This window comes from Microbulbifer bruguierae (assembly GCF_029869925.1).
Lineage (GTDB): Bacteria > Pseudomonadota > Gammaproteobacteria > Pseudomonadales > Cellvibrionaceae > Microbulbifer > Microbulbifer bruguierae.
This window is the reverse complement of sequence record NZ_CP118605.1, coordinates 1,441,640-1,556,982: the sequence shown is the minus strand read 5'-3', so window position 1 is coordinate 1,556,982 and position 115,343 is coordinate 1,441,640. Positions and strand designations below refer to the sequence as shown.

Sequence of the window (115,343 nt, the reverse complement as noted above, 5' to 3'; positions counted from 1 at the left end):
TGGCCTCGCCCGGGTGCACAAAAAAGCTCGGCGTGCCGGTGCTTGCGAGGGTCGCGGCGATCTTGCGGCCGATATGCCCGGATTTCCCCATGCCGGAAACAATCACGCGGCCCTGGCAGGCCAGTATCAGTTCGCAGGCCCGATGGAAACTGTCGTCGATACGCGCTTCCAGGGCGGCCACCGCTGCGGTTTCCATGGAAACGGTGCGGCGCCCGGCCCGGATGATCAGATCATTTGCCATTCTCTCACTCGCGTGGGTATGTTTTGTTAGTACTTGGTTTATTTTAGAGAAGTCTGCCTCCCTCTTCCCGCCGCGGCATTTGCCCTAACGCGCCCTTGGCAGCCTCTGTAGCTGCGCCTGAAATGGCGGCGTCTGGAATAAGTCTGACGTGCTAACCTTTTAGCAATGGCTAGGGGGCGTCAGGCGCGAGGATGAAGTGGCGTGCGGCTGGGGGAAAGTGATCCAGTGCCGCTTGTCCGAGGCGTCGCCATGGTATAGTTTGCCGCCGCTGTTGTCAGCCACGGCGTAGAACTGAGCTGATTTCCGGTCTCTTTGGACCCGCGGGCGTAATTTTTTCGGCGTTGCCGCGACACTTTTTTGCGTTGTGCCTATCCAAGGGACCAATAGCCAATGGGAGATATTTTGTGAGAGCACTCACTTTGAATACCATGGTCGGCGTTATCCAACCCGGCTTTAACGGAATCGCGCGCAAGGTAAGCGCACTGTTTTCCATCATAATGCTCTGTTTGCTGGCACCTGCAGTTGCAGCGGCCCAGAACCCTTACACCTTGATCGAAGGCGTTTCCGGCGACCTTCTCGGGGTGATTCGCAGTGAGGGGCAACATCTCAACTCGAACCCGCAGCGCTATTACTCCGCGGTGGACCGGGTATTGGAGCCTGTTGTGGATTTCGATTTTATTGCGCGTGGTGTAATGGGGAATTACGCCAGCCAGGCAACCCCGGCGCAACGGGCGAAATTCACCAGCGCGTTTCGCCGCGACCTGGTTGCTACCTTCGCCCGTGGCGTTGCCACTTTTGGCAGCATGGATGTGAAAGTCGTAAATCCCGGTTCTGCCCCAAGCGGTAACCGGGTCAATGTCCTGCAGGAAGTGCGCAGCAGTGAGGGGCTGACCAAGGTGTCTTATACCCTGGTGCGCAATCGAAGTGGTCAATGGAAACTGATCAATGTGATTCTGAACGGGGTAAACCTCGGCAAGACGTTCCGCGGTCAGTTTTCCCAGTCCATGCAGGCAAATGGTGGTGATATCGACAAGGTGATTGCCAGCTGGTCGGCCGCGGATAAGGTGGCTGACGAAGCGCGTTGATGCGAACGATGATTGATGACGTGGCGCAGCTGCCGGTGGTGTAGCTGCGCCTCCTTGTGTATTCCAGTACACTTGCGCGCTATTTTAACTCCGACTGTACATCCCTCCTATGCAACCAGATCAAATCAAGGCTCTGATTGAGAGCCAAATCCCCGATAGCCAGGTAGAGGTCGCTTTTGAAGGCAGCCACCTACAGCTAACCGTAATCAGTGAAGCTTTCAGTGGTCTCAGTCGCCTCAAAAAACAGCAGCTGGTTTATGGCGCACTGTCCGAAAAAATTGCCGATGGCACCCTGCACGCGGTGCAGATGAAAACCCTGACACCTGAAGAAGCAGGCCAGTAAACGCTGATCCTCAGCGAATTTACGCCGCAATGGGAAACCAGACCGAATGGATAAACTGATTATCGAAGGGGGCAGCCCCATCTCCGGAACCTTGAAAATTTCCGGAGCGAAGAACTCTGCGCTGCCGATTCTGGCCGCCACATTACTGGCGGACGGGCCGGTGCAGATTCACAATCTGCCGCACCTCAACGATATCACGACCATGATTACCCTTTTGCGGTGCATGGGAACCGAGATCACCATTGATGAAAAGCTGGGTGTGGAAATCGATCCGCGCTCGGTGAACGAGCTCACCGCACCCTATGAGTTGGTGAAGACCATGCGCGCGTCCATCCTGGTGCTGGGGCCGTTGCTGGCTCGCCACGGCGTGGCCAATGTCTCGTTTCCCGGTGGCTGTGCCATCGGCAGCCGCCCGGTGGATATCCACCTGAAAGGGCTGGAGGCCATGGGCGCTGAGATCACCATTGACGAAGGCTTTATTCGCGCGCGCAGTAAAGGTCGCCTCAAGGGCGCCAATATCGTGATGGAAAAAGTGACGGTCGGCGGCACCGAAAACCTGCTGATGGCGGCGGCGCTGGCTGAAGGTACTACGGTATTGCACAACGCCGCGCGGGAACCGGAGATTGTCGACCTGGCCGAATTCCTGATGGCCATGGGGGCCCAGATAGAAGGGGCGGGTACTGATACCATTCGTGTGCACGGCGTATCGCGCCTGCTGCCGTGTGAGTTCACCGTGATGCCCGATCGCATTGAGACCGGCACTTTCCTGGCGGCTGCCGCTGCGGCTCGAGGCAAGGTGCGTTTAACCCACACCCGCGCGGATATCCTCGACGCGGTACTGGCCAAGTTCGAAGAGGCCGGTGCCTATATCAGTGCCGGCGCTGACTGGATTGAGCTGGATATGAAGGGCAATCGCCCCAAGGCAGTCAGTTTTCGCACTGCGCCCTATCCAGCATTCCCCACGGATATGCAATCCCAGTTCACCACGATGAATGCGGTGGCGGAAGGCAAGGGAACGGTGGTGGAAACCATTTTCGAAAACCGCCTGATCCAGGTACACGAGCTGAATCGGATGGGAGCGAATATCGTTCTCGAAGGGAATACCGCCATCGTCACCGGCGTGGAAAAACTCAAGGGCGCACCGGTGATGGCGTCGGATCTACGCGCCTCTGCAGGGCTGGTAATTGCTGGCATGGTGGCAGAAGGCACCACCATCGTGGATCGCATTTACCATATTGACCGTGGTTACGAATGTATCGAAGAAAAACTGCAGCAGCTGGGTGCCAATATCCGTCGCGTTCCCGGCTGAGTGCCGAATCGATATAATTGCCTTGGTGCGTTATTAGCGCGTTAGTTGCCGAGGGACTTTCATCGCCATGCTTGGGGGTATGTAGAGCGTGGCGGTCTTTCGCCCGGTCAGTGCCGGGCCTTTCAGATCATCATAATCATTATGCAAATCACCATAGCCCTGACCAAGGGGCGTATTCTCAAGGAGACGCTGCCGCTGCTGGCTGCGGCCGGCCTGGAGCCACTTGAGGATATTGCCCAGAGCCGCAAGCTTATTTTTCCGACCAACCAGGACAATGTACGTCTACTGATTCTGCGCGGTTCCGATGTGCCCACCTACGTACAGCACGGTGCGGCGGATATGGGTGTTGCGGGTAAAGACAATCTGCTCGAGAACGACGACTCCAATCTCTACGAGCCCCTGGACCTGAATATTGCCCGCTGCCGCCTGATGACCGCCGGTATTAAAGGGGCGGCTTTGCCTAAAGGGCGGATCAAGGTGGCCACCAAGTTTGTGCAGTCCGCGAAGCGCTACTACGCAGCGCAGGGGCGCCAGGCGGATATCATCAAACTCTACGGCGCCATGGAGTTGGCGCCGCTGATGGATCTGGCCGATGAGATTGTCGATATCGTGGATACCGGTAATACCCTCAGGGCCAACGGTCTGGAGGCGCGCGAGCATATTGCCGATATCAGCAGCCGCCTGATTGTGAACAAGGCGTCGATGAAAATGAAGTACGACCCCATTAATGCGCTAATTGAGCAACTGGCGTCGGCAGTAAAAGCGCGTAAATCCGGTTGAGGCCGTTATGACTGAATTCTCTATTCGCCGCTTGGATGCCGGCAACGACGAATTTTCCAGCCAGCTGGATCAGCTGCTGGCGTGGGAATCAGTTGCCGATCAGCAGGTGGAAGCTGCGGTGACGGAAATTTTGTCTGCGGTGAGGGCGCGGGGTGATGCCGCCGTCATCGAGTACACCAATCGCTTTGATCGCCGCCAGCTGCAAAGTGCAGCCGGTTTTTGTCTCGACAAGCCCGCGCTGCAGGCAGCTCTGGGGCGGATTCCCGCCGCGAGCCGTGCAGCTCTGGAGGTGGCGGCGCAGCGGGTGCGGGATTATCACAAGCACCAGTTGCAGTCGTCCTGGCAATACCGGGAAAGCGACGGTACCGTTCTCGGACAGCAGATTACCCCGATGGAAAAGGTGGGTATCTATGTGCCCGGCGGTAAAGCCAGCTATCCCTCGTCGGTGTTGATGAATGCTATTCCGGCCCGGGTAGCCGGTGTCGATGAGGTTTTGATGGTGGTGCCGTCACCGGATGACCATCTCAGCGATCTGGTGCTCGCCGCGGCGGCCATCGCCGATGTGGACAAAGTGTTTACCATTGGTGGCGCCCAGGCTGTGGCGGCACTGGCTTATGGTACGGAAACGGTGTCCAGAGTCGACAAGATCGTGGGTCCAGGCAATATATTTGTGGCATCCGCCAAGCGCGCGGTGTTTGGACAAGTGGCGATCGATATGATTGCTGGCCCATCGGAAATTCTGGTGATCTGTGACGGTAAAACCGATCCGGACTGGATAGCCATGGACCTGCTGTCCCAGGCCGAGCATGATGAGCAGGCGCAGTCCATTCTGCTGAGTCCGGACGCTGAATTTCTGGATGCGGTCGCAGATTCGTTGCAAAAGCAGTTGCGAGAATTGCCTCGCGAAGCCATCGCCAGTCGTTCTCTTGCTGATCGCGGCGCATTGGTTCTGGTGCGGGATATTCAGCAGGCCATTGAGGTGTCTAACCGGGTTGCCCCGGAGCACCTGGAAGTTTCTGTGGATGAGCCCGAGCAGTATCTGCCGCTGATCCGTAACGCGGGTGCGATTTTTCTCGGGCGACATACCGCCGAAGCGCTTGGTGATTACTGCGCGGGTCCAAATCATGTGCTGCCCACCAGTGGTACGGCTCGATTTTCGTCACCGCTGGGGGTCTACGATTTCCAGAAGCGCAGTTCCATAATTTATTGCTCGCCACAGGGGGCGGAAACGCTCGGGCGGGTGGCGGCGACGCTGGCAAGGGGGGAGGGGCTGGATGCCCATGCCCGCTCGGCGGAATACCGGGTGGTTTCCGATTGAGGTAAACCTGAAGTACCCGCGCTGAATCGCTCAAGTTTCAGCGGCGGGTATACTCGTGCAATATTATTCTTGGCGAGATTTCTCTTTGCCAGATTTCCTTGCACTGCCGATCTGGGGTTCGGGATCTGTTTTATCCCTGATTCCAGCATCGGCTGTCCCGCCTGTATTCGTTATCCCGTGGCTGTGATCTCCGGTCCGGCCAGGCTTTCGCTAACGCCTGCTACCGGACTTTGGTGATTCCGATACCGTCGCCTGGGTCTGCTGTATGGTGCCGTTGCGCACATAGGTGATAGTGACAACGTCGCCAGGTTTCAGCACGGCCATAGCGGCGACTCCATGCTTGCCATCATTGATGGGGTCGGAATTGATATGGGTAATCACATCACCCGGCTTCAATCCTGCCTGCTGGGCGGGGCCCTGATTGTAAACGGTGGTGATGATTACACCGTTGGTCGATGCCAGATTAAAGGAGCGGGCCAGTCGCGGAGATAGCGCCTGAGCTTCTATCCCCAGCCACCCCGGAACCACGCGTCCGAACTCGATAATATCCTGCATGATCTTGAGTGCAATGTTGGCGGGGATAGCGAAGCTGATGCCGCCGGCGGAGCCGCTCTGGTCCAGAACCGAGGTGTTGATTCCCAGCAGCTGGCCCTGGGCATCCACCAGGGCACCCCCGGAGTTGCCCGGATTTACCGCGGCATCGGTCTGAAGGAAGTTCTGCAGCAGGCTGCCGATGCCGGCACTGCTGACGTCGCGACCGGTGGCACTGACGATGCCCTGAGTTACTGTCTGGCCGACGCCGAAGGGGTTGCCGATCGCCAGTACTACATCGCCGACCTGGGCCCTGTCCGGCTCTCCCACGGTAATGGCTGTCAGGTTGGGAAGGTCGATCTTGAGTACCGCCAGGTCAAAATCGGGTTCAGAACCGATGAGCTCAGCCTGTGCTGCGCGTCCGTCGCGGAGCTGCACCGCTATTTCATTTGCGTCGGATATAACGTGGTAATTCGTCAGTATGTAGCCGGCGCTGTCGACAATGACCCCCGAGCCCAGGTTGGAATGCATGCGCTCGCGCTGAAGCTGGGACAGGTTATCGAACAGATGCCGGAACAGCGGGTGGGTTGCCAGCGGGTGTTGTCGGACGGCCCGCTTACTGAACACATTGACTACCGCCGGAGCTGCCAGGTTGACCGCGCGGGCATAGGAAGCTGGACCATGAAAGTCCGGAATACCGACCGTTTTGTCGCTCTGGCCGCGTAAATGCGGGAACATTAGTAGCAGCCCGATCGCTACGGCCAGGCCGATGATGGCCGGAATGGCCCAGTCTTGCAGAAAGCGTTGTAGAGACACCAGTAGCTCCTTGGTTTGCGGGGCATTATACGTGTTTTATGTGTCTATAGGTCCTCGTATCCCCATCCGTCCGGATGTCGATTTTGGTGCCGTGTTAAAAGCCTACTTGGTCGCTGTCGCGGAATCCGTATAATGTGTTGCTCAAAATTTTGCTACGTTGCCCAATAATCTCAGGAGTATCTATGTCCCTGGTTCGTCCACACGGCAGTGCCGAATTGCAGCCCCGTTTCGTATCCGACGGTGAGCGCCATCGCCAGCTGGTACAGGAGGCAGAGTCCCTGCCGTCCATCGTTGTGAGCTCCGCTGCGGCGGCCAATGCCGTCATGTTGGGTGCCGGGTACTTTAACCCGCTAAAAGGCTACATGAACCTGGCGGACACCCTGAGCGTGGCGGAGTCCATGCACACTGTCGACGGCCTGTTCTGGCCGGTACCCGTCGTCAACATGGTAGAGGATGCCTCTGCGATCGCCGGCGCCAAGCGCGTTGCGCTGCGCGACCCGAACATCGAGGGTAACCCTGTATTGGCGGTGATGGACGTGGAAGCCATCGAAACCGTGACCGACGAGCAGGTCAACACTATTGCCGAGCTGGTATTTGGCACCCTCGACGGCGCTCACCCGGGTGTGGCCACCTTTAACGCGGCCGGCCGCCAGCTTATTTCCGGTTCCATTGAGGTGCTGAATTACAGCTACTTCCAGACCGACTTCCCGGAGACTTTCCGCACAGCGGTGGAAATCCGCAATGAATTCGCGGAGCATGGCTGGAGCAAGGTTGTTGCTTTCCAGACTCGCAACCCGATGCATCGTGCTCACGAAGAACTGTGCAAAATGGCACTGGAAGCGGTAGAGGCCGACGGCGTCCTGATCCACATGTTGCTGGGTAAGCTAAAGCCGGGTGATATCCCTGCCAATGTCCGCGATGCGGCTATCCGCAAAATGGTGGAAGAGTACTTCCCGAAAAACACCGTGATGGTGACTGGTTACGGGTTTGACATGCTGTACGCTGGTCCCCGTGAAGCCGTGCTGCACGCGGTGTTCCGTCAAAACTGTGGCTGTAGCCACCTGATTGTCGGTCGCGACCACGCGGGTGTGGGTGACTACTATGGCGCCTTTGATGCGCAGACTATCTTCGACGAAAAGGTTCCGGAAGGGGCGCTGGAGATCGAGATTTTCCGTGCTGACCACACTGCTTACTCGAAAAAGCTGAATCGGGTGGTGATGATGCGGGACGTGCCGGATCACAGTAAAGAAGACTTTATCCTGCTTTCCGGCACCAAGGTGCGCGAGATGCTGGGTAACGGCGTTGCGCCGCCCCCGGAATTCTCTCGCCCGGAAGTGGCCCAGATTCTGATGGATTACTATCAGAGCCTGTAAGGCGGAGTCTCGGACACAAAAAAAGGCGGGGAGATCCCCGCCTTTTTTGTGTCCGTACGCTTGTGAGTGGCCGTTGGCGTGTCAGCGATTAGCGGCTTCGGCCGGGGCAGGAGCTGCTGCCTGGATTTCTTTTTCCAGTCCGAAATCCTCCGACAGGGTACCTTTTGCGCCCGGTTCTTTAGGGGCCCAGTCTCTGGGGGGGAGTACGCTGAGGTTTTCGGCGCTTTCATTGAGGTTGCCACTCCCGGCTTCCAGCATCTGCCGCCCGATATCCTGGCTGGAAAGGCGCATCGCGCTGTTGGCGAGATATTCGTGAACCTCTTTATAGCTCTGGGTCAGGTTGTGAACCAGTTGAGAAGTTTGGTCGAAGTGCTCGTTTACCTGCAGCTGGAAGTCTTCCAGTTGCGCATTGGCTTCCCTCAGGCGCAGTTCAAGCTCCTGGCTGCGGTCGCTGTTCTGGCGGCTGCGAGTGGCTACAAAGGCCAGAATGGCTCCCAGGGCAAGGCCGATAACACCGACCAGAATCAAAACCGAAGTTGAGTGCACGTAACTTTCTCCTCAAATGAAATATGGCGCCGGCCATCCGTGACGAAGCCCTTATTATACGCCAATACGGCCGGGGCGTTGCGCTGTGGTTTGTGTCAAGTTGTGGCGGATTTGGTAAAGTGCGCGCCAACTGGCTATCAGCGGCAGTGCCGGTCGCCAGAGCACAGCTCTCTATATATAGAATGGTCCTGAATTGATGGTCATGGAACAGCGCCAGTCGGCATCTTCCCGTCTTTCCCCCCTGCAGCGCTATGAGCGCGATTTGCAGCGTCCGGATTTTGTTGTCGATCCTGCCCAGCAGGCGGCTGTGGCCGAGCTGCAGGATTTGTACGAGCGGCTGTTGGCCGAGCCTGGACGGCGTGGCTGGTTGCGGGGTCTGCGTCGGACCCGGCAGAAGGGGCGCGCGCCGGAAATGGGGTTGTACTTCTGGGGTGGCGTGGGGCGTGGCAAAACCTATCTGATGGATGCCTTTTTCGAGGCGCTTCCCTTTGAGCGCAAGCTGCGCACTCACTTTCATCGCTTTATGCGCGATGTGCACCGTCAACTGAAAGTACTTGCGGGAGAGAAGAACCCCCTGGAAAAAGTCGCGGACCGCATTGCTGAGCGGGCGCGCGTGTTGTGCTTTGACGAATTCTTCGTTTCCGATATTACCGATGCGATGATTCTGGCCAATCTGCTGGGGGCCCTGTTTGAGCGCGGGGTCACCTTGGTGGCGACGTCCAATATCGTGCCTGAGGGCCTGTACAGAGACGGTTTGCAGCGGGCGCGCTTCCTGCCGGCCATTGATCTGTTGCTGACCCATACCAAAGTCATCAATGTGGACAATGGTGTGGACTACCGATTGCGGGCTCTGGAGATGGCGGAGCTCTATCATTGTCCTCTGGATGCGGAAGCGGATGCGAGTCTCGCGCGCTCTTTCCGCAGCCTGATTGTTGAGGGGTGTGAGGTGCGGGAAGGGGTTGCTCTGGATATTGAGGGGCGCCCCATCGTTGCCGCCCAGCTGGCGGATGACGTGGCCTGGTTTGAGTTTAACGAGCTGTGTGATGGCCCGCGCTCGCAGAATGACTACATCGAGCTGGCGCGAGAATTCCATACGGTGATTCTGGCGAATGTCCCGCGTCTGGATGAGCGTGCAGAAAGTCAGGCTCGGAGGTTTATCAATTTGGTTGATGAATTTTATGACCGATGCGTCAAGCTGGTGATATCGGCGGCAGAGCCTGTGGAATCGATCTACGCGGGGCGCCATCTGCGCTTTGAGTTTGCCCGCACTATCAGCCGCCTGCAGGAGATGCAGTCAACGGAGTACCTGGCGCGTCCCCACCGCCCGGAATGATGCTGGCGGGCGGGGCCAGCTGGTCAGATGTTGGTCAATTTTCCGCTTGAAAAGCCTGGGGTGCTTATGTAGTATTCGCGCTCTTTTCGTGGGACGGCCCCCATTTCGGAGGCCATATACAGGTGTTTTATAACATGAAGACTTACAGTGCCAAGCCGGAAGCGGTAACTCGCGACTGGTACATTGTTGACGCTGCGGACAAGACTCTCGGCCGTATTTCCGCCGAGATTGCTCACCGCCTGCGCGGCAAGCACAAGCCTGAATATACGCCCCACGTGGACACCGGTGATTACATCGTTGTGATCAATGCCGAGAAGGTTCGCGTGACCGGCAATAAGGCTAAAGCCAAAATCTACCACAGCCACTCCGGTTACCCCGGTGGTCTGAAATCCATCAGCTTTGAGAAGCTGATCGACAAGGCGCCTGAGCGCACTATCCAGAGTGCTGTTAAAGGCATGCTCCCGAAAGGCCCTCTGGGTCGCGCCATGTTCAAGAAGTTGAAGGTGTACAAAGGTAGCGAACATCCTCACGCGGCCCAGCAGCCGATTGAACTGTCGATCTAAACGGAAGCATTCTCATGGCAACTACTCAATATTACGGAACCGGCCGCCGCAAGACCTCCACTGCTCGTGTATTCATCCAGCAGGGAGAGGGCAAAATCAGCGTTAACGGTCGCACTCTGGACGAATACTTCGGTCGTGAAGTGGCTCGCATGATCGTGCGTCAGCCGCTGGAAATGGTCGACATGGTCGAAAAATTCGACATCAACGTCACTGTGAAGGGTGGCGGTTCCTTCGGCCAGGCGGGTGCTATCCGTCACGGCTTGACCCGCGCTCTGATGCAATACGACGAGTCCCTGCGTCAGCCGCTGCGTGCAGCTGGCTACGTAACTCGCGATGCGCGTGCCGTTGAGCGGAAGAAAGTCGGTCTGCGCAAAGCGCGTAAGAAGCCGCAGTTCTCCAAGCGTTAAGCAGAATTTTCAGTTTTTCTTGCCCGGCAACTGCCGGGCTTTTTTTTGTCTGCCGGAGTCCCTGCGCTGATTTGTGTTGAGTGGAAGTGGACGAAATGTCACCAGTTTGCGGCGGAATTGCCGACGTTCACTACGGGTTTCGCCTTGTATCGATTTGGCATTTTCTTTAACATTGCGCGAATTTCTATCCGCCCGCACCTGGGGTTTGGCTACTTTGTTCTAAAGCCAAGCGGGCGGACCAGTTGTAGGGGAGTTTCTGTCTTAAGTCTCTGATTTGCGGTGGTGAATGCATTGCTGCTGCGCGGTTGCTCTGTTCTATCTGGTATCGATTCGCCAGGGCTGCAGCTGCCATCAGCGGTATATCCTCCTTCACCGCCGTACACGGTCGTGTAGACTTTTTTCAGAAGATCTCCGGTAATTTTGGGTTTGGGCCAGTCAGTCCCGGTTAATCCTGGGGCGCTGTGATGGGAGAAATACGTCATGAGTGATGACGGTGTAAATGTGGGGCGTCGTCGATTCCTGACTGCCGCTACCTCCGTAGTGGGTGGTGCCGGCGCAGTGGGGATCGCTGTACCATTCGTCGCCTCCTGGAATCCGAGTGCCAAGGCGAAAGCCGCCGGCGCGCCAGTCAAATACAACATCAGCAAGCTGGAACCGGGCCAGATGGTCACCGTAGAGTGGCGGGGCAAGCCGGTTTATGTAGTGCGCCGCACTCAGGAGTCGCTGGACAACCTGACCAAGGTGGATCCATTGCTGCGCGACCCCAAGTCTGCCGAGTCCAAACAGCCTGGTTATGTAGACCCTGAAAATCGCGCCATCAAACCTCAGACGCTGGTTTTGGTCGGCCTCTGTACCCATCTGGGTTGCGCCCCAATGTACCGCCCGGAAGTCGGCGCTGCAGACCTCGGTGGCAGTGAATGGATGGGTGGTTTTTTCTGCCCCTGTCACGGTTCCAAGTACGATTTGGCCGGCCGGGTGTACAAAGGTGTACCTGCACCGACCAACCTGGATGTGCCTCCATACTCCTACGAGGGTGATGACGTAATCGTAATTGGTGTGGATCAGGAGGGCGCCGCATGAACTGGTTAACCGCTTTGGGTGATTGGGTCGACCAGCGCCTGCCGATTTATCGCGCGTGGGATACCCACATGGGCAAGTACTACGCGCCCAAAAACTTCAATCTGTGGTACTTCTTCGGTGTGCTCTCCATGCTGGTTCTGGTGAATCAGCTGCTGACCGGTATCTGGTTGGTTATGAGCTTCAATCCGTCTGCCGAAAACGCCTTCGCTTCCGTTGAATACATCATGCGTGATGTGGATATGGGGTGGATTATCCGCTATCTGCACTCCACTGGAGCCTCCGCGTTTTTCGTGGTGGTCTATCTGCACATGTTCCGTGGTCTGATGTACGGCTCTTACAAGCCGCCGCGCGAGCTGGTGTGGATTTTCGGCATGTGTATTTATCTGGTGCTGATGGCGGAAGCCTTTATGGGTTACGTACTGCCCTGGGGCCAGATGTCCTACTGGGGTGCACAGGTAATCGTGTCCCTGTTTGGTGCAATCCCTGGTATCGGTGAAGACCTGGTGCAGTGGATCCGTGGTGACTACCTGATTTCCGGTATTACCCTCACACGCTTTTTCTCGCTGCATGTAATTGCCCTGCCGCTGGTACTGGTACTGCTGGTCGTGCTGCACATCCTGGCGCTGCACGAAGTGGGTTCGAATAACCCCGACGGTATCGAGATCAAGAAAAACAAGGATGCAAACGGTGTGCCTCTGGACGGCGTTCCCTTCCATCCTTACTACACCGTGCACGATCTGGTGGGCGTAGCGGTATTCCTGTTCGCCTTCTGTGTAGTGGTGTTCTTTTTCCCGGAAATGGGCGGTTTCTTCCTCGAACATGCCAACTTCGAAGAAGCTAACCCGCTGAAGACGCCTGAACACATTGCTCCGGTGTGGTACTTCACCCCGTTCTACGCGGTGCTGCGCGCAGTGACCATGGATATTGGCCCGCTGACCGCGAAGTTCCTTGGCCTTGTGGCCATGGGTGCGGCTATTGCGATCCTGTTCGTACTGCCCTGGCTCGACAAGAGCCCGGTGAAGTCCATCCGCTACAAGGGTGTGCTGCCGAAGGTGCTGCTACTGGTATTCGCGGCGGTGTTTATCATCCTGGGCTACCTGGGTGTGAAATCCCCGACTCCGGGCCGTAACTTCCTGGCGCAGGTGGCGACCCTGTTCTACTTTGCTTTCTTCGTCACCATGCCGATCTGGACCAGTCCGAACACCCGCAAGGGCCTGGCTTCGTGGATTGTCAGTGGCATCTTCGGCTTCCTGTTCCTGTGGATGGCCGTGGTGAACTGGAGTGCGAGCCTGTTCGTGGGACTGCTGGCGCTGGTATTCGCAGTATTCTTTGCTGCGCTGCCGTGGCTGACCAACCGCGATGTGGTGCACCCGGAACCTGCCCGTGTGACCAGTCCATCTGGCAGCAAGTCGTTCATTCTGCTGTTCGGCGGCATCATCGCCGTGGTGCTGATGGCTTTTGTTCCCATCAAGGCTGTGGGTGCAGAGAGTTCTGTCGAGCTGGATCACATTAATATTGATCTGAATGACAAGTCCTCTCTCCAGCGCGGTGCCAAGTACTTCGTGAACTACTGCATGGGGTGTCACAGTGCCAACTTTTCCCGCTGGGAGCGCGTTGGCACTGACCTGGATATTCCCAACGAGTTGATGATGGAGAACCTGGTGTTGGGTGACGACAAGGTCGGCGACCTGATGCAGATTTCTATGCGGCCGGATGACTCCAAAGTCTGGTTTGGTGCCACACCTCCAGATCTGACACTGGTGGCCCGCGCTCGCTCCCCGGAGTGGTTGTACACTTATCTGCGCAGCTTTTATAAGGATGAGGCGCGCCCCACTGGTGTAAACAATAAAGTGTTCCCCAATGTGGGTATGCCCCACGTCCTGATGGAGCTACAGGGGTTGCCGGAGTGCGCCCCGGGACCTAAGCGCGATCACGGTAAAGTGGTACGTGATGAAATGGGTAACCCGATTATGGATGCTGGCTGTGGTAGTCTGCAGGTAAACAAGGTGAAGGGCTCCATGACCGACGTGGAGTATGATCAGGCGGTCTATGACCTGGTGAACTTCATGGAGTACATTGCCGAACCGATGGCGGAAACCCGCAAGCGTATCGGTTTTTATGTGCTGGCGTTCATTCTGGTGTTCTTTATCTTCGCCTGGCTGCTGAATCGCGAGTACTGGAAAGACGTACACCACTAAGCGATAGCCTGATAATTTTCCCGGGTGGTGGGCCGCCGGTATTCCGGTATCAGCCCAACCACCCGTTTTCCGTTTTTGAATGATGGTCGCGCGGAAGCCGGCCAGTAGACTGAGGTAGTTCCAAAATGGGTGTGCCGACCAACAAGCGCTCCTCCATGACCTTCTTTTCCGATGGTCGTTGTCATTTCAGCCACCGGGTACGCATCGTTCTTGCGGAAAAAGGTGTTTCCGTTGACATCATTGATGTTGATCCTGACGACAAACCGGCTGAGCTGGCGGATCTCAATCCCTACAACTCCCTGCCGACGCTGGTCGATCGCGAGCTGGTATTGTTTGAAACCAAAGTGATGATGGAGTATCTGGACGAGCGTTTCCCGCATCCGCCGCTGCTCCCGGTTTACCCGGTTGCCCGTGCCCAGAGCCGTCAGATCATGTACCGTATCGAGCGTGACTGGTGTCCGCTGGTAGACAAGATTCTTGCCGGCGGCAAGGACGTAGCCGCCGCGCGCAAAGAGTTGCGTGACAGTCTGGTGGGGATTGCCCCCATGTTTACCGACCTGCCGTACTTCTTTAACGAGGAGTTTTCTCTGGTGGATTGCTGTATGGCCCCGCTGCTGTGGCGTCTGGAACAGCTGGAAGTTGCGCTGCCGAAAACCAAGCAGGCCAAACCTTTGCAGGATTACATGGACCGCCTGTTCGCCCGTGAAGCCTTCCAGCAGAGCCTGACCGAATACGAGCGCGAAATGCGCTCCTGAGGTGCTGATTGAATAAGCCGCCGATGACATCCAACCGCCCGTACCTTTTGCGGGCGTTTTATGAGTGGATTACCGACAATAAATGCACGCCGTACCTGTTGGTTGATACCCACCTGAACGGGGTGCTGGTGCCTCAGCAGCATGTTAATGAAGATGGCCAGATTGTTCTGAATGTCTCCGAGACTGCGGTTATGGGGCTGACCATGGACAATTATGCAATTCGCTTCAATGCGCGTTTCGGCGGTGTCCCCACCGACATCCAGGTGCCTGTGGGCGCGGTGGTTGGTATCTATGCCCGTGAGAATGGACAGGGTATGGTCTTTGAGCCGGAAGAAACGCCGGAACCACCGGAACCGACACCTCCGACTACCCTGAAGAAGCCTTCCAAGAAGCCCTCCTTGCGGGTGGTCAAGTAAGTATTCAGTGGTTGTGCTCCGGACTCCCATTTGTGGGAGTCCATTCTCCTCTCTCTGCTTTTCGCACCCCCTTTTGACGTGCTGGCGTAAAAATTGACGCCTTATTCCTGTTCTCAGTTGGTGATTCGCTTTCTCTCTTCCGATACTGCAAACAAGTTCTGTGCAGGAGAGGGATTTCCGTGAAGTTACTGAGTCATACCATTGGTATTTTTACCAACCCGGATAAAGAATGGCGGGCTATTCGTTCAGACAAGCACTCTTTCTTACAGGTCTTTCTGAGCCACGTGCCCATTCTGGCGCTGATTCCCTGTATTGCCGGCTATGTCGGCGTTACCCTGGTGGGCTTTGAGCTGGGTGGCCATGTGGCCAAGCTCACTCCCGCAAGTGCCCTGGCTCTGGCTGTGACAACCTATATTGCGATCCTGATCGGTATCTACCTGGTGGGTGAGTTCATCAATTGGATGGCCCGTGCTTACGGTGTTGAGGGCGATGAGCCCACCCTGCACTACGAGGGTACGGCACTTGCGGTTTTCCTGACCACCCCGGTGCTACTTGCCGGTATCGTGATGCTCTATCCGCAACTGTGGCTGGTTGTCGCAGTTATGGGGCTTGCCGGCGCTTATGCGGTGTACCTGCTTTACGAGGGCATTCCGATTTTGATGAACATGAGCAAGGAGCGCGCGTTTTTGTACGCGAGCGCGGTGCTGACCGTTGGTCTGGTGATGATGGTGAGTGTGATGGTTTGTTCGGTAATTGTCTGGACGATGGGGATCGGTCCCGTGTACCAATGATCTGGTGTAAATAAGCCGGCTTGATTGCCGGCTTTTTTATTTGTTGGCTTCTTTCTCCTCTCTCCTCTCTCCTCTCTCCACTCCCGACTATCCAGGCGTGTAGCCGTAGATTATTCAGGAGCTGACGGCTTCCGGGGCCAATTCACTGTTCCGGGAATGGCTGGGCAAGGTCGCGGGGATGGGCGGCATGGGGCAGTCCAGGCAATCGGCGATGGCGCGTAGCAGTTCTATTTCCCGCGCCTCTATCACGCCGTCGTGAGCCAGGGTTGTCGCCAGGGATTTCAGCAGCGCCGGCTTTTTCAGCGGTGGGGTCTCACGCGCTATGGCCAGCGCCTTGTCGAGTCTCTGCAGGTTGATATCTGCTCCTGCAGGCAACGGCACTGGCGAAAGCCCCAGGGCGCTCAGGCCAGCTTCGTAGGCGCGTTTGGCGCTAAGGTAGTCGGTAGTTCCGGCATGGGCCATGGCGGCCAGCAGGAAACGGTAAGCATCGGGTAGCATGCCTTTTACACTTCCGATTCCCTTGCGCTGGCGATCGGGATCCTGTTCCAGGGCGTGAATCAGGACTCGGTAAAGTGCCCATTCCCAGATTTCCAGCTCGCCGTCGGCGCGGATCAATTTGATCAGATTGCGTTTGAAAACCTGATATTGTTGCGGCGCCAGAGCCTTCAGCGCGGGGACGCACAGATCTAACAGTGGCAAGCGCATCCAGGCGGGCAGCTGGTCCAGGGACGGGTGTAGATTGCGGAACTCCTTCCACACCGCCGGGTGCGCGAACTTTTCCAGCAGCGCCAGCTGTTGTTGCCGGTGCTGTGCGAGATCCGCCGGGTGAATCAGCAGTGCGTATACAACTGCGCGCGCGGAGAAGGGATCGTGAGCGGCAGCTTTCAGGTCCGCAGGCACCCTGGAAAGCAGTGTGTGGCCGTAATCAAACTGAGCCGTGCTAGGCGCGGCAATGTTGTTGTCTACGGAGGCAAGCACTCTGTTGAGCTGTACCTGATATTCAGCGTCCTGCGGCGTTGTCGCAGCTGTATCGGAGGAGGTCGATCGGTCCCTGTCCGGTGTGTGGTATTCGGCTTGGTGAATACCTGTTATCTGTTCCTGTGGTAGAGCTGCCCGGGTTGCCGCCGGTCCATCCTGCGTATCTGGACTTAGGGCACCTTGCGCAAGCGCGCCGTTCCAGCTGGGGTCCAGACGAAGGATACGCTGGTTCAATGGCGGGTGGGTTGCAAAAAAACCGAGAAATGAACGCTTGAGGCTACTGGCAAAATACATGTGGCTGAATTCACTGGCGTTGGCCGCGGCCAGTCGCGAGCCACTGTTGTAACCCCCAATTTTTTTCAGCGCGCCCGCGATGCCGTGATTGTTGCGGGTGAACTGCACCGCCGACGCATCCGCAAGGTATTCCCGCTGCCGGCTTACTGCAGATTTGATCAGGTTGCCGAAGAAGGTCCCGGTGTAACCGATCACTACCAGACCTGCCCCCACGCCCAGCAGTGCCGCGCGTCCGCGACTATTGCGCCCGCTTCCCCAGTAGCTTCCCCGCAGCAACCAGCTGCCCAGCAGGCCGATGATCAAAATTCCATGCAGGAGGCCAACGATGCGGATATTGAGGCGCATATCGCCGTTGAAAATATGACTGAACTCATGTGCCACCACCCCCTGCAGTTCTTCGCGGTTGAGTTGCTCGATAGCTCCGCGGGTGAGCCCGATCACCGCATCGGTTGGTCGATAGCCCGCGGCGAAGGCATTGATGGCGTTGTCTTCAATGATATACACCTCCGGCACCGGGGTACCCGCGGCCAGTGCCATTTCCTCCACCACGTTCAGGGCGCGCTGTTCATACAGGTCCCGCGCGGCGACATTGATCTTTTTGCCCCCCAGGGACTCCGCTACCGCGCGCCCTCCGTCAGAAAGCTGGCGCAGCCGGTAAGCGCTGGCGAGGGCCACAATGGCGCTAATGGTCAGTGCGATACCGCCGAGGGTTTGCCAGCCGAGCGCAGCTACCATGGCTGCGGGATCGAAGGACTGCAGTTCTGAGTGATTGAAAACGGCTGCAACAAACAGTGTGGTGATGGCAATCAGCCCCACGACTGCGGCTGCAAATAGTGCGGTCAGCACAAGGCTGTTGCGGCGCGCCTGATCCTGGTGTTGGAAAAAGTTCATGGGCGTATCAGAACTCTACCCGGGGTGCAGCCTGGAAGGCTTGAGAGTCGGCAAACTCCAGCAGTTTGCCGTTTTCCCGGTGACCGAAGAAGCCGGCAAAAAACACCGGGGGGAAGCTCTGGCGGAAAATGTTGTAAGTGGTCACGCCATCATTGAACGCCTGGCGGGCAAAGGCCACCTTGTTTTCGGTACTGGTCAGCTCTTCCATTACCTGTTGGATGGTCTGGTTGGCCTTGAGGTCTGGGTAGGCCTCCATCACCACGTTGAGGCGCCCGAGTGCGCTTGCCAGCGCACCTTCGGCGTTGCCCAGGTTGGCGATGGCGGTGGCGGAGCCGGGGTTGTCTGAGGCGGCCTTGAGTCCCGCGAGAGCGGAGTTACGTGCGCTGATCACGGCTTCCAGAGTTTCACGTTCGTGCTTGAGATAGCTTTTGGCGGATTCCACAAGGTTGGGGATCAGGTCGTAGCGGCGCTTCAGTTGCACCTCGATCTGCGAGAACGCGTTTTCATAGCGGTTTTTCAGTGACACCAGCTTGTTGTATATGCCGATCACATAGAGAGCCAGTGCGGCCAGAACTACCAGCCAGACAATGGTGGAAATTTCCATGGATTCACCTTTATAAATGGTCTGCTTGTTGTACTTGTGTTGTTTATGGTCAGTGAAAATGGCGCTCTGCGGTTTTCCCGCGGATTGCGCCAGATACTACCATGGTCCATACAACGAAAGGCGGATGGCGAGACTCCCGGGTCTGTGGGGTATAATCCACCGCACAATAATCAATTAGCGCAATACTGGTCAGCCAATTGAGGCAATTACGGTAAAATTTGGAGTAAATTTGGCATGAGCGAGCAAGCGACAGACCAAGTGGTCATTGTTGGAGTTTCCCGGACACCTATGGGGGCAATGCAGGGCGCGTTGTCCGGCCTCGGTGCACCGGAGCTGGGGGCGGTGGCCATTCGGGGTGCGCTCGCCGATGCAGGTGTTGCCGCAGCGGATGTCGATGAGGTACTGATGGGTTGTGTCCTGCCTGCCGGCGTCGGTCAGGCACCGGCGCGCCAGGCCGCGTTGGGTGCGGGAATTCCGGAGGCGACTCCCACCACCACCGTCAACAAGGTGTGCGGTTCCGGTATGAAAACCGTGATGATGGCCCGGGATGCGCTGCTGGCCGGTGATGCCAAAGTGATTGTTGCCGGTGGCATGGAGAGTATGAGCAATGCTCCCTACCTGCTGCCCAAGGCTCGTAGCGGCATGCGTCTGGGGCACGGTGAAGTACAGGACCACATGTTTACCGACGGCCTGGAAAACGCCTACGACGGTCAGCTGATGGGTAATTTTGCTGAGTGTACTGCCGACAAGTATCAGTTCAGCCGCGAGGAGCAGGACGCATTTGCTCTGGAATCCCTGGCGCGGGCTAACGCAGCCATCGAATCTGGCGCTTTTACTCGGGAAATTTCCCCGGTGACAGTTTCCTCCCGCAAGGGCGATCTGGTGGTCTCCGTGGATGAAGGTCCCGGTAGCGCGCGCCCGGATAAAATCCCCCAGTTGCGTCCTGCCTTCCGCAAAGACGGTACGGTGACCGCGGCCAATGCCAGCTCCATCTCCGACGGCGCCGCCGCCCTGGTGCTGATGCGTGAAAGCGAAGCCAAGGCCCGGGGCCTGAAGGTGCTGGCAGTACTGAAGGGGCAGAGCCAGTTCGCGCACCAGCCTGAGTGGTTTACCACTGCCCCGGTCAATGCCATGAAGAAATTGCTGGAAAAAACCGGCTGGGACACCAGCGATGTGGATCTGTTCGAGATCAACGAAGCCTTCGCGGTCGTTACCATGGCCGCGATGCGGGAACTGGACTTGCCGCACGACAAGGTCAACGTCAATGGCGGCGCCTGTGCGCTGGGTCATCCGCTGGGAGCCAGTGGTGCCCGGGTTATCGTTACACTGCTCGCGGCGCTGGAAAATCGCGATCTGAAAAAAGGTGTGGCGAGCCTGTGTATCGGGGGTGGCGAGGCGACGGCGGTGGCCATCGAGCGTCCCTGAGGAACATTTCAGAACAATAAAAAACGGAGGCTAAGGCCTCCGTTTTTTATTGTTCTGAAAGAAAGATGGGGGAATCAGTCGATATACTCCACCGCTTTCACTACTTTCTGTACGCCGCCCACGGCCCGTGCCGCTTCCGCCGCATTCTCCGCTTCCTGGCGGGTTAGCAGCCCCATCAGGTAGACAACACCGTTTTCGGTAATCACCTTGATACGGCCGCTGTCGATTTCCTTGTCCGTCAACAGCACGCTCTTTACCTTGGTGGTCAGCCAGGTGTCGCTGGTACGTGCCAGCATGGAAGTGGTGCCGCGCACCTGGATTTCGTTGTACACCTGGCGCACGGAATGCACCTGCTGTGCAGTGCGGCCGGCCAGGGTGCGTAATTCTGTATTCGGCACCTGACCGGTCAGCAGGACGACGCCATTGAACGTGGTTACGTCGATATTGGCCGCCTTCAGGTCGGGGTGGGCCTTGCCGATATTCACCTTGGTGACGGTTTCAAGCTGCTGGTCATCGATATAGGTGCCGAAACTGCGCTCGCCGGGATCCGGCTGGATTGGACCATCGTGGGTGGCGTCCAGCACAGTGGCGCAACCGCCGAGGATGAAAAAAATACCGGCGACAACGGCTACCTTCAGGCGCTGGGGTATTGCGCTGTGACCAGCATGGTTATTCAAAGTGGATTGCATGGATTACTCCTCGTATCCGCCAAACAGGCTGCTGTCGATCAGGTCGCAAAGACAGAACAGGGTTAACAGATGTACCTGGTGTATTTCAGAGGCCACCTCCGAAGGCACCCGCAGTTCGATGTCGTGTACATCCAATAGTGCAGTGCAGTCCCCGTCGCTCTCGCCGCCGGTCAATGCCAGCACGCCCATGTCGCGGTCGTGGGCTGCGCGGACGGCCTGAACAAGATTGGAGTCTTTACCGTCGGTACTGATAATCACCAGCAGATCCCCCGGCTGTCCCAGTGCCCGGATTTGCCGCGCATAGGATTCCGCTCTGCCGTGATTGCGGGCTACGGTGCCGGTGGTTATGCCGTCTCCGTTCAGTGCCAGTGCCGGAAGTCCCGGGCGCTCGCGTTCGAAGCCGCCCATCAACTGCGCGGAAAAGCTTTGTGCCAGGGCGCCGCTCAGGCCATTGCCACAGATCAGCAGCTTATTTTCTGCCAGCAACGTATGCACGATCATTTCGCTGGCTTCGGCAATCAGGGGCGCCAAAAGTTCACCGGCATTCATGGTTGCTTCGATGCTGCGGTGAAACAGGGTTACAACTCTCTGTTCCATTGAATCTGTGATTTCCATTCTAGGGCCTCAGGTTGCGGCCACCGGGTGAGCCTATTGCCCGAAGGCATTTTGAATCCAGTCTATTTTCAGGTCTTCCGCACGGCCGCCCAGCTCAATGCTGATCACGTCAAATCGGCAGGGACAGTCGAGCCTGCGATATTGCAGGTAGCCGTTGGCAGTGGCAATCAGCTTGCGTTGTTTGCGAAAGTCCACCGAGGCTACCGCGCCGCCAAACATGCGATTGCGCCGGTAGCGTACCTCAACAAACACCAGGGTGTTACCGTCGCGGGCGATCAGGTCGAGTTCCCCGAAGCGACCGCGAAAATTTCGCTCGACAATTCGCAGCCCGGCGGCAATCAGGTGTTGCTCTGCCAGGCCTTCCATTTTTGTGCCAATCGCTGTGGTATCCATGAAGATCCTTTTCGATGGATGTATTGTTTTTGCCGGTTATTCGACCCGAGCGCTGGTGTTTGCCGCCTGCGGCAGGCTGGGCTCCGTCGTAGTGATTGGCACTGGGGCACCATCGTCGATTTTCGCCCAGATCTGCTCGCGCACAATGCGTCCGTCGGCAGTCAGGCGGAGTGCGCCGGTGAGACCATAGACCTGCTGCTCCGGGAATTGGCGCAGGATTGGCAGACGTGGGTAGAGGCGGAAGGCATCGGCACCCAGTGCATACAGGCGCGCAAACGCCGGCGCCGGAGCGGCTTGCTTGATGATGTTGCGCTTGGTCTGGTTGTCATCCTCAAACAGCCAGGGCAGTGCGGTAAAGCGTACGCCGTTGATATCTCGGTCCCGCTGGCGATCGATCGTGCCGGCGAAAATCTGCGATGTGGAATACACCGGCAGTTCGCCCGCGTAGAAGTAGGACAGCATGGGTTTGATCTGGCGCGCCTGTTGGGGCTGCGCGAGTACAAACAGCATATCCACGTCGCCCCGTCGGCGCGGAGTGAACTTCAGCGGTGCCGCGAGTTTGCCGCGCAACTCGCGCTCCCGGTTTTTACTTTCCTGTATCAACAATACGTCGCTGATCAACTGGGAAAAGTTGCTGGAATCGCGATAGTTGCGACTGATGCTCACGCTGCCACCGAGGCGGTTCCACTCTTCAGTGAAGGCCTCCAGGCCGCGCTGCCCCCAGCTGGATTCCGGAGCCAGAATCATCGCCTGGCGATGGCCCTGGCGGTAGGCCTGGCTGGCCACCTGGCGGGCTTCATCTTCGATCGCGAGGCCGAACTGGACCAGGTCGTCGGTGAGGCGGCCTTCGTCGCCGTAGTTCAGGGCGAGAGTGGGCACTGGCAGTTTTTCCGTTGCCAGCAGATTGGCCACCTTGCTTTTGTCCAGCGGGCCGACGACAGCCTGGGCGCCATTGTCGATGGCGGTCTGGTAGAGCGCCTCGAACGGCTGGCTGCTGCCGGTGTCGTAGACCTGGATTTGCGGTGTCGGTGCGCCGGCATCCAGTGCGCTGTAGTACGCGGCCATAAACCCATCGCGAATGGCGCGTCCCGCTGAACCCAGTGGGCCGGACAATGGCAGCAGGAGGGCCACATTCTGTGCCCGCTGGCTCGCCAGTTGCTCCAGTAGTTGCAGTGCCTGGGGCGGGTGCGAAACTGCCGTGTGACGGGGCCACTGCTGGCGCCAGCGGCTGAGGGCGGTGAGCTGGGTGCTGATGTCCGTCTGGGTGTCGCGCCCCAGCAGAGCCAGCTGGTACCAGGCGCGCATCTGCGAATTCAGGTTTTCCTCAGCCCGCAGGCGCAGCTCTTTGGATGGCAGTTGAGTTAGCAGCTGCCACAGGCCATCGTTATTGGTGTAGGTTTCCGCATCGCTGAGGGGCAGGGCGGCGATGCGCTGGCGTTCGGCGATGCCGCTGTCGATATCCCCCATCAGGCTCCACAGGTCTGCACGCAGGTTGCGCAGGGGCAGCACGGTTTCCGCGGGAACCTGATACCAGGCCTGCTCCAGGCGCGGCGCGCTGACCAGATCAAGGGCGGCAAAGAAATCGTCGTCGGCGGCGAGGGCGCTGCCATATACCTGGGCGTAGCGAGCGTATTCCGCGTCCGTCAGCTGCTGGCTGTCGATGGTGCTTGCGGCTTGTCTGGCCGTCGCGTTATCGCCAAGAGTGTATAGAATGGCGGCCGCCTGCAGTTGCGCCCGGTCTTTTTCCGGGGAGGACAGCTGTTGAGCACTGTTGAGCAGACGGATGGCGCTCTGGCGATCGGCGGTGGCCGGATTGCTGGCGTCGGACGGAAGCAGGCTGCCGGGCTGAGTTGCCGGCGTCTGGCAACCGGCCAGGGTCAGGGCCAGGGTGCCCGCAGCCAGGCTGCTGATAACGAAGGGGATGCGCCGGTACAGGGCGGACATATTCTTCTCCCACAAAACTTATTCTGGAGTGAACTATGGGGCTGGATAAAGCAGTGCTTTATATCGTCGCGACGCCCATTGGCAATTTGGCGGATATGGTACCGCGAGCCGTCGAAGTTCTACAATGCGCGGATCTCGTGGCGGCGGAAGACACTCGTCACAGTCAGAGACTTTTTTCCCATTTTTCCATCGATACACCCCTTGTGGCCTACCATGACCACTCGGACGACCAGCGCACGGACAAGATTCTCGAGCGCCTGTCGCAGGGACAGACGGTGGCGCTTATCTCGGATGCCGGTACTCCGCTGATTTCCGACCCCGGCTACCGCCTGGTGCGGGAGGCCCGCGCACGCGGTTTTACCGTGGTCCCCATCCCCGGGCCCTGTGCCTTTGTCGCCGCCCTGTCCGCAGCAGGCCTACCCAGTGACCGCTTCACCTTCGAAGGTTTTCTGCCCGCCAAGCCGCTGGCTCGGGAAAAGGCCCTGCAGGCGCTTTCGCGAGAAACCCGCACCATGGTGTTCTACGAGGCGCCACATCGGGTACTGGACACGCTGGAAGCGATGCGCCAGTGCTTTGGTGACACCCGCGAGGTGGTGATTGCGCGGGAGCTTAGCAAGGCATTTGAAACGATTCATCTGCTGCCTCTGGCTGATATGGTGGAGTGGGTGCGGGCGGACAGTAATCAGCAACGGGGGGAGATTGTGTTGCTGGTAAGGGGTGCTGAAGAGGTTAAGTCTGCGGAGCTGGATGCGGAATCCGAGCGGGTGATGAAGTTGCTGTTGGCGGAGTTGCCGCCCAAGCGCGCGGCAGCGATCGCGGCAGAAATTACCGGGGTAAACAAGAAACTGCTGTACAACTGGTCGCTGGAACAAAAGTAGCTGTGGGTGCGACGTCGTGCTTGCATCTGCCGTCAGTGGTCATTAACCTTCGCGCCGAGTCAGCCAGGCAATCGCTGTTGCAGTGCCTTCGGGTAGTGTGATGGAGGAAAGTCCGGGCTCCATAGGGTGGGACGCCAGGTAACGCCTGGGGGGCGCGAGCCTACGGAAAGTGCAGCAGAGAGTAGACCGCCGATGGCTTCCTGAATTTCGGTTTGGGAGGCACAGGTAAGGGTGAAAGGGTGCGGTAAGAGCGCACCGCGCGACTGGTAACAGTTCGTGGCACGGTAAACCCCGTTCGGAGCAAGACCAAATAGGCCCTCTATAGGTGTGACCCGCACTGAGGGCGGGTAGGTCGCTTGAGGTGTGTGGTGACGCACATCCCAGATGAATGATTGTCCTCGACAGAACCCGGCTTATCGGCTGGCTCACTTTTCGACCGCGGCGCTTGCGCCGCCGGTTGATTCCCTCCTGATTCCGCAGCTTACTTCTGCAGCAGCAGTCCACATTCCCGATGCTCCTCACCCTTGGTGGGGTCGAAGTACACATCGTTATCCGGCAGGTCGTTCTCGTACACGTACTCTTCCACATCAATTTCCTTGAGGTGGAACATGGGTGCTACGCGAATGGTGCCGTGGTTGCCCTTGGTAAAAATGTCGAGTCCCTGGCGGTGGGCGTTCTGGTCGTGGCGGATGCCATTCAGCCATACATCGGGCTTGAGTTCCTGCATGGCGCGATTGAACGGCTCCAGCTTTACCGTGCGCGAGAAGAAGTCGTGCTCCGGCGTGTCCAGCGGCGGAATGCCGCCGTATACCGCGTTGAAGTGGGCGGCAGACATCTTCGGCGAGAAAGTGTGCAGGTTCAGCTCCAGCAGCTTGATGACCTTCTCAATATGGCGATAGGTTTCCGGGGTGTTATAGCCGTGATCTACCCAGATTACGGGTATGTCGGGTTTGGCCCGTGTTACCAGATGCAGAAAAGCGATCGCCAGGGGGCGGAAGTTGGTGAACACCACAGGATTTTCCGCATGTTCGATGGTGAACTGCATGATTTCACTGGGCTTGCTTTCCTTGAAACGCTGGTTGAGCGCGTCCAGGTCGGCACCGTGATGGAAGGTGCGGGTGGTCGCGTTCTGCTTGCTCAGTCCTGCTGAAAAGCCCATGGCTGGATTCCTGCTGATCTTGTGGGTGTTGTAAAGCTACAGTGAGTTGATAGCCATTAAAAATAATAAAAGCTGATTTTTATATGCCTTCAGGTTCTAAGTTGAATGCTGACGGCTGTTCTTCTGCCGGAATCCCGGTGCGTGTTGTCGGCCTACTTCGCGTCCGCGAGTTTGGTGCTTATTTGTAATTCATGTAAGCGGGTACTCACATTGGCGCTTTCCTTTCCCTGTCAGCGAGCTTCCGCACAAACTTAAAGTAACTTGTCAGCATGACAGAGTAAGTGCTTGCTTTGCTGTGCGTTTGCTCGCCCGCCTTGTCGCTCAAGATGTGAACACTTCGCCTGTAGCCCGCGAATTTACTGGGTTTTTTCTCTTTGGATGCTGTGGATTTCCTTGACTTTACCCGGGTCAGATTTATAGTGTCGCAGGTGGAGAAAAGTGGAAATTTGTGGGATGTAGTGGGTCAAATGTGGTTGTGAGTGGTTGATCACGCACATGAGTGGCAAAAAGCGCAGATTTTCACCTTCCTGAAAACAGAACAACGCCAACACGGGCCACAGAAACACATCCATGTATCTGGGTAGTCACGCAATCAATATGGACGCCAAAGGGCGTCTGGCCATTCCAGCGCGGGTCAGGGACTCGCTGCTGGAAGATTGCGATGGGCGCCTGGTAGTGACTGCTCACACGGAAGAGCGCTGCCTACTTGTTTATCCAGAAGCCCAATGGCGTGAAATTCTTCCTAAAATTGAAGCATTGCCGAGCTTTAACCGGGTGGCCCGGAGAGCGCAGCGTCTGTTGATTGGGTACGCCTGTGAACTGCAGGTAGATGCCAATGGACGGGTGCTGATTCCCCCGACCCTGCGAGAGTACGCGGGGCTTGAGAAGAAGTTGATGCTGGTCGGCCAGGGCAAGAAGCTGGAGCTCTGGAGCGAAGAACGCTGGATGAACTGGCTGGACGACAGTGAGGGCGAGGACGAGATGCCTGAAGAAATGGTCTCTCTCTCTCTGTAAATGTAATCGATAACGCAGGAGTAAAAGGGTGTCCCAAGATCTGCATCGCAGTGTGTTGTTACGCGAGGCTGTGGATGCCCTGGTGGTGGATCCGGACGGCTTTTATATCGATGGCACGTTCGGCCGCGGCGGCCACAGCGCTCAGGTGTTGGAACGGCTGGGTGCATCGGGCCGACTGCTGGCGGTGGATAAGGATCCACAGGCCATTGAGTACGCCAATAGTCGCTTTGCCGGTGAGTCGCGTTTTGAGATATGGCACGGTTCTTTTGCCGACATAGACCAGGCCGCGGCTAAGGTGGCCGGCCAGGTGACCGGCATTCTGCTGGACCTGGGGGTCTCCTCGCCGCAGCTGGATCAGCCGGAGCGGGGGTTCAGTTTTATGCAGGACGGTCCGCTGGATATGCGTATGGATACCAGCCGAGGTATCAGTGCGGCGGAGTGGGTGAACAGTGAATCCGAAAGTGAACTGGCGCGGGTGTTCAAAGAGTACGGCGAAGAGCGGTTTGCCCGCCGCATGGCCGGAGCCATTGTGCGCCGGCGGCAGGAAAAGCCTTTCGAGCGCACTCTGGATCTGGCGGAGGTGGTCAAGGCGGCCAATCCCGCGTGGGAGAAGGGCAAGCATCCGGCAACCCGAGTGTTTCAGGCCATCCGCATCCATGTAAATGGCGAGCTTGAGGATCTGCGACAAGCGCTGGAAAAGTCGCTAGCACTGCTGAAGCCCGGGGGGCGTCTGGTGGTCATCAGCTTCCACTCGCTGGAAGATCGCATGGTTAAGCGGTTTATCCGCGAGCAGGAGAAAGGGCCTCAGCTGCCCCGCGGCTTGCCAGTGATGGACAGCCAGATTCACCGCACACTGCGTTCAGTGGGGAAGGCGGTCAAGGCTGAGGCGCAGGAGATTGGAGAAAACGTGCGTTCGCGCAGCGCAGTGATGCGCGTTGCGGAAAGGCTGTGAGCGGATGAGCGGATGAGCGGAAATAAAGGATTGTTGCTCGTTGTCTGGTCGCTGTTGATGGTGTCGGCATTGGGTGTTGTGCATACCACCCAGCAGAGCCGCGAACTCACCGCCCAGCTCGAGCAGGCTCAGCGACACCGAGATGAGTTGCGCTATGAGCAGGAGCGGTTATTGCTGGAGCGCGGCGCCTGGTCTGCCTATAGCCGTATCGAGCAGGTGGCAAAAGATAAATTGAAGATGCGGGCGCCGACACCGGCAGAGCGCGTACTGGTGCCGGGCCGCTAGGACGGCAGTATCAATCGGACATTGGGTAGGGTGCCAGGCAAGGGCATTCGGATAACAAGGTAAAGCGCGGGATCGCGCTGGGGACAGCTCCGTCATGGGTGCAGTGAAAAAACAGCAACAACAGCCGGGAATTGCCCGCTGGCGCTTTGCGCTGGTGGCCGGTTTGCTGTGTCTGCTCGCCGTGGCGCTGGTGGTCCATCTGGCCGGGCTGCAGGTGCTGCCTGAGCAGGATAAAGGCTATCGCTTCCTGCAGGATCAGGGGCGTGCCCGTACCATTCGTACCGAGGAAATTGCCGCCTATCGGGGGTCCATCGTCGACCGCAATGGAGAGTTGTTGGCGGTGAGTACGCCGGTACAGACCATCTGGGCCAATCCCCAGCTACTCAAAGAGGCCAGCGCAGAGGAGTTGCGCGCGCTGGCGGCTGCGCTCGGCACCGCGCCTGCCCGTCTCGCCAAACGCCTGGAAAAGTACCGCAACAAGGGCTTTATGTACCTGCAGCGTCACATGACACCGGAAGCGGCGCGCAAGGTTCTGAGTCTGGATCTGGCTGGCGTGTACAGCAAAAAAGAATACCGCCGTTTTTACCCGGCCGGCGAAGTCACCGCCCAGTTGCTGGGCTTTACTAATATTGACGACCGCGGTCAGGAAGGGCTGGAGCTCGCCTACGAGCAATCCCTTGCCGGGGAATCAGGCAAACGCCAGGTGGTGAAGGATCTGAAGGGGCGCACGGTTCAGGATCTGGCAGTAAAGCAGGAGGCGCGTCCGGGTCGCGACCTGCAGCTCACTATTGATATGCGCCTGCAGTACCTCGCTTACCGTGAACTCAAGAAGGCGGTAGCGGAAAACGGTGCCGCGTCCGGCTTTATGGTGATCCTGGATACCCACAGTGGTGAAGTACTGGCGATGGCCAATCAGCCCTCGTTCAACCCCAACAACCGCGAAGGGGTAAAAGCGGCGGCAATGCGTAATCGCGCACTGATCGACCAGTTCGAGCCCGGTTCCACAATCAAGCCGCTGACTGCACTGGCGGCGCTGGAGACCGGGCGCTATCAGCCCCACACACCCATTAATACCAGTCCCGGGTATATCCGGTTGCCGGGTAAGACCCTGGTGGATCCGGTGGACTACGGGCAAATAGACCTGACCAAGGTGATCACCAAGTCCAGTCAGGTGGGTATCACCAAGGTGGCGATGGATCTGGAGCCGGATGCATTGCGTGAACTTTTTTACCGTTTGGGGCTCGGAGAGGCGGTTGGCAGCGGATTCCCCGGCGAGGCACCGGGGATACTGCCCACAAGGGATCGCTGGCACCCCATTGAGCTGGCCAACTTTGCCTTCGGCTACGGTTTAACAGTGAACGCCGTGCAGTTGGCACAGGCATACAGTGTGGTCGCCAACGCCGGGCTCAAACGCCCGGTTTCGCTGATTCTGGACCAGGGAAAAAGCCGCGCGGATGCGGAGCGTGTGGTTGAGGCTGGTCTGGCGCGGGATGTGACCGCGATGCTGGAAACCGTAATTGGCCCCGGTGGTACAGGTAAGCTCGCGGGGGTGGAAGGTTACCGGGTGGCGGGCAAGACCGGCACCGTGCACAAGGTGGGTAGCGACGGCTATGCCGACAACCGCTACCGCTCGGTGTTTGCCGGTTTTGTGCCGGCGCAGGATCCGCGCCTGGCGGCTGTGGTGGTGATCGACGATCCCAGTCATGCCAAATATTACGGCGGTGAAGTGGCCGCGCCGGTGTTCGGAAAAGTCATGACCGGCGCCATGCGCCTGCTGCAGGTGCCGCCCGAGCAAATTGCGCCTGCTGAGCAACAGCTGGCAACCCAGCTGGACGAGAGAGGTACAACGTCATGACCCAGCGCAATGAAATACAAACCCGAAAAGCATCCTTGGCCAGTCTGGTGCCGGGCTACGCGGGTATCCCCGATATCCAAGTCACCGGCGTCGCGCTGGACAGTCGCCAGGTAAAAGCTGGCGATGTGTTTATGGCCCTGCGTGGTACCCAGGTGGACGGGCGTGAATATATCGACGCCGCCATCGCCCAAGGTGCCGCGGTTGTGCTCGCGGACGGCGAAACCCTCGGCGCTGAGCAGCGCAGCGGTGTGCCGGTAGTCAGCGTACCTGGACTTGCCGCGCGGGTGGGGGAAATTGCCGCGCGCTTTTACGGCCATCCGTCGGAGTCCATGTATCTGGTCGGGGTGACAGGTACCAATGGAAAGTCCACCTGTGCTTATCTGGCTTCACAACTGCTGGCCCGGCATTTCGGTTGTGCCGCGGTGATGGGCACCATTGGCAATGGGGTGTGGAAAGATGGCAGCGCCAGCTTGCAGGAAACTGGATTAACTACCCCGGACCCGGTGCGTTTGCAGGCGGACTACGCGGATTTTTATCAGCAGGGCGCGCGCGCCGCAGCAATGGAAGTGTCCTCCCATTCCCTGTCTCAGGGGCGGGTACACGGGCTGGTGTTTGATACGGCGGTGTTTACCAATCTCACCCGCGACCACCTGGATTACCACGGCAACATGGCTGCCTACGGCGCGGCCAAGGAAAAGCTGTTCGGATTGCCGAAGCTGAAGCGCGGCGTGATCAATATTGACGACCCCTTTGGCGCGCAGATGGTAGAGCGTTGCAAGCTGCGTGGACTGAAAGTCATCACCTATGGCATGCAGTCTGGCGACCTGCAGGTGCGTAACCTGAAGCGAATGGACAGCGGTTTTTCCCTGCAGCTGATCACGCCCTGGGGGGAAGGTGAGCTGCAGGCGCCGCTGATTGGCGACTTCAATATCCACAATGTCCTCGCGGTAGTTGCCGCGGTTGCTGCCGCGGGTATGCCGCTGGCGGACATTCTCGCCGCGTTTCCCGACATCAAACCGGTACCGGGTCGTATGGAACGGGTGGCCGCGGATGCGAGTGATGTCAATGTCCTGGTGGATTACGCCCACACTCCCGACGCGTTGCGCGCCGCGCTGGAAGCTGCACGCCCTTATTGCCGCGGAAAACTCTGGTGCGTCTTCGGATGTGGGGGGGATCGCGACACTGGCAAGCGGGCGCCCATGGGGCGTATCGCTACAGAGCTCGCCGATGTCGCGGTGGTAACCAGTGACAATCCCCGCAGTGAAGATCCGCAGGCCATTGTCGATGACATTCTGGCGGGCATTGATGGTGGTCGCTGTGAAGTGAAGGTGGACCGCGCCGAGGCCATCCGCTTTGCCATCGGCAACGCCGCTGCCGGGGACACGGTACTGATCGCTGGAAAAGGCCATGAAGATTATCAATTGATCGGCGGTGAAAAACTGCATTTCTGCGATCGCGAACAGGCCGAGGAGGCCCTCGCGCGCAGGGCAGCCAGTGAAGTGGAGGGCAGTGGTCAATGATTGCTCCGCTTTCCCTGCAGCAACTGCAACAGCGATTCGGCGGTGAGTTGATCAACGGCTCTGTGTCGTTTAATGCGGTGTGTACAGACACCCGCAAGCTGGACGAAAGCGCGCTATTTGTGGCATTGCGCGGTGAGAGTTTTGATGCGCACGATTTTCTTGCCTCCCTGGATGGCAAGGTTTTGGCGGTGGTGACGGAGCAGATCATTCCCGATTCTGCGACGCCCCAGTGGCTGGTTGAGGACACCACCATTGCCCTCGGACAAATCGGAATACTTTGTCGCGAGCAATTCAGTGGTCCGGTGATTGGTATTACCGGCTCCTGTGGCAAGACCACCGTGAAGGAAATGCTGGCGGCAATTTTCGGCTTGCGCCACAAGGTGTGCGTAACCCGGGGCAACCTGAACAATCACTTCGGTGTGCCCATGACCCTGTTTTCTCTGGCGCCGGAGCACCAGGTGCTGATCGTGGAGATGGGGGCAAGCGGTCCCGATGAAATTGGCTACCTGTGCAGTATCGCCAAGCCGCAAATCACCGCAGTGAACAATGTCATGCCAGCGCATGTGGAAGGTTTCGGTTCTGTGGATGGTATTGCCACCGCCAAGGGGCAGATTTACACCAGCCTGCACGCCGGCGGCATTGCCGTGCTGAACGCGGATGATGCCTACGCGGATTACTGGCGCGGCCATATTCCGGAAGGCGTACGCACGCTGGAAGTGGGGCTAGGGCATCAGTGGGCGGTGCACCCGGACAACATCGTGGTGGACGCCGGTGGCTGTCCATCCTTCGACCTGGTAATTGAAGGCATTGCGCACCCGGTGCAGCTGCAGTTATTGGGTGAGCACAATGTGCATAACGCGCTGGTGGCCGCGGGCCTGGCGTATGCGGCGGGGGTTACGGTTGCGGAAATTGCCGAGGGACTGGGTGCGCTGACTGGTGTTGGCGGACGCATGCAGTCGCTGCCCGGCAACACTGCGGGCACGGTGATTGATGACAGCTACAACGCCAACCCCGGATCCGTAAGCGCGGCCATCGAAATGCTGGCGCAGCGGGCCGGCAAAAAGATCCTGGTGCTCGGGGATATGGCCGAACTCGGCCCGGAAGCCGATGAAGCGCACCGCCAGATGGGACGCCTGGCGCGGGAGCGCGGCATTGATCAACTGTACACATTGGGTGCGCTGAGTGCGGCTGCCAGCGTCGAGTTTGCTGCGGACCGTCCCCACGCGCAAAAGAATTTCTCTGAACGCGAGTCCCTGATCAGGGCGCTGGCGCCGGAGCTGGATGAAAACACCACTGTGCTGGTGAAAGGTTCCCGCAGTGCGCGTATGGAACTGGTAGTGCAAGCACTCACCAACGGGAATCAATAAAAGGTTACGACGATGCTGTTATGGCTGGCTGAATTTTTACAACAGTATGTGAAGAGTTTTTCGGTCTTTGACTACCTCACTGTGCGCGCTATTTTGGGTGCGTTGACCGCATTGGGAATTTCCCTGGTGGTTGGGCCGCGCATGATTACCTGGCTGAATCGTCTGCAGGTGGGGCAGGCGGTGCGCGACGACGGTCCGCAGTCTCACCTCAGTAAGTCGGGTACACCCACTATGGGAGGGACCCTGATTCTCTCGGCGATTTTTTCTGCATCGCTGTTGTGGTCCGATCTCAGTAATCGTCTGGTGTGGGTCACCCTGCTGGTCACTTTTGTATTCGGCGCAGTAGGTTTTGTGGACGACTACAAAAAAGTCGTGGAGAAAAATTCCCGTGGCCTGATTGCACGCTGGAAATATTTCTGGCAATCGGTCGCGGGATTGGGGGCCGCCATTTACCTCTACATGAGCGCAACCTCACCGGCGGAAACTCAGTTGTTTGTTCCGTTCTTCAAAGATGTGGCGATTAACCTCGGCCCGGTTGCATTCATACTGCTGACTTATTTTGTGGTGGTTGGCTCCAGTAATGCGGTAAACCTGACCGACGGTCTCGACGGCCTTGCCATCATGCCGTCAGTGATGGTGGGCGGAGCGCTGGGTGTGATTGCATATTTGGTGGGCCATGTGGAATTTGCCAATTACTTGCATATTCCTTCGATTTCAGGGGCCGGCGAACTCGCTGTTTTCTGCGCGGCACTCGGTGGCGCGGGGCTCGGTTTTCTGTGGTTCAACACATACCCGGCCCAGGTATTTATGGGGGATGTAGGTGCGCTGGCCCTGGGGGCCGCGCTGGGCATTATCGCAGTGATTACCCGTCACGAAATTGTGCTGTTCATCATGGGCGGCGTGTTCGTGATGGAAACTGTCTCGGTGATCTTACAGGTGGCCTCGTTCAAGCTGACCGGCAAGCGGATTTTCCGCATGGCGCCACTGCATCACCATTTTGAATTGAAGGGTTGGCCAGAACCGCGGGTGATCGTGCGCTTCTGGATTATCACCGTGGTACTTGTGCTCGCAGGGTTGGCGACCCTGAAGCTTCGCTAAAACGATTGGCAACAGAAAGCAGATAAATAACGAATGAGCCTTATCGCAACTTCTGAGAAAAAAGTGGTGATCGGACTGGGCGCTACCGGGCAATCGGTGGTGCGCTTTCTGTTGCGCCAGGGATTTTCTCCGCTGGTTGTGGATAGCCGCGAAGCGCCGCCGGCGCGAGAGGCTTTCCGGGCAGAATTCCCCGAGGTACCTGTAGAGTGTGGCCCGCTGCGTCACGAGACCTTGCTGGCAGCCAGTGAAATCATTGTTAGCCCGGGTGTTGCCCTGGCAGAACCGGCGATTGCCGCGGCGATTGCCGCAGGCATTCCGGTGGTGGGAGATATTGAGCTGTTTGCCCGTGAGCTGGCGAAAGTCGAGCCCGCGCCAAAGGTGATTGCAATCACCGGTTCCAATGGCAAAAGTACCGTGACCACATTGTTGGGGCTGATGGTTGCGCGGGCCGGAATCGCTGGGGAAGTAGGTGGCAATATCGGCGTGCCGGTACTCGACTTGCTCACTTCGCCGATGCCGGAAATGTTTGTGCTGGAACTCTCAAGTTTTCAGCTGGAAACCACCTGGTCCCTGGCACCGGAGGTGGCGACGATTCTGAATATCAGCGCCGACCATATGGATCGTTACCCGACCCTGGCGGATTATCACCAGGCCAAGCAGCGAGTTTATCGCCACGCGCGCCAGATGGTGGTCAATCGCGCAGACTCATTGACCCGGGGACCGCTGGCGCGGGACAGCCGCGAGTGGAGTTTTGGCCTGGACCGCCCGGACCTGAAGCAGTTTGGCGTAATCACTGAAAATGGATGCCAGTGGCTGGCCAAAGGCGCAGAAAAACTGATGCCGGCCGATGAGATGGCTATGGTCGGCAGCCATAACGTGGCCAATGCGCTGGCGGCGCTCGCATTGGGCAGCGCCGCGGGATTACCGATGGCACCGATGCTGGAAGTACTGCGGGATTTTTCCGGTCTCGCACATCGCTGTGAACGGGTGGCAGATATAGCTGGCGTCATTTTTGTGAATGACTCCAAAGGTACCAATGTCGGCGCTACCCGCGCGGCACTGGATGGACTTGCGCAGGGAGAACGCAAAATCGTTCTGATCGCCGGTGGCGATGGCAAGGGTGCAGATTTCGCGCCGCTGGCGGAAGCCGCGGGCGCCTTGCGCGGGCTTGTCACTATCGGCGTCGATGGCCCGCGTATCGCTAAGGTTCTTTCAGGCGAAGTTCCCCATGGCGTCGCGCTGGATATGCATGATGCGGTAGCGCAGGCGCAGGCACTGGCTAGTGAGGGTGACTATGTACTGCTGTCACCGGCCTGTGCCAGTTTTGATATGTACCGTAATTTTGAAGCGCGCGGTGAGGCATTCCGCAGCGCAGTGAACGCACTGAAGGCAACTGCAGGGCAGGAGGCGGACAGTGAGTAAGTCGGACGCGAAGAAAACCGGTTCGAACAGCGCAGAATTGCACAGCGTGGACAACGGTGAACGGAACGAATTGGCCTGGGTACTGCCCTTTTGCGTGCTGGCTCTGGCCAGTATTGGCGTGGTGATGGTGGCTTCAGCCTCGATCGCGTTTGCGGCCGATGTGTACAGCGACCCCTGGTACTTCCTCAAGCGGCATCTGGTATTTCTCGCCGTCGGGGCCCTGGGCGCACTGTTGGTGAGCCGGATTTCTCTTGAAACCTGGTCAAATCTTTCCTGGACCCTGCTGATATTTGCCCTCGGGATGTTGTTGGCGGTGCTGATTCCAGGCGTGGGACGTGCGGTTAACGGCAGTATGCGTTGGATCGCGCTGGGGCCGATTACCGTACAGCCGGCAGAAATTGCCAAATTCTGTTGTCTGGTGTTCTTCGCCAGTTTTCTGACTCGGCGCCACGAAAAATTGCGGCACTGGAGCAGTTTTATGGTGCCTATCTGCGTGCTTGGTTTTGTCGCCCTGTTGCTGCTGTTGGAGCCCGACTTCGGTTCGGTGGTGGTGATTTCCGGTACCGCTCTGGCGATGGTGTTCCTGGCCGGCGCACGACTTCCCCACACCTTTTTACTGGTGGGCGTCGCTGCTTGTGGCCTGGCACTGATGGCGCTGATCAGTCCATATCGTCTGCAGCGTCTGACCACTTTTCTGGATCCGTGGGGCGAGCAGTTTGCCGGTGGCTATCAGCTAACCCAGTCGCTGATCGCCTTTGGACGCGGTGAATGGTTTGGTGTGGGTCTGGGTAACAGCGTGCAGAAACTGTTTTACCTACCGGAGGCTCACACCGACTTTGTTTTTGCGATTCTCGCTGAAGAGTGGGGCATGTTTGGCGGGCTGGTGGTGATTGCCCTGTACGGGGTGCTGACCTGGTCACTGCTGCGTACGGTGCGCCGGGCGTTGGCGAAACAGGCTTTTTTTGCCGCCCTTTTGACCTTTGGTATCGCCGTGCTGTTTGCCGGGCAGGCGTTTGTGAACATGGGTGTAGCGTCCGGCCTGCTGCCGACCAAAGGATTGACGCTGCCGTTTGTGAGTTCCGGTGGCTCGAGCCTGGTCGTGTGTTTCGCGCTGTTTGCACTGGCCTGGCGCGCTCAGAACGAATTGGCCACTGAAGGCGCAAACACTGGTGGCGTTGCCGATATCCGACAGCTGCCGATCTTCAATCCGTTGCAACTGGGCGACAGAAAAACCGGGGAGGCTGCGTAATGACTCAATCCAGTGATGCCGCATCAACCTTTGCCGGGAAAAAGTTTCTGGTTATGGCGGGTGGCACCGGCGGGCATGTTTTTCCTGCGTTGGCTGTAGCAAAGGCCCTGCAGGCACAGGGCGCTGAAGTGGAATGGCTGGGTACCATGCGCGGTATCGAATCCCAGCTGATACCGGCGGCGGACATCCCGTTGCACTTTATTTCCGTTGAAGGCGTTCGTGGCAAAGGCGCCGCCGCTCTGCTGAAGGCGCCTGTGCAGATTAGTAAGGCAATTCTGCAGGCGCGAGCCGTTGTTAAAAATGTAAAGCCAGACGCGGTGCTGGGCTTTGGTGGCTTTGCCACCGGTCCCGGTGGCGTGGCTGCGCGTATGAGCGGCATACCGCTGATCATCCACGAGCAGAATGCGGTAGCGGGCACCACCAATCGGCTATTGGCGAAAATTGCCAGTCGTGTACTTGAGGCATTCCCCAGTGGCTTGCCATCCGCTGTACAGGTGGGGAACCCGGTGCGTTCGGAAATTTCCGAATTGCCCGAGCCCGCGGCGCGGGTCGGCAAGCAGCAACCTCCGCGCCTGTTGGTGCTGGGAGGGAGTCTCGGCGCTGTAGCGATCAATGAGCTGGTACCGCAGGCGCTGGCAAAAATGGACCCGGCAAGGCGTCCACAGGTCGTGCATCAGGCGGGGCAGCGTCACCTGGACGTTGCTAGAGAGGCCTACGAGCGCGCCGGTGTCGAAGCCAATGTTGTGCCGTTTATTGCAGATATGGCAGCAGCTTACGGACAGGCGGATTTGGTGATTTGTCGCTCTGGCGCGCTGACGGTTTCCGAAATTGCCGCGGCGGGTGTCGGTGCCATTATGGTGCCTTTCCCGTTTGCGATTGACGACCACCAAACCAAGAACGGTGAGTGGTTGCAACAGGCTGGAGCTGCGCAGGTCATCCAGCAGGACGAGCTGGATGCGGACAAGTTGGCCACATTGCTGGAAGCGTTGTTCTCGGATCCAGAAAAATTACTGGCTATGGCTCTGGCGGCACGCCGGGTAGCCAGGCCTGATGCGACCGACAGTGTGTTGGCCGTATGTCGCGAAGCGATGGGGTGTTGATATGTCTCGCGAAACACAGACACAAATGAAAGGCGGCACTGGAAACATGGATGCTATCGAAGCGCAATACCAGGTGCCTGCCATGCGCCGCATCCGCCGTATTCACTTTATCGGTATCGGCGGTGCCGGCATGAGTGGTATCGCTGAAGTACTGCAGAATCAGGGGTACGAAGTATCCGGTTCGGACCTGAGGGAAAGTAAGGTCACCGAGCGCCTGAAGAGCCTGGGTATCACTGTGCAGATTGGTCACACCGCGGAAAATATTCGCGATGTAGACGTGGTTGTAAACTCGTCGGCGATATACGGGGATAATCCGGAGCTGGTAGCGGCCCGTGAAAACCGTATACCTGTGGTACGCCGTGCGGAAATGCTGGGTGAGCTGATGCGCTACCGATACGGCATTGCCGTAGCGGGCACCCACGGCAAGACGACCACCACCAGCCTGATCGCATCTATTTTTGCCGCGGACGGCAAGGACCCGACCTTTGTGATCGGCGGTCTGGTCAACAGCGCCGGCGCCAATGCTGCGCTGGGAGAGAGCCGTTACCTGATTGCTGAGGCAGACGAAAGTGATGCATCTTTCCTGCACCTGCAGCCAATGGTTACCGTGGTGACGAATATCGATGCCGACCATATGGAAACCTACGGCGGTGATTTCGAGAAGGTCAAACAGATCTTTATCGACTTTATACACAACCTGCCGTTCTATGGTCTGGCGGTGGTGTGTGGCGACGATGCCAATGTACAGTCCGTCATTCCGAAGTTGGCTCGGCCGGTAACCACCTACGGTTTCGACGAGGAAAGCGATTTCCGTATCAGTGACGTGCGCCAGGAACCGCTGCGCAGCTTTTTCAATGTACATCGCCCCGATGGCAGCGTGATCGATGTGTGTGTCAATGTGCCGGGCATTCACAATGTGTTGAACGCGACTGCGGCGATTGCGGTAGCGACCGAAGAGGGTGTCAGCGACGCAGCAATTCGCGAGGGACTGAAAGGTTTTCAGGGGGTTGGTCGGCGCTTCCAGATCTATGGCGAATTCCCTATAAGCGAGGGCGCGAGCGAAGAGAAGGTCATGCTGGTGGATGACTATGGCCACCACCCGCGGGAGGTGGCGGCGACCATCAAGACCGTGCGCGACGGCTGGCCAGAGCGCCGCCTGGTGATGGTGTATCAGCCACACCGTTATACCCGCACCCGAGATCTGTTTGAAGATTTTGTGCAGGTGCTTTCGCAGGTCGACAAACTGGTTCTTCTGGATGTATATAGCGCGGGCGAAGCGGTAATTCCCGGTGCCGATGGGCGTACCCTGGCGCGGAGTATTCGCAATCGCGGGCAGATCGATCCGGTTTTTTTGGAAAAGGTCGATCAGGTTCCACCGATACTCGGCGACCTGCTTGAGCCTGGCGATATTGTCCTCACCCAGGGGGCTGGTAATGTTGGTGGGCTTGCGCAGCTATTGTCCGAGTCCTGGCAGGGGAATAAACCCCCGTTAAATGAATAACGGAATTTGTAAGCGGTCGTGGCCGGAAAAAGCGTAAATAAACAACACAAGCTGCGACGAGAAGAAGGTCGCCAGCAAGGAAAAAAAACGCGCAAGGCGGTGCGTGGTGCCAGGGCACTTCCCCGTCCAGAGCAACAGCGGTCTCCGGGATTTGTACGCATTGCTTCGCTCGTGTTGTTTTTACTGCTGGTCGTTGCCGGGCTTGGGTACAGCGCCCGCTGGCTCTGGCAGCAGGCACCGGCGGTAGAGTTGAGCCGCGTCGATGCGCTGGAAAATGTTCAAGTGAGAGCGCCGTTTCGCGCGGTGAGTGAGCAGCAGGTTGAAGACATATTGTTGCCGTATTTACGTCGTGGGTTCTTCTCCCTGGATATCGACGAAATGCGCGCGGCACTGCTGGCCAATCCGTGGATTGCCAATGCGTCGGTCAGTCGCCGCTGGCCCAACGGGGTTGAAGTGTCGGTGGAGGAGGCTGAGCCGCTGGCAATTTGGGGGGGCAATCAACTGTTGATTGCCAGCGGTGCATTACTGCCGCGGCCGGAAAATTTAACCGATCTGCATTTGCCGGAGCTTGCCGGCGATGCAGAACTGGTGGAGCGGATCATGGCCCAGTACCAGGCATTGGCTGGATTGCTCACCACTAAAGATATGGAAGTACGCCGCCTGTCGTTTGATGAACTGGCTGGCTGGCAGCTGGAGCTGGTAAGTGGTATCCGACTGCAACTCGGGCATGATGAGCTGCTGGAGCGGGTGGGCCGCTTTCTCAGTCTCACTCGCGGCGTACTGGCACCGCATCTGCAGAAAGTGTCCGGGGTAGATACCCGCTATAACAATGCAGTTGCGGTGCAATGGAAAAGTAAAGAAAACACAAATAACTGACAACAAACAGGTCAAAAAGGTGGGCTTTCCCCTGATCCGACATGCCACATGTGGGTCGGCGTATTGCCCAGCGAGGTTGAAAGAAAATGACACAGTCAACTGATCCACGCATGGTCGTCGGCCTGGATATCGGCACATCCAAGGTGGTGGCGATTGTCGGTGAGTTTTCCGCGGGCGGCGAACTGAATATCGTCGGTATCGGTTCTCACCGTTCCACGGGTATGAAGCGGGGCGTGGTGGTGAATATTGAATCCACGGTGCAGTCGATTCAGCGCGCGGTGGAAGAGGCGGAACTGATGGCTGGGTGTGAAATTCACTCGGTTTACGCTGGTATTGCCGGCAGCCACATCCGCAGTCTGAATTCTCACGGTATTGTAGCGATCAAGGACCGCGAAGTTACCCAGCAGGACCTGGACCGGGTAATTGACGCAGCGCGCGCGGTTGCTATTCCGGCGGATCAGAAAATCCTGCATACCCTGCCGCAGGAATACCTGATCGACAATCAGGAAGGGGTCAAAGAGCCTCTCGGTATGTCTGGTGTGCGTCTGGAAGCCAAGGTGCATCTGGTGAGCGGCGCGGTGAACGCTGCGCAGAATATTGAAAAATGTATCCGCCGCTGCGGTTTGGAGGTGGAAGACATCATCCTCGAGCAGCTGGCGTCGAGCTACGCGGTATTGACCGAGGATGAAAAAGAGCTGGGCGTGTGCATGGTGGATATCGGTGGTGGCACCACGGATATTGCAGTGTTCACCGGTGGTTCCATTCGTCATACCGGGGTGATCCCGATTGCCGGTGACCAGGTTACCAATGATATTGCCATGGCGTTGCGCACACCGACGCCCCATGCAGAAGACTTGAAAATCAAATATGCCTGCGCACTGGCGAAGCTGGCGCGGGAAGGTGAGACCATCAAAGTGCCCAGTGTTGGTGATCGGGCACCGCGAGACCTTTCCCGTCAGGCCCTGGCGGAAGTGGTGGAGCCCCGCTACGACGAGCTATTCACCCTGGTGCAGGCGGAATTGCGCCGCAGCGGATTTGAAGACCTGTGTGCGGCGGGCATCGTGCTTACCGGCGGATCTTCAAAAATGGAAGGCGCGGTGGAACTTGCGGAAGAAATTTTCCACATGCCGGTGCGGCTGGCGGTACCTCAGGGGATTGCCGGGCTTACAGACATCGTCAGTAACCCGATTTACTCGACCGGTGTGGGGCTGTTGATGTACGCACTGAAAACGGAAGACAACCGGAGTGCGAGTCCTGCTGCCCAGCGCAATGAAAACCAGTGGTGGGACAAGGTCAAACACTGGTTCAGGGGCAACCTCTGAAGCAGAAAATAATTACCGGGATCGATAATTACATTTAGACATGAGCAAAAAAGGGGAACAGCAATGTTCGAGCTGCTAGATAGCGTACAGGACAAGCCTGTCATCAAAGTGATCGGTGTTGGTGGTGGTGGTGGCAATGCCGTCAAACACATGATCGCCAGCGAAGTGGATGGTGTGGATTTCATCTGTGCCAATACCGACGCGCAGGCGTTGAAGGATGTGGAGGCGCACACGATCCTGCAACTGGGTAATACCATCACCCGTGGTCTGGGTGCCGGTGCAAACCCGGACGTGGGGCGTCAGTCCGCACTGGAAGACCGCGAGCGTATTGCGGAAGTGCTGACCGGCGCGGACATGGTGTTTATCACCGCTGGTATGGGTGGTGGCACCGGAACTGGTGGCGCACCGATCGTGGCTGAGATCGCCAAAGATCTGGGAATCCTAACCGTAGCAGTGGTTACTCGCCCGTTCATGATCGAAGGGCGCAAGCGCAGTGTGGTTGCGGAAGAGGGCATTCTCGAGCTGCGCGACAAGGTCGACTCCCTGATCACTATCCCCAACGATCGCCTGCTGGAAGTGCTCGGCAACAAAATCACCATGAAGGCCGCGTACAAGGAGGCCGACAACGTGCTGCTGGGCGCTGTGCAGGGCATCGCCGATCTGATGATCCGCCCGGGCATCATGAACGTGGACTTTGCAGATGTGCGCACCGTGATGTCCGAAATGGGCATGGCCATGATGGGGTCCGGCTCAGCTGTGGGTGAAAACCGCGCCCGTGAAGCGGCAGAGAAAGCGGTTCGCAGTCCGCTGCTGGACAACGTTAACCTGCAGGGTGCCCGCGGTATCCTGGTGAACATCATTACTGGCAGCGAAGAGGGTGGCTGTCAGGAGTTGACCCTGGGGGAGTACTCCGAAGTCGGTCAGATCGTACAGGAAATTGCCTCTGACGATGCGACTGTGGTGATCGGAACCGCAGTGGATGACAAGCTGGGTGATGAGATGCGTGTGACCGTAGTGGCTGCCGGTCTTGGCGAACTGACGGCGCAGGTAGCGCGCCCCACCAAGGTCGTGGACAACACCCGCCGTCCTGAGTCCCGGGAGCCGGTGCGCCAGCCGGTGGCCGAAAGTCCTCGCGAAGCTCAAGACACGCGAGTTCGTGCAGAGAGTGAGCGTCCCCAGCGCAGCATTCCGACCATGAACCCTGTGGACAAGGACAATATGGAATATCTGGATATTCCGGCGTTCTTGCGCCGTCAGGCAGACTGATCTTCCCCCGGAGTGGGGCGGAACATCTGCTCATGTCTTCACCCGGCCAGTAATGGTCGGGTTTCCGCCCGCTCCGGACAGGTGTCAGGTGCACGATGAAGTGCACGACACCGCCTGATCAGGAAGTAAGCATTGGCGGCAGGGAAGTCGCTCGTATATGCCCCCGGTAACCCTTCACCGGTGCGTTTTTGGAAGTCCGCAGTACCAATGGAAGTGCTGGGCTGCCGCAAGCGCTGGCAGATGGACGAGGTAAAAGGCGGCGGATTCCCGTCATAAAGAATGGTCCCCGTTTTGAGTGTTTGGTTGGCTGATTTGCAGGCAATCCTTTACCGTCCAATGACAGTGATCTCGTAGAGGGCAGAAATGCCCGAATCCCTAGGATGACCCTGTAGTGTTGAAATTGTCGGTTAACAATTTTTAACCTGTTTTTGGGGTACGGCCACCGGAGTAAGCGCATACAATAAACTCGTACAACAATTGCCATTCCTGTGAGCCAGTTTGGCGTTGGAGTCTTTGCGCTGGGCTATGCTTACACATGGAACGGCCCCGAGGGGCACGCCGGAACACAAGCCATGACTGGCATGACCGGATTGGAATGTGTAGTTTTGGCGCACAATTTCTGTTACTATCGCCGGCTCGCTGCGGTTCGTGCGCAGCTCACCGAATGGGAACCTGGACATAGATGATCAAACAGCGCACTCTCAAAAATGCTATTCGAGCCACTGGTGTTGGCCTGCATACCGGTAAAAAGGTCGTTTTGACCCTGAAACCGGCGCCGGTAAACAGCGGCATCGTATTCCGCCGGGTAGATCTGGATCCGGTTGTTGAGATTGAAGCGCGCGCAGAAAACGTGGGTGACACTCTGCTTTCCACCACGCTGGTGAAAGGTGATGTGCGAGTTGCCACCGTCGAGCATCTTCTGTCAGCAATGGCGGGGTTGGGTATCGACAACGCGATTGTAGAGCTTTCCGCACAGGAAGTTCCGATTATGGACGGCAGTGCCGGTCCCTTCGTCTTCCTGATCCAGTCTGCGGGCATTCAGGAGCAGGCTGCAGCGAAAAAATTCCTGCGGATCAAGAAACCGATCACCGTAGAAGAGGGCGACAAGGTTGCCAGCTTCCTGCCATTCAACGGTTTCAAGGTTTCATTCACTATCGATTTTGACCACCCGGTATTCCAGGGGCGGAACCTGAGCTCCTCGGTAGACTTTTCCAGTACTTCCTTTGTGAAGGAAGTCAGCCGTGCGCGCACCTTCGGTTTTATGCACGAGATTGAATATCTGCGCTCCAAGGGCTTGGTGCAGGGCGGTAGCGTGGACAATGCCATCGTTATCGATCAATACCGTATCCTGAATGAGGGCGGTCTGCGCTACGAAGACGAATTCGTAAAGCACAAGATTCTTGACGCCATTGGCGACTTGTACCTGCTGGGTACCAGCGTGATTGGTGAATTCAGAGCCTATAAGTCCGGCCATGCGCTGAACAACAAGTCGCTGCGAACCCTGATGGCACAGGAAGATGCCTGGGAAATGGTGACTTTCGAGGACGAGCAGGAAGCGCCCATCTCTTACGTCAAGCCGATTCTGGCGGTGTAAGGGGATAGGTTCTCAATAAAAGCCGGCACAATAATTGCCGGCTTTTTTACGCACAGTAATTTGTGCGTTTGTAATCTGTTTTTGCAGGCGGTAAATGTTACATTTGCCTGTAATGGGCCACAGGAGTGGCCTGGGCTAGCAGGATGCGGCAGTCCCGGCGTTGAACCGGCGGTTTAAGCAGGCAATCAGACTGCGCCGGGCGATAGTCAAATCATTAAAACAACAAGTGGTCGCAAGTCTTGTACGCCTGATATGAAAGTAATTCTGGTCAATGAGCGCGGTGGCGTCTCTCGTAGCTTCAATTTTGGTGGGCTGAGCAAGGCATTGCTCGGCCTCTGCCTGTTGGGGCTTCCCGTCGGAGCATTGTGGATCGGTGCCAACCTTCCGGCGGCAGAATCAGACGTTTTCGACGCCCGGGCGGTCAAGGCCTGGAATAAAGCCCTGCGTAAACAGCAGGAGCAGATCGACACCGCAGACCAGCAGGCCCGCGAGCAGCTCACCGCATTGACGGTCAAACTGGCAGAAATGCAGGCGCGCCTAACTCGCCTGGATGCCCTCGGTGAGCGACTTACCACCATCGCCAAGTTGGATGAGGGTGAGTTTCAGTTCGGCAGTATGCCCGCGGTAGGTGGCCCGGAAGACCCGGGTATTGCCGGGGGCAGTGAACTCCCGTACCAGCCGCCTGAATTCCTTGAGGCGATTGGCGATCTGTCTAATCAGATTGAAGATCGGCAGATGCAGCTCTCCACCCTCGACTCCCTGATGGCGCGGCGTCAGTTGCAGGATGAACAGTTTATCGCTGGTCGCCCGATCAACCGTGGCTGGATGTCGTCCCGCTATGGCTACCGCACCGACCCCTTTAGCGGCCGTCGCACTCTGCACAAGGGGGTCGACTTTGCCGGTAAGAAAGGTTCCGACGTGGTTTCCGTGGCGGCTGGCGTAGTGACCTGGGCGGAAGAGCGCAGTGGTTACGGTCAGTTGGTTGAAGTCAACCACGGTAACGGTTACAAAACCCGATATGGTCACAACAGCGAGCTGAAGGTTGGGCTCGGCGATGTGGTCAAGAAGGGGCAGGTAATTGCCCTGATGGGATCCAGTGGCCGCTCTACCGGCCCTCATGTGCACTTTGAAGTGTTCAAAAATGACCGCCAGGTCGATCCTGCCAGTTACATCCGCCGCACCGGCAGATAACAACTATTCTCTATTGCGCAGCAGGGCCCTTGTAATCCTGTAGCAACGCCCGCAGTTTAGTTCACTGTTGCGGCGTCTTGCGCCTTCCTGTTTACTTGCACCTTTTCCGCGCATAGCCCGGTGTCGGCGCCGGCGGACATACTCAGCTTTAATGTGGTTTCTTAATAATGATTGGCAAACTGATAAAAACGGTCTTTGGCTCAAAAAATGACCGCGAACTCAAGCGCATGCACAAGGTGGTCGCCAAGATCAATGCGCTGGAAGAGGAATACAAGGCACTGGATGACGCCGCGCTAAAAGCCAAAACCGAAGAATTCAAGCAGCGTCTGGCGCAAGGTGAAACCCTTGAGCAAATATTGCCTGAAGCCTTCGCTGCGGTGCGTGAGGCGGGCTTCCGCGCTATGGGTATGCGTCACTTCGATGTGCAGATGATCGGTGGTATGACCCTGCATGAAGGCCGCATTGCCGAGATGCGCACCGGGGAAGGTAAAACCCTGGTGGCGACCCTGCCGGCATACCTCAATGCGCTGGAAGGCAAGGGTGTGCACATTGTTACCGTAAATGACTATCTGGCCAGCCGCGACGCCAATTGGATGCGTCCCGTGTACGAATTCCTGGGCCTGACAGTGGGCATTGTGGTATCCCAGCAGCACCCCGCCGACAAGCAGGCGGCCTATCAGGCGGACATCACTTACGGAACCAACAACGAGTTCGGTTTCGATTATCTGCGCGACAACATGGTGCTGCGCAAGGAAGATCGAGTACAGCGCCCGCAGAACTTTGCCATTGTCGACGAAGTCGACTCCATTCTGATCGACGAAGCGCGTACCCCTCTGATCATTTCCGGCCAGGCGGAGGACTCCTCCCATCTATATATGGCCATGAACAAACTGGTGCCCCAGCTGCAGCGTGCGGAAGAGGGTGGTGAGGGCCACTACTCCGTCGATGAGAAGAGTCGCCAGGTGGAGATGACCGAAGAAGGCCACCAGCTGGTTGAAGACCTGCTGGTACGCAGTGGCCTGCTGAAAGAAGGGGAGTCTCTCTACGCGCCGGGCAACCTGGGGCTGATGCACCATGTAAATGCCGCCCTGCGCGCGCATGTGCTGTTCCACCGTGATGTGGACTACATCGTCCAGAACGGTCAGGTGGTACTGATCGATGAGCACACCGGCCGCACCATGCCTGGGCGCCGCCTGTCCGAAGGCCTGCATCAGGCCCTGGAAGCGAAAGAAAACGTACAGATTCAGAGCGAAAGCCAGACCCTGGCCTCCACCACTTTCCAGAACCTGTTCCGCTTCTATCCAAAACTTGCCGGTATGACCGGTACCGCGGATACCGAGGCGTTTGAATTCCGCCAGATCTACGGTCTCGACGTGGTGGTCATACCCACCAACAAGCCCAAGCAGCGGGAAGATCTCAACGATCTGGTGTATCTCACCAAGGACGAAAAGCTCGAAGCGATCATTGAGGACATCAAATACTGCCGGGACAAAAAGGCGCCAATCCTCGTTGGTACCGCTTCTATCGAGACCTCCGAGGAAATGTCGCGCCTGCTGCAGAAGGCCAAGATCGAGCACCAGGTGCTGAACGCGAAATTCCACGAGAAGGAAGCGCACATCATTGCCCAGGCCGGTCGTCCCGGCACTGTGACAATCGCGACGAATATGGCTGGTCGCGGTACCGATATCGTGCTCGGCGGTAACTGGGAAGCGGAAGTCGAAGAGCTGCTTGCGCGGGAAGGCCGCGAAGCCACTGCAGAAGAGATTGCCGGGATCAAGGCGGAATGGAAAGCCCGACACGACACGGTGATCGAAGCTGGCGGTCTGCACATTATCGGTACCGAGCGCCACGAATCCCGCCGCATCGACAACCAGCTGCGTGGTCGCGCCGGTCGCCAGGGAGATCCGGGTGTAACCCGTTTCTACCTTTCCCTGGAAGACAACCTGATGCGTATCTTTGCTTCCGACCGGGTGAAGAACTTCATGCAGATGCTGGGTATGGAGCGCGGAGAAGCGATTGAGCACCGTATGGTGTCGAACGCCATCGAAAAAGCGCAGCGCCGGGTTGAAGGTCGCAACTTCGATATCCGTAAACAGCTGCTGGAATACGATGATGTCGCCAACGACCAGCGTCAGGTCATTTACTCCCAGCGCAACGAGTTGCTGGAAGCAGAGAACATCAGCGACACCATTACCGCGATTCGCGACGATGTGGTAAACGAGCTGATCTCTACCCATGTGCCGCCGCAGAGCGTGGAAGAGCAGTGGGATATTCCCGCTCTGGAACAGCAGCTGGCAGCGGAAATGGGACTGCAGGCACCGGTCAAACAGTGGCTGGAAGAAGACCGCACCCTGCACGAAGAAAGCCTGCGGGAAAAAATTGTCGAAGAAGCCCAGAGCGCGTACCAGCAGAAGCTGGCACGAATTGCCGAGAGCACTGGTGACGCAACCCTGATGCCCACCATCGAACGCCAGGTAATGCTGCAGGTGCTGGACCAGTTGTGGAAAGAGCATCTGTCCAGCATGGATCATCTGCGCGCGGGTATTGGTCTACGTGCCTATGCCAACAAGAACCCCAAACAGGAGTTCAAGCGCGAGTCCTTCCACCTGTTCGAGAGCCTGTTGGATAATCTCAAGCATGAGGTCATTCGTGTGCTGGCCCACGTCGAGCCCATGACCCGTGAGCAGATGGAAGAAATGGAGCAGCGCCGACTGGAAGCCCAGCGTCGCCAGCAGTTGGAGTTGCAGCATGCGCAGGCCTCGGCGATACCTGAATCCGAAGTCTCCGCAGAGCAGGCACCCGCCCGCCGCGGGCCGCGTGTTGGTCGCAATGACCCCTGTCCCTGTGGGTCCGGCAAGAAGTACAAGCAGTGCCACGGCAAGCTGACTTCTTCCACCACCTCGTAATTGCCACAGTCCAGCGATCCGGATGACTGGAAAGGCCCGCTACTTTTAGCGGGCCTTTTTATTTGCTGCGGCCTTAATATAATCAGCGGCCAATCTGTCATTGCTCAAAGGGCGTAAAAATATGGCGCAGCCACTTCCCCAGATTCCCGGTGTCCGTCTCGCCGCCGTGCCGGCCCAGATCAAAAACTGGCAGCGGGACGATCTGTTGCTGATTGAAATTGCTGCAGGTGCCAGTGTGTCGGCAACGTTTACCCAGAATGCTTTTTGCGCGGCGCCGGTGCTGATTGCGAAGGAGCATATCCGTGGTGGTGATATCCGCGCGTTGTTGATCAACGCAGGCAATGCCAATGCAGCTACTGGTGATCGTGGTCTGGAGGATGCAAAAGCGTGTTGTCGCGGTGTGGCCGCAGCGCTGGGGGTAAACCCCGAGCAGGTTTTGCCCTTCAGCACTGGGGTGATCGGCGAGCATTTACCGGTACAGAAAATTCTCGACGGCATCCCCGTAGCAGCGCACACCTTGCATGCTGATGGTTGGGATATCGCTTCGAAAGCCATTATGACCACCGACACCCGCCCAAAGACTGCCTGTCGTACGCTAGATATCGCCGGCGAGACGATTTCCATCGTCGGCATCGCCAAGGGTGCGGGTATGATTCAGCCAAATATGGCCACCATGCTGGCCTATGTGGCCACCGACGCAGCCATTCCGCAGCCAATGCTGGATCAGTTGGTGAAAGAGGCGGTAGCGGAGTCTTTCAACCGCATCAGCGTGGATGGGGATACCTCCACCAATGATGCGTGTGTGCTGATTGCCAGTGGTGCTACCGGCGAATTGATTGCCGATGGTCAGGGTGAGGCATACGGGTTGCTGAAGGCGGCGATTGTAGAGGTTCATATCGAACTGGCCCAGGCTATCGTCCGCGACGGCGAAGGTGCGACCAAGTTCGTTACCGTCCAGGTAAACAACGCGGCCAGTTCGGCGGAGGCGTTGCGGGTTGCGTTCGAAATTGGCGAGTCGCCGCTGGTGAAAACGGCGATGTACGCCTCGGATCCCAATTGGGGGCGGCTGATCATGGCGATTGGCAATGCGGGTGTGGACAACCTGGATACCGGGAGGGTCAGTGTATTTCTGGATGACGTGCAGATCGTGGAAGCAGGTGGCCGTGCGCAAGGTTATACGGAGGAGCAGGGACAGAAGGTGTTCCAGCAGCCTGATTTCACCATTACCGTGGACCTGAAACGCGGAAATGTTTCAGAGCATATCTGGACCTGCGATTTCTCCCACGAATATGTGACCATCAATGCGGAGTACCGCACCTGATGGATTCCTTAAGCGGTAAAAAATGCGTGCATGTTGCCGTGGGTGTGATTCTCGGCAGCGACGGGCGCATTTTGCTGGCCAAGCGCCCGGACCATTTGCATATGGGCGGGCGTTGGGAATTCCCCGGTGGTAAGGTCGAAGAAGGTGAGTCGATTCAGCAGGCGATGACGCGGGAGTTGCGCGAGGAGCTGGATATTGGCGTGCTTGCGATGGAGAAACTTATCGAAGTGCGCCACGACTATGGGGAGAAACAGGTGTTTCTCGATACCTGGTGTGTGACGGCATTTTCAGGTAAGGCCCGCGGTGTTGAGGGGCAGGCTTTGGCCTGGGTCACCGCTTCTGATCTCACCGACTACGAATTTCCGGATGCCAATCAGCCTATCGTGGTCGCTGTGCAAAATAGATTCGGTTAGTCCATTACACTGCAAGCATTTCGTTCTTAAGCAGGCTGGGTGGCGACAAATTGGGTGGCGGCAAAGCGCTGGGGGTGGGTTTTCAGGACCACTGTGCACCATCCCTTGGTGCTGCTCCACCGCCACTAATCCAACTAAGCCCGGCCACCGCGCAGCAAATGCCTTCAGGGGCTGATAAAAATCCCACGCTTGTACAGAAAGTGCAGTACAAGCCACTGCAGCAAAATCACACCCACCGCAATTAGCAGAGCTCCGGCCGGCTCCGACAGGGCAGCCGCAATACCGCCAAACAGACTCTTACTGCTGTACTGCCAGTTCACCAGACTGGTGCCGAGATACACCAGAATAGCATTGCAACCGATCACTGAGAAAAAGTAGCTGAAGGTTTTCCACTGCCACATATCTACAACAAGGTAAAAAACGCTCAGTAGTAACAGACTGCAGCCGCAGGTGATTAATACAAAGGAACTTGTCCACAGCTCTTTGTTTACCGGATACACCCAGTGCCAAAGGAAGCCTGCAACCAGACAGATCGCCGCGCCGATAAACAGGCCCTTGAGAATGGTTGCATGATTGCCGGCGTGCTTAGCCAGCCAGCGACCGGCGAACACGCCGAACAGTGCATTGACGATAGCGGGAATGGTGGAAAGCAGGCCTTCCGGGTCATAGGCGCGGTTCTGATAACTGCGGCCCGGTAGAAAATGCAGGTCTACCCAGGCGTTGACGGAGCCATTCGCAGTCAGGTCGCCTGCGGTAACCTGAAGCAGCCAATAGCCGAGCAGAATACTTGCCGCAATCCCGTATTGCGTACGGATACCGCAGTGCCACACGATCATTGCGGCAAAGAACCAGGCAAAGCCGATTCGGGCCAGTACACTGGCATAGCGGATTTCGCCAAGGTCTGCGGGCATCCCCGCGCCCCAACCGTGGTTGTAAATGATCCCCAGAAAAACCAGCAGGAACAGACGCTTTATCGCCTTGCGATAAACGGGGGCACGCTGCGCGAGTGGCAGGTCGCGCAATGATTTATTGGCGAGGCCCAGGGTGACCCCGGACAGAAAAATGAACAGCGGGAAAATCAGGTCGTAAAAGCTGAAGCCGTGCCATGGGGTATGCTGCATCTGCCCGTGGCCCAAGTGAAAAATGGACCAGCCGGTAAGCGCTAACAGCGGCAGGAACAGCGCCTCGCCACCGATAATCCAGAACATGTCGAAGCCGCGAAGGGCATCCACAGAGGCAAGTCTTTGCTTTTTATTGGTCATGATTGTTACTGCGTATCCAGTCAGAATGACATCGCTGTCAAAAGTAGCAATGTCATTTTTTGAAAGCAACCGCAATTTTCCGGGGAAATTCCTGAGGTGGGACTTTGGGGGGCTCGCAGAACTCTTCGATACGCAATACCCGGGGCTGGGCCTGTCTTCGCCGGCGGTCAGTAAGTGACCGTCGGCTGTGGTCGGAGTTACTGGCGGGGGATTACATATCCCACAGCGAATTGGTTGCCCTGGAGAGCGTAATGCGTTCCTTGTCCTGGATATGTTTGAGGTTTTCAAATACCTCTTTGACTTCAGCAGACTCGATCGAGCCGTACACCGCGTGGTACAGCTCTGAAAAGTAGCGATCCACTTCCTGGCCGAGTTGATTGATTTCTTCCAGGGAAGGCTTGTCGCTCAGGTACAGGTTCTTGATCAGGTCCCCGGGAGATTCTTCCGGGGTGTACTGCAGCCAGGTCTGCATGACCTTCTGTTCCGCCACTGCGCCATAGTTTTTTAGGTTGTTGGCCATCCGCAGCTCGTGCTCATGCAGGTGTCTTAGCAGTAGCTGGGTGCGATTGTCTTCGGCACAGTCGAGCAACTGTTGATACATGCCGGCCATGTCCAGATGAAACTTTTGCGCGTCTTTGAGAATTTCGTGGGCTTGTTTGAATGTTTTCATCTCTGCGCCTGCATTGTGGTTGATTTTTCTGCCTGAGGCCGCCGGCCTGCGAAGTCTGATGCCCTCTTAATGTTTATAGTGCATATCCAGCGGCGTTCAAGTCATCAGGGTCGGGAGGTCGCGTCAGGCAAAAAAAAGCGGCTCGTGAAAGCCGCCTTAACTGTCATTGATCCGGGTTACGCCGCAACCGGCGCCAGATGGAATTGTTCCATCATGATCTGTAGCCGTTTACGCTGCATTTTAAGGCTGTATTCCAGCTCCTTGACCCGGGTGCGAATGGCGGCGTTTTCCCATCTTGCCACCAGGCGCTCTCGAGCGTTTTCGTAGCGCTGTTGCTGCAGCTCTTTCCACTCGGCCAGGGCGGCGGAGAAATCCTGTGCTTCCCGTTCCAGCAGCTGGGTCCAGCTTTCCTTGTGCTTGGAGTTGGCCAGTTTTTGCTCGGCGCGCTTGAATTGCATGGTCAGCATGGCGCGCTGGATTCGCATGGCCGGTACGGTTTTCAGGTTGCTCGCCAAGCCCAGCCAGCTCGCGGTTTTGATCAGCCACTTGGTGGGATCCCACTGGTACCAGCGGATGCCATTGCGGTAGTCGGTCTGAAAAATGTGGTGGTAGTTATGGTAACCCTCTCCAAAGGTGAAAAACGCCAGCAGGTCGTTGTCCCGCGCAGTGTTTTCATCGGTGTAGGGCCGGCGGCCCCAGATATGGGCAAGAGAGTTGATAAAGAACGTGGTGTGGTGGTTGACCACGATGCGCAACACGCCAGCCAGCAACAGCATGCCGATCACATCGCCGGTCAACAGGCCGAGTACCAGGGGTACACCAACATTCATGGCCACGGTAACCGGGACGTAGTGGTTGTGTTGCCACATGACGATCTTGTCACGCTGCAGATCCTTGGCGTTGTCAAAATCCACCGTGCCACTGGGGTACTCCCGCAACATCCAGCCTATATGGGAAAACCAGAAGCCGCGCTTGGCGGAATAGGGGTCCTGATCATTGTCGTCGCAGTGGCGGTGGTGGCGGCGGTGACCGGAACACCAGATCAGCGCGCTGTTTTGCAGGGCAGCGGCGCCGAACAGGGCGAAAAACAGGCGCAGGGACCAGTGGGCCTCATAGGTGCGGTGGGACCACAGGCGATGGTAGCCGGCGGTGATTGAAAATCCACAAAATGCACCGAGCACGGCAAAGGCCAGCCACTGATACCAGTGATAGCCCACCATTACCCCATAAAGAGGCACCAGGGTCAGCGCCACCAGTCCGGTGCTGGCGAACAGGATTGTCGTCAGCCAGATACGGGGAGCCTCGGGAACAACTTTCATATTTACAACCTTGTTTGTACCTAGTGTCTTTTGCCAGTCGGCCGTGCAAGCCGCCTTACAGTCTCAACCATTGATGAATATTGTTGCAGTTTCCTTCCCCTGCGCCTGATATCGGCGGGCGGTGCACCCGGATTTCCGTGTGATGGAGACCACCGAACAGTTGAGCTTGGCATAAGTGGGTAGATGCTACCTCAGATGGTCGCTGCGGACACGGGTTAGAAGGGACAGGGTGCCGGATTTGATAAGGGTTAGTCAGGATATCGTCGTTTGAATGCTTGCATGCATCATTTTGGTGCTAAAGATGAGTTTTGCGTTCATTCTTGGGTCAAGCGCTGTCATTTTTCTGTAACAGACCTTATTTACGGGCAGTCATTGCGAAGCAGGGCGGTGCGTGGTTGATTGATATTTGTACATTTCCGGCATTTGGTGAGGATTTTAGGTGACTAATAAAAGTTGGCACGCTGATTGCTATATCTAGTGTGTAGGCCACTTGGCCTGCGCTCCGGGAATCCATCACGGGTTATGGCAACTGTTAATAATGCGTGACTTCCCGTTTTCTCTCATCATCGCTATTTTGGGCCCTGCTTTGCAGGGCCTTTTTTTATCTGTCGATAAGTGATTCACTAGCTGGAGATTATCCCGGTAACGCTAGTGGTGCTGGTCACAAGATAGTGTCGAATTCCGCTTCACCCCACAATGTATCTGTCCATCTGAATCTCGCCAACCCTGGTGAGCTGGACGGATTGCCACCGTCGCAGGCACTGACTCAGGTGCAATACCTGCAAAGCCTTCTATTGAATGCCAATCGCGGTATCTGGGAGTGGCATCCAGAGAGCGGTTTACAGCGGGCTACCGGCGATCTCTGGTCCAAGCTGCATTCAGACCCGGAGGCGGCGCTGTGCGGTGTCTGGAGTGGTGATCTCGGGTTGGTGCACTCGGACGATCGCGGAAACCTGATGACACTGCGCACTCGCCTGAGTCTGCGCGGGAGTTTCTTCGATACCACGATTCGCGCCTACGATCGCGAGGGGCAGCCCAAATGGTTGCGACTGTGGGGGCGAGCGTTTACCGCACCGCAGGGCGAGCGTTTTTTCCTCGGTGCCTGTGCCGATTACAGTGAATCCCTGCCGGCCAAATCCCTGGCTTTGTTTTCTGGTGAGCGGTGTAGCTACGCCCTGAACGCGGTCGGCGATGGTCTTTGGGAGTGGGACCTGCAAGTAAACGAGGTGGTGCTGGATACGGCTTGCTGGCGCATGCTCGGCTATCACAGCGGGCGGAGCGATAGCGATGTGCGCGCTGCGTTTGTGCACTGGCGTTCGCATGTGGTCGCGGACGACTATCCCGCTGTCAAGCAGGCGATAGAAGACAATGTGCGCGAACAATTACCTCTGGATACTGAATTCCGGCTGAAGCATCGCGATGGTCATATCATCTGGGTGCGTTGCCGGGGCAATGTACAACGCAATAGTGCAGGGCGCCCACTCCGGGTGCTGGGCACGCTGCAGGAGATTTCCGAGAGTAAGAAAAAGCAGCTGCGAATTGAGCACGACCTGCGAAGGTTGCAGTCGGAAAACCGTGATCGCGTTGAACTGCTCTCCAGTCTCAGTCATGAGTTGCGCACACCGCTGAATGCGATTCTCGGGTACAGTCAGATGGTGGAACGGGATCAAAGCCTGAATCCAGACCAGCGATTACGGCTGGCGGAAATCCGCAAAGCTGGCCAACACCTGTTACATCTGGTTGGCGACGTGTTGGATCTCGCGCGTATCGACAGTAACCGTCTGGCGCCTACGATTCAGGCCGTTCGCCCCGCAAGCCTGGTGGCAGATTGCCGTCAGCTGGTGGAGCCTTTGGCAGAGACACGCAAGGTCAGTGTGATCTTCGAGCCTCTCGGTTGGGAGCAGGCCTATATCCTTGCCGACCCCACTCGCTTCAAGCAGGTGGTTCTGAATCTGATCGGTAACGCCATCAAGTACAACCGGGAAAACGGGCGCGTGGTCATCACCTTTGTGCCCCAGGCCGAAGGGTGGTTGCGGCTCAGTGTCCTGGATACCGGCTACGGTATTGCAGCGGCAAAACGGACCCAGGTGTTCGAACCCTTCAATCGGCTCGGCGCGGAGCGGGGAAAAATAGAAGGGACTGGTGTAGGTCTGGCGATCGCCCGGCAGCTGACCGAAGCCATGGGCGGGCGTATCGGTTTCGACAGTGAAGAGGGGCAGGGTTCCGTATTCTGGGTTGAGTTCAAAATGAACGATGCTCCAGAGGAAGTGCTGCAAATGGCGGCGCGGCCGGTTTATACACACGCGATCTCGGAATGCCGGCTCTTATATGTGACAAGTCGGGCCGCCAGTGCCAGTCGTCTCAAGGCCATATTGACACCACTACCACAGGTCGACGTTCAGGTGGTGACCGATGCCATGCAGGGGATCTTTGTCGCGCGCACTAGCCGCCCCGATATGATCCTGCTGGATGGGGATGTGCCAGGTGTTTCGCTCAGGGATTTCTCGGGGATTGTGCGAGGTGATAGTCTGACGGCGCAGATCCCGCTGCTGGCGTTTGTCGATGAAGGCAGTGAGTACGTAGATGTCAGTGTGCCGGTTTCCTGCGACCTGGGAACACTGGTTGAGGGGCTGCGATACAGTCTTTCGTCCAAGCCGGCCGCTGAACCGAAGGATTAACAGTGTCGGCAGCATGCGCATTGGGGCGCATAAAAAAATAGCATCATCGCAAGAGTGAAGTAACGGATTAACGCGATAACAAATTAGGAACTCGAGTTTGATGTCAGGCCCTATTGCTCCCAGGGAAGGTCTCTCTGGTTCTGATTTCAGGCGGGAAGCGCAAGCGGATGTTGTGTCCGCTTCGCTATTGCTGTTACTGGGTAGTTTCAGTCTCGCTTTCTTTTGTAAACACTTCCTCGCATTTGAGAGCGGGGTCGCCAGTATCTGGCTTTCCGATGCCCTCGCTATCGCGCTTTTATACCGGCATACCATCAATACCTGGCCGATCCTGCTCGCCGCATCCTATGTGGGAAATTTCCTCGCCACCCTGATCGGTGGATTTGATCCAGTTGCCGCTGCGCTGTATTCGTTGGCAGGAATTCTGGAAGTGGTATCGGCCGCGGGCTTGTTGCGAATGTTTTGTGCTGATGGGAATTTTTTCGGCAGCATGGGGCAGTGGATGCGATTTATTTTCTTTGGGGCCATCTTGCCGACATTCACCGGACCGGTGTTTGGCGCCTGGGTGGCATTCAGTCTGCATCAGGCCTCATTTCAGAATGTATTCCTCTACTGGTATCTCGCAGATGCAGTGGGTATTTGTATTTTCCTGCCGTTGATCCATTTGCTTGACCGGGAAGCGGTTGCAAAAATTTTGAACCTGCGTGTCGCTGCACATCTGCTATTTGTGGCGTTTGTGGTGCTGGTCTGTGTGGTGCTGGTACTGAAGTTATTGCCCTACCCATTCGTATTCGTCACCTTGCCCCTGATCTGGGCGGCCAGTCGGCTGGAGCTGCCGCAAGCGCTGTTGATAATTTTTGCTACCGCCCTGTGGCTGCTTCTGTCGCTGATAAACCGGGCTGAGTTGCTGTCCTTCACAGCGCAAACTTTTTCCACACCCATGGATTTTCTGCCGCTGTATGCAGCAATGATTCCCGCCTTTGTAATGGCTGTTTCCTCCAGTATTGAGCGCAAACGGAGTCAGCGTATTCTTGAGGTCGAGAGCAGTTTTCGCGCAGCCATGGAATCCTCCCGTTTGGGTATGCTGCTGGTATCCCTGGACAACCGCATTATTCAGTCCAATGCCAGTTTCTGTCGGTTTATCGGCTATGCAGATGTGGAATTGCGGGGGCTGAATATACGCGAGGTAGTTTTTTCCGGGGATCCCTCGCCAGGAGAGCATCGATACCCCCTGATCGATTTTGAAAAAGGCTTTGTACAAAGTGCCGAGTGGCGCTTTCAGCGCAAGACTGGGGATCTGGTGTGGGGTTACTGGTCCTGTAGCCTGGCGCGGGGTATCCGCAATGAACCTCTGTACGCAGTGGTCCAGATTGAGGATATCGACTGGCGAAAACGCAGTGAAACACAACTGGCGAGAGCGGAGGAGCGTTGGAAATTTTCCCTTACGGTCACCGGTCAGGTGGTCTACGACTGGGATCTAACGACAGGCAAAACATTCTATTCTGAGTGGTTGAGCAGCGGAGTGGGTATTGATCCCGCTACGCTGGCCAGTCGCCAGGACTGGTTGGCGCGGGTGGAGCCTCAGGATCGCGAGCGTCTTTTGGGGATTCAGCTCGAACATTTTGCCGGAGCTACGCAGAATATCGATTGTCAGTACCGGGTGCATACAGATTCGGGAGCAACGCGCTGGATTCATGAGGTGGCGCGCATTATGGATGCTGATGAGCAAGGGCAGCCGCTGCGTCTGATCGGTGTGCTGCGAGACATAACTGCGAACAAAATCATGGCGCAGTCGCTGGCGGAAGAGAAAGAGCATCTCCAGGTTACCCTGGCGGCCATCGCCGATGCGGTGATCGCGACCGATAAAAAGCAGCGTATAACGTTCATGAATCCGGTGGCAGAGCAGCTCACCGGCTGGTCGCTTCAGGAAGTAAAAGGCCGTGAAATTGGCTCGGTTTTATTGTTGTCCACGAGCAGGGATGGACATCCCATTGCCGGTCCAGTCGAGCAGTGTCTGCATACTCGTGTGCCGGTATCCTCTGCCGACGGCACGGTGCTGCACAGCCGCAGCGGTGATAGTTATGACGTCAAATGCTCTGCCTCGCCATTAAATACCAGCGGCGGGCAGTTACTCGGTGCGGTACTGGTTTTTCAGGATGTCACCGAGACCCGTCAGCTGATCCGTCAGTTGACCTACAAAGCCAGTCACGACGATCTGACCCATTTACCCAATCGCGAAGCATTCAAGCGCGAGCTTGTGGATGCGGTGGAGAGTGTCAAAGAGGGTAATCGAACCCATGTACTTGGGTATATGGATCTCGACCGCTTTAAAGTCATCAACGATAGTGCGGGGCACCAGGCCGGGGATGCGCTGCTGAGAAATGTCACCCGCTTTCTGCGCGGCCAGCTGCGCGAGAGTGACAGTATCGCCCGTTTGGGCGGCGATGAATTCGGTCTGCTGTTGCGCAATTGCAGCAAAGAACAGGGGCGCATGCGCTGCGAGCAGCTGGTGCGCAAAATCAATGCACTGCGCTTTCCATGGGGTGGGCGGGTTTTCGGTGTGGGTGCCAGTGTCGGCCTGACGGAAATTCGCGTCGATAACAATTATGTGGCGGATTTGCTCAGCCAGGCAGATGTTGCCTGTTATTCCGCCAAGCATGCCGGCCGCGGCGCGGTCATGATTTACGAGGCTGACAGCAGTGCTGCCGCGGAGCAGCACCGGGAAATTCACATGGCCTCCCGTATTCGGGAGGCATTGGATCAGAATCGCTTACGCCTTTACGCGCAGCCAATCGCCAGTGCCAGAGATCCGCGGCAAATCAGTCACTACGAATTACTTGTGCGTATGCTCGATGCCGAGGGTGACTTGATTCTGCCTGGTGCCTTTGTGCCGGCAGCGGAGCGTTACGGCCTGATGCTGCAGGTGGACGACTGGGTTTTGAGGGAGTTTTTGCTGCGCAACGGTCGGGCGGCGGCGGCCAGTGGTTTGAGTTTTGCCATGAACCTGTCAGCGGATGCCCTGGGTGATGGGGCTTTCCAGCAGCAGCTGTTTGCATTATTGGCGGACTCCCCGCTGCCGGTCGATCGGCTGGGGATCGAAATTACCGAAACCGCGATGGTCAACCAGATGGATTGTGCCAGCCAGTTTGTCGCCGCCCTGCGTGAGATGGGGTGCAAGGTTGCGCTGGATGATTTCGGCAACGGCCTCAGTTCATTCAATTATCTGAAAGCCTTTTCCATTGATTACATAAAAATCGACGGCAGTTTCGTGCGGCAGGTGGAGTCCAACTTTGTGGACCTGATGATTGTGGAGTCGATCAATCAGGTGGCGCACCGGTTGCAGGCGCGGACCATTGCCGAATATGTAGAAGACGGGGCGACCGCAGAACGGCTCAAGAAAATTGGCGTGGACCTGCTGCAGGGATTCCATATTGGCCAGCCGGTGCCATTGGAGGAGATTTTGCAGGCTGCACCGTCGCAGGGTGTTGGCTCCGGGGCCCGTATACTGGATCCGGAGCTGGAGAGCTGAACCGGTGCCGGGGCACCGGTTCCAGAGAGAAGCCGATTACTGGCGGATTTTGCCCAGATGCTTGCCGACAATTTGCAGCAGGGGTTTGAAGGTCTTGGGGGTGGCGCAAACCAGGTTTCCGGAATCCAGGTATTCATTGCCACCGCGGAAATCGCTGATCAGGCCACCTGCTTCTTTTACCAGCAGTGAACCGGCGGCGATATCCCAGGTGTTCAGGTACATTTCCCAGAATCCGTCAAAACGACCTGCAGCCACATAGGCCAGGTCCAGTGCCGCGGCACCTGGACGACGGATACCGGCGGTCTGCCCGGCCACTTCCTTCATGACTGCAAGATAGTCGTCGATATGCTCCAGTGGCTCGCCGTTGAAGGGGATGCCGGTGCCGATCAGTGCGCCTTTCAGGCCCTGTCGGTTGGATACACGGATACGGCGGCCATTCAGTGCTGCACCGCGGCCGCGGCTGGCAGTGAACTCTTCGCGCTTGATCGGGTCGAGAACTACCGCGTGCTCAATCTGGCCGCGGTAACGGCAGGCGATGGAGATCGCGAAATGAGGGCAGCCGTGGATAAAGTTGGTGGTGCCGTCCAGCGGGTCGATGATCCACTCGTATTCTGGCTCGGCGCCTTCCTGCACGCCGCTCTCTTCGGCGAGGATACTGTGCTTGGGGAAAGCTTTGCGCAGGTGATAGATGATTTCCTGCTCGCTGGCTTTATCCACTTCCGTCACGAAATCGTTGCGGCCTTTTTCTTCAAACTTCATCAGGTCGCCGCGCTCCCAGGCGCGTTCGATCAGTTCACCGGCCTTGCGCGCCGCGCGCAGGGCAATATTCAGCATGGGTTCCATAGGGATTCCGCGATCAGTTGTGGTTTCTAAAAAAGCAGCGCCAGGCTCGCTGGGCGGGCGCGATTGTAGGGATTTCTGTTCACTTTTGCTACACTCCGCGCCCGATTTGTAACAGGCAAGTGTAGGATGGCCAGGCAGTGCCTTCCTACCCCCACATCCGGTAAACCCTCATGGCGACCTCTCCCTCTGCAAGCGCAATGCAATCGGCCTCTGACTCCGCACTGGCTGCGCTGGACAATATTCGCGTGGTGCTGGTGAACAGCGCGCATCCCGGCAACATCGGCGGTGCAGCTCGCGCGCTCAAGAATATGGGGCTGAGCCAGCTCTACCTGGTACAGCCGCGGGAGTTCCCCGCCGCCAATGCGGTGTGGCGGGCGGCTGGTGCCGCAGAGCTTCTGGACTCGGCAGTCGTGGTCGAGACCCTGGAAGAAGCCGTGGCAGATTGCGGCCTGGTGATTGCCACCAGCGCCCGCGAGCGCCGGATACCCTGGCCGTTGCTGACACCGCGAGAGTGTGGTCGTCGAGCGGTGGCGGAGGCCCAGACCCATCCTGTCGCACTGGTATTTGGTCGCGAGGACCGTGGTTTGACCAATGAGGAGTTGCAGGCGTGCAACTTCCACGTGCATATCCCGGCAAATCCGGAATACAGCTCCCTGAATCTGGCAACGGCGGTCCAGGTGCTGGTGTACGAGGCGCGAATGGCGGCGCTGGAGGCTGAAAAAGGAGCCGAGCTGAATTTCACTGACTGGGACAGGCCGCCAGCCAAAGCTGCGGACATGGAACTCTATTTCGAGCACCTGCAGCTGGCCCTGGGGGAGCTGGGGTTCATAGATCCTGATAACCCCCGTCAGACAGTGACCCGACTGCGTCGACTGTTCAGCAGAGTGCGCCCGGACGATATGGAGCTGGGCATTCTCCGGGGCATGTTGACCGCGATTCAGAATCATATCCACCGTGTGGGTGGCAAGGGGCGGCCGGACTGACATCGGTTGCTGGACTCAAGGGCGAGGTCCAGGAGTTCAGGGGTGGCGAACTGCAGAGTCATAGATTCCGCGGAAGGGTATACATAGCCAATTGATATAAGTGACGACCAAATACCTGACCTCTATACTCGGCTATATACTTGACTGAAGTAGTGGGTTATTCCATACTCGCGGCCGTTTCAGCGGTGCTGGTTTGGGCTGCGGTGCCTGTGAACCGGAGCTGAGAGGAGGGATTATGCGTTTGACAACCAAAGGGCGCTACGCGGTTACAGCGATGCTGGACCTGGCGCTGCACGCCGAGCGCGGTCCCATCAGTCTGGCGGATATATCCAAGCGACAGGACATTTCCCTGTCCTATCTAGAGCAGCTGTTTTCCCGCCTGCGTCAGGCTGGCCTTGTGTCCAGTGTGCGCGGCCCTGGAGGCGGTTACCGGCTTGCCCGTACCAGTGCCGAGATTTGCGTGGCGGAGATCATTGATGCGGTCAATGAATCTGTCGATGCCACAAGTTGTGGCGGAAACAGCGATTGCTCCGGTGGCGAGCAGTGCCTTACCCATTACCTGTGGACAGATCTCAGCCGCCAGATTCACGGCTTTCTCAATGGTATCAGCCTAGCGGACCTGGTTGCCCGCGCCGAGGTGCAGGAAGTCGCCCGCCGCCAGGATGAGCGCAGCACCGTGGATCTGGCGCTTGAACAGAAAGTAGCGATTATTGGCAGCTTGCAGTAAGGTGCCGGCCGCGCGGTCAGGGCTTCGATTCCGGCCCCGGTTCTAAGCGATAGCAGTATGCGCTGGCAAACAGCCCAGCGAGTGGAGATAGATGATTATGAAGCTTCCCATTTACCTGGATTATTCGGCAACTTGCCCGGTGGACCCGCGCGTCGCCAGTAAGATGGCGGAGCAGCTGACCATGGACGGCAACTTCGGTAACCCGGCATCCCGCTCCCACCTGTACGGCTGGAAAGCGGAAGAGGCGGTGGAAGATGCCCGTCGCCAGGTGGCTGAACTGGTCAATGCCGATCCCCGCGAAATTGTCTGGACCAGTGGTGCAACCGAGTCCGATAACCTCGCCATCAAGGGTGCTGCGCACTTCTATCAGGGCAAAGGCAAGCACATCATCACTTCCAAGATTGAGCACAAAGCGGTGCTCGATACCTGCCGCCAGTTGGAGCGCGAGGGCTTTGAAGTTACCTACCTGAACCCCAGAGAAGACGGCATCGTCTATCCGGAGCAGGTGGCGGAAGCGCTGCGCGAGGACACCATTCTGGTAAGCCTGATGCACGTCAATAACGAGATCGGCGTGATCAACGATATCACCGCGATCGGCGAGCTGTGTCGTGAGCGCAAGGTGATTTTCCATGTGGATGCAGCCCAGAGTGCGGGCAAGGTCGAAATCGATCTGGAGAAGATGAAAGTCGATCTGATGTCCTTTTCGGCCCACAAAGTTTACGGCCCCAAAGGTATGGGCGCTCTCTACGTGCGCCGCAAGCCGCGTGTGCGTCTCGAAGCCCAGATGCACGGCGGTGGTCACGAGCGCGGTATGCGCTCCGGAACCCTGCCGACCCACCAGATCGTGGGTATGGGCGAGGCTTTCCGCATCGCCAAAGAAGAGATGGCGGAAGAGGGCAAGCGTCTGTTGGCTTTGCGTGAGCGCTTCTGGAACCAGGTCAACGACATGGAAGAAGTGCATGTAAACGGTTCGCAGGAACAGCGTGTGGCGGGCAACCTGAATGTGAGCTTTGCCTTTGTGGAAGGGGAAAGCCTGATCATGTCCCTGAAGGATCTGGCGATTTCATCCGGTTCCGCCTGTACTTCTGCCAGCCTCGAGCCCAGCTACGTGCTGCGCGCGCTGGGTGTGAACGACGAGCTGGCCCACAGTTCCCTGCGCTTCAGTTTTGGTCGTTTTACCACGGAACAGGACGTTGATACTGCGGCCAAAGAAGTAAGGCAAGCGGTAGAAAAACTGCGCGAATTATCGCCCCTCTGGGATATGTACAAGGATGGTATCGACCTGAGTACCATTGAATGGGCAGCACACTAACGGCTGCCTGAGCGCGGCACTGAAACGAATTGAGAGGGTACAGTCATGGCCTATAGCGATAAAGTAATTGACCACTATGAACACCCCCGCAATGTTGGTCGCCTCGACGACAAGGCGGACAACGTGGGTACCGGTATGGTCGGCGCACCGGCTTGTGGAGACGTTATGCGTCTGCAGATTCAGGTGAACGCCGAGGGTGTTATTGAAGATGCCAAGTTCAAAACCTACGGTTGCGGCTCGGCCATCGCTTCCAGTTCTCTGCTGACCGAGTGGGTGAAAGGCAAGTCCCTGGATGAAGCCGCCCAGATCAAGAACACCGAAATCGCCGAAGAACTGGCTCTGCCGCCGGTGAAAATTCACTGTTCCGTGCTGGCGGAAGACGCCATCAAAGCGGCGATTCGCAATATTCGCGAAAAGCGCGGCGAGGTCACCGAAGAGGCCGCCAGCTGATACCAGCTGGTGTGCAGGTAAGCGGTAAGGAGTAGCACCGAAATGGCAATTACCATGACCGAAGCGGCCCGCGCCCACGTTGCCAGGCAGCTGGTAAGTCGCGGCAAGGGCATCGGCATTCGTGTCGGCGTGAGAACCGCCGGCTGCTCCGGGATGGCCTACGTCCTGGAGTTTGTCGACAGTGCCGAGCCGGACGACCAGGTGTTTGAAACCGGTGATGTAAAGCTGCTGGTGGATCCGAAAAGCCTGGCCTATCTGGATGGCACTGAGCTGGATTTCGTCAAAGAGGGGTTGAACGAAGGCTTTGCGTTCAAGAATCCCAACGTCAAGAACGAGTGTGGCTGCGGCGAAAGTTTCCACGTGTAAGCGGGAAGTTTCTGGCAGCAAAGGGCCGGGTGCGCATGGGCATGCCGGCCTTTTTGTTATTTGCTCTTTGTTAATTATTCGGCGGCGGCAGGATCTGGTGCTGCGCGGCCAGATAACCTGAGAGTCAGGAATGTCGGGCGGACTGGTATGAAATTGCAACAGAACCACTTTGAGATATTTGGACTGCCGGTGGCCTACGAGGTGGATCGCCAGGTTCTGGCGAAACGTTACCGGGAGTTGCAACAGGAATTTCACCCCGACCGGTTTGCGGCCAAATCCGAGCGCGAGCAAATGCTGTCCATGCAATACGCGGCGCAGATCAACGAGGCCAACAATACCCTCAAGGATCCAGTTGCCCGCGCCGCCTATCTGCTGCAACTGGCGGGGGTGGAAATCAGCCCCGAGCAGACCACTGCCGATGGTGAATTCCTGATGCAGCAGATGATTCTGCGCGAGCGCTTGGAAGATGTGCGCGATCTCGCCGAGCCGGAGGGCGAGCTTGAAAGCCTGGCCGTGGAAACCGCAGACCTGTTTCAGGTGCAGCAGCAGGTATTTGCCGCAGCGCTGGAGTCTGGTGGGCTGGCAGAGGCCAGCGGCGCACTGCTTAAAATGCAGTTTCTTGGCAAGCTACAGCACCAGATTGACGCACTGGAAGACGACCTTCTGGACTGAGACCGGATGCCGGCATATGTCGATATGTCGAGCTCCCGAACCCGTAGTGTGGATGGGTAAAGCGCATTCACCATTGATCAAAACGTTCAAAGATTTTTATGGCTTTACTGCAGATTTCCGAACCCGGTCAGACCCCTGAACCCCACCAGCGCAAGCGCGCGGTGGGTATCGATCTCGGCACCACCAATTCCCTGGTGGCGACGGTGCGCAGTGGTTCTGCAGAATCGCTGCCGGCGGTGGATGGCCGCGTCATTCTGCCGTCGGTCGTGCGCTACCGCGAAAGTGGTGTGGATGTCGGCTACGCGGCGCGCGCCGCTGCCGGCGAGGATCCCTACAATACCCTGATCTCCATCAAGCGCTTGATGGGCCGCGGTCTCGCGGATATCAAGAGTTTCGGAGAGCAGCTGCCGTACCGGTTTGCAGACCGGTCTTCCGAAGGCGGTATGCCGGCGATTGAAACCGTAGCGGGCGCTGTAAACCCGGTGCAGGTATCGGCGGAAATTCTCAAGGTGTTGGCCCGTCGTGGTGCCGATTCTCTGGGTGGCGACCTGGACGGTGCGGTTATCACCGTACCCGCTTATTTTGACGAGGCTCAGCGACAGGCCACCAAAGACGCCGCCAAGCTGGCGGGGCTCAAGGTGCTGCGCCTGTTAAACGAGCCCACCGCGGCAGCAGTCGCTTACGGCCTGGACAAGGCGGATAACGGCGGCGACGTCGCGGACAAGATCATCGCGGTGTATGACCTTGGCGGCGGCACTTTCGATATTTCTATTTTGCGTCTGTCGAAGGGCGTGTTCGAAGTGCTGTCCACCGGTGGTGACAGCGCCCTGGGCGGCGACGATTTTGATCGCGTGGTCGCGGAGTGGATTGCTGTCGAGGCTGACCTGGGTACCGATCTCGACGCCGCGGTCCAGCGCAAACTGCTGAATGCCGCCTGTGCGGCGAAAGAGGCGCTGGCGGCTGAAGCAGTGGTTGCGGTGCGCTACGGCAACTGGTCGGGCGAATTGGACCGGGCAAAGCTCGCCGAGCTGCTCGACCCACTGATTGCCAACACCCTGCGCGCCTGCAAGCGCGCGCTGCGGGACGCGGGTCTCGCAGTGGACGATGTGGAAGAGGTCGTATTGGTGGGTGGGTCCACCAGAACCCTGCGAGTGCGGGAAAAGGTGCAGGAGTATTTCGGCCGCGAACCCCATGCCAATATTGACCCGGATCAGGTGGTCGCCATCGGTGCCGCGCTGCAGGCCGATGTGTTGGTAGGCAACAAGTCTCGCGAAGATCTGTTACTGCTGGATGTGATTCCGCTGTCGCTGGGTATCGAGACCATGGGCGGACTCACGGAAAAACTGATTCACCGCAATACCACCATCCCGGTCGCAAAGGCCCAGGAATTTACCACCTTTAAAGATGGTCAGACCGCCATGGCGATTCATGTGGTGCAGGGTGAGCGCGAAATGGTCAAGGACTGCCGCTCCCTGGCCCGATTTGAGTTGCGCGGCATTCCGCCGATGGTGGCGGGGGCGGCGCATATTCGCGTGACCTTTCAGGTGGATGCGGATGGCCTGCTGTCGGTTACGGCGATGGAAAAAAGCAGCGGCGTAGTCGCAGAAATCACGGTCAAGCCGTCCTACGGCCTCGAGGACTCGGATATCACTCGCATGTTGCAGGATTCCTACGCCCATGCGGAAGACGACATTGCCGCCCGCGCCTTGCGCGAGGCCCAGATCGAGGCCGAGCGCACCCTGGAGGCCATGCTGGTGGCGCTGCAGGAAAATGGTGCGGAGCTCCTGGATGAAGGCGAGCTGGCCACTCTGGAGCGGGCCATGGAAGCGTTGCGCCTGGCCCACAATGGCGGTACCCCTGAAGAAATCCGCAGTCGCATCGACGAATTGAACACCTTGTCCGAGCCGTTTGCCGCTCGCCGTATGGATAAGTCCATCAAGCGCGCCATGCAGGGCCACAGTCTGGACGAATTTGACCAGCCCTGAAGGGGCGGTCGCCGATTGAGAGTTTGGGAGTTCGGAGTTAAAGAATATGCCGAAGATCGTATTTTTGCCCCACGCGGAGTTGTGTCCGGAGGGGAAGGTCATTGAGGTGGAGCCGGGCATTAGCGTGTGCGACGCTGCGTTGCAGAACGGGGTGGAGATTGAGCACGCCTGTGAAAAGTCCTGTGCCTGCACTACCTGTCACGTGATCGTGCGCGAGGGCTTCGACTCCCTCGGAGAGCCGGATGAGCTGGAAGAGGATCTGCTGGACAAGGCCTGGGGCCTGGAACCGGAGTCCCGCCTGTCCTGCCAGGCAATCGTGGAAGATGAAGACCTGGTGGTAGAGATTCCCAAGTACACCATCAACCAGGTTTCCGAGCGACATTAAGCGAGAGAGCGCCATGAAGTGGACGGATATTCACGATATTGCGATCGAGTTGACTGACAGTTATCCGGATGTAGATCCGCTTGCGGTCAATTTCGTCGACCTGCGCAAGTGGGTGATGGGCCTGCCGGGGTTTGATGACGACCCGGAGCGCTGCGGTGAAAAGATCCTGGAGGCCATTCAGGCGGCCTGGATCGAAGAGAACGAGTAGTCCGTCGCATCTGGGGGCATGTTGGGCATAGGATTGCCGCGACCTGCCCAACAATGCCGCTGGTCCAGTTATCAAGCACTGTGCCCCACCGGCCATGTGCGCTGCCTGCAGGCGAACGGCCCGGAGCCGGGAAAGCTTCATCTGCAGGCAGGTTTCTATTAGCTCTCTGATGTCAGCTCGCTGATACCCGTGTCATGCCGTGCGTCCTGTACACACCTGAAAATCCGACCAAATAGACACGTCTGCAGTACAAAGTTCACGCATCTACGCGTATAATCCGCGCTCCGCGAACGGTGATTGATCAAATAATCGCCAGATCGCGGTCTGAAAGAATTCAGGGAAGAGCAACTGCGGTTGCTCTTTTCGTATCTGCCTAAAACCTTGTTTTTTAAAACCTCAATTGGAGAAAATCATGGCCCTGGAACGCACCCTGTCCATCATCAAGCCGGACGCTGTAGCCAAAAACGTAATCGGTGAAATCGAGAGCCGCTTCGAAAAAGCCGGTCTGCGCATTGTTGCCATGAAAATGGTTCAACTGTCTCAGGAAAAAGCAGAAGGCTTTTACGCTGAGCACAAAGAGCGTCCGTTCTTCAAGGATCTGGTAGATTTCATGACTTCCGGCCCGGTTGTCGTTCAGGTGCTGGAAGGCGAGAACGCCATCAAGGCCAACCGTGATCTGATGGGCGCTACCAACCCGAAGGAAGCGGAAGCTGGCACCATCCGTGCAGACTTCGCTGACAGCATCGACGCTAACGCGGTACACGGCTCCGACTCCGCTGCTTCCGCCGAGCGCGAAGTGAGCTACTTCTTCGCAGCCGAAGAAATCTGCGCACGCTGATTGATAAAGTTGGGCACGTCGCTGTGCTCCTTTGCCCACCTGCCGTGATGTAAAGCAGGTTGGGTAGAGCGCAGCGTGCCCAGCAACCCGGCGATGCCAAAACCGAATTTCCGCATCCACAGTGGATGCAAGGTGAACCCATGACTGACGTACAAGTAGTGCAAGCTGCTAGCGAACAAAGCGAGAAAGTGAACCTGCTGGGCCTGTCCGTAGACAAGCTCGCGGACTTCTTTGCCGGTTTGGGCGAGAAGCGCTTTCGCGCGGTGCAGGTACTCAAGTGGATTCACCAGAATGGTGTGGATGATTTCGAGCAGATGACCAATGTCAGCAAGGCCATGCGGGCCAAGCTGTCAGAGATCGCCGAAGTCCGCGCCCCCAGCGTCCTGAAACAGATGGACTCCGCTGATGGCACCCGCAAGTGGCTGATTGAAGTCAGCGGCGGCAATGTGATCGAGACGGTCTACATCCCCGATGGCGACCGCGGCACCCTGTGTGTGTCCTCCCAGGTTGGCTGCTCCCTGGATTGCAGCTTCTGCGCCACCGGCAAGCAGGGTTTCAACCGCGACCTGACCGCTGCCGAGATCATTGGTCAGGTGTGGATCGCGTGTAAATCTTTTGGTCAGTTGCAGCCTAACGGTCCACGCAAGGTCACCAATGTGGTGATGATGGGTATGGGTGAGCCGCTGCTCAATTTCGACAACGTGGTCGATTCCATGAACCTGATGATGGAAGACAATGCCTATGGCATCTCCAAGCGTCGGGTAACTCTGAGTACTTCCGGTGTGGTGCCGGCCCTCGACCGCCTGGCGGAAGTGACCGATGTGAGCCTGGCGATCTCCCTGCACGCGCCCAATGATGAGCTGCGTAACGTGCTGGTGCCCATCAACAAGAAGTACCCCATTGCCATGTTGCTCGATAGCGCAAAGCGCTATATCGAGAATATGCCGGACAACCATCGCAAGATGACCATCGAATACACCATGATCCGGGACGTGAATGATCGGCCGGAACATGCCGAGCAGCTGGCAGAGTTACTGCGCGATGTGCCGGTAAAGATAAATCTGATACCCTTCAATCCGTTCGAGCTGTCCGATTATCAGCGGGTCAGTAACAACGCTTTGCGACGTTTTCAACAGATTTTGTTGGACAAAGGCTATACCGTAACCGTGCGTACCACCCGGGGCGATGACATCGCCGCAGCCTGTGGTCAGCTGGCTGGTCAGGTAAACGACCGCACTCGTCGCTCGGAGCGCTACCGCAATGCGGAACGCCCGGTGCGGATCGTCGGGCAGACCTGATCATTCACCGACGTCACGTTGGTGCATCAGCTGTATATCGCACCCAATAAAGACAAGGTGAAGCTCGTGTTTGCAAGAATTCCCAACCCGGCGCTCCTGGCCGGGTTACTCGTATCCCTGCTGCTCAGTGGTTGTGTTACCACCAACTCCGGTCGACAGGTCGACCTCGACAAGGCTCGCGAAACCCACATTCAGCTGGGTTTGCGCTACCTCCAGAGTGGTGACGAAAATCGTGAGGTGGCCCGTCACCATTTCCAGCAAGCCCTCAAGCTGGGCAAAAAAGACCCCCAGGCCCATCACGGTCTTGCGCTGCTCTATCAGGCGGATGGCGAAAACAAAGTGGCGGAATCCCATTTTGAAAAGGCGCTCCGCTACGATCACAATTTTTCCATGGCGCGGGTCAACTACGGTGCTTTTCTCTACAAGCAGGAGCGCTACCAGCAGGCCAGAGAGCAGTTCAGGGTGGCTTCGGAGGATCTCGCCTATAACCGTCGCTCCTATGCGCTGGCCAACCTGGGCCGCGCCGAGTTGAGGTTGCACAACCTGAACGGCGCCGAGACAGCCTTCCAGAAATCTCTCGCGCTCAGTCCGGATCTCCCCATCGCGCTTCTGGAGCTGGCAGAGCTGAAATTCGAAAAACAGGATTACTCCCAGGCAAAGCAGTACCTGGATCGCTTCAGCGAAAAGAACCGGCAGATACCGCAATCCCTATGGCTGGGGATTCGCATCGAGAAAATCTTCGGCAATCGGGACAAGGAAAGGAGTTACGCCCTGGCGCTGAAAAACCTCTTTCCCTACTCAGCGGAAACGCTGAAGTACCAGCAGATGATGGCCGAAAATGAGCAGTAATGACCCGATCCCAAATAACCAGATTCAGGACGCGGTAAATTCCGCTACTGGCGCAGTGCCAGTGACCCGCGTCGGCGCGCAGTTGCGGGAGGCCCGCGAAGCTGCAGGCCTGACCCGGGCGGAGCTGGCCCAGCGCCTGTGTATGAGCGGCGACAAACTCGAGGCTCTTGAGCAGGATGACTTCGCGCGCTTTGCCGGAGCCACCTATGTGCGCGGTTATATCCGCAACGTCTGCAAAGAGTTGAAGCTGGATGCGGGCCCTGTGTTGGAGATATTTTCCCGGCAGGTGCCTGAGGAACCGAAGGTGGTGCCGGGGCAGGCGAAGCTCGGTCCGGTAATGGCAAAGCCTCGCGGCGCTCGGGAAGGAGGGGCCGCGTTCCGCCCCGTCTTCCTGCTGCTTGCCGTTGCTGCCGCCGCTGGTTACTGGTGGATCGATCAGCAGGGTATTGCTCGTCTGCACTCGTCTGTTGCCCAAGTGGCGCAGGAGGAATCCGGTGCTGTTGCCGCGGAGTTGGAAGTGTCCGGCCAGCTGGCCGCGGGTGCGGCGGAGTCGGAAGGTGGCCCCGAGCTCAGTGAACGTGCGCTGCCACCGGCGGAAATGGCCACCGTGGTAGAAACTCCTGCAGAGTGGGAGAGCGGGCAGCCGGAGACCGATGCCGAGGTTGCTCAGATTGCAGAAGCTCAGGTTGAAGCCCCTGATGAGTCGGTGACAGAGGAGACCGGGCCCACGTCAACAGGGTCGGACACGGTTGCTGTGGTGGAAACTGTGGAGTCAGTGGGGTCGGAGGTGCCGGAGGTGCAGGAATCTCTGGTTGCTCCAGTTGAGGACTCGGCGCTGGCCCTGTCGTTCTCCGCCGAATCCTGGGTCGAAGTGACCGATGCCGCGGGCAACAAATTACTGTCGAAGCTGCAGCCTGCGGGCTCTACCGTACAGCTGACTGGTGAGGCTCCCTTTAGCGTGATGCTGGGTAACGCCGCAGCCACCACCGTGAGTTATGCCGGCAAAGAAGTCGACAGCGCCCCTCTGGGCAACCGCCGCACCCGTAAACTCACAGTAGGCGGCTAACAAATCCTTGTAGGAGCCTGCCTGCAGGCAGTGAGGGGCGCGAAGCGCAGCAGCTTTCGTCCGCAAGCAGGCTCTTACCTACAGATTGCCACAGTACATTTTTCCCCGCGCCCTGTAGCTTTGCGCCCAATCTCTCTATAATCCTCCCCGTTTTTCACCTACGGTTTTAACCCGCTCTTCAGCCAACGCAGGTCTTGTTATGCAGTTCGAGTCACCCATAGTTCGCCGCGTGTCGCGCCAGATCATGGTGGGCAATGTGCCGGTCGGCGGCGGTGCGCCCATCTCGGTGCAGAGCATGACCAATACCGAAACCTGCGACGTGGCGGCCACCGTGGATCAAATCCAGCGCCTGGAGCGGGCCGGTGCCGATATCGTGCGAGTTTCCGTGCCCTCCATGGACGCCGCGGAAGCCTTTGGCGAGATCAAGAAACAGGTGAATGTGCCGCTGGTAGCGGATATCCACTTCGATTACCGCATCGCCCTGCGAGTGGCGGATCTCGGGGTAGACTGCCTGCGCATCAATCCGGGCAATATTGGCCGCGAACACCGCATTCGCGCAGTGGTGGACAAGGCGCGGGATCTGAATATCCCGATCCGCATCGGCGTCAACGCCGGTTCTCTGGAAAAAGACCTGCAGAAAAAATACGGTGAGCCCACGCCAGATGCCCTGGTGGAATCCGCCCTGCGTCACGTAGATATCCTCGATAGCCTGAACTTCCAGGACTTCAAGGTGAGCGTCAAGGCCTCCGATATTTTCATGGCCACCGCCGCCTACCGCAAACTGGCTACCCAGATTGAGCAGCCCCTGCACCTGGGTATTACTGAAGCCGGTGGCCTGCGCGCAGGCACAGTGAAATCGGCAATTGGCCTTGGCGCGCTCTTGCTGGACGGGATTGGCGATACCCTGCGGGTATCCCTCGCCGCGGATCCGGTGGAAGAGGTTAAGGTGGGTTGGGATCTGCTCAAGAGCCTGCGCCTGCGCACCAAAGGCATCAATTTTATCGCCTGCCCCAGCTGCTCTCGCCAGAACTTCGATGTGGTGAAGACCATGAACGAGCTGGAAACCCGTCTGGAAGATATCACCACGCCACTGGACGTGGCGGTAATTGGTTGCATCGTGAATGGCCCGGGCGAGGCAAAAGAAGCGGATATCGGTCTCGCCGGCGGCACGCCGAGTCATGCCATCTACGTAGACGGCCAGCCAGACCGCAAATTCAAGAATGACAATCTGGTGGATGATCTGGAAAAACTGATCCGCGAGAAAGCTGCCCAAAAGGCCGCTCAGGAAGCCAGTATCATTGCCAAAGAAACGATCGAGTAGCCGCCGGGAGCGCGGAGCTCCAGCTCCGCCACGCGGGCGCAGAGCCCGTGCCCAAACATCGGATTTACGCGTGCTGCTTACGCACGCGAAGCGGAGCTGGAGCTCCGCGCTCCAGAAACCGCCAAGATTTTAAGGACTACCGTTGAAACAACTTCGCGCCATTCGCGGCATGAACGATTTGCTGCCCACCCAATCCCCGGTGTGGCAGTACGTGGAAAGTACCCTCAGCGAACTCTTCGCCCGTTACGGCTACAGTGAAATCCGCACCCCGATTCTGGAGGCGACCCAGCTGTTCGCGCGCGCTGTCGGTGAGGCTACCGATATCGTCGAAAAGGAAATGTACACCTTCGATGACAAGGGCGGTGACAGTGTCACCATGCGCCCGGAAGGCACCGCCGGCACCGTGCGCGCTGCGATTCAGAACAACCTGCTGATCCAGCCCCAGCGCCTGTGGTATTTCGGTCCCATGTTCCGCTACGAGCGCCCGCAGAAAGGTCGCTTGCGTCAGTTCCACCAGTTTGGGGTGGAGGTGTTCGGTATCGAAGGCCCGGACATCGATGCCGAGATCCTGATGATGACGGCTCGTCTGTGGAAGCAGCTGGGTGTATCCGAACACGTATCCCTGCAGCTCAACTCCCTGGGCAACAGCGAGAGCCGTGCGGCTTACCGCGATGCGCTGGTGGAGTACCTGTCCGCACGCAAGGATCAGCTGGATGAAGACAGTCAGCGTCGCCTGGAGCGCAACCCGCTGCGTATTCTCGACAGCAAAAATGCCGGGACGCAGGAACTGCTGGCGGATGCCCCTTGTCTACTGGACTTCCTCGACGAGGAATCCCGTACGCACTTTGAACAGCTGCGCGCATTCCTGGACTCCGCAGGTGTGGTTTACGAGGTCAATCCGCGCCTGGTACGCGGGCTGGATTACTACGGCAAGACCGTGTTCGAGTGGGTGACCGACAGTCTCGGTGCCCAGGGCACAGTGTGCGCAGGCGGCCGCTACGATGGCCTGGTGGAGCAGATGGGCGGCAAGCCCACCCCGGCGGTGGGCTTTGGCCTCGGTGTCGAGCGCCTGGTGTTGCTGCTCGAGACCCTGCAGGTGCTGCCGGAGGCCCTGGATCAACAGATCGACGCCTATCTGGTTGCTGTGGGTGATGTACAATCCGAAGCCCTGGCGGCGGCGGAACAGCTGCGCACGGAATTGCCCTGGCTGCGGCTGCAGACACACTGCGGTGGCGGCAGCTTCAAGAGTCAGATGAAAAAGGCCGACAAGAGCAATGCGGAATACGCATTGATCATCGGCGAAGATGAAGCGGCAGCCGGCAAGGTGACGGTCAAATCCCTGCGTTCGGATGCCGAGCAGCAGACCGTCGAGCTGGCGGAACTGCCGAAAATTCTGCAGGCATAATGCCCGCAAACCGTTTTATAGATTGGATGTTGAGAATAAGGCGAATAAGTAATGGCTGACCATTTGACCGAAGAAGAACAGATTGAATCGCTCAAGCGCTGGTGGAAAGAAAATGGCACCGGGATCGTTACCGGTGTGGTACTGGCGTTAGCTGCCTACTTTGGCTGGCAGTGGTGGCAGGGCAAGGAGCGCACGGAAGCGGAAGCCGCCTCCAACGTGTATCAGAGCTTTGTAGAAGCCGTTTCTGCCAACCAGGGCAACCCGGACAACAAACAGCTGACTACCGCCCAATCCCTGGCCCGCGAGCTTAAAGACTCCTACGCTGCGCGCATCTACTCGGCTCAGGCATCGCTGCAACTGGCCGGTTTGGCGGCGCAGAAAAACGATCTGGAAGCAGCAGCCAGGGAGCTGCAGTGGGTACTGGACAACTCCGGTGAAGAAGCACTGAAACTGGTGGCTAAGCGCCGTCTGGCGGCGGTAAAAGCAGCCCGAGGTGAAACCAGCGAAGCGCTGGCGCTGCTGGAAGGTAATGTGCCCGCTTCTTTCGCGGCACTTTACGCAGAGACCCGCGGCGACATCTTGATGCAAAAAGGCGACAAGGAAGCTGCCCGCAGCGCATACCTGGAAGCCCGCGCTCAGCTGCTGCCGGAACAGGCTGCCAATGGCCGCCTGCTGGAACTGAAAATTGAAAGCCTGGGAGAAGCGCCTGCGGCGAATAACGCAGACAGCGGAAGCGAAGCAGACAAGGAGAGCGACGCGCAATGATTGTTAATCACAAGGCGCTCAACCGGATCGTCGCCGTGGCCCTGGCAGCGATGATCAGTGCCTGTGCTTCCAACGATGAAAAGGAAGACACGGATCCCGTAGAGCTGGTGGAAATCAGCGAAAGCGTCAAGCTGCGCGAAGTCTGGTCCAACAATATTGGCGACATCGACGCCCTGCGTTATGCCATGCTCAAGCCCGGCATCATTGATGGCAAGGTCATTGCCGCCAACAGTGACGGCGACGTCTACGCCTTTGACCGCACCAGCGGCAAGCGCCTGTGGCGGGTCGATATCGACCAGTCCATCAGCGGTGGTGTCGGCGTTGGTCTTGGTCTGGCGGTCGTTGCCGATTACCGCGGCAGGGTAGTCGCGCTGGATCTCAATACCGGCGAGCAGCGCTGGACCACGCAGCTCAGCGGCGAAGTTGTTGCCACTCCGGCAGTAGGATCCGGCATGGTGGTGGTGCAGACCGTGGACGGCAAGCTGCTGGGGCTGGATGCCAGTACCGGTGAACAGCGCTGGCGCCACAATACGCAGTTGCCGGTACTGACCCTGCGTGGCACTTCCAGTCCGGTGATTTCCGCGGGTCTGGTGTTTGCCGGCCTCGATAACGGCAAGCTGATCGCCCTCAGCGCGACCGACGGTATTACCCGCTGGGAGCAGCGGGTTGCGATTCCCCAGGGGTCAGCCGAGCTCGACCGTGTAGTGGATATCGACGGCGCGCCGCTGGTGCGCGGTGAACTGGTGTTTGCCGCCAGTTACCAGGGGCGGGTGGTGGCACTGTCCCGGGATGAAGGTCGCGGACTCTGGGCTCGTGATGCGTCCACCAACCACAGTGTTTCCGTGGGCGCCGGTCAGGTGTACCTGAGCAGCGCCGACGGCAGTGTCCACGCCTACAATGTAGGTAATGGGCAGATTTTGTGGACCAACAGCGAATTGCTGCGTCGCCAGCTGAGCGGCCCCACCTACTTTGGTGATGTCGTGGTTGTGGGGGATTTTGAGGGCTATCTGCACGCCCTGGATCCGTCCACGGGTCGCTTTGTCGGCCGCACCCGTATCGACAGAGATCCGGTGCGCATCCCGCTGCTGGTGGATGGCGACCTGCTGTTCGCGCTGTCTGACGACGGCGAACTGGTTGCGCTGACTCTGGAGCGCTGATCGGGATTTTTCAGGGTTTTTAACCCTGTTGTAGGAGCCTGCCTGCAGGCGAACCAAGACCGCCCGCGTTCTCGCGGGCGTTCGTATTTCTGGCAAATCTATTTTTGCCCTACGTAGACTCGAATTATGTTGCCTGTAATCGCCCTTGTAGGGCGCCCCAATGTGGGAAAATCCACCCTGTTCAACCGGCTCACCAAGAGCCGCGATGCCCTGGTGGCCAACTATGCCGGCCTCACCCGTGACCGTAAGTACGGTGAAGCGGAGTTTGAAGGCCGCAAAATGATCCTGGTCGACACCGGTGGTATCAGCGGTGGCGAAGAGGGCATTGACGCCGCCATGGCCCAGCAATCCATGCAGGCCATCGAAGAGGCCGACTTTGTGCTGTTCATGGTGGATTGCCGTGCCGGCCTGACGCCGGCGGATGACATGATCGCCGAGCGCCTGCGCACCCGTTCCAAGCCCACCATTCTGGTTGCCAACAAGGTCGACGGGGTTAACCCGGATATCGCCCTGGCACCATTTTATGAGCTGGGGATCGGTGAACTCTTCCCCACTACTGCCACCCACGGCCGCGGTGTGCGTTCACTGATGGAGCGCCTGGTCCAGGGCCTGCCGGAAAGCGGTGAAGAAGAAGTCGAGGAAGAAGCCACTGGCATCAAGATCGGCATCGTCGGTCGTCCCAATGTGGGCAAGTCCACCCTGGTAAACCGTTTGCTCGGTGAAGACCGCGTGGTGGTTTTCGACCAGCCCGGCACTACTCGCGACAGCGTGTACATCAACTACACCCGCGACGAAAAGCCTTACACGATCATCGACACCGCGGGTATCCGTCGGCGCAAGAACGTCAAGGAATCGGTGGAGAAATTCTCCATCGTCAAAACCCTGCAGGCGGTGGAAGATGCCAACGTCGTGGTACTGGTGATCGATGCCAGTGAAGGCCTGGTGGACCAGGACATGCACCTGATGGGCAGCGTTATCCAGGCTGGTCGCGCGCTGGTGGTAGCGCTGAACAAATGGGATGGCCTCGACCCGGACCATCGTGAATTCGTTAAAACCGAACTGGAGCGTCGCCTGCGGTTTGTGGATTTTGCGGATATTCACTTTATTTCCGCCCTGCACGGCACTGGTGTTGGCAACCTGTATCAGTCCATCGAGGCCGCGTATCAGTCGGCAACAGACAAGCTCTCGACCAACCATCTCACACGTATTTTGCAGTGGGCGGTAAGTGAGCACCAACCACCACTGGTCAACGGCCATCGCATCAAACTGCGCTATGCCCACGCCGGTGGACAAAATCCGCCGATCATTGTGATCCACGGAAACCAGACCGAGGATGTGCCGAACCACTACGTTCGCTACCTCGAAAAAACCTATCGTCAGGCCCTGGACCTGCACGGTACACCGGTGAAAATCGAATTCCGCACCGGTAAAAACCCCTACGCGGGCAAAAAGAACAAGCTCACTGACCGTCAAAAGGCGAGAAAGCGCCGCCTGATGAAGTTTGTGAAAAAGAAAAAATAAAGCAGGGATTCGCGCGGGGCGGCGCAATACCCGTGAAGTAAAGGTGATCAAATTCACGCGGGGCTAAACTTGGCGCAAACGCCAGGCTAGCCCGGCGTTTCCAGCGGGCTCTCTGAAGGAGCCTGCCTGCAGGCGAACTCTCATTCCCCATGTAGGTTGGGCAAAGCAAGGCGTGTCCAACAAACCGGTTGCGGAGCGGCAACGCCGCGCTCCCGATCCTGTAGGAGTCTGCCTGCAGATGAACCTCAAATAAACACAAGGAGCCCCCGTGTTGAACCTCAAAAATCCCGACCTGCTGCGCAAACACGCCTACATCAATGGCCAGTGGATTGACTCGGACTCTGGTGAAACTCTCGACGTTATTAACCCCGCCAGCGGCGAAACCGTCGCCACCATTGCCAGCTGTGGCGCAGACGAAACCCGTCGTGCCATTGAGGGAGCGAACGAAGCCTGGCCAGAATGGCGAGACCTGACCGTCAAGGAGCGCGCGAAAATTCTGCGCGACTGGTACAACCTTATTGTCGACAATGCCGACGACCTGGCAAAAATTCTCACCGCGGAACAGGGTAAACCCCTGGCCGAGGCTCGTACCGAAATTCTCTACGGTGCCAATTATCTCGAGTGGTTTGCCGAAGAAGCCAAGCGCGCCTACGGCGACGTCATCGCACCGCCCTCCAAAGACAAGCGCATCGTCGTTATCAAGCAGCCCGTGGGCGTCACCGCCTCCATCACCCCGTGGAATTTTCCCAGTGCCATGATTGCGCGCAAAGTGGCCCCGGCACTGGCCGCCGGTTGTACTTTCGTCGCCAAACCCGCTTCAGAGACGCCACTCTCTGCCCTGGCAATGGCGGTGCTGGCAGAGCAAGCCGGTGTGCCCAAAGGTGTATTCAGCGTTGTGGTGGGGAAAAGCTCGCGGGCAATCGGCAAGGAAATGACCACCAACCCCCTGGTGCGCAAATTTACCTTCACCGGCTCCACTGCCGTGGGTAAACAGCTGCAGGCGCAGTGTGCCGAGACCATCAAGAAAACCTCCATGGAGCTGGGAGGCAATGCGCCATTTATTGTTTTTGATGATGCGGACATCGACGAAGCCGTCAAAGGTGCGATCGTGTGTAAATATCGCAATGCCGGCCAGACCTGCGTGTGCGCCAACCGGATTCTGGTTCAGGAAAGTGTATTCGATGTGTTCGCGGAAAAATTCAGCGCAGCGGTCAACGCACTGAAGTTGGGTAACGGCATGGAAGAGGGGGTAGACGTTGGCCCCATGATCAATCCGGGGGCCGTGAACGATGTCAGGGCGCTGGTGGAAGACGCCATTAGCAAGGGTGCCAAAAACCTGAATGAAGGCGGTCCCAGTGAGTTGGGTGAGTGCTTCTATACCCCCACGGTGGTGTCCGGTGTAGACGACACCATGAAACTCTTCCGCGAAGAAATTTTCGGCCCCATCGCCCCACTGTATAAATTCAGCAGTGAGGAAGAAGCTATCCAAATCGCCAACGACACCGAATTCGGCCTCGCGTCCTACTTTTACGCCCGTGATATTGGCCGTATCTGGCGTGTAGCGGAGGGTCTGGAATACGGTATGGTGGGTATCAACGAAGGGATTATTTCCAACGAAATGGCGCCCTTTGGCGGTATCAAACAATCCGGCACCGGTCGCGAAGGTTCCAAATACGGTATCGACGACTACCTGGAAATCAAATACCTCTGCATGGGCGGTATTTGAGCCGACTGCCGAACTGGGAGCTCTGCGCTCCCAGTTCACACGAAATAGAAAAAATGACCATAGTCCCAATAGCCACCACCCACTCCTGCTTCACCGAAAAATTCGGCATCCCTCGCCAGCCCCTGTTGGCGGATGCCAGCCGCGCGGCCATTGAACTTCTGACCCCCTACAACGATCCCGAAACTATCGCTGGTCTGGAGCAACACAGCCATCTCTGGCTAACGTTTCAGTTCCATCAGGTGGCCGGCCAGTGGTCCCCGAAAGTCCGCCCGCCGCGCTTGGGGGGCAATAAAAAACTCGGTGTATTCGCCACCCGCTCGCCGTTCCGACCAAACAACATCGGTCTCTCTGTAGTGCGTCTGATCGAGGTGCGTTCAAGTCCAAGGGTGGAACTGATCGTCGCCGGTGCCGACCTGCTGGACGGAACCCCCATTCTGGATATCAAACCCTATATCCCCTATGCCGATTCGGTACCCTCTGCTCACAGCCAACTCGCGGAGCAGGCCCCCGCACCTGTGCCGGTCATAATCCCTCCAGCGGTAACGGCCAAAGCCCGCGAATACCAGGACGACTGGGGTACCGACCTCCCCGCATTGATACAACAAGTACTGGCCCAGGATCCAAAGCCCGCCTACCAGCAACCGGATCCCCAACGGATATACGGTATGGAGCTGTGCGGCTATAACCTGCAGTGGCGCTACGACAATGGAACCATCGAAGTGACGGGATTGGATGTGCTCAGAGCAGACTCGCTGAGAAAGGAAGCAGAGCAATGAGGTGGCGTCAGCGGCTGTGGTCGCTGGTCAAGTTTATCCTGCTGGCAGGGGCCATTTTCAGTGCCGTATCCTGGTACCACAGCCGCAATATGCCAAAGGGTATGGCTCCTCAAATGGTTGCCACTGATACCCGCGGGCAGGCAGTCAACCTGGCGGAAATGACCGAAAACGGCCCGGTATTGATTTACTTCTGGGCGACCTGGTGTGGTTACTGCCGCGCCGTTTCCCCGGCAGTTTCACAGCTGGCGCAAGACCATCAGGTTCTCACCATTGCCCTGCAGTCTGGAAGCGAACAGGACGTGACCAATTACCAGCAAAAGCACGACCTGAACTTCACCACCATCAACGACCCTTTGGGCCAACTCAGCAATAGCTGGGGCCTACAGGTGACGCCAACAATCGTCATCGTGGATAGGCAGGGCAAAGTCAGTGCGGTAACGTCGGGAATGACGTCGAAATGGGGCTTACAGGCAAGGCTGTGGCTGGCCGATTAACGCGGCGGGAACGCGAAACTCTTTATTGAAGCCGAAGACTCCAGCCACGAATGCCGAGCTGGGGCTCTGCATTCCCGGTTTCAGTGGCGAGTCTTGCTCGGATCCAAATCGTCACTCAGAACGTCATCATAAACCGGCTGCCCGGGGATCTTGTGGCCCTCACTGGCCCACTCGCCTAAATCAATCAACTTGCAGCGCTCACAGCAAAATGGCCGGTGCGGATACTGTTCACTCCACTCAATGGGTTTCTTGCAGGTAGGGCAGCTGAGGGTAGGGCGGTCAGACATGAGAATCACAACAATCAGAATTCAGAAGCCAGTTGGAGATACCTCGTGTGGAGGGCATCCACCTGAGCATAAAGGGAATCAAGTGAGCCGCTATTATCCAGAATATCGTCCGCCTTTGCACACCGCTGTGTTCGCGGTAGCTGCGCCGCCATAATCTTGCGAATCTGTTCAGGCGAATTGCCATCCCGTGACGAAGCCCGCTCCAGTTGAGTCAGCTCCGGCAAGTCGATCACACAGATTCGCTGGACCATCGCAGACTGCCCGGACTCGATTAACAGTGGTGATTCAAGAATCGCGTAAGGGGCCGGGTGAGTTTGCGGGCTAGCAGCGAGTGCCGAAACAATTTCCTCGCGAATCAATGGGTGGGTCAGTTGCTCCAGCCAGCGCCGTTCCGCCGGCTCGTCAAATACGCGCTTGCGCAGTGCCGCACGGTCCAGGCTCCCATCTGCCAGCACCATCTCCGCCCCAAAATGCTCTGCAATTGCCGCCAAGGCCGGCCGCCCGGGCTCAACCACAAGCCGCGCCGCCTGGTCCGCATCCACCACGTTTACGCCGTGGCTTCGGAACCGTGCGGACGCAGCTGATTTGCCGCTACCGATACCACCAGTCAATCCAACCGTAAACATACCAACTCGCCCCTTCCCGGGAACGCCGAGCGCCAGCTCGGCAAACCAACTAGCTATTCAACCCAGAAATCCGAAAATACCACCCCATAATCACTTCTCCCCACAACATGGCAATCCAGGCTGCGCCAGCGAGATATGGCCCAAAGGCGATCGGCAAATTCTTGTCCCGTCCGGAAATCACTGTCCACAAAATCCCCACGAGGGCGCCGACCGCCGCGGACAGCGGAATTACCAACAATACGGACTGCCAGCCGAACCAGGCGCCAATGGCCGCAAGGATTTTGAAATCCCCCGCACCCATGCCTTCCTTGCCGGTCACCAGCTTGAACAGGTGAAATACACTCCACAGGGAAAGGTAGCCGACTATTGCCCCGATCACCGCTTCCTGCAGCGGCACAAATACACCCCACAGGTTGATCACCAGCCCCGCCCACAGCAGCGGCAGAGTGATATTGTCGGGAAGCAACTGCTTGTCAAAATCAATCCCGGTCAAGGCCACCAGCGCCCAGGTAAAAAACACCCCCGCCAGCGCCTGCCAGGTAAAGCCAAGCTGCCACACCACCACCGCCGTCAGGATGCCGGTCACCAGCTCTACCAGCGGGTAGCGTTTGGATATGGGCGTACCACAGCGGCCACATTTACCCCGCAGCATCAGGTAGCTGATGATGGGGATATTCTCCCAGGGCTTGATCTCCGTCTTGCATTTGGGGCAGTGGGAGTGGGGGAGAACGAGATTGTAGGTTTCGCTTAGTTGCTTTTGTTCTTCTTTGGAAGGTTGCTTGTCAAAGTAACTGTAAAAATCCCGCTGATACTCCCGCTCCATCATGATGGGTAGACGGTGGATAACAACATTCAGGAAACTGCCGATCAGCAGGCCTAAAACAAAAGCGCTGCTAAGTAGCAGCGCTGGGTAAGTAGAAAAGTATTCGAACATATCGGGTTCTTTTAAATCACGTTGCCCAGGTTGAAGATTGGCAGATACATGGCAACCAGCAGTCCGCCAACCAGCACGCCCAAGATGGACATAATCATTGGCTCCAGCATGGTCGTCAGGTTATCTACAAGGTTGTCTACGGCTTCTTCGTAAAAATCCGCCGCTTTACCCAGCATTTCATCCAGTGCACCGGATTCTTCGCCGATGGCTGCCATTTGCACCAGCATGTTGGGGTAGAGGCCAGACTGTCCCATTGCTGCATTGAGAGGGATGCCGGTCGCAACGGAGTCGCGAATTTTCAGCGTCGCCTCTTCGTATACGACGTTGCCAGTGGCCCCAGCCACGGATTTGAGGGCATCAATCAACGGAACACCGGCGGCAAAGGTTGTGGCCAGGGTACGTGAAAAGCGTGCGGCAATGGAGTTATAGGTGATCAGGCCAAGTACCGGAATTTTGAGCATCAGCTTGTCAAAAAAGTTGGCAACATTTTTATTGCGCTTTTTTATTTCAATCGTGCCGCCAATGCCGACAACAATGCAAATAAAGGATATCAACCAGTATTCCTGCATCCACTCCGAAATTCCCATTACAAAAAGCGTAAATGCGGGCAGCTCTGCGCCGAAGCCGGCAAAGGTCGATGCAAATTGCGGCACAACTTTCACCAGCAAAATCGCGGTAACCACAATCGCGACTACGATAACCATTACCGGGTAGGTCATGGCTTTCTTGATCTTTTTCTTGAGGGATTCCGTTTTTTCTTTGTAGGTGGCAATTCTGTCGAGCATGGTCTCGAGCGCACCGGATTGTTCACCTGATGAGACGAGGTTACAGAACAGATCGTCGAAATACAGGGGGTGTTTGCGTAGCGCATCGGCAAAAGCTGTACCGGAGGCAACTTCGTCTTTGACTTTGGAAATCAGCTCTTTTACCCCGGGGTTATCGGAGCCATCAGCGACAATTTCAAAGCTCTGTACCAGCGGGACACCGGCTTTCATCATGGTGGCGAGTTGTCGGGTAAACAGGGCAATATCGGAAGGTGAGACTTTTTTGCTGGCAGAAAATAGCGGTTTGGGCTTTTTCTGTACCCGGTTTGCAATAATTCCCTGGCGGCGTAGTTGGGCCTTAACCAGGGCCGGATTGGTGCCGTTGATCTCGCCAGCAACTTTGTTGCCTTTGGCGTCCACGCCCTTATAGGTGTAAGCAACTGCGGCGGCAGCTTTGGCCATGGCTCTATTTCCCGTTGGTCTTAAAAACGAGGTCAATTTGACCCCGAAATACATGTATTTTGTTGTTCGCCATTCTGGACCTGAATCGCAATCGTCTTTTCGAGGTTAATCCGAAATCCATGTCTGGCAGAATTCGGCTTTCAAGACTGCGTCAAGGTCGCTGTGACGAGTTGGTTATTAGTCGTTGGTAACCCGGTTGGCCTCTTCGAGACTGGTGATACCCATTGTCACCTTGCGCAGTGCCGAGGTGCGGAGGTTATTGAACCCCTCCTTCCTTGCCTGATCGGCAATCTGAATGGAATTACCACCCTCCATTATAATGCGTGAAATTCCGTCAGTTATGCGAACTACTTCATACACACCTACGCGTCCCTTATAGCCATTGGAGCAGTGCTCGCAACCGACAGGCTGGTAAATTTGCCATTCATTCTTTGGGATGGTGACCGTATCAAAACCCTCGTCTTTCAGCACTTCGTCTGGCAGCTGGACCGGCTTTTTGCACTCCCCGCAAAGGCGTCGCGCGAGCCGCTGAGCGATAATCACGCTTACCGAGGTGGCGATATTGAAGGTTGGTACCCCCATGTTCATCAGGCGGGTCAGGGTTTCCGGTGCAGAGTTGGTATGCAGGGTGGATAGCACCAAGTGACCGGTCTGGGCGGCCTTGATCGCAATTTCTGCGGTTTCCAGATCCCGAATCTCACCCACCATCACAATATCAGGGTCCTGTCGGAGGAAGGAGCGCAGTGCCTCCGCAAAATTGAGTCCCACCTTGTTGGAGACGTTAACCTGATTGATGCCTTCCAGGTTGATTTCCACCGGGTCTTCGGCGGTAGAAATATTGCGCTCAGCGGTATTCAGAATGTTCAGACCCGTATAAAGGGATACGGTTTTACCGGAGCCAGTGGGGCCTGTCACCAGGATCATGCCCTGAGGTTGAGCCAGGGCATCCATATAGATTTTCTTCTGCTCTTCCTCGTACCCCAGAGCGTCAATCCCGAGTTTCGCGGAGGAGGGGTCCAGAATCCGCAGAACAATTTTCTCGCCCCAGAGGGTGGGCAGGCTGTTTACCCGGAAGTCAATCGCCTTGGTTTTGGACAGCTTCATTTTGATCCGTCCATCCTGGGGAACCCGCCGTTCAGAGATGTCCATCTTCGACATTACTTTCAGGCGGGCGGAAATTCGGGTAGCCAGTTGGATAGGGGGGCGGGCAACTTCATGCAAAACGCCATCAGTGCGTAAACGTACTCGATAGGTTTTCTCGTAGGGTTCAAAGTGAATATCTGAGGCACCTGTACGGATGGCATCCAGCAGTACTTTGTTTACAAAACGTACAACCGGAGCCTCGTCGCCACCGGGCTCGTTGTCTTCTTCACGATTTGTATCGCCGCTTTCTATGCTGAGGCTGTCAAGGTCTTCGTCATCCAGTCCCTCCAGGCCTTTACCTATATCCCCGTTGTTAGACAGGTAGCTCTCAATGGCTTTGGCGAGCTTGTCGGCTTCAACCAATACCGCGTCGGTACTGAGACCGGTGTTGAAGTTGATTTCATCGAGGCCTGCCAGATTGGTGGGATCGGCGACGGCGACAAATAGTCGGTTACCGCGCTTGAACAAAGGCAGCGCAAAGTGCTTGCTGATCAACTTCTCGTCAACAATACCGTGGGGCAGTAAATCAAAGTTGTAGCTGGAAAGGTCGAACAATGGGCTGCCAAACGCTTGCGAAGCGATATTGGCCAGCTCTCGACTTTTAATCAGCTTGGCTTCTACCGCGTGCTGGGCAAAGGTTTGCCCTTCGCGTTTGGCTGCCTTGATGGCAGATTGAGCCGTGGCCTCATCGATAGCATTGTCAGAAACCAGCCGCTTGGCCAGACCACTTAAGGGAGTGCTGCTCATGGGGAACCGCTGTTAGTGTGCCGATTAAAAGTTATTTCTTTTGTTTAAAGCTTGTACGTAAGTGGCTGCTATAGCAAGGAATTCCTGATAGCAGCAAGTGCTCCAATATAGCGAATATCGGGATACCCGCCAATGATCCCAAAGCGCCAGGCTGTCAGGGTGTGAACCAGGTATCTGCTCCTGAACATATTTGGATCCCGAGTGCTGCCATCTCAGGCTTGAGTCGAATTCAGGTATTTGGACCTCTGATTCGTACCTATGAAATGCACAGCAAACATTTAAAGCACTCCGGTCAAAGCTGACAAAATGCGTCACTCGATACCATGTTTTGGTTGAAAAATATAAGTGTCGGCCAATATTTAACCTGTCGTAAGGTGATTTTCCTCCCAAACTAGCGTTTGCGCGCAATTTCCGTGCTTGCGCGTTTTGCCACATTACAGGTATCGTAATTGGCGACTTCCTCACCGGATTTCACTTAAAACAACAGTCTTATGGAGACGGTTACAATGAAAAAGCAACAGGGCTTTACTCTTATTGAATTGATGATCGTGGTTGCGATCATCGGCATCTTGGCGGCTATTGCGATTCCGCAGTACCAGACCTATGTGGCCAAATCACAGGTTGGCCGTGTAATGAGCGAAGTGGGTTCTATGCGCACCGCGGTAGAATCCTGCATGATGGAAGGTATGGATGATACCGAATGTAGCTTTGGCTGGAGCACGAGCAACCTGCTCGGTGCTACCGATCTGCAACCTGACGGTCTCTCCGCCACTATTGATCTGGAAGCCAATACCGCTTCTCTGGTTGCGACCTTCGGTGGCAAGGCTGCCGCTGTGTTGGTCGGTGAGACTGCATCTCAACTGGGCTGGTACCGCGACACCAGCGGCAACTGGACCTGCGGCTCTTCTGCAGATGCCAAGTTCCGCCCGGCTGGTTGTTCCGTAGATCTTGCTACTGCTGAAGGTGATGGCGGTGATGATGAGGGTAACGAACCCGCTGAACCTCAGGAGCCGGCGGATCCCTGATCTGTCCGAATTCGAATCGGAAAAGGCACCTTCGGGTGCCTTTTTTGTCTCTTCAGGTCTTCAACTTGGTTATTGGTAATGTGATGTCGAGTCTGGGTGTTTGGCTTAGGAACCGCAGAGTTGATCTGATTGTATTGTTGGTTGTTTTGACCGGTTTGGCTACCGGCACACATTTCTGGATTGCCGATCGCAACGGTGTGATGAAGGCGCTATTCCCTGTGCAAGCGTTCCTTGCTCCAGTTTCCTGTAGTAACAGAACTCCTCAGTGGCTTTCCAGTCTGGCCAAAGATCTGATCCCGAAAATGCGCGCAATTTCCAGTCAGCTGATATTAATCAGAGCGAATGGCGATGAACATCATTGTGAAACGGGTTGGATCGGCACACCGCTAATTTCTGATTCCCTCAATGAAACGGCTCGCTTTCGCTATGCCAGCATGACCAAACCGATTACCGCGGCTGCAATATTGGAGCTGGAGCGCCAAGGGCGCTTGTCAATGAACACACCGGTGCTGGATGTGTTTTTCCCGGAATTGGTGTCTGGTGAGGAGGGCAAGCCTGAGGCCGCGGAGATCCAAATTCAGCATTTGTTGGAGCATCGTGCTGGACTGGTAGGAAAAAACAACCAGATATTTAACTCCCGGCGCAAACCCTGGTGCCCTTATGCACTGGATAAGCTGACTTCTGCCCATTTGAAGTTTGCACCTGGCTCCGACACCCAGTACACAAACATCAATCACTGCTTACTGGGTGAGGTGATTGCCCACTATCAACAGACTCCTGTTCGCGAGGCGCTGAGTGATCTTTTATCCTTGGAAAATCTGGGTATACGCTTCATTGAGGAAGTGAGTGCTAAGGACGAAGTCAAACGTGATTTCAGGAATAACGAGTTTTACGGTGAGCGGTTCACCGGTAACTTTGATTATCTGGCGGTTTCTGCCACCGCGGGGCTGTCTGGAAGTGCGCTAGCATACGGACACCTGATGACAGATCTTATTGAACGAAAATATCCCGGTTTTATCACCCGGCCAGAGGATATGCAGAATTGCGATACCAGTGTTTTTCGCCAGTGTTACGGTAAGGCATTTTACCTGTACAAAGCACACAACCAGAGATATCTAAATGTCAAAGAAGGTTACTTGCCGGGCATGTCCGGTGTGGTGGTGGTGACGCAGGTGGGGGATATATTTGTATGGCTGGCTAATGCTGATATGCCTAATTCGGTGAAGGGAGAGCAGATGAAGTGGCTCCTTGAATATCTTTCTGATTATATTGGGTAGTCGAAGAAGCTTGTTGGTAATTATTGCCCGCGTTTGTAGCAGTCAACTCTTTTGGATCACCGTTCTCAGTATCGGTCGCTTATTTTTCCACGGTCAGCGGACCTAGTTAATCAAATTCCAGTACACTGCAGTCAATAGTCCGTCATTCACCGGAGCACCCATGAGTCAGTCCGATAACCGTACATGGCTTGAAACCCTGCCCACCGCATTCAAAACTTATCTCGCCGGTCGGCGACTGGATGAGGTAGAGTGCATCGTCCCGGACCTGAATGGCATGTCGCGTGGTAAAGCGATGCCATTGAGTAAGTTCTCTCCAGGAAGTCCGATCTATCTGCCGGTTTCCATTTTCTATCAGACCATTTCCGGCCAGGATGTGGAGATGGAAATTGCCAATCAATGGGCTGAGAGCGATATGTTACTGGTGCCGGATATGTCCACGGCGATGGCGGTACCCTGGGCCAAGCAGGCGGCGCTGCAGATCATCCACGACCTGAACGATCTGGATGGGAACCCAATCCCCTGCGCGCCGCGTAATGTTCTGAAGCGGGTAATCGGCCTGTATCGAGACAAGGGGTGGCGACCGGTGGTTGCTCCTGAGCTGGAATTCTATTTAACCCAGCCAAATGTTGATCCAAACGAGCCGGTCCAGCCTCCCGTTGGCAGAAATGGTCGATCTGGCACTGCGCTCCAGTCCTATTCGATGTCTGCCATTGACGAATACGGCCCGGTGATCGATACCATTTACGACTATGCGGAGGCCGCGGGATTACATATCGATTCCGTAGTTCAGGAGGATGGTGCCGGCCAGGTCGAGTTCAATCTCACTCACGGTGATCCACTGTTGCTCGCCGACCAGGTGTTTTACTTCAAGCGCATTATTAAAGAGGCCGCGCTGAACAATGGAATGTTTGCCACGTTTATGGCAAAACCCATGCGGGATCAGCCCGGCAGTGCCATGCATGTACACCAGAGTGTGGTGGATATAAACACTGGCAAGAATATCTTCTCTGACGCAGACGGCAATGCGACCGCTTTATTCCGCCATTTTATCGGCGGTACCCAGAAGTACCTGATGGAGGTGATGCCCTTCATCGCGCCGAATGTGAATTCCTATCGTCGCTTCGAGTCGGAAGCCAATTCCAGTGCGCCAACCAATCTCGCCTGGGGCTACGACAACCGATCCACCGGCTTGCGTGTACCTAACTCGGGCGCCCAGGATCGCCGGCTGGAGAACCGGGTAATCGGGGTGGATACCAATCCATACCTGTCGATCGCAGCGAGTCTGGTGTGTGGCTACCTGGGTATGCTGCACGGAATCGAGCCGGATGCACCGTTGCAAGGAGAGCTCGATGACGAGCGGGAGTCTCGTTCCTATATTCCGACGACGTTTGATGAAGCCCTGCGAATTTTTGAGAACGCCGAGGAGATACACCAGGTGCTTGGGCAGGATTTTTGCCGATTGTATGCCGATGTAAAGAAAGAAGAGTTGCGCCAGTTCCACCGGGAAATTTCGCCGTGGGAGCGGGAGCACCTGCTGCTGAGTGTGTGAGGTCTAAGCCGGTATATTGGGGGCCGGAGCGCTCAATCCAGCTGGGCCTCAGTTCTAATGCGGACTGGGCTGCTCCGGGAAATTCAGAGATTCCTCGAGATAATTTTCTACTTTTATTTCATTTGTTGGATTTAATTTTCTACTTTTATTTCTTGATCGCCGCTTTGTCCCGGCTGGCTGTTTTTAACCGATGGCCTGGCTTGTGGTTACCGCGCGCGCAGAGACTACACTGAGGGAAGCACCAATCATAAGGAGCTGCAGTCCATGGCTAATCCCTCACGCACTCTGGAAACCGAGTTCCCCGACCTTGCCGACAGTATCCGCCACCTGATTCAGGACAGTATTCAATTCAAAACGGACCGTGACAATTACCATAAACTGGACAAGGCCATTCGTGGCCTGGAGGAGCGCGGTATTACTACGGATGATGATCATTTCAAAGAACTGAAAACCCAGCGGGCGCGTCTAAAAGATACGCTGTATCAGCAGGCCAGGAAGCATCGGCATTAATCGACGTTATGGCTGATGTGCCAGGGAAGGCTGTGTTGGGGAACGGTGATTGAATTCTGTCACTGAGAGGCTCAATGAGATCCGGTTTACATATAGCAGGGCTTCGTGGTCGGTTCGACAAATATTGATTGCCCCGCCACTTGATTGTATAAATTTAATTCCGCGGGCCCTTCGCTTGCCCGCTGTTCTTCCCTCCTGATCCCTTCTGGTGTGGGTCGCTCCGTGGTATGAACCGGCGCACAGGCGCATACAAAAACGGTATGACGCACTAGGGCCCCATTGAATTCGCGCCGGAGCGGGATATTTCCACTTCAGTTCGGTTTATTCCTGACAACCGATGAATTCAGCGCTACAGTCTTCTGCTGACATGCTAATGTACTATCTGTGTGAGGATTGAATACACGGAATGATGGCTACCTACCGAGCTGTGGGACGAAATATTGTCGGGCGTGATTTTGTTGTAGGCGATTTGCATGGGCATCTTCAGCAACTACTGAATCAGCTGGATGCGCTGGCATTCGATCCCGCACGCGACCGACTTTTCTGTCTCGGGGATATTATTGATCGTGGGCCAGATAGTGTGGCCCTGCTGGATATGATCGACCAGCGGGTGTACTTCAGTATTCTGGGCAACCATGAAGCCATGATGATCGCGGGGTTCGAGGATTCTGCATCGGCGCCGCTGCATTTTGCCAATGGCGGTGATTGGTTTTACGAATTACCTGAAATCGAACAGCAGCGCCTTGTCGACAAGGTCCGCCAGTGGCCCTGGGCTATGGAGATTGAAACGGATATAGCGCAGGGGACTGCGGGACTGGTGCACGCGGATGTGCCGCAGAGTAGCTGGGTCGTGGTGACCCGATTACTGGATGCGATAAATGCACAGTGGATAGCGGGGGCCCCCCTGTCGAACCCAATTGTGGATATCGCAGCCAAGTCACTATTGTGGCCCAGGAAGCTGGTAACGCATCTGTATCGCAATGTGTTGGTGGAGGGGGAGCGTGTGGGAAGCCAGCCGGAATACCGGCAAGCCCTTGCCGACAGTGTCACTTATGCGGAAGCTACCGCCGCCGACCAGCTGCGCCCATTTTCTATCGACGGAATTGATCGCGTCTATATGGGGCACACTTATGTGCCTGAGGTGACGGCGGTTGGCGACTGTCATTTTCTCGATACGTTTCGTGGGGAGCGGGGGGAGTCGCTGAGCATTGTGTGTTTGAATGTTTCTCCCCCGGAGTAACTTGAATCGCGATTCCCCCTCGCTACACATGCCTGGGTATGTTTTGCCGGAGTATGTTTTCTGTTTTACTACTGGATCTTCTCCAGCAGCTCCACCAATCGCTCCTGTTGGGTTTGCGTCAGGTTGCAGGCCAGATCACTGGATATCTGTTCAAAGGTAACGCGGGCTTCTTCGAATACTCTCTTACCGGTGGCTGAAAGCCTGACCCGGCTCTGTCTGGCGTCGCGGGGGTTTTTGACTTTTTCAATAATTTTGTTTTTTTCCATGGGCAGCAGCAGACGCGTCACTCCCGACGCACTCATGCCCAGGTGATCCGCCAGTGTTATCCGTGAAACTTCACTGAACGCGTCCTGGCTTAGACTCTGCATCACCAGATACTCGGTCATACTGATACCGTGAACACTCAAGCGGCTTTCCATTTTTTTGGAGATTCGCGACGCCTGTAGAGCATTCTGCAGAAGCAGGGTGGCACTGATCGTTTCCTGTGGCATAATTTAATCCTTCACAAATGCTTGATTGCGCAAGTATATGTGTGCACTTGCCTCTGTCAAGTCAGGGGCGAATGTGGCTGCAACAGCCGACTGATTTCGAGTTGAACATTGGAAGCGAGAGATAGGGAAACACCATGACGGGTTTTTATGTGGGTGCCTATGCGACAGCCCCGGTTACTCAATCCTGGGACCCGGAGGTCCAGACCGCGTACTTCAGTGGCCTCAAGGCTATCCCCGGCATCCGCGGACTGGAGCACCCGTTTACCGGGGCGTTGCACGGGCAGGATGACGAATGGTTCCTTGCGACCATAGATCCGTGCTGGGATTTTGTGTTCACCGGTATTCCCGGAGTAATGGGGCGGCTCTCGGAGAATGCGGGTTTTGGTATTGCGTCCAGCGTGGCAGCGGGGCGGCAGGCAGCGCTCGCGTTTTATGAGCAGGCGCGGCAGGCCATCCACAAGCTCAACCGTCATCTTGGGCGTCAGGCAGTCAAGGCGATGATGATCCACACTGCGCCGCGCCCGGCTGAGGGGGTACGCCCGGATGTGGCTGCACTTGTGGCTTCGCTGGAAGAAATGTCGAGCTGGGACTGGGACGGCGCAGCCCTGGTGATAGAACATTGCGACACTTATGTTGAGGGCCAGACACCCGCCAAGGGTTTTCTGCGCATCGAGGCGGAAATTGAGGCTGTGAATGAACTCAATCGCAAGACCGATAGCAATATTGGCCTGTGCATCAACTGGGGTCGCTCAGTACTGGAAGCGCGCAGTGTGGATGGGCCGGTACAGCATCTGAAGGCGGCATATGCGGCAGGGCTGTTGCGAGGGTTGATGTTCTCCGGTGTCTCCGGTGCAGATGGCCCCTATGGTGCCTGGCAGGATACGCATATGCCGCCGGCGGGAACGCCGGATACCGGGTCGTTTGAGGCCAGCTCCTTGCTTACCGAAACGGAATTCCAGCGCTGCATCGACGCTGCCGGTCCCCAGGCTGTCGAGGTTATGGGGATCAAGATCGGGGTGCGTCCGGAGTCCCTGACCGTCAGTGAGCGGCTCGCCTACATCGAAAGTGCGCTGAAGATGCTGCAGCGCGCAGCCGCCTGATCGATATTGCCTGTTCTATCTGACACAAAGTAGCGGGCTTACGCCCGCTTGTTCAGAACCGTGCAAGTTCGTCCCGCAGATCCTGTCCCAAATCTTCCGGTCCGGTGATCCAGACACTTTTGTCTGCGCCGGGAAATACCCCAACGTCGATGCCGTCTTTGTCCAGCCCGGGAAGCCAGCGGTTCAGGAACTGGGGCAGGGGAATGCTGCGCGGGGTAAGATCGCTGTCGTTCGCGGCGTAATCTTCCGCAAAAGCGGCGCTCGGCCACAGAGGAAGATATTCAAAGTCCCCCTGGTCTTCGGCGTGCAGCTTGAGGAAGTGTTCCTCGCTATTGATCAGAATCCAGACCTCCCGCTCCTCACCGACGATATCGAGGAAATATTCGTAGCGGGCTTCACAGTCCAGTTCGAGGATTGCGTTCAGATCGTCATTGCTCATCGCTTGGATAACTCTTCTATGGGCTTACCCCGCAAGGGTACGCTACTCCTAAGTCTGGTCCCATAGATTTTAGCAATATCGACGTGACTGCCCCGGTCAATTAAAGCGCGAGGATGCTGGCGATTGCCACACCGATGAAAGTGGCGATTGCGTAGCCGAACAGACCGACGAGAATACCTGGCGCAACCAGTGCCTGCCAGCCTTTACTGGCCGCGAGGGCGGCTGCAGGTGCCGGGCCCAGAATGCAGGCGTTGGACGCAATGATGACTTCGGCTAGATCGAGCTTCATCAGCTTGCCGACAAACAGCAGTATGCAGAAATGTACCAGCACCATGACGACGATCAGCAACGCGATCGGGAGTGCGGCGCCGACTACCTGGCTGAGATTGGCACCGGCGCCGATGACAACAAAAAAGATATACATGAACAGCGAGCCGATCTCGAACTCGGATGAGACCTGCCTGACGATCGGTTTGGCAAAATTTGCCACAACCAGGGTCAGGGCCGTGACCACGAGTATGTACAGCGCGCCGATATCCAGCAGCGAAGTGATGGCCGCAGCGAGCGCGCAGATCACAAGGCTGACCGTCAGGCCGTTGGCGATGCGAGTCAACTGGAAGGGCTCGCTGCCGGTGCTTGTATCGGGGATTGTATCGGGGATTGTATCGGCGTTTGTGTCGTTGTCAGACTCGCTGAGGGTTGCGGGCAATGCCTTGCCACCGTTGATATCAATATATTTTGAGGGCAGTGCCGTGCGAATGTACTGAAACGTTGGCAGCAGCATCAATAAAACGAGGAAGAATACCGCACCGGCGGCGTCTGCCGATAAACCGGCCACATAGAGTGATGAGTCTTTGATACCCACCGCTTCGGCGGTGGCAACAAAGTTCAGGGAGCCGCCGATGTAGCTGGAGGCGATGGTGCCGGTAATCTGCGCTTCCTGTTGGCCGAGGTCCAGAACCGAGGCTGCCACGAGCGCGCCGATGGCGGTCGCCGCCGCGGCAATGATAAACGCCAGCAGCATGGAACCGGATTCCACAAAAATACTGCGGAAGTCTGCACGCAACAGCAGTAGGGGTATGGCCATGGGGACGAGCAGCGACGCAATGACATCGTAAACCGGCGCACTGAACGGAATAAGTCCGCTATTAGCCGCCAGCATGGACGTGGCCAGAAGAATCAGTGGCCCACCCAGTTTCTGACCCCAGTGTGTTTTTTCCGCCCACATACCGAAAGAAATGATTGCCATGATTACGGCGCAAAGGGCAAACGTTTGATCAGTGGAAATCAGGGGCACCGGAGTAATTCCTTTATTTTTGTTCTGGGGGCGGGGTTACATCATGCATCAAAGGGTAATGGTATTGAAGAGCCGGCGCCCCTCATGGATTGCACGAGGGGCGCCGGTTCAAGGTCTGGATGAAAATCAGAATTGCGCGCCCACTGACACACCCAGAGTTCTGGGGCGAAGCATTCCAAGGCCTACAGCGCCGTTGGGTAGTGAGCCTTCCGATTCAATGGCCGTAATACCGATCTCGTTGCCGAGGTTTTTTCCATACAGTTCAATGGTCCAGCGACCTATATCGACACCACTGCGCAGGTTTACCATGGTGTAGCTGTCCGCGATACGCAGGTTACCCTCCGTATCCCGGTTGGAAAAGCCGGCGGGACGCTCGCCGGTGTAACCCAGGTCGCCACCGATATAGGCTGCGATATCCGAGGAAATATCCCATTCGTAGCTACCGTTGAGACCAAAGCTCCACTCAGGCACGAAGGTCAGTGGATCGCCATCGAGACCGCCGACCAGTGGATCTGTGTCTGCTGTCAGGTAGGCATCGGTATAGGCGCCGTTCAGTGACAGGTTGAGGCCGTCGACAGGCAGGAAGCTGGCGGTGAATTCGAATCCCCGGCTTACCGCGGTGCCGCCATTGCCGTTAACCCCGAAGTTGTTCACCAGCGCGTACAGCTGAATGTCATCCCAATCCAGGTAGAACGCGGTCAGATCCAGGGCGAGCCTGCCGTCTTCGCTACCGGTTTTTACGCCGATCTCATAGCTGGTGAGGGTGTCGGAATCATAGGTTCTGGGGGTGTCTGCCGGTACGCCGGGCGGCAGTATATTGGGGCCGCCGGGACGGTAGCCGGTCGCAACGCGCGCGTATACCGAGGTGTAATCACTGAATTCGTAGCGGGGGGAGAGTGAATAGGTAAAGGGGCTTTCCGAGGAGTTGGTCTCGTCGTAGGCAAGCGCACCGCCGACAAGAAAACCGTCCTGAACCTGACTGGCTGACTGTTCGTTTCTACTGGCGCGTGCGCCAAAATCGAGTTCGAAACTGGGGGTGATATACCAGGTGCCGTTGGCAAACACGGCCATTTCTTCAAAGGTCGAGGGAAGGGTGAGTTCCGCAACGGTGGGTATACCCACGGCAACCTCGCCGGTAAGGGTATTGATGGGGGTGAATACCTGCGGATCGATACCGGAATCTTCTTTGGTGTAGTACACACCGGTCATCCACTCCAGTGTGTCGTTGTCCTGGGACAGCAGGCGCAGCTCCTGGGAAAACTTGTCGGTAGCGGTGGTCTGTTCCTGCACCACACTGAGCGGCATGGTGGCCGGATCCACCTCGAGCAAGAACGTCAGGAGTGAGGAAAGGTAGGTACCGGGCACCAGTTCCGCCGCCGCGAGGTCGTCCTGGTAATTCTGCTCGAAGGTACCGTAGCTGGTAATGGATTCCAGTGTGACCGCGTCAAAATGCCATTTTGCGGTAGCGCTGTACACCTGATATTCGATATTGGAAAAGTCGTCGTGGTAGCGGGATTTGATGGGGCTGTCGTGGAGAGGTTTGAGGGTTGCGGGATCTGCGTCGACTATATTGGATGAGCCCGTATCAATTTTTTGCAGCATCGCCAGCACATTCAGGGAGAAGGCTTCCGAGGGCTCGTACAGGGCGGCGATTCGTCCGCCGTAACTTTCCACGGAGTTGATGTCTTCCTCGACCTGAGTGCCCTCGAAAATATTGGCGTCCGGGTCAGTCATACTGGGAATCGGATTGTTGCCAATGGAATCGATATACCCGGCATCTTCGCGGTAGAAGCCACTGGCGCGGATGGCCAGATGCTCGCTGATCGGTAGGTTGACGACGCCGGTTGTGGCGTTGCCAAGGCCTCCCTCATTTACACTTTCCAGAGTTGTGCGGAAACGGGTTTCGAAGCGTTCAGTGGTGGGGGCGTTCGGCACATACTTGAGTACCCCGCCAAGAGAGCTGGCGCCGTAAAGGGTGCCCTGTGGGCCGCGCAATACTTCTACGCGGGCCATGTCGAACGTATCAAAATCTCCCGCCAGAATGGAACCGTTGGCCAGGCCGCTGCTGGAGCCGAAGGGCACATCGTCAACATAAACCGCAACGGTTGAGGCCACGCCGCCGGTATTGATACCGCGCAACGTAATTCGGGAAATACCGGCGGTATTGCCGGTTACACTAAATCCGGGAATCTTGTTTACCAGATCTTCAAAATTGGTGGCTTGCTGTCTCTCCAGCTCTTCCCCGCCGAGCACACTCACCGACATGGGGATATCCGAAAGTGCCTGGTTGCGCTTTTGTGCGGTAACGATGACTTCTTCTACGACCCTGCTGGCGGCTTCGACGGAAGACGCGGTCGCGCTGTAACCGATCCCACTGGCAAGCATGATGCCTGAATACAGGCTTGCCACTTTGAATGAAATTGAACTGGGCATTTTTGCCACGACCCCCCGGTTGGATTTTTTATGCGGAGTGGCTCCTCTGGAGAACCACATTTTTTGGGTACCTCCCGCAAGGATCTTAGCCGTTACTTTCACTGGGGAATTAGTCCGATTCGACCAAATGCTATGCAGATCCGGTAGCGCTCTGAGCAGTACATATCGAATCGGCATAGCGCACCATTTCACGGCGTGGGGTTGCCCAATCCCTGTGCAGCCTGTCGCCATCCCTTTGGCGTCTGTCCACAGCCACGACGAAACGCGCGGGAAAAAGCCGAGTGATCTTCGTATCCCACTATATTTCCAATTTCAGCAATGGACAGTCGATTGTCTGCCAGCAGCAGCTTTGCCGCTTCAATACGCTGGTGAATACAGTATTGCATGATGGTGTTTCCGAACATTGATTTGAAGCCACTCTTCAATCGCGTTTCGGAAATGCCCAGTTGTTGTGCAAGCTTGGGCAGCGGTGGCGGGTTGGCATATTCCATGCTGAGAATAGTGCGGGCACGGTGAATTTTTTTGCTGTAAGGGAGATCTGTATCGACGACGGGCGTCTGCATCTGGCTGCCACTGGTTTTCAGAATCTGTAAACCAACACACAGCAGCTCGTCAAATTTCGCGGAAATCCAGTGCTTCAGCAGAGTTCCGGAAACGGGAATGTGAAAACACGACCAGATGGAATCTCGCTGTACGTCTTCGAGAAAGAATACTCGCTGGCGTGGCTTGCTATCGTCGCCATTAATACATTGGCGCAACCAGTGCGGATAAGTGGCAGGGTCTTCTCCCGCTTGTTCCAGCAGGTTGGACAGTGTTGCGTGGACCACCACGTGTCGGATCTGGACATTGGGGGTGGGCAGGCGATAGGTGACTTCTCTTTCCGGGATTACCGAGACGATCAGCGCCGGCCCTAGATTGTGTACATGTTTGTGCCCGCCGAGATATTCGGAACGTTTGACCGTGGACACAAACTGAAAAGAGATGATATCGGCTACCTCGTTGCGGACCACCAGGCGGGCGCGAGGGATGACTTCGTTGATATCGATCAGGCGATCTTTATTGATCCGGTAACTCAGCAGGCCATCAAAGCGCTCTGAGCCCAGGTCGTGTATCGCGTGGTGGTCTGGAGTGGTACTGAACCGGGTGAGCTGTTGCGCATCGCTGAACATCTGTTCCAGCCGTGAGGTGGGTGTATCTTCCAGCTCAAGACCGGGGGGAACCTCAATGTAGTACTCGTCTCCGTAAAGCATCTGTCAGGTACGCCTCAATCTCCCAACATACAGTCAATCTCAACTCACATGGATCATGGAGTGTATTGATCGTGCATTGCCGGTGATACTGCAAAACTGCCGAATCTGCACATTATGCTGGCGTCTTGGCCTAACAGGCAAGAGGGTGTCAAATATATGATCGAGCAACAATAAAACCAATGTACAAACCGGAACCTTCATAATGAAAAGAGTCTCGCTCAAACTGCTCAGCTGGTTTTCCGCTTTGCTTCTTTCCATCGGCACCGCAACAGCGTCTTCGCTCGATGACCCGATCCGGGTCGAAGCGTTCGTGGATGGATTGGTTAATCCTCTGATGTTGAACCACGACAGCCCTTCCGGTGTGGTTGCGGTCGCCAAAGATGGAAATCTCCTGGTGGCCAAAGGGTATGGCTATCAGGACATCGAAAACCGCTTGGCGGTAAATCCGGAAAAAACCCTGTTTCGCCCCGGTTCAGTCTCCAAGCTGTTTACCTGGGTCGCCGTGATGCAGCAGGTAGAGCAGGGCCGGCTGGAGCTGGATACCGATGTCAATCAGTATCTGAAGACATTCAAAATCAAGGAAACCTACGATCAGCCCATCACCCTGCGCCACATCTTTACCCATACCGCGGGTTTTGAAGAGGGTGCTCTGGCGTATCTGATTCTGCAGAGCCCCGATAATATTCTTCCCCTGGATGAGGCGATGGCGCGGCTACAGCTCGGGCGGGTCAACCCGCCTGGTGCCCAGACTGCGTATTCCAATTACGCGACCGCCCTGGCAGGACTGATTGTGCAGAATGTGTCCGGCGTACCGTTCAATCAATATATTGAGCAGAATATTTTCCAGCCGCTGGGAATGAATAACTCTACATTCGAAGAGCCTCTACCCGAGCGCCTTAAACCACAAATGGCGAAAAGTTATGCGGTTGAGGCGGGCAAGTTTGTGGAAAAGCCGTTTGAACTGGTCAGCAACTTCGGTCCTGCCGGCAGCCTGTCTTCCAGTGGTACGGATATGCTTCGTTTTGCCCAGGCTATTCTGAATGGCGGGGAGCTGGACGGAAATCGCATACTTAAAGAAGAAACCGTTGATCAGATGCTGAGTAAGCAATTCTCGCACGATGATCGCCTTCTCGGCATGGGACTTGGTTTCTACGCGAATGACCTGGCTGGCCACGAAGTGTGGGGACACGGTGGCGACCTCCAGTGGTTCCACTCACAACTGGGTATTGACCGCGAAAATGGTCTGGCTTTCTTCGTTTCTTTCTCCGGCGCAGGCGGTCGTGTGCCGCGCTCCGCATTTGCCCCAACCCTGTATGAGGAATTTGTTTCCCGCGCGGAAAGCACTGTACCTGCGGCTCCGCAGGATTTCGCCGAGCGCTCAGGCAAGTATGCCGGCAGCTACGGCTTCTGGCGCTCCAACTTTAACAACTTTGAAAAAGTCCTCGGCTTGAGTGGCGCTATTGAAGTGGCACCTACCGGTGACAATACACTGATGGTGGCGATGGCGGACAAGGCCAAGCAATACGTCGAGGTGGACACCAACCTGTTCCGTGCGCTGGATTCCAGCACTACCCTGGCCAGCGGTATCAATCCTGAACTGCTCGCGTTCCAGGAAAACGACCAGGGTGAAATTACCGGCTTCGTGATGGATGGTTTCCCATTCATGTCACTGCGCAAGCTGCCGTTCTATGACACTTCAACGTTCAACTTTGCCCTGCTGGCGTTGTCCGTGCTGATTTTCATCGCGGTACTGCTGCGTCGTTACTACCAGCGTCGCACTGTGCGTACCATGCCCGCAGCGGAAAAATCTGCAACCAGGGCGGCGGTATATGCCGCCGCGGCACACCTTGCGGTGCTGGTGATAGGTGCCGTGGTTCTGGCCACTGTGATGGAAAACCTGTTTGAAGGTGTGCCGCTTTCTCTGAAGCTGTGGCTGATTCTGCCAATCGTCGCCAGTCTGCTGACCGCCTACCTGGTATATCGCAATATCGGCGTGTGGCAGCAAGGTGTGTTCAACGGTGTACTGCCGCGTGTGCGTTTCACAGCGGTAACACTGGGTGCAGTGTTTATGACCTGGTTCTACTACTACTGGAATATGCTCGGCTACCACTTCCTGTAACCGAATGTCGCGCCGATGTATTCACGGCGCAGGTAATGCAATCGATAAAGGTGAGCCACCCGGTGGCTCACCTGACAATAAAACAGGAAGCGATATGAACAAAAAACGCGAAGTCAGCTTGTTGGTGGAATCCTGGGAGCTTGAATCTCCGTTCAAAATTACCGGACATGTATTTACCAATGTCGAAATTCTGCACGTGTGTATTTCCGAAAACGGGGTAACGGGAAACGGAGAAGCCTCCGGCGTGTATTACCTGGATGAAACCGGCAGCAGCATTCTCGCGCAAGCCGAGTCCGTCAGGGAGGCGCTGACCAGCGGTTTAAGTCGGCAGCAACTGTACGAACTGTTACCCGCCGGGGGGGCGCGCAATGCTATTGACTGCGCGCTCTGGGATCTCGAGGCGAAGCTGGAGAAAAAGAAAATCTGGGATCTCACCGGCATTGAGCCGGCGGAAACCCACAGTTTCTTTACCGTAGGTCTGGGAACCCCGGAAACGATGGCGGAGAAGGCGCGGGACATCGCAAGCAGTAAGATCAAGGTAAAACTCGATGGTGAATTGGCCCTGGAGCGGATGACGGCCATCCGTTCTGCTCGCCCGGATGCGGAGATTATCGTCGACGTCAACCAGGGCTGGACTTTCGAGCAGTTGCAGGAGCTCGCACCAAAGTTCAAGCAGCTGGGCGTGAGTATGATCGAACAGCCGTTGCCACGGGGAGGAGATGAAGCGCTGGAAGGTTATCAGTGCCCGCTGCCATTGTGCGCTGATGAATCCTGTCTGGATACCAGTGAATTTGACCAGGCTGCCCGCCGCTACCAGGTAATTAATATCAAACTGGATAAAACCGGCGGTCTGACAGAAGCCCTGGCGCTGGCAAAAAAAGCTCAGGAGCGCGGACTGGATCTTATGGTGGGTAATATGGTGGGAACTTCCCTGGCCATGGCTCCGGGTTATGTGGTGGCGCAATTGTGCAAGTTTGTGGACCTTGACGGAGCGTTTTATCTGAAAAAGGATCGGGAACCGCCAATTACCTGCGACTGGGGAAAACTCTCACCACCCAGTGCAGAGTTGTGGGGATAGAGGCTGGACCTGGAGCGTATAACGATGAAAAGAGACAGCACCTTTTTCCGTAAGATTCTTGTGGGTACCATCACCGGTGTGATAGCCGTGGTTGCGGGCGTCACGGAGGTGGTTGCCCAACCACAAGACCTGGATCTTGCGATTATCGGTGGTCGGGTGATTGACCCCAAGAGTGGTACCGATGCGGTACTGAATATCGGTGTTGGCGACGGCAAGATTCAGTTTATCGGCAGCGAAGCCATCCGCGCGAAACGAGTGATTGATGCTGAAGGCCGGGTGGTCAGCCCCGGCTTTATCGATATGCATGCTCACGGCCAGACGATTCTCAGTAATCGCGTACAGGCGCTGGACGGGGTCACCACGGCGCTTGAACTTGAGTCCGGGGTGTGGCCGGTTGCCGCATGGTACCAGCGGCTGGGTAGTGAAGGTCGGCCGATCAATTACGGTGCTTCGGTAAACTGGGCGAACGCACGCATGGCAGAGTTTATCGGTGATCCACCGGCGGACGATCCACACTGGTTCGAAAATAATTTCGCCAATCCGGATTGGCAGAACAGTATCTCGACCCCGGAGCAGCTCCAGCGTATTTCCGGCCGGGTCAGTACCGGGCTGGAAGAGGGCGGCCTGGGAATTGGCTTTCTACTTGGATATGCACCGGGTGCAGGGCGTAAAGAATATTTTCATATGACCGAGCTCGCGGCGGCGAGCAATATGCCCACCTACACTCACGCCCGTTTTTTATCCATGCTTGAGCCCAACAGCTCATTTGAAGCCATGGCCGAGATCATCGCGGCGGCCGCAGGTACCGGTGCTCACGCACATATAGTGCATATGAACTCCATAAGCCTGAGAGATATAGGGCCCATCAGCAAGATGATTGCCAATGCCCAGAACGCAGGCGTCGCACTGTCCACAGAGGCCTACCCTTATGGCGCCGGTGCCACGAATATCGGTGCGGCGATGTTCCGTGCAGAAAACTGGCGTGCACGGGTGGGTAATATCTCGGCGCACAACTTCGATATGAATGGTGCGCGTCTGTCCGAGAAGGAATTTGCCAGACTGCAGGAAGAGGCTCCCGGTACCAGTATTGTCGTGCACCTGCTGGATACCTCGGTGAAAGAGGATCAGGCATTACTCGATCAGGCATTGTTGTTCCCCGGCGGTGTCATTGCCACCGACGGCGGCGACTGGCTGAAAGAGGGCGAGCTGCTGCCTCAGGACACCTGGCCGTTACCCGACGACGCCTGGAGTCATCCGCGGAGCGCCGGCACCTATGCGCGGTTTATCCGTCACTATGTCCGCGATACCCAGCAGCTCTCGCTATTGCAGGCCGTTGAACGTGTGAGCTACGGGCCGGCAAAGATTTTGCAGGAGTCAGTTCCCCAGATGCGTCACAAGGGACGCATCGAAGTGGGCGCCGATGCCGATATCGTTATTTTTGATCTCGACGAAATCGACGATCGAGCGACTTATATAAAGCCTGCCAGCACTTCGGTGGGGTTTGATTATGTACTCGTCAACGGCGAAATACTCGTGGACAAGGGTGTGCTCGATACCCGGGCTATGCCCGGTCTTCCCGTCAGGAATTTGTGACGTGCAGGGAGTGTGCGCTTGAGAGCCTGTTGACTGACATTCGTAGACAGTAGTCTGAACACAGAAATCTCAACTACCAAAGCAAAGCGAGCGCCTCGATGAACTGGTACAGAAATTATCTACTTCCGGGGCTTATCTTTCAGTCTGTGGTTATCGGCGGGGGCTATGCGACCGGCCGTGAGCTGATCGCCTTTTTTTTCGCCAGCGGGCCTGTCGGTGGCTTGTTGGGGCTGCTCACTGCCGGTGTCGTTTTCGGCGTAGTGCTGGCGATCGGTTTTGAATTTGCGCGGGTATTTCGCGCGTTTGACTATCGTCATTTCTGTCAGAAGCTGCTGGGGTCCTATTGGGGGATCTTTGAACTGGCATTCTGTATTCAGCTGCTACTCACCTTATCGGTCATCGGTTCCGCTGCCGGGCAGCTGGTGGAACAGACATTCGGGGTTCCGTCGCTGGCCGGAACCCTGCTGCTGATGTCGGCTATCGTGTTATTGCTTTTTTTCGGCTCCGAGACAATCAAGCGCGCGTTGGCCGGATGGTCCTTCCTGTTGTACCTGGTGTACGGGTTGATGTTCGTACTGGCGTTCAGGAGTTTTGGCAGCGACATCACGCAAACCTACCGCGAAGCCGATACTGGCAGTGGCTGGTTGCAAAGTGGTGTACTGTACAGTGGCTATAACCTGGCGGTTCTGCCTGCGGTACTGTTTGCGATATCAGGCCTTAGCCGCCGCCGTGAGGCGGTAGGTGCAGGATTGATGGCTGGTGTACTGGCAATCATTCCGGCGATGAGTTTTTTCGTCGCGATGATGGCGGCCTACCCTGAAATTGGGGAACAGGCGGTGCCGGCCACGTATTTGATGTCGCTACTGAATGTCGGCTGGCTTGAGGTGATTTTTCAGGTCGTCGTATTCGGAACATTTATTGAGACGGGCACGGCGTTATTGCATGCAGTGAACGAGCGTCTCGCGGGTTTACGTCAGGAAAGCCAGCGCGAAATGCCCTCTTACCAGCGGGCCGCGGTTGCTGTGCTGTTGCTCGGTATTTCCATATTTGCCGCAGAACGCTTCGGTATTGTGGACCTGATTGCTCAGGGCTATGGGGCTTTGACCCTGGTGTTTCTCACCATATTCATTCTGCCACTCATGACTCTGGGCGTTTGGAAAATTGTGAACCGCCCAAGCGTCGCACAAGCTGAAGCCGACCCGTTTCAGCCCCTTGATTTACAGGAGACTGGCCAACCGTGAACCTGATTACCTTGAAATCGCCGTATCTGATTTTTCTCGGAGATGTCACCGAACTGACCTACGCCAAGACGGGGGCCGGCTTGGCGCAGTGGCGACCGGAGCTATGCGCGGGGCAACTGACTCTGGCGGGTGGAAGTGTGGATCTCGGGTTGCCGCCGATGACGATTGAGGAAGCCGCAAACGCGGGCGTAGGTTCGCTGATTATCGGTACCGCCACCGTAGGTGGCGTGGTTCCGACCTCGTGGCTGGACACGCTTGTTCAGGCGGCAGAGGCGGGGCTTGATATTGTTTCCGGCGCGCACGGGCGCCTGCAGGAAATTCCGCATCTCGCGGCCGCGGCAAAACGTTCCGGTGCGAAGCTGGTCGATGTCCGTGTACCTCCCGCGGCACTGCCGGTGGGTAGCGGTAAAAGGCGCACAGGCAAACGCCTGCTGACCGTTGGTACAGACTGCGCGGTTGGCAAGAAGTACACCGCACTGGCCCTGCACGCGGCAATGAAACAGCGGGGAATGGACGCGGATTTTCGGGCCAGCGGCCAGACCGGCATCATGATATCCGGGCGGGGTATCCCCATGGACTCTGTTGTCTCGGATTTTCTTTCCGGTGCTGCCGAATTACTTTCCCCGGAAAATACACCCGAGCACTGGGATGTGATCGAAGGGCAGGGTGCCATTACCCATCCGGCCTACGGTGCCGTGAGTATGGGGCTGTTGATGGGTTCGCAGCCGGATGCGTTTGTGGTCTGTCATGAAGCCGGCCGCACTCACATCGCCGGCTGGCCGGAGGTGCCATTGGCAGGTATTGCACAAATCATCCAGCGAATTGTATCTATCGGGGAGCTGACCAATCCCGGTATCCGTTGTGTGGGTGTCAGTGTAAATACGTCAGGTCTGCGATCGGCCGAGCGCGAAGAGTATCTACGACAACTGGAGCGGGAACTCCGGTTACCCTGTGTGGATCCTCTGGTTGACGGGGTTGAACCCATTCTCGAACAGCTGACCGCCGAGGTTGCGCCTGCGGCAGAAATGGCCTGAAGAAAATTTTTATCCGTATATATCCAGAAAAATAATTGATAAAGACACGCCCGATCGGCCGCGTCTGTGGAGCAGCTCATGCCGTATATTTCTTTAAAATTGCCTGCCCGGAATCAGAGTACTGAAAATGGATCGGGCACAGGTTGGCGCTACCGCACTTTGGGAATTTTCACTGGTGCTCTGCTGAGTATGGCGGCAACGATGGCTTATGCCAGTACGCCGGCACCAGCGGCGATCGACCGCTCGGTGGTCCGGGCTATGGAAATTTTTCACGCTCCGGGTATGGCAGTTTCCGTCGTCTATGACGGCAAGCTCTATTACTCCGAGGGACACGGTGTTACCGAGGTCGGCAAGCGCGGGGCTGTTACGGAGCAGACGTTATTTCAGATCGCTTCCGTCAGTAAAGCCTTCACCAATGCCGCGCTTGCCATACTGGTAGATGATGGCAAATTGGGCTGGGATACACCGGTCATCGATTATCTACCCGAGTTCCAGATGTACGATCCCTGGGTCACCCGGGAGTTTACCGTTCGCGATCTGGTTACCCATCGCAGCGGCCTGCCGTTGGGGGCTGGCGACCTGCTGATTTTTCCCGAGGCGGAATCCACCAGTGCTGATGTCGTGCGGGCAATGCGGCACCTTAAACCCAAATCGAGCTTTCGCTCCGGGTATGACTACGACAATCTGCTGTATATCGTTGCCGGCGAAGTTGTCAGTCGGGTTTCCGGTATACCGTTCGAACAGTTTGTCGAACAGCGGTTGCTGTTCCCGTTAGGTATGAAAGATTGTCGGGCATCCCTGTCACGTACCGCGAAACGGACCAGCAAGGCGACACCGCACCTGTATCGGGAAGGCAAGTTCGAGACGACGGCATCAATGGAGTCGGAACTGACGGCGGCAGCGGGGGGGATCAACTGTAGCGCCGAATCCATGACGGCGTGGATGAACTTTCTGTTGAATAACGGGGTGGCATCCGATGGAAAGCAGTTGTTGAGTTCAGAACAGGTGGCGGAGCTTTTCAAACCGGTGACGATCACTACACCGCGCGGTTATCTGGCCGAGCACTCTGGAGCCTTCCTCAGTGCCTATGCGCTGGGCTGGAATGTATCGACGTTCTACGGCCAGCCCATTTACACACACAGCGGTGGCCTTTGGGGAATGACCAGTTATATCGCACTGATGCCAAAGCAGGGGCTGGCGGTATTCGCCAGTAACAATGCCATGACAGCGGCGCCGCTGGCGGTGGTTAACGATATTCTCGACCAGTTTTTGAGCGGAAGTACACAGGAATATGGCAAAGACTGGATCGCCATTATCGATGAAGTGGTGAACGGCAAGCGCGAGCACGCGGCCTCCGTTGTTGCCGAAGCGGAATCATCCCGGGTGCGCGACAGTGCCCCGAGCTTGCCGCTGGATGCGTACGTAGGAACTTACCGAGATCCCTGGTACGGCGACATCAGCATCGGCAAAAATGTCGATGGAGAACTGTGGTTCAGCTCCGGTCGCAGCAAGTTGCTTAGTGGTCCCCTGGAACACTTCCAGTTCAATACGTTTATTGCCCGCTGGGAGACCCGCAGCCTGAATGCGGATGCCTATGTTTCCTTCACTCTGACACCGGAAGGCGGCGTCGAGCGAATTCGAATGAAAGCGGTTTCTCCGGCGACCGATTTTTCATTTGATTTTCACGACCTCGATCTGGTGCGGGTGGCAGAGTCAGGCGTGAAAGAATAAGCATCTGATATTTATTGGTTCACTCTGACTGGTATCGACGCCGTCGTGCCGTGCAACTCGCATTGGCACGACCAGGCACATGATGGGCAATTTCTGCCAAACCCGCCTCAATTTCTCTTCGGCATCTAGTGCGCGTACAGAGTGCATTCCGAGTTTCATTCCCGAGCTCATCTTCGACGCATCGGGTATTCGGCCCTATTCACTAAGTTATACTTGTGCACTCAGGTACTTGCTGCAATCGGCTGATCTTTCCCCATGGAACAAATCCTTTCGAATCCAATGGCCCTGCTGGTAATGGTGGGGATTGTCTCGATCGCGTGTCAGTATCTGGCGTATATGCTCAAGCTGCCGGCCATTTTGCCCCTTTTGGTGGCGGGCCTTGTGCTTGGACCTGTGACGGGAGTGCTCGACCCCGATGTTCTGTTCGGCGACCTGTTTTTTCCGCTGGTTTCGCTGGCGGTCGCTATCATCCTGTTTGAGGGGGCGCTGACCCTCAAGTTTTCCGACATCGCCGGGCACGGCACCATGGTGCGTAACCTGTGTACGCTGGGGGCATTGATAACCTGGCTGATCGCCACGCCCACGGCGCACTATGCCCTCGGTATGCCAATACACCTGGCCGCATTGTTTGGCGCCATCGTCACCGTTACCGGGCCTACGGTCATCGTACCGATGCTGCGTTCAGTGCGGCCGAATACCCGGATCTCCAACATCCTGCGCTGGGAGGGCATTGTTATTGACCCCATCGGCGCACTGCTGGCCGTGCTGGTTTACGAGTACATCGTCGCATCCCACGCGGCCTTTGAGCACGCACTGGTGACCTTCCTCAAGGTGGTGGTAATCGGATTCGGGGTGGGGTCATTGATGGGTTATTTTCTCGGCACCTTGCTCAGAAACAATTGGATACCCCACTACCTGCGCAATACCGCGGTGCTTACTCTGATGCTGGGCGCCTATGCCGCATCCAACCTGATGACCCACGAATCCGGCCTGCTCACGGTTACCGTAATGGGAATCTGGATGGCCAATATGAAAAACCTGAATGTCGACGACATTCTCGAATTCAAGGAGACCCTCAGCGTACTGCTGATTTCCGCGCTATTTATCCTGCTTGCCGCGCGGCTGGAATTTTTCACGATTACCCAGTTGGGGTGGGGCGCGGTCATCGTATTGGCGGCCATCATGTTTGTCGCCCGACCACTATCGGTGTTTCTGTCGTCACCCGGGTCCGGTCTGAGTTGGCGCGAACTGGCGATGCTCAGCTGGATCGCCCCGCGGGGTATTGTTGCCGCTGCGGTATCCGCCCTGTTTGCGCTGAAACTGGATACCCTGGGGTTGCCAAAATCCGAGTTGCTGGTGCCGATGGTGTTTCTGGTGATCATCGCGACCGTGGTCCTGCAAAGTCTGACCTCCAAAACCATTGCCAAGATACTGGGTGTCCGCGCGCCCTATCCAAATGGTTACCTGCTTTTTGGCGGCGGCAAGTTCGCGCGTTTGTTGGCAAAAGATCTGATGGATAAGGGCGTTCCGGTCAGAATTGCCGATACCAACTGGGATGCCATCCGCGAAGCGCGGATGGCAAATATCCCCACTTACTACGGTAATCCAATTTCGGAGCATGCGAGCCTGACCATGGATCTCTCCACCGTAGGCAAGGTTCTGGTGTTGTCACCTTACAAACAGCTCAATCCTCTGGTGACCTACCACTTCGAACATTTGCTGGGGAAAGGTACCGTGCTGGGGTTGAGTCATGGCGCTTCGGAAGGGCGAGCCAGTCACCAGGTGTCGGAAGAATACGCAAAAAGGCTGGAGCTGTTTTCAGGAAACGCTACCTATAGTCGCCTGGCCAGTCTAGTGGCAAAGGGGGCAACCATCAGGACTACTGGCCTCACAGAAGCTTTTACCATAGAAGATTACAGGGAAACCTACGGCAGCCGCGCCACACGACTCTACGCGCTGGATCCACACGGAAAAATCCATATCTATACGACCTCTCACGAATTTTCACTAAAAGAGGGCTGGCAGATTGTCAGTCTCATCGTGCCGGAAGAGTTCGCGTAATTACACGATATTCAAAGGTTGGGGGGGCGGTTGCTGATCTTTCGGAATAATCGATAAGCCGGTGTTGCTGAAGGTCATTGTGGCTTCCGGGTTCTCCGCATCGTCCGATATAGCTTTTACTCGCACCATTGAGCAGTTCGTATAAGGTCAACGGACTGGCAATCAGCCGCAGTATTCTCAGGGTGCCCATACGGATAAGGCAGTCAACGCGTTACAGCGAATCACTCGCGTGAACAATGAATTATGAACGGGTTAGAGACGACCTGTCGGCGAGCAGTGAATACCTTACACCACTGCTCACTTGACCGTGATATAAGTGCCAAGGTATTCGATTACCCGAAAGTAGTCTTCACTCACATTGGAGGAAAAAATGAGTTCTCCTTTCGTGGCATGTCTTTCGGTCAGATAGATTTCATTGCTGCCAGAGCCTCTCGATCCATGGTCCTGGGAGATGCTTCGAGAGCTGCTCTCTGTTAAGAATTTGCCTCTATAGGACAGTGTTTTCCGCCAGGTAAGAAAAAAACGGGTCTTGATGGTAACGGTCTTATGGAGTTCGTCTATATGAAACCAGCTTTTACGAAACGCCGTACCCCAGAGTAAAACACAGAGAAAAACGGCAATCGTGATTGGCGCAATACTCCCCATTTTATAGCCGGTAAGGCCAAATCCCAGGACGGCGAAAAAGGAAAGTAAAAACAGCGCTAATTTTGCTTTTAACGGCGTCGTGAAGCCGGTCTCCCAGTGTTTATCCATGATCGTTGTTTCCTTGTTGACTCGCTGATATGAGCTCACTGGTTCCCTCTTTATATTGATCCAGTTGTGTTATCAATGCGTGGGCGGCAATGTAGAGGGTGGTGACGTTCCTGGCATGCGATAAAGTCATTCCAGATTTTCTAGCGATGTTTTAATGTTGGAAACTTCGTAGGCATTTTCCGAATATCGTGGCCCATTATTAAAATACAGCTTCAGGGGCGGGTACATTTTTGAGGTAAGGAATCCAATTACTGCGACAGTGAATAGCAGCGTAAACGGATCCTTGATGAAATCAAGGTTGAATTCCTTCGGGTCAAATAGGTAGATCGACAGTACACATCCGGAAATCCCCAGAACCATCAAGGCATTTAACAAAAGATATAATTCCTTGGTGCCATTTTTAAGCTTCGCGATCTTGTGGTTTTTCTTGCTGACCATTACCGCCGCGGAATCGCCCACGTTCAGAAGGTGCTGATCGGCATCAACCTCCGCCTTGAATCGGAAGGTAGATCTGGTTTTGTATTCAATGATCGGGAAGTGAAACGTGTTTGTTGAGTCACCGGATTTCTGTCGCTCTTCCTTGATATCTACTACCTTACCCCGCACCAGAAATGACTCGGCGATAAATGCTTGCCTCGTCTTTTTCCCAATCAACGCCAAAGCAACACATAACAATCCGGCCAGCATGAAGACTATCGAATGCATACTACTCTCCGTGTAAAACACTCGCGCACTAGTGCGAGCTTCCTGTGTAAATCAATTGTTTGACCTGGTGCCGGGTATGTTAGGCAGGTTCTGGAGCTGTCAAGCAGGTCGAGCGTTCGAATTTAGCAAGGAAGACTCGGTATGACAAACCAGAAGCTGAGTAAAAAATAGTCCGAAGATTGATCTGGAGTCCCCAGGTACAGGGGAAGTGGATCCAAGGAGAGGGCTTATATGGCCTCGCAAGAAAGGTCGAGTCTAATCTTGTTGTACTGAGGCTTGGAAACGGCCGCTTTGCGTGAGCCGCTGCCAGGCTGCTGAGGTAAGTAAACCCTTTGCTATATCAGGATTCACCTCACAAAGGCACGAAAGTACATTGGCAGTTCGTCCGGTTTTTCTTTGCTGCATTTCACAGTTTTGGTTAAGCTTCGCGATCGATGATTTTCGCGCCAGCAGGAACTGTAGCAATGGATTTTACCGGTTATCTCCGTGTACTCGCCAAAAACGATGGCTCTGATCTCTACCTCAGTACCGGGGCGCCGCCCTGCGCCAAGTTCCAGGGGGTACTGAAACCGCTGGGCAAAGAGCCTCTGGCTCCCGGTGAAATTGAGAAAATCGCCATGGAGATCATGGATGAGGAGCAGCGTGAGGAGTTCAAGCGCGAGCTGGAAATGAACCTGGCGATGACCATTCCCAACGTGGGTCGCTTCCGTATCAATATCTTCTGGCAGCGCAATCAGGTCTCCATTGTTGCGCGAAATATCGTCACCGAAATTCCCAAGTTCGATGACCTGAAGCTGCCGCCGATCCTGAAGGACGTGGTGATGGCCAAGCGCGGCCTGGTGTTGTTTGTGGGCGGTACCGGCTCCGGTAAATCCACCTCCCTGGCGGCACTGATCGATCACCGCAATACCCACAGCGGTGGCCATATCATCACCATCGAGGATCCGGTGGAATATGTGCACCGGCACAAGAAGAGCGTGATCAACCAGCGCGAAGTGGGGGTGGATACCCGCAGTTTCCACGCCGCTCTCAAGAACACCCTGCGTCAGGCACCGGATGTGATCCTGATCGGTGAGATCCGTGATCGCGAGACCATGGAGCACGCCATCGCCTTTGCCGAGACAGGCCACCTGGCCATCTCCACCTTGCACGCCAACAACGCCAACCAGGCGCTGGACCGCATCGTGAACTTCTTCCCGGAAGAGCGCCGCCCACAGCTGCTGATGTCGCTGTCGCAGAATATCCGCGCGTTCGTCTCCCAGCGCCTGGTGCCCACCGTGGATGGCAAGCGCTGTGCCGCGGTGGAGATTCTGCTGGGCACCCAGACCATCAATGAGCTGATCCTCAAGGGCGAATTCCACTCCATCAAGGAAATGATGGAAAAGTCCGAGAACATGGGGATGCAGACGTTTGACGGCGCCCTGTTCAAACTCTATGTGGAAGGCCGTATCAGCTACGAAGAAGCGATCAAAAACGCGGACTCTGCCAACAACCTGCGCCTGCGTATCAAGCTGTACGAAGAGGGCAAGAAGCCCAAGGTGGTAGAGTCGGACGGTGAAGGGCAAGAGGACGGTGCCAAGACCGGCGGTGGACTTTCACTCTCTCTGGCGGCCATCGAGGAGGAAGAGGAAGAGCTGGTACATTACTGATTCTCTTCACGCCTTCGTGGAGGGGGATGCAGACATTCGCCCCGGCCGGGGGCGAATGGTGCGTTTTCCAATCATTCCTATCAGGCCGTGCGTACGGCGGGTTGCTCGGCTCGCCCGTTGGTATCGTCTGCGACGATCTGGCTCAGACCATTGTCAACGGCGTAGGCACCGCCACCCTGAATGGCCAGGGCCAGAGTTGCCGCGAATAGCGCCAGCGCGTATTCATAACCATTGTTGCTCATAAAGAAGCCGTTGCTGATATGGGCGGTGAAGATCGCCACCAGCATGGTGACGGCACTCACCGCCGCCGCTGGGCGGGTCAACAGGCCCAGCACCAGCGCCAGTCCGCCGAAGAATTCCGCGCTACCCGCCAGCAGGGCCATCAGATATCCGGGCTCCAGGCCGATGCTCGCCATCCACTGGCCGGTACCTTCGAGGCCGTAGCCGCCAAACCAGCCAAACAGCTTCTGGGCACCGTGGGCGGCGAGGATGATGCCGACCGGTACGCGCAATGCGAATGCGCCCACTCCAGCGTTTGAGTTCAAAACTTTGTTGATCACTTGCGTATTCATAACCGTTCTCCGAGTTGTTGGGTTTGGGTCTGGTGTAACAACCTCTCTAACGACCTCACCAGCTTGAAAATCAGTGTAATGGCAACAATACCACCTATAAACGTGTATTTCGTTGGTCTACTATCAACGTATTGTTGGTAATTGGGCTGAGTACGTCTTATGGACCGAATTGACGCTTTGAACGCCTTTGTGGCGGTCGCTGACGAGGGTGGCTTTAACAAAGCCGCGGACAAGCTGGAGCTGTCGAATCAGCTGGTGAGCAAGTACGTGTCGCAGCTGGAAGAGCACCTCAAGGTACGCTTGTTCAACCGCACCACGCGGCGCGTACATCTGACGCAGGAGGGCGAGCAGTGCTATCAGTTTGCCCGGCAGATTCTGGAAAGCCTGGCGGACATGAAAAGTCAGCTGGGGGAAATGCAAAGCGAAGCCCAGGGACTACTGCGTATCAGCGCCCCGGTCACCTTCGCCACGCGTCACCTGGCACCATTGATCGGGGAATTTAAAAAAGAACACCCGGCGGTAGGCATCGACTTGCAACTTAACGATCGCAAGGTGGATGTAGTGGAAGAAGGGTTTGATGTAGCGCTGCGTATCGGCAAACTGAAAAGCTCTTCACTGATTGCCAGGCGACTGGCCCCCATACGGCTAGTGGTATGTGCGTCGCCGGAATATCTGCAGCGGCACGGCGTACCGCAGGTTCCGGAAGACCTGAAGCCTGAACACTACCTGCGCTACAGCTATCTGGAATCGAGCTCCGGTGACTCCCGCCTGATGACCGCCCTGAAAAGAAACCGGTTGATGAGTGCAGCAACAAGTATTTCATGCAATAACGGCGAAATATTGATGCAGGCCGCTATCGCCGGAGAAGGTTATGCATTACAGCCGACCTTTATCGTCGGTGAAGCGATCAAAGCGGGTAAATTGAACGTGATTCTTCCGGAATTCGCGCCGGAGACGCTGGGGATCTACGCGGTGTACCCGCACAGGAATTTATTGGCCACCAAGCTCAGGGTGTTTATCGACTTTATCAGTAGTTATTTTGGCGATCCGCCGTACTGGGATGCGTTTGACTGAGACCACCTATCTGAAAAATCGTATCCAGCGCCACAATCGGAGTACATCCAGCAGTGCGCCCGCTACATAGGTCAGGGCGCACGCCTTTAACACACTGTGTGCTGCGCTCATCAGGTGTTGAGGAAGGTAGCCTTCCTTCAGTATCGGCAGTGCTTTGTTAAAGCTGGCGTCATACTCTTCCGGCAGTATGGCAACGTACATCAGCACGGAGGCGAGCATGGTGATTACCGCAATAGCACCAATCCACAAGAAAATTACCGGTGATTTGATCGCGAGTGTGACGATGGGCGCGAACACAAGAATTCCCGCACCAATACGCTGGATCTGATGGGCCTTGGTGAGATATTTGTCTCTCAATCGGGAGATGGGCTCTTCTCGGCAGAACTGCATGGCATGGCCCACTTCATGGGCGGCCACCGCCACGGCGGTAACCGACTTGCCGTGGTAAACCTCCGGGCTCAGGGCCACCACTTTTTCTGACGGCGAGTAATAGTTTTCATCCTTGTTTGCCTCGACGACTTTCACCCCGTCAAGCTGGTAGCGCTCGATCAGATGTGTGGCCAGTTCCGCACCCGAGCCAGGCATATCACCAATTTCCTTTGAATGCCGCCAGAGCACAAACCGTACCCATAGCTGGGGGCCAACGATCAGTGCGGCTATGGCCAGGGTGATCAGTACGTAAGGCATTTTTCGATGTCGTGCTAGGTGGCTGAGTGGTTAAGTCTAAGGGAAATTAAGGCGTAGAGTGACGGTAAACGAAACAGTTTCAGAGGAGGGTGGTGGCTATTCATCAAGTTGTTCCTGACACAATCTACACAGTGAGTGCCTACAGACCCTCATCCACCTTGATTGTTTGGCCGCTGGCACTGCTTTGCTTTGCCAGGTGGATCAATCGGATATTCCACAGGGCCTGCTCCGCGCTTACCGGGACCTCACCGCCCTCCAGAATGGCGCTCGCCAGCTGTTGATAGTAATGCTGATAGCCGCCGATTTCGGTTGTGACCGGGGTTACGTTGTCAGCGGTGTATAACTGGCCGTATTGATCTGGCTCCTCCTGTCCCCAATCTGCGGTCACCGGTAGTTTCCCGGCCTTCAGGCGGTCTTCCTGCGGATCCAGGCCGTGCTTTACATAGCTCGCGGTTTCGCCCTGCACCTCGAAGCGCAGGTTCGGTGAGGCACTGTAGGGGCTGCTGCGCAGGATCGCCAGCCGCTCCGGGTAGTGCAGGGTGATATGGAAAAAGTCATCGACTTCCGCCTGTGGTCTTAGCGTGCGTACTTGTGCAGTGATTGCTGTCGGCGGGCCAAACAGTTGTAGCGCCTGGTCGAGCAGATGCGGCCCCAGATCGAACAGGATACCGCCGCCCTCTACATTGGACTCGCGCCAGCGCTGGCGCACCTCGGGGCGGAAGCGGTCGAAATGGCTTTCAAAGTAGCGCACCTCGCCCAGGCGGCCATCGGCTATGAGCTTTTGCACCGTGAGGAAGTCGCCGTCCCTGCGGCGGTTGTGGTACACGCTCAACACCCGCTGCTGTTGCCGCGCCAGCGTGATC

Annotated in this window: 102 protein-coding genes, 1 other RNA gene and 1 pseudogene (2 of these 104 running past the window's edge); 75 read left to right on the top strand and 29 right to left on the bottom strand. The window is 56.7% G+C overall.

Features of this window, described 5'->3' with window-relative positions; genetic code table 11:
• Window positions 1-241: the 5' end (the start) of a KpsF/GutQ family sugar-phosphate isomerase gene (locus PVT68_RS06660; protein ID WP_280321911.1), read on the bottom strand. 731 nt of this gene lie to the left of the window's left edge; 241 of the gene's 972 nt are visible here — the first part of the coding sequence; its start codon is at window positions 239-241; its stop codon lies off the left edge, out of view.
• Window positions 242-645: 404 nt separating this feature from the next.
• Between PVT68_RS06660 and PVT68_RS06655 the strand changes: the two genes are divergently transcribed.
• The 5 genes from PVT68_RS06655 to hisD all read left to right on the top strand — a co-directional run bounded on the left by PVT68_RS06655 (window position 646) and on the right by hisD (window position 5,076).
• Window positions 646-1,326 (top strand): MlaC/ttg2D family ABC transporter substrate-binding protein, encoded by a 681-nt coding sequence (locus PVT68_RS06655; RefSeq protein ID WP_280321910.1) that lies wholly within the window; start codon window positions 646-648, stop codon window positions 1,324-1,326.
• A 109-nt stretch (window positions 1,327-1,435) separates the two neighbouring features.
• Window positions 1,436-1,669, top strand: a complete 234-nt coding sequence (locus tag PVT68_RS06650; RefSeq protein WP_280321909.1) for a BolA family protein — start codon at window positions 1,436-1,438, stop codon at window positions 1,667-1,669.
• A gap of 46 nt (window positions 1,670-1,715) precedes the next feature.
• A complete protein-coding gene (gene murA / locus PVT68_RS06645; RefSeq protein WP_280321907.1) occupies window positions 1,716-2,978 on the top strand; it encodes a UDP-N-acetylglucosamine 1-carboxyvinyltransferase in 1,263 nt (420 codons plus the stop codon).
• A 138-nt stretch (window positions 2,979-3,116) separates the two neighbouring features.
• On the top strand, window positions 3,117-3,758 hold the full coding sequence (gene hisG / locus PVT68_RS06640) for an ATP phosphoribosyltransferase (protein ID WP_280322478.1): 642 nt from the start codon (window positions 3,117-3,119) through the stop codon (window positions 3,756-3,758).
• Between the two features lie 7 nt (window positions 3,759-3,765).
• Window positions 3,766-5,076 (top strand): histidinol dehydrogenase, encoded by a 1,311-nt coding sequence (hisD, locus tag PVT68_RS06635; RefSeq protein WP_280321905.1) that lies wholly within the window; start codon window positions 3,766-3,768, stop codon window positions 5,074-5,076.
• Between the two features lie 210 nt (window positions 5,077-5,286).
• Here hisD and PVT68_RS06630 read toward each other — a convergent pair whose 3' ends face one another.
• Window positions 5,287-6,423, bottom strand: a complete 1,137-nt coding sequence (locus tag PVT68_RS06630; protein ID WP_280321904.1) for a S1C family serine protease — start codon at window positions 6,421-6,423, stop codon at window positions 5,287-5,289.
• Window positions 6,424-6,605: 182 nt separating this feature from the next.
• Here PVT68_RS06630 and sat point away from each other — a divergent pair, with 182 nt between their 5' ends.
• Window positions 6,606-7,796, top strand: coding sequence for a sulfate adenylyltransferase (sat, locus tag PVT68_RS06625; protein ID WP_280321903.1), 1,191 nt, complete (start codon window positions 6,606-6,608; stop codon window positions 7,794-7,796).
• A gap of 81 nt (window positions 7,797-7,877) precedes the next feature.
• Here the strand turns inward: sat and PVT68_RS06620 are convergent, their stop codons facing one another.
• A complete protein-coding gene (locus tag PVT68_RS06620) occupies window positions 7,878-8,342 on the bottom strand; it encodes a YhcB family protein (RefSeq protein WP_280321902.1) in 465 nt (154 codons plus the stop codon).
• 202 nt (window positions 8,343-8,544) lie between these two features.
• Between PVT68_RS06620 and zapE the strand changes: the two genes are divergently transcribed.
• From zapE to PVT68_RS06580, 8 genes are all read left to right on the top strand, one after another.
• Window positions 8,545-9,675 carry a cell division protein ZapE gene (gene zapE, locus PVT68_RS06615; RefSeq protein ID WP_280321901.1) on the top strand — a complete coding sequence of 377 codons (1,131 nt, stop codon included), beginning with the start codon at window positions 8,545-8,547 and terminating at the stop codon, window positions 9,673-9,675.
• Window positions 9,676-9,809: 134 nt separating this feature from the next.
• Complete coding sequence (rplM, locus tag PVT68_RS06610) at window positions 9,810-10,238, top strand: 50S ribosomal protein L13 (RefSeq protein ID WP_226665811.1); 429 nt, start codon at window positions 9,810-9,812, stop codon at window positions 10,236-10,238.
• 14 nt (window positions 10,239-10,252) lie between these two features.
• Window positions 10,253-10,645 carry a 30S ribosomal protein S9 gene (gene rpsI, locus PVT68_RS06605; RefSeq protein ID WP_078085713.1) on the top strand — a complete coding sequence of 131 codons (393 nt, stop codon included), beginning with the start codon at window positions 10,253-10,255 and terminating at the stop codon, window positions 10,643-10,645.
• A 480-nt stretch (window positions 10,646-11,125) separates the two neighbouring features.
• Window positions 11,126-11,725 (top strand): ubiquinol-cytochrome c reductase iron-sulfur subunit, encoded by a 600-nt coding sequence (gene petA / locus PVT68_RS06600; RefSeq protein WP_280321898.1) that lies wholly within the window; start codon window positions 11,126-11,128, stop codon window positions 11,723-11,725.
• The gene (locus PVT68_RS06595; RefSeq protein WP_280321897.1) at window positions 11,722-13,923 is read left to right on the top strand and encodes a ubiquinol-cytochrome c reductase; all 2,202 of its coding nucleotides are present in this window, start codon (window positions 11,722-11,724) and stop codon (window positions 13,921-13,923) included. Before petA ends, PVT68_RS06595 begins: the two co-directional genes overlap by 4 nt.
• Before the next feature lie 125 nt (window positions 13,924-14,048).
• Window positions 14,049-14,678, top strand: a complete 630-nt coding sequence (locus PVT68_RS06590; protein WP_280321896.1) for a glutathione S-transferase N-terminal domain-containing protein — start codon at window positions 14,049-14,051, stop codon at window positions 14,676-14,678.
• A 23-nt stretch (window positions 14,679-14,701) separates the two neighbouring features.
• Window positions 14,702-15,094 carry a ClpXP protease specificity-enhancing factor gene (locus PVT68_RS06585; protein ID WP_066966442.1) on the top strand — a complete coding sequence of 131 codons (393 nt, stop codon included), beginning with the start codon at window positions 14,702-14,704 and terminating at the stop codon, window positions 15,092-15,094.
• A 179-nt stretch (window positions 15,095-15,273) separates the two neighbouring features.
• Window positions 15,274-15,885: a Yip1 family protein gene (locus PVT68_RS06580; protein WP_280321893.1), complete on the top strand. Its 612-nt coding sequence runs from the start codon at window positions 15,274-15,276 to the stop codon at window positions 15,883-15,885.
• Window positions 15,886-15,999: 114 nt separating this feature from the next.
• Here PVT68_RS06580 and PVT68_RS06575 read toward each other — a convergent pair whose 3' ends face one another.
• Together PVT68_RS06575 and PVT68_RS06570 are read right to left on the bottom strand one after the other, a co-directional pair.
• A complete protein-coding gene (locus tag PVT68_RS06575; RefSeq protein ID WP_280321891.1) occupies window positions 16,000-18,048 on the bottom strand; it encodes a M48 family metallopeptidase in 2,049 nt (682 codons plus the stop codon).
• Window positions 18,049-18,055: 7 nt separating this feature from the next.
• Entirely contained in the window at window positions 18,056-18,652 is a 597-nt protein-coding gene (locus PVT68_RS06570; RefSeq protein ID WP_280321889.1) for a LemA family protein, read from the bottom strand.
• 234 nt (window positions 18,653-18,886) lie between these two features.
• Here PVT68_RS06570 and PVT68_RS06565 point away from each other — a divergent pair, with 234 nt between their 5' ends.
• Window positions 18,887-20,077, top strand: coding sequence for an acetyl-CoA C-acyltransferase (locus PVT68_RS06565; protein WP_280321887.1), 1,191 nt, complete (start codon window positions 18,887-18,889; stop codon window positions 20,075-20,077).
• A gap of 74 nt (window positions 20,078-20,151) precedes the next feature.
• On the opposite strand, the gene PVT68_RS06560 is transcribed toward PVT68_RS06565, so the two are convergent.
• From PVT68_RS06560 to PVT68_RS06545, 4 genes are read right to left on the bottom strand one after another with little or no spacing between them, the layout of a single operon-like run.
• A complete protein-coding gene (locus tag PVT68_RS06560; protein WP_280321886.1) occupies window positions 20,152-20,766 on the bottom strand; it encodes a BON domain-containing protein in 615 nt (204 codons plus the stop codon).
• Between the two features lie 3 nt (window positions 20,767-20,769).
• A complete protein-coding gene (locus PVT68_RS06555) occupies window positions 20,770-21,363 on the bottom strand; it encodes an SIS domain-containing protein (RefSeq protein WP_280321885.1) in 594 nt (197 codons plus the stop codon).
• Window positions 21,364-21,414: 51 nt separating this feature from the next.
• A complete protein-coding gene (locus tag PVT68_RS06550) occupies window positions 21,415-21,774 on the bottom strand; it encodes a YraN family protein (protein ID WP_280321884.1) in 360 nt (119 codons plus the stop codon).
• A 36-nt stretch (window positions 21,775-21,810) separates the two neighbouring features.
• Entirely contained in the window at window positions 21,811-23,718 is a 1,908-nt protein-coding gene (locus tag PVT68_RS06545) for a penicillin-binding protein activator (protein WP_280321883.1), read from the bottom strand.
• 35 nt (window positions 23,719-23,753) lie between these two features.
• Between PVT68_RS06545 and rsmI the strand changes: the two genes are divergently transcribed.
• A complete protein-coding gene (rsmI, locus tag PVT68_RS06540; protein ID WP_280321882.1) occupies window positions 23,754-24,596 on the top strand; it encodes a 16S rRNA (cytidine(1402)-2'-O)-methyltransferase in 843 nt (280 codons plus the stop codon).
• A gap of 55 nt (window positions 24,597-24,651) precedes the next feature.
• Window positions 24,652-25,028, top strand: an RNA gene (rnpB, locus tag PVT68_RS06535) — RNase P RNA component class A.
• Between the two features lie 49 nt (window positions 25,029-25,077).
• Here rnpB and PVT68_RS06530 read toward each other — a convergent pair.
• Window positions 25,078-25,755: a phosphoadenosine phosphosulfate reductase domain-containing protein gene (locus PVT68_RS06530; RefSeq protein ID WP_280321881.1), complete on the bottom strand. Its 678-nt coding sequence runs from the start codon at window positions 25,753-25,755 to the stop codon at window positions 25,078-25,080.
• A 570-nt stretch (window positions 25,756-26,325) separates the two neighbouring features.
• On the opposite strand from PVT68_RS06530, the gene mraZ reads away from it, so the two are divergent.
• The 19 genes from mraZ to mutT all read left to right on the top strand — a co-directional run bounded on the left by mraZ (window position 26,326) and on the right by mutT (window position 50,007).
• Window positions 26,326-26,769 carry a division/cell wall cluster transcriptional repressor MraZ gene (gene mraZ, locus PVT68_RS06525; protein WP_280321880.1) on the top strand — a complete coding sequence of 148 codons (444 nt, stop codon included), beginning with the start codon at window positions 26,326-26,328 and terminating at the stop codon, window positions 26,767-26,769.
• Between the two features lie 28 nt (window positions 26,770-26,797).
• Window positions 26,798-27,721: a 16S rRNA (cytosine(1402)-N(4))-methyltransferase RsmH gene (gene rsmH / locus PVT68_RS06520; RefSeq protein ID WP_280321879.1), complete on the top strand. Its 924-nt coding sequence runs from the start codon at window positions 26,798-26,800 to the stop codon at window positions 27,719-27,721.
• Between the two features lie 12 nt (window positions 27,722-27,733).
• Window positions 27,734-28,006 carry a cell division protein FtsL gene (ftsL, locus tag PVT68_RS06515; protein WP_280321878.1) on the top strand — a complete coding sequence of 91 codons (273 nt, stop codon included), beginning with the start codon at window positions 27,734-27,736 and terminating at the stop codon, window positions 28,004-28,006.
• 94 nt (window positions 28,007-28,100) lie between these two features.
• Window positions 28,101-29,861: a peptidoglycan D,D-transpeptidase FtsI family protein gene (locus PVT68_RS06510; RefSeq protein WP_280321877.1), complete on the top strand. Its 1,761-nt coding sequence runs from the start codon at window positions 28,101-28,103 to the stop codon at window positions 29,859-29,861.
• Window positions 29,858-31,381 carry a UDP-N-acetylmuramoyl-L-alanyl-D-glutamate--2,6-diaminopimelate ligase gene (locus tag PVT68_RS06505; protein ID WP_280321876.1) on the top strand — a complete coding sequence of 508 codons (1,524 nt, stop codon included), beginning with the start codon at window positions 29,858-29,860 and terminating at the stop codon, window positions 31,379-31,381. The genes PVT68_RS06510 and PVT68_RS06505 overlap by 4 nt, the downstream gene beginning before the upstream one ends.
• Window positions 31,378-32,748 carry a UDP-N-acetylmuramoyl-tripeptide--D-alanyl-D-alanine ligase gene (locus PVT68_RS06500; RefSeq protein ID WP_280321875.1) on the top strand — a complete coding sequence of 457 codons (1,371 nt, stop codon included), beginning with the start codon at window positions 31,378-31,380 and terminating at the stop codon, window positions 32,746-32,748. The genes PVT68_RS06505 and PVT68_RS06500 overlap by 4 nt, the downstream gene beginning before the upstream one ends.
• Before the next feature lie 12 nt (window positions 32,749-32,760).
• Complete coding sequence (gene mraY / locus PVT68_RS06495; RefSeq protein WP_280321874.1) at window positions 32,761-33,846, top strand: phospho-N-acetylmuramoyl-pentapeptide-transferase; 1,086 nt, start codon at window positions 32,761-32,763, stop codon at window positions 33,844-33,846.
• A gap of 33 nt (window positions 33,847-33,879) precedes the next feature.
• On the top strand, window positions 33,880-35,268 hold the full coding sequence (gene murD / locus PVT68_RS06490; RefSeq protein ID WP_280321873.1) for a UDP-N-acetylmuramoyl-L-alanine--D-glutamate ligase: 1,389 nt from the start codon (window positions 33,880-33,882) through the stop codon (window positions 35,266-35,268).
• Entirely contained in the window at window positions 35,261-36,517 is a 1,257-nt protein-coding gene (gene ftsW, locus PVT68_RS06485) for a putative lipid II flippase FtsW (protein WP_280321872.1), read from the top strand. The genes murD and ftsW overlap by 8 nt, the downstream gene beginning before the upstream one ends.
• Complete coding sequence (gene murG / locus PVT68_RS06480) at window positions 36,517-37,617, top strand: undecaprenyldiphospho-muramoylpentapeptide beta-N-acetylglucosaminyltransferase (RefSeq protein ID WP_280321871.1); 1,101 nt, start codon at window positions 36,517-36,519, stop codon at window positions 37,615-37,617. The genes ftsW and murG overlap by 1 nt, the downstream gene beginning before the upstream one ends.
• Window positions 37,618-37,663: 46 nt before the next feature.
• Window positions 37,664-39,118, top strand: a complete 1,455-nt coding sequence (murC, locus tag PVT68_RS06475; protein ID WP_280322477.1) for a UDP-N-acetylmuramate--L-alanine ligase — start codon at window positions 37,664-37,666, stop codon at window positions 39,116-39,118.
• 18 nt (window positions 39,119-39,136) lie between these two features.
• A complete protein-coding gene (locus tag PVT68_RS06470) occupies window positions 39,137-39,994 on the top strand; it encodes a cell division protein FtsQ/DivIB (protein WP_280321870.1) in 858 nt (285 codons plus the stop codon).
• An 86-nt stretch (window positions 39,995-40,080) separates the two neighbouring features.
• On the top strand, window positions 40,081-41,316 hold the full coding sequence (gene ftsA, locus PVT68_RS06465) for a cell division protein FtsA (RefSeq protein ID WP_280321869.1): 1,236 nt from the start codon (window positions 40,081-40,083) through the stop codon (window positions 41,314-41,316).
• 63 nt (window positions 41,317-41,379) lie between these two features.
• On the top strand, window positions 41,380-42,582 hold the full coding sequence (ftsZ, locus tag PVT68_RS06460; protein ID WP_280321868.1) for a cell division protein FtsZ: 1,203 nt from the start codon (window positions 41,380-41,382) through the stop codon (window positions 42,580-42,582).
• 682 nt (window positions 42,583-43,264) lie between these two features.
• Window positions 43,265-44,176 carry a UDP-3-O-acyl-N-acetylglucosamine deacetylase gene (gene lpxC / locus PVT68_RS06455; RefSeq protein WP_280321867.1) on the top strand — a complete coding sequence of 304 codons (912 nt, stop codon included), beginning with the start codon at window positions 43,265-43,267 and terminating at the stop codon, window positions 44,174-44,176.
• 252 nt (window positions 44,177-44,428) lie between these two features.
• Window positions 44,429-45,367, top strand: a complete 939-nt coding sequence (locus tag PVT68_RS06450; RefSeq protein ID WP_280321866.1) for a M23 family metallopeptidase — start codon at window positions 44,429-44,431, stop codon at window positions 45,365-45,367.
• Window positions 45,368-45,534: 167 nt separating this feature from the next.
• Window positions 45,535-48,273 (top strand): preprotein translocase subunit SecA, encoded by a 2,739-nt coding sequence (secA, locus tag PVT68_RS06445; RefSeq protein WP_280321865.1) that lies wholly within the window; start codon window positions 45,535-45,537, stop codon window positions 48,271-48,273.
• A 121-nt stretch (window positions 48,274-48,394) separates the two neighbouring features.
• Window positions 48,395-49,594 (top strand): bifunctional glutamate N-acetyltransferase/amino-acid acetyltransferase ArgJ, encoded by a 1,200-nt coding sequence (gene argJ, locus PVT68_RS06440; RefSeq protein WP_280321864.1) that lies wholly within the window; start codon window positions 48,395-48,397, stop codon window positions 49,592-49,594.
• Complete coding sequence (mutT, locus tag PVT68_RS06435; protein ID WP_280321863.1) at window positions 49,594-50,007, top strand: 8-oxo-dGTP diphosphatase MutT; 414 nt, start codon at window positions 49,594-49,596, stop codon at window positions 50,005-50,007. The genes argJ and mutT overlap by 1 nt, the downstream gene beginning before the upstream one ends.
• Window positions 50,008-50,171: 164 nt before the next feature.
• Here mutT and nagX read toward each other — a convergent pair whose 3' ends face one another.
• The 3 genes from nagX to PVT68_RS06420 all read right to left on the bottom strand — a co-directional run bounded on the left by nagX (window position 50,172) and on the right by PVT68_RS06420 (window position 53,258).
• Window positions 50,172-51,269: a transmembrane glucosamine N-acetyltransferase NagX gene (gene nagX, locus PVT68_RS06430; RefSeq protein ID WP_280321861.1), complete on the bottom strand. Its 1,098-nt coding sequence runs from the start codon at window positions 51,267-51,269 to the stop codon at window positions 50,172-50,174.
• 211 nt (window positions 51,270-51,480) lie between these two features.
• Window positions 51,481-51,939, bottom strand: coding sequence for a hypothetical protein (locus PVT68_RS06425; protein WP_280321860.1), 459 nt, complete (start codon window positions 51,937-51,939; stop codon window positions 51,481-51,483).
• 176 nt (window positions 51,940-52,115) lie between these two features.
• Window positions 52,116-53,258 carry an acyl-CoA desaturase gene (locus tag PVT68_RS06420; protein ID WP_280321858.1) on the bottom strand — a complete coding sequence of 381 codons (1,143 nt, stop codon included), beginning with the start codon at window positions 53,256-53,258 and terminating at the stop codon, window positions 52,116-52,118.
• Between the two features lie 671 nt (window positions 53,259-53,929).
• On the opposite strand from PVT68_RS06420, the gene PVT68_RS06415 reads away from it, so the two are divergent.
• Complete coding sequence (locus PVT68_RS06415; RefSeq protein ID WP_280321857.1) at window positions 53,930-55,936, top strand: hybrid sensor histidine kinase/response regulator; 2,007 nt, start codon at window positions 53,930-53,932, stop codon at window positions 55,934-55,936.
• 172 nt (window positions 55,937-56,108) lie between these two features.
• The gene (locus PVT68_RS06410; RefSeq protein WP_280321856.1) at window positions 56,109-59,462 is read left to right on the top strand and encodes an EAL domain-containing protein; all 3,354 of its coding nucleotides are present in this window, start codon (window positions 56,109-56,111) and stop codon (window positions 59,460-59,462) included.
• A 36-nt stretch (window positions 59,463-59,498) separates the two neighbouring features.
• Here PVT68_RS06410 and PVT68_RS06405 read toward each other — a convergent pair whose 3' ends face one another.
• Entirely contained in the window at window positions 59,499-60,305 is an 807-nt protein-coding gene (locus PVT68_RS06405; RefSeq protein WP_280321855.1) for an inositol monophosphatase family protein, read from the bottom strand.
• A gap of 197 nt (window positions 60,306-60,502) precedes the next feature.
• On the opposite strand from PVT68_RS06405, the gene trmJ reads away from it, so the two are divergent.
• From trmJ to PVT68_RS06300, 21 genes are all read left to right on the top strand, one after another.
• The gene (trmJ, locus tag PVT68_RS06400) at window positions 60,503-61,288 is read left to right on the top strand and encodes a tRNA (cytosine(32)/uridine(32)-2'-O)-methyltransferase TrmJ (RefSeq protein WP_280322476.1); all 786 of its coding nucleotides are present in this window, start codon (window positions 60,503-60,505) and stop codon (window positions 61,286-61,288) included.
• A 235-nt stretch (window positions 61,289-61,523) separates the two neighbouring features.
• Window positions 61,524-62,015 (top strand): Fe-S cluster assembly transcriptional regulator IscR, encoded by a 492-nt coding sequence (gene iscR / locus PVT68_RS06395; protein ID WP_280321854.1) that lies wholly within the window; start codon window positions 61,524-61,526, stop codon window positions 62,013-62,015.
• Window positions 62,016-62,112: 97 nt separating this feature from the next.
• Window positions 62,113-63,327, top strand: coding sequence for an IscS subfamily cysteine desulfurase (locus PVT68_RS06390; protein WP_280321853.1), 1,215 nt, complete (start codon window positions 62,113-62,115; stop codon window positions 63,325-63,327).
• Between the two features lie 45 nt (window positions 63,328-63,372).
• Complete coding sequence (gene iscU, locus PVT68_RS06385; RefSeq protein WP_280321852.1) at window positions 63,373-63,777, top strand: Fe-S cluster assembly scaffold IscU; 405 nt, start codon at window positions 63,373-63,375, stop codon at window positions 63,775-63,777.
• Between the two features lie 42 nt (window positions 63,778-63,819).
• Window positions 63,820-64,143, top strand: a complete 324-nt coding sequence (gene iscA / locus PVT68_RS06380) for an iron-sulfur cluster assembly protein IscA (protein ID WP_280321851.1) — start codon at window positions 63,820-63,822, stop codon at window positions 64,141-64,143.
• A gap of 147 nt (window positions 64,144-64,290) precedes the next feature.
• Window positions 64,291-64,815 (top strand): Fe-S protein assembly co-chaperone HscB, encoded by a 525-nt coding sequence (gene hscB / locus PVT68_RS06375; protein WP_280321850.1) that lies wholly within the window; start codon window positions 64,291-64,293, stop codon window positions 64,813-64,815.
• A gap of 98 nt (window positions 64,816-64,913) precedes the next feature.
• A complete protein-coding gene (hscA, locus tag PVT68_RS06370; protein WP_280321849.1) occupies window positions 64,914-66,800 on the top strand; it encodes a Fe-S protein assembly chaperone HscA in 1,887 nt (628 codons plus the stop codon).
• Between the two features lie 46 nt (window positions 66,801-66,846).
• Complete coding sequence (gene fdx, locus PVT68_RS06365) at window positions 66,847-67,185, top strand: ISC system 2Fe-2S type ferredoxin (protein WP_280321848.1); 339 nt, start codon at window positions 66,847-66,849, stop codon at window positions 67,183-67,185.
• Between the two features lie 13 nt (window positions 67,186-67,198).
• Window positions 67,199-67,393 carry a Fe-S cluster assembly protein IscX gene (iscX, locus tag PVT68_RS06360; protein ID WP_280321846.1) on the top strand — a complete coding sequence of 65 codons (195 nt, stop codon included), beginning with the start codon at window positions 67,199-67,201 and terminating at the stop codon, window positions 67,391-67,393.
• A 412-nt stretch (window positions 67,394-67,805) separates the two neighbouring features.
• The gene (ndk, locus tag PVT68_RS06355) at window positions 67,806-68,231 is read left to right on the top strand and encodes a nucleoside-diphosphate kinase (RefSeq protein ID WP_280321844.1); all 426 of its coding nucleotides are present in this window, start codon (window positions 67,806-67,808) and stop codon (window positions 68,229-68,231) included.
• Window positions 68,232-68,371: 140 nt separating this feature from the next.
• Window positions 68,372-69,529: a 23S rRNA (adenine(2503)-C(2))-methyltransferase RlmN gene (gene rlmN / locus PVT68_RS06350; protein ID WP_280321843.1), complete on the top strand. Its 1,158-nt coding sequence runs from the start codon at window positions 68,372-68,374 to the stop codon at window positions 69,527-69,529.
• Between the two features lie 66 nt (window positions 69,530-69,595).
• On the top strand, window positions 69,596-70,378 hold the full coding sequence (gene pilW / locus PVT68_RS06345; RefSeq protein ID WP_280321842.1) for a type IV pilus biogenesis/stability protein PilW: 783 nt from the start codon (window positions 69,596-69,598) through the stop codon (window positions 70,376-70,378).
• A complete protein-coding gene (locus tag PVT68_RS06340; RefSeq protein ID WP_280321841.1) occupies window positions 70,368-71,444 on the top strand; it encodes a RodZ domain-containing protein in 1,077 nt (358 codons plus the stop codon). Before pilW ends, PVT68_RS06340 begins: the two co-directional genes overlap by 11 nt.
• 199 nt (window positions 71,445-71,643) lie before the next feature.
• Complete coding sequence (ispG, locus tag PVT68_RS06335; RefSeq protein WP_280321840.1) at window positions 71,644-72,765, top strand: flavodoxin-dependent (E)-4-hydroxy-3-methylbut-2-enyl-diphosphate synthase; 1,122 nt, start codon at window positions 71,644-71,646, stop codon at window positions 72,763-72,765.
• Between the two features lie 142 nt (window positions 72,766-72,907).
• Window positions 72,908-74,170: a histidine--tRNA ligase gene (hisS, locus tag PVT68_RS06330; protein ID WP_280321839.1), complete on the top strand. Its 1,263-nt coding sequence runs from the start codon at window positions 72,908-72,910 to the stop codon at window positions 74,168-74,170.
• A 51-nt stretch (window positions 74,171-74,221) separates the two neighbouring features.
• Complete coding sequence (locus PVT68_RS06325) at window positions 74,222-74,935, top strand: YfgM family protein (protein WP_280321838.1); 714 nt, start codon at window positions 74,222-74,224, stop codon at window positions 74,933-74,935.
• The gene (gene bamB, locus PVT68_RS06320) at window positions 74,932-76,092 is read left to right on the top strand and encodes an outer membrane protein assembly factor BamB (RefSeq protein ID WP_280321837.1); all 1,161 of its coding nucleotides are present in this window, start codon (window positions 74,932-74,934) and stop codon (window positions 76,090-76,092) included. The genes PVT68_RS06325 and bamB overlap by 4 nt, the downstream gene beginning before the upstream one ends.
• A gap of 126 nt (window positions 76,093-76,218) precedes the next feature.
• Complete coding sequence (der, locus tag PVT68_RS06315) at window positions 76,219-77,613, top strand: ribosome biogenesis GTPase Der (RefSeq protein WP_280321836.1); 1,395 nt, start codon at window positions 76,219-76,221, stop codon at window positions 77,611-77,613.
• Window positions 77,614-77,881: 268 nt separating this feature from the next.
• Window positions 77,882-79,339 (top strand): NAD-dependent succinate-semialdehyde dehydrogenase, encoded by a 1,458-nt coding sequence (locus tag PVT68_RS06310; protein WP_280321834.1) that lies wholly within the window; start codon window positions 77,882-77,884, stop codon window positions 79,337-79,339.
• A gap of 53 nt (window positions 79,340-79,392) precedes the next feature.
• On the top strand, window positions 79,393-80,115 hold the full coding sequence (gene tsaA / locus PVT68_RS06305) for a tRNA (N6-threonylcarbamoyladenosine(37)-N6)-methyltransferase TrmO (RefSeq protein WP_280321832.1): 723 nt from the start codon (window positions 79,393-79,395) through the stop codon (window positions 80,113-80,115).
• Entirely contained in the window at window positions 80,112-80,609 is a 498-nt protein-coding gene (locus tag PVT68_RS06300; RefSeq protein WP_280321831.1) for a protein disulfide oxidoreductase, read from the top strand. Before tsaA ends, PVT68_RS06300 begins: the two co-directional genes overlap by 4 nt.
• A gap of 80 nt (window positions 80,610-80,689) precedes the next feature.
• Here the strand turns inward: PVT68_RS06300 and yacG are convergent, their stop codons facing one another.
• The 5 genes from yacG to pilB form a co-directional block, all read right to left on the bottom strand.
• Window positions 80,690-80,896, bottom strand: coding sequence for a DNA gyrase inhibitor YacG (yacG, locus tag PVT68_RS06295; RefSeq protein WP_280321830.1), 207 nt, complete (start codon window positions 80,894-80,896; stop codon window positions 80,690-80,692).
• A 14-nt stretch (window positions 80,897-80,910) separates the two neighbouring features.
• The gene (coaE, locus tag PVT68_RS06290) at window positions 80,911-81,522 is read right to left on the bottom strand and encodes a dephospho-CoA kinase (protein ID WP_280321829.1); all 612 of its coding nucleotides are present in this window, start codon (window positions 81,520-81,522) and stop codon (window positions 80,911-80,913) included.
• 49 nt (window positions 81,523-81,571) lie between these two features.
• Entirely contained in the window at window positions 81,572-82,456 is an 885-nt protein-coding gene (locus PVT68_RS06285) for a prepilin peptidase (protein WP_280321828.1), read from the bottom strand.
• Window positions 82,457-82,467: 11 nt separating this feature from the next.
• Window positions 82,468-83,682 (bottom strand): type II secretion system F family protein, encoded by a 1,215-nt coding sequence (locus tag PVT68_RS06280; protein ID WP_280321827.1) that lies wholly within the window; start codon window positions 83,680-83,682, stop codon window positions 82,468-82,470.
• 177 nt (window positions 83,683-83,859) lie between these two features.
• Entirely contained in the window at window positions 83,860-85,572 is a 1,713-nt protein-coding gene (gene pilB, locus PVT68_RS06275) for a type IV-A pilus assembly ATPase PilB (protein WP_280321826.1), read from the bottom strand.
• A 506-nt stretch (window positions 85,573-86,078) separates the two neighbouring features.
• On the opposite strand from pilB, the pseudogene PVT68_RS18405 reads away from it, so the two are divergent.
• The 6 genes and pseudogenes from PVT68_RS18405 to PVT68_RS06250 all read left to right on the top strand — a co-directional run.
• A pseudogene (locus PVT68_RS18405) lies at window positions 86,079-86,190 on the top strand (prepilin-type N-terminal cleavage/methylation domain-containing protein); the annotation flags it as partial.
• 14 nt (window positions 86,191-86,204) lie between these two features.
• Window positions 86,205-86,597: a pilin gene (locus PVT68_RS06270; protein ID WP_407666144.1), complete on the top strand. Its 393-nt coding sequence runs from the start codon at window positions 86,205-86,207 to the stop codon at window positions 86,595-86,597.
• Window positions 86,598-86,641: 44 nt separating this feature from the next.
• Window positions 86,642-87,874 carry a serine hydrolase domain-containing protein gene (locus tag PVT68_RS06265; protein WP_280321824.1) on the top strand — a complete coding sequence of 411 codons (1,233 nt, stop codon included), beginning with the start codon at window positions 86,642-86,644 and terminating at the stop codon, window positions 87,872-87,874.
• A 160-nt stretch (window positions 87,875-88,034) separates the two neighbouring features.
• Complete coding sequence (locus tag PVT68_RS06260; protein ID WP_280321823.1) at window positions 88,035-89,423, top strand: glutamine synthetase family protein; 1,389 nt, start codon at window positions 88,035-88,037, stop codon at window positions 89,421-89,423.
• 264 nt (window positions 89,424-89,687) lie between these two features.
• Window positions 89,688-89,933: a YdcH family protein gene (locus PVT68_RS06255; RefSeq protein ID WP_280321822.1), complete on the top strand. Its 246-nt coding sequence runs from the start codon at window positions 89,688-89,690 to the stop codon at window positions 89,931-89,933.
• A 406-nt stretch (window positions 89,934-90,339) separates the two neighbouring features.
• The gene (locus tag PVT68_RS06250; protein ID WP_280321821.1) at window positions 90,340-91,173 is read left to right on the top strand and encodes a metallophosphoesterase; all 834 of its coding nucleotides are present in this window, start codon (window positions 90,340-90,342) and stop codon (window positions 91,171-91,173) included.
• A gap of 68 nt (window positions 91,174-91,241) precedes the next feature.
• Here the strand turns inward: PVT68_RS06250 and PVT68_RS06245 are convergent, their stop codons facing one another.
• Complete coding sequence (locus PVT68_RS06245; protein WP_280321820.1) at window positions 91,242-91,664, bottom strand: MarR family winged helix-turn-helix transcriptional regulator; 423 nt, start codon at window positions 91,662-91,664, stop codon at window positions 91,242-91,244.
• A gap of 134 nt (window positions 91,665-91,798) precedes the next feature.
• Here PVT68_RS06245 and PVT68_RS06240 point away from each other — a divergent pair, with 134 nt between their 5' ends.
• On the top strand, window positions 91,799-92,764 hold the full coding sequence (locus tag PVT68_RS06240) for a DUF4862 family protein (RefSeq protein ID WP_280321818.1): 966 nt from the start codon (window positions 91,799-91,801) through the stop codon (window positions 92,762-92,764).
• Between the two features lie 52 nt (window positions 92,765-92,816).
• On the opposite strand, the gene PVT68_RS06235 is transcribed toward PVT68_RS06240, so the two are convergent.
• The 4 genes from PVT68_RS06235 to PVT68_RS06220 all read right to left on the bottom strand — a co-directional run bounded on the left by PVT68_RS06235 (window position 92,817) and on the right by PVT68_RS06220 (window position 98,183).
• Window positions 92,817-93,203, bottom strand: a complete 387-nt coding sequence (locus PVT68_RS06235) for a DUF2750 domain-containing protein (protein ID WP_280321817.1) — start codon at window positions 93,201-93,203, stop codon at window positions 92,817-92,819.
• Window positions 93,204-93,303: 100 nt separating this feature from the next.
• Window positions 93,304-94,452 carry a DUF819 family protein gene (locus tag PVT68_RS06230; RefSeq protein ID WP_280321816.1) on the bottom strand — a complete coding sequence of 383 codons (1,149 nt, stop codon included), beginning with the start codon at window positions 94,450-94,452 and terminating at the stop codon, window positions 93,304-93,306.
• 174 nt (window positions 94,453-94,626) lie between these two features.
• Window positions 94,627-96,933: a TonB-dependent receptor gene (locus tag PVT68_RS06225; protein WP_280321815.1), complete on the bottom strand. Its 2,307-nt coding sequence runs from the start codon at window positions 96,931-96,933 to the stop codon at window positions 94,627-94,629.
• Window positions 96,934-97,121: 188 nt separating this feature from the next.
• Complete coding sequence (locus tag PVT68_RS06220) at window positions 97,122-98,183, bottom strand: helix-turn-helix domain-containing protein (protein ID WP_280321813.1); 1,062 nt, start codon at window positions 98,181-98,183, stop codon at window positions 97,122-97,124.
• A 202-nt stretch (window positions 98,184-98,385) separates the two neighbouring features.
• On the opposite strand from PVT68_RS06220, the gene PVT68_RS06215 reads away from it, so the two are divergent.
• From PVT68_RS06215 to PVT68_RS06185, 7 genes are all read left to right on the top strand, one after another.
• Window positions 98,386-100,302 (top strand): serine hydrolase domain-containing protein, encoded by a 1,917-nt coding sequence (locus PVT68_RS06215; RefSeq protein ID WP_280321812.1) that lies wholly within the window; start codon window positions 98,386-98,388, stop codon window positions 100,300-100,302.
• 94 nt (window positions 100,303-100,396) lie between these two features.
• Window positions 100,397-101,380, top strand: a complete 984-nt coding sequence (dgcA, locus tag PVT68_RS06210) for an N-acetyl-D-Glu racemase DgcA (RefSeq protein ID WP_280321811.1) — start codon at window positions 100,397-100,399, stop codon at window positions 101,378-101,380.
• Between the two features lie 24 nt (window positions 101,381-101,404).
• Complete coding sequence (locus PVT68_RS06205; protein WP_280321810.1) at window positions 101,405-102,973, top strand: amidohydrolase family protein; 1,569 nt, start codon at window positions 101,405-101,407, stop codon at window positions 102,971-102,973.
• 98 nt (window positions 102,974-103,071) lie between these two features.
• On the top strand, window positions 103,072-104,214 hold the full coding sequence (locus tag PVT68_RS06200; RefSeq protein WP_280321809.1) for a YkvI family membrane protein: 1,143 nt from the start codon (window positions 103,072-103,074) through the stop codon (window positions 104,212-104,214).
• Window positions 104,211-105,248, top strand: coding sequence for a DUF1611 domain-containing protein (locus tag PVT68_RS06195; protein WP_280321808.1), 1,038 nt, complete (start codon window positions 104,211-104,213; stop codon window positions 105,246-105,248). The genes PVT68_RS06200 and PVT68_RS06195 overlap by 4 nt, the downstream gene beginning before the upstream one ends.
• 189 nt (window positions 105,249-105,437) lie before the next feature.
• Window positions 105,438-106,979: a serine hydrolase gene (locus tag PVT68_RS06190; RefSeq protein WP_280321807.1), complete on the top strand. Its 1,542-nt coding sequence runs from the start codon at window positions 105,438-105,440 to the stop codon at window positions 106,977-106,979.
• A gap of 255 nt (window positions 106,980-107,234) precedes the next feature.
• Window positions 107,235-109,040, top strand: a complete 1,806-nt coding sequence (locus tag PVT68_RS06185; protein ID WP_280321806.1) for a cation:proton antiporter — start codon at window positions 107,235-107,237, stop codon at window positions 109,038-109,040.
• 297 nt (window positions 109,041-109,337) lie between these two features.
• On the opposite strand, the gene PVT68_RS06180 is transcribed toward PVT68_RS06185, so the two are convergent.
• Window positions 109,338-109,793 carry a hypothetical protein gene (locus PVT68_RS06180; protein ID WP_280321805.1) on the bottom strand — a complete coding sequence of 152 codons (456 nt, stop codon included), beginning with the start codon at window positions 109,791-109,793 and terminating at the stop codon, window positions 109,338-109,340.
• Between the two features lie 126 nt (window positions 109,794-109,919).
• Complete coding sequence (locus PVT68_RS06175; RefSeq protein WP_280321803.1) at window positions 109,920-110,498, bottom strand: DUF3592 domain-containing protein; 579 nt, start codon at window positions 110,496-110,498, stop codon at window positions 109,920-109,922.
• A gap of 464 nt (window positions 110,499-110,962) precedes the next feature.
• On the opposite strand from PVT68_RS06175, the gene PVT68_RS06170 reads away from it, so the two are divergent.
• A complete protein-coding gene (locus PVT68_RS06170) occupies window positions 110,963-112,147 on the top strand; it encodes a PilT/PilU family type 4a pilus ATPase (protein ID WP_280321801.1) in 1,185 nt (394 codons plus the stop codon).
• 80 nt (window positions 112,148-112,227) lie between these two features.
• On the opposite strand, the gene PVT68_RS06165 is transcribed toward PVT68_RS06170, so the two are convergent.
• Window positions 112,228-112,719 (bottom strand): DoxX family protein, encoded by a 492-nt coding sequence (locus PVT68_RS06165; RefSeq protein ID WP_280321799.1) that lies wholly within the window; start codon window positions 112,717-112,719, stop codon window positions 112,228-112,230.
• Between the two features lie 159 nt (window positions 112,720-112,878).
• On the opposite strand from PVT68_RS06165, the gene PVT68_RS06160 reads away from it, so the two are divergent.
• The gene (locus PVT68_RS06160; RefSeq protein ID WP_280321798.1) at window positions 112,879-113,793 is read left to right on the top strand and encodes a LysR family transcriptional regulator; all 915 of its coding nucleotides are present in this window, start codon (window positions 112,879-112,881) and stop codon (window positions 113,791-113,793) included.
• A 6-nt stretch (window positions 113,794-113,799) separates the two neighbouring features.
• Here PVT68_RS06160 and PVT68_RS06155 read toward each other — a convergent pair whose 3' ends face one another.
• Both PVT68_RS06155 and PVT68_RS06150 read right to left on the bottom strand, forming a co-directional pair.
• Window positions 113,800-114,480, bottom strand: a complete 681-nt coding sequence (locus PVT68_RS06155; RefSeq protein ID WP_280321797.1) for a zinc metallopeptidase — start codon at window positions 114,478-114,480, stop codon at window positions 113,800-113,802.
• A gap of 139 nt (window positions 114,481-114,619) precedes the next feature.
• Window positions 114,620-115,343: the 3' portion of an oxidoreductase gene (locus tag PVT68_RS06150; RefSeq protein WP_280321796.1), read on the bottom strand. The gene runs 326 nt beyond the window's last position; 724 of the gene's 1,050 nt are visible here — the last part of the coding sequence; its start codon lies beyond the right edge, outside the window; the stop codon is at window positions 114,620-114,622.

Bases quoted from the DNA above. Each gene is read 5' to 3' on its own strand.
- PVT68_RS06650 (WP_280321909.1), top strand. From the start codon at position 1,436: ATGCAACCAGATCAAATCAAGGCTCTGATTGAGAGCCAAATCCCCGAT.
- murA (WP_280321907.1), top strand. From the start codon at position 1,716: ATGGATAAACTGATTATCGAAGGGGGCAGCCCCATCTCCGGAACCTTG.
- hisD (WP_280321905.1), top strand. From the start codon at position 3,766: ATGACTGAATTCTCTATTCGCCGCTTGGATGCCGGCAACGACGAATTT.
- sat (WP_280321903.1), top strand. From the start codon at position 6,606: ATGTCCCTGGTTCGTCCACACGGCAGTGCCGAATTGCAGCCCCGTTTC.
- zapE (WP_280321901.1), top strand. From the start codon at position 8,545: ATGGAACAGCGCCAGTCGGCATCTTCCCGTCTTTCCCCCCTGCAGCGC.
- rplM (WP_226665811.1), top strand. From the start codon at position 9,810: ATGAAGACTTACAGTGCCAAGCCGGAAGCGGTAACTCGCGACTGGTAC.
- rpsI (WP_078085713.1), top strand. From the start codon at position 10,253: ATGGCAACTACTCAATATTACGGAACCGGCCGCCGCAAGACCTCCACT.
- petA (WP_280321898.1), top strand. From the start codon at position 11,126: ATGAGTGATGACGGTGTAAATGTGGGGCGTCGTCGATTCCTGACTGCC.
- PVT68_RS06595 (WP_280321897.1), top strand. From the start codon at position 11,722: ATGAACTGGTTAACCGCTTTGGGTGATTGGGTCGACCAGCGCCTGCCG.
- PVT68_RS06590 (WP_280321896.1), top strand. From the start codon at position 14,049: ATGGGTGTGCCGACCAACAAGCGCTCCTCCATGACCTTCTTTTCCGAT.
- PVT68_RS06585 (WP_066966442.1), top strand. From the start codon at position 14,702: ATGACATCCAACCGCCCGTACCTTTTGCGGGCGTTTTATGAGTGGATT.
- PVT68_RS06575 (WP_280321891.1), bottom strand. From the start codon at position 18,048: ATGAACTTTTTCCAACACCAGGATCAGGCGCGCCGCAACAGCCTTGTG.
- PVT68_RS06570 (WP_280321889.1), bottom strand. From the start codon at position 18,652: ATGGAAATTTCCACCATTGTCTGGCTGGTAGTTCTGGCCGCACTGGCT.
- PVT68_RS06565 (WP_280321887.1), top strand. From the start codon at position 18,887: ATGAGCGAGCAAGCGACAGACCAAGTGGTCATTGTTGGAGTTTCCCGG.
- PVT68_RS06560 (WP_280321886.1), bottom strand. From the start codon at position 20,766: ATGCAATCCACTTTGAATAACCATGCTGGTCACAGCGCAATACCCCAG.
- PVT68_RS06555 (WP_280321885.1), bottom strand. From the start codon at position 21,363: ATGGAACAGAGAGTTGTAACCCTGTTTCACCGCAGCATCGAAGCAACC.
- PVT68_RS06550 (WP_280321884.1), bottom strand. From the start codon at position 21,774: ATGGATACCACAGCGATTGGCACAAAAATGGAAGGCCTGGCAGAGCAA.
- PVT68_RS06545 (WP_280321883.1), bottom strand. From the start codon at position 23,718: ATGTCCGCCCTGTACCGGCGCATCCCCTTCGTTATCAGCAGCCTGGCT.
- rsmI (WP_280321882.1), top strand. From the start codon at position 23,754: ATGGGGCTGGATAAAGCAGTGCTTTATATCGTCGCGACGCCCATTGGC.
- PVT68_RS06530 (WP_280321881.1), bottom strand. From the start codon at position 25,755: ATGGGCTTTTCAGCAGGACTGAGCAAGCAGAACGCGACCACCCGCACC.
- mraZ (WP_280321880.1), top strand. From the start codon at position 26,326: ATGTATCTGGGTAGTCACGCAATCAATATGGACGCCAAAGGGCGTCTG.
- ftsL (WP_280321878.1), top strand. From the start codon at position 27,734: ATGAGCGGAAATAAAGGATTGTTGCTCGTTGTCTGGTCGCTGTTGATG.
- PVT68_RS06510 (WP_280321877.1), top strand. From the start codon at position 28,101: ATGGGTGCAGTGAAAAAACAGCAACAACAGCCGGGAATTGCCCGCTGG.
- PVT68_RS06505 (WP_280321876.1), top strand. From the start codon at position 29,858: ATGACCCAGCGCAATGAAATACAAACCCGAAAAGCATCCTTGGCCAGT.
- PVT68_RS06500 (WP_280321875.1), top strand. From the start codon at position 31,378: ATGATTGCTCCGCTTTCCCTGCAGCAACTGCAACAGCGATTCGGCGGT.
- mraY (WP_280321874.1), top strand. From the start codon at position 32,761: ATGCTGTTATGGCTGGCTGAATTTTTACAACAGTATGTGAAGAGTTTT.
- murD (WP_280321873.1), top strand. From the start codon at position 33,880: ATGAGCCTTATCGCAACTTCTGAGAAAAAAGTGGTGATCGGACTGGGC.
- murG (WP_280321871.1), top strand. From the start codon at position 36,517: ATGACTCAATCCAGTGATGCCGCATCAACCTTTGCCGGGAAAAAGTTT.
- murC (WP_280322477.1), top strand. From the start codon at position 37,664: ATGGATGCTATCGAAGCGCAATACCAGGTGCCTGCCATGCGCCGCATC.
- ftsA (WP_280321869.1), top strand. From the start codon at position 40,081: ATGACACAGTCAACTGATCCACGCATGGTCGTCGGCCTGGATATCGGC.
- ftsZ (WP_280321868.1), top strand. From the start codon at position 41,380: ATGTTCGAGCTGCTAGATAGCGTACAGGACAAGCCTGTCATCAAAGTG.
- lpxC (WP_280321867.1), top strand. From the start codon at position 43,265: ATGATCAAACAGCGCACTCTCAAAAATGCTATTCGAGCCACTGGTGTT.
- PVT68_RS06450 (WP_280321866.1), top strand. From the start codon at position 44,429: ATGAAAGTAATTCTGGTCAATGAGCGCGGTGGCGTCTCTCGTAGCTTC.
- secA (WP_280321865.1), top strand. From the start codon at position 45,535: ATGATTGGCAAACTGATAAAAACGGTCTTTGGCTCAAAAAATGACCGC.
- argJ (WP_280321864.1), top strand. From the start codon at position 48,395: ATGGCGCAGCCACTTCCCCAGATTCCCGGTGTCCGTCTCGCCGCCGTG.
- mutT (WP_280321863.1), top strand. From the start codon at position 49,594: ATGGATTCCTTAAGCGGTAAAAAATGCGTGCATGTTGCCGTGGGTGTG.
- nagX (WP_280321861.1), bottom strand. From the start codon at position 51,269: ATGACCAATAAAAAGCAAAGACTTGCCTCTGTGGATGCCCTTCGCGGC.
- PVT68_RS06425 (WP_280321860.1), bottom strand. From the start codon at position 51,939: ATGAAAACATTCAAACAAGCCCACGAAATTCTCAAAGACGCGCAAAAG.
- PVT68_RS06420 (WP_280321858.1), bottom strand. From the start codon at position 53,258: ATGAAAGTTGTTCCCGAGGCTCCCCGTATCTGGCTGACGACAATCCTG.
- PVT68_RS06405 (WP_280321855.1), bottom strand. From the start codon at position 60,305: ATGGAACCCATGCTGAATATTGCCCTGCGCGCGGCGCGCAAGGCCGGT.
- trmJ (WP_280322476.1), top strand. From the start codon at position 60,503: ATGCAATCGGCCTCTGACTCCGCACTGGCTGCGCTGGACAATATTCGC.
- iscR (WP_280321854.1), top strand. From the start codon at position 61,524: ATGCGTTTGACAACCAAAGGGCGCTACGCGGTTACAGCGATGCTGGAC.
- PVT68_RS06390 (WP_280321853.1), top strand. From the start codon at position 62,113: ATGAAGCTTCCCATTTACCTGGATTATTCGGCAACTTGCCCGGTGGAC.
- iscU (WP_280321852.1), top strand. From the start codon at position 63,373: ATGGCCTATAGCGATAAAGTAATTGACCACTATGAACACCCCCGCAAT.
- iscA (WP_280321851.1), top strand. From the start codon at position 63,820: ATGGCAATTACCATGACCGAAGCGGCCCGCGCCCACGTTGCCAGGCAG.
- hscB (WP_280321850.1), top strand. From the start codon at position 64,291: ATGAAATTGCAACAGAACCACTTTGAGATATTTGGACTGCCGGTGGCC.
- hscA (WP_280321849.1), top strand. From the start codon at position 64,914: ATGGCTTTACTGCAGATTTCCGAACCCGGTCAGACCCCTGAACCCCAC.
- fdx (WP_280321848.1), top strand. From the start codon at position 66,847: ATGCCGAAGATCGTATTTTTGCCCCACGCGGAGTTGTGTCCGGAGGGG.
- iscX (WP_280321846.1), top strand. From the start codon at position 67,199: ATGAAGTGGACGGATATTCACGATATTGCGATCGAGTTGACTGACAGT.
- ndk (WP_280321844.1), top strand. From the start codon at position 67,806: ATGGCCCTGGAACGCACCCTGTCCATCATCAAGCCGGACGCTGTAGCC.
- rlmN (WP_280321843.1), top strand. From the start codon at position 68,372: ATGACTGACGTACAAGTAGTGCAAGCTGCTAGCGAACAAAGCGAGAAA.
- PVT68_RS06340 (WP_280321841.1), top strand. From the start codon at position 70,368: ATGAGCAGTAATGACCCGATCCCAAATAACCAGATTCAGGACGCGGTA.
- ispG (WP_280321840.1), top strand. From the start codon at position 71,644: ATGCAGTTCGAGTCACCCATAGTTCGCCGCGTGTCGCGCCAGATCATG.
- PVT68_RS06325 (WP_280321838.1), top strand. From the start codon at position 74,222: ATGGCTGACCATTTGACCGAAGAAGAACAGATTGAATCGCTCAAGCGC.
- bamB (WP_280321837.1), top strand. From the start codon at position 74,932: ATGATTGTTAATCACAAGGCGCTCAACCGGATCGTCGCCGTGGCCCTG.
- der (WP_280321836.1), top strand. From the start codon at position 76,219: ATGTTGCCTGTAATCGCCCTTGTAGGGCGCCCCAATGTGGGAAAATCC.
- tsaA (WP_280321832.1), top strand. From the start codon at position 79,393: ATGACCATAGTCCCAATAGCCACCACCCACTCCTGCTTCACCGAAAAA.
- PVT68_RS06300 (WP_280321831.1), top strand. From the start codon at position 80,112: ATGAGGTGGCGTCAGCGGCTGTGGTCGCTGGTCAAGTTTATCCTGCTG.
- yacG (WP_280321830.1), bottom strand. From the start codon at position 80,896: ATGTCTGACCGCCCTACCCTCAGCTGCCCTACCTGCAAGAAACCCATT.
- coaE (WP_280321829.1), bottom strand. From the start codon at position 81,522: ATGTTTACGGTTGGATTGACTGGTGGTATCGGTAGCGGCAAATCAGCT.
- PVT68_RS06285 (WP_280321828.1), bottom strand. From the start codon at position 82,456: ATGTTCGAATACTTTTCTACTTACCCAGCGCTGCTACTTAGCAGCGCT.
- PVT68_RS06280 (WP_280321827.1), bottom strand. From the start codon at position 83,682: ATGGCCAAAGCTGCCGCCGCAGTTGCTTACACCTATAAGGGCGTGGAC.
- pilB (WP_280321826.1), bottom strand. From the start codon at position 85,572: ATGAGCAGCACTCCCTTAAGTGGTCTGGCCAAGCGGCTGGTTTCTGAC.
- PVT68_RS06270 (WP_407666144.1), top strand. From the start codon at position 86,205: ATGAGCGAAGTGGGTTCTATGCGCACCGCGGTAGAATCCTGCATGATG.
- PVT68_RS06260 (WP_280321823.1), top strand. From the start codon at position 88,035: ATGAGTCAGTCCGATAACCGTACATGGCTTGAAACCCTGCCCACCGCA.
- PVT68_RS06255 (WP_280321822.1), top strand. From the start codon at position 89,688: ATGGCTAATCCCTCACGCACTCTGGAAACCGAGTTCCCCGACCTTGCC.
- PVT68_RS06250 (WP_280321821.1), top strand. From the start codon at position 90,340: ATGATGGCTACCTACCGAGCTGTGGGACGAAATATTGTCGGGCGTGAT.
- PVT68_RS06245 (WP_280321820.1), bottom strand. From the start codon at position 91,664: ATGCCACAGGAAACGATCAGTGCCACCCTGCTTCTGCAGAATGCTCTA.
- PVT68_RS06240 (WP_280321818.1), top strand. From the start codon at position 91,799: ATGACGGGTTTTTATGTGGGTGCCTATGCGACAGCCCCGGTTACTCAA.
- PVT68_RS06235 (WP_280321817.1), bottom strand. From the start codon at position 93,203: ATGAGCAATGACGATCTGAACGCAATCCTCGAACTGGACTGTGAAGCC.
- PVT68_RS06230 (WP_280321816.1), bottom strand. From the start codon at position 94,452: ATGGCAATCATTTCTTTCGGTATGTGGGCGGAAAAAACACACTGGGGT.
- PVT68_RS06225 (WP_280321815.1), bottom strand. From the start codon at position 96,933: ATGCCCAGTTCAATTTCATTCAAAGTGGCAAGCCTGTATTCAGGCATC.
- PVT68_RS06220 (WP_280321813.1), bottom strand. From the start codon at position 98,183: ATGCTTTACGGAGACGAGTACTACATTGAGGTTCCCCCCGGTCTTGAG.
- PVT68_RS06215 (WP_280321812.1), top strand. From the start codon at position 98,386: ATGAAAAGAGTCTCGCTCAAACTGCTCAGCTGGTTTTCCGCTTTGCTT.
- dgcA (WP_280321811.1), top strand. From the start codon at position 100,397: ATGAACAAAAAACGCGAAGTCAGCTTGTTGGTGGAATCCTGGGAGCTT.
- PVT68_RS06205 (WP_280321810.1), top strand. From the start codon at position 101,405: ATGAAAAGAGACAGCACCTTTTTCCGTAAGATTCTTGTGGGTACCATC.
- PVT68_RS06200 (WP_280321809.1), top strand. From the start codon at position 103,072: ATGAACTGGTACAGAAATTATCTACTTCCGGGGCTTATCTTTCAGTCT.
- PVT68_RS06190 (WP_280321807.1), top strand. From the start codon at position 105,438: ATGGCGGCAACGATGGCTTATGCCAGTACGCCGGCACCAGCGGCGATC.
- PVT68_RS06185 (WP_280321806.1), top strand. From the start codon at position 107,235: ATGGAACAAATCCTTTCGAATCCAATGGCCCTGCTGGTAATGGTGGGG.
- PVT68_RS06180 (WP_280321805.1), bottom strand. From the start codon at position 109,793: ATGGATAAACACTGGGAGACCGGCTTCACGACGCCGTTAAAAGCAAAA.
- PVT68_RS06175 (WP_280321803.1), bottom strand. From the start codon at position 110,498: ATGCATTCGATAGTCTTCATGCTGGCCGGATTGTTATGTGTTGCTTTG.
- PVT68_RS06170 (WP_280321801.1), top strand. From the start codon at position 110,963: ATGGATTTTACCGGTTATCTCCGTGTACTCGCCAAAAACGATGGCTCT.
- PVT68_RS06165 (WP_280321799.1), bottom strand. From the start codon at position 112,719: ATGAATACGCAAGTGATCAACAAAGTTTTGAACTCAAACGCTGGAGTG.
- PVT68_RS06160 (WP_280321798.1), top strand. From the start codon at position 112,879: ATGGACCGAATTGACGCTTTGAACGCCTTTGTGGCGGTCGCTGACGAG.
- PVT68_RS06155 (WP_280321797.1), bottom strand. From the start codon at position 114,480: ATGCCTTACGTACTGATCACCCTGGCCATAGCCGCACTGATCGTTGGC.